Annotated in this window: 101 protein-coding genes and 1 pseudogene (1 of these 102 cut by a window edge); 60 read left to right on the plus strand and 42 right to left on the minus strand. The window is 71.3% G+C overall.

Annotated features, from left to right (window positions below; all coding sequences use genetic code 11):
* Positions 1 to 2364, plus strand: a 2364-nt coding sequence (gene infB / locus EXU48_RS16540) for a translation initiation factor IF-2 (RefSeq protein WP_133108800.1), incomplete at its 5' end; no start/stop codon positions are given.
* 113 nt (positions 2365 to 2477) lie between these two features.
* Positions 2478 to 2942: a 30S ribosome-binding factor RbfA gene (gene rbfA / locus EXU48_RS16545; protein WP_133108801.1), complete on the plus strand. Its 465-nt coding sequence runs from the start codon at positions 2478 to 2480 to the stop codon at positions 2940 to 2942.
* Positions 2943 to 3029: 87 nt separating this feature from the next.
* On the opposite strand, the gene EXU48_RS16550 is transcribed toward rbfA, so the two are convergent.
* A complete protein-coding gene (locus EXU48_RS16550; protein WP_235857083.1) occupies positions 3030 to 4490 on the minus strand; it encodes a DHA2 family efflux MFS transporter permease subunit in 1461 nt (486 codons plus the stop codon).
* A gap of 111 nt (positions 4491 to 4601) precedes the next feature.
* Between EXU48_RS16550 and EXU48_RS16555 the strand changes: the two genes are divergently transcribed.
* Together EXU48_RS16555 and truB are read left to right on the plus strand one after the other, a co-directional pair.
* Positions 4602 to 5186 carry a TetR/AcrR family transcriptional regulator gene (locus tag EXU48_RS16555; protein WP_207947788.1) on the plus strand — a complete coding sequence of 195 codons (585 nt, stop codon included), beginning with the start codon at positions 4602 to 4604 and terminating at the stop codon, positions 5184 to 5186.
* Positions 5183 to 6085 carry a tRNA pseudouridine(55) synthase TruB gene (gene truB / locus EXU48_RS16560; RefSeq protein WP_207947789.1) on the plus strand — a complete coding sequence of 301 codons (903 nt, stop codon included), beginning with the start codon at positions 5183 to 5185 and terminating at the stop codon, positions 6083 to 6085. Before EXU48_RS16555 ends, truB begins: the two co-directional genes overlap by 4 nt.
* Here the strand turns inward: truB and EXU48_RS16565 are convergent, their stop codons facing one another.
* Complete coding sequence (locus tag EXU48_RS16565; protein ID WP_133108802.1) at positions 6086 to 7285, minus strand: hypothetical protein; 1200 nt, start codon at positions 7283 to 7285, stop codon at positions 6086 to 6088. It abuts the gene before it with no gap.
* A 130-nt stretch (positions 7286 to 7415) separates the two neighbouring features.
* On the opposite strand from EXU48_RS16565, the gene EXU48_RS16570 reads away from it, so the two are divergent.
* The 8 genes from EXU48_RS16570 to EXU48_RS16605 all read left to right on the plus strand — a co-directional run bounded on the left by EXU48_RS16570 (position 7416) and on the right by EXU48_RS16605 (position 16095).
* The gene (locus EXU48_RS16570) at positions 7416 to 7985 is read left to right on the plus strand and encodes a hypothetical protein (RefSeq protein ID WP_133108803.1); all 570 of its coding nucleotides are present in this window, start codon (positions 7416 to 7418) and stop codon (positions 7983 to 7985) included.
* 76 nt (positions 7986 to 8061) lie between these two features.
* On the plus strand, positions 8062 to 8805 hold the full coding sequence (locus tag EXU48_RS16575) for a PadR family transcriptional regulator (RefSeq protein ID WP_207947790.1): 744 nt from the start codon (positions 8062 to 8064) through the stop codon (positions 8803 to 8805).
* 82 nt (positions 8806 to 8887) lie between these two features.
* A complete protein-coding gene (locus tag EXU48_RS16580) occupies positions 8888 to 9877 on the plus strand; it encodes a bifunctional riboflavin kinase/FAD synthetase (protein WP_207947801.1) in 990 nt (329 codons plus the stop codon).
* 150 nt (positions 9878 to 10027) lie between these two features.
* Positions 10028 to 10297 (plus strand): 30S ribosomal protein S15, encoded by a 270-nt coding sequence (gene rpsO / locus EXU48_RS16585; protein WP_133108806.1) that lies wholly within the window; start codon positions 10028 to 10030, stop codon positions 10295 to 10297.
* A gap of 221 nt (positions 10298 to 10518) precedes the next feature.
* Entirely contained in the window at positions 10519 to 12756 is a 2238-nt protein-coding gene (locus EXU48_RS16590; RefSeq protein ID WP_133108807.1) for a polyribonucleotide nucleotidyltransferase, read from the plus strand.
* Positions 12749 to 14131: a M16 family metallopeptidase gene (locus tag EXU48_RS16595; RefSeq protein WP_133108808.1), complete on the plus strand. Its 1383-nt coding sequence runs from the start codon at positions 12749 to 12751 to the stop codon at positions 14129 to 14131. The genes EXU48_RS16590 and EXU48_RS16595 overlap by 8 nt, the downstream gene beginning before the upstream one ends.
* 37 nt (positions 14132 to 14168) lie before the next feature.
* Entirely contained in the window at positions 14169 to 14975 is an 807-nt protein-coding gene (gene dapB, locus EXU48_RS16600) for a 4-hydroxy-tetrahydrodipicolinate reductase (RefSeq protein ID WP_235857084.1), read from the plus strand.
* A gap of 136 nt (positions 14976 to 15111) precedes the next feature.
* Positions 15112 to 16095, plus strand: coding sequence for a sigma-70 family RNA polymerase sigma factor (locus tag EXU48_RS16605; RefSeq protein WP_133108809.1), 984 nt, complete (start codon positions 15112 to 15114; stop codon positions 16093 to 16095).
* Between the two features lie 34 nt (positions 16096 to 16129).
* Here the strand turns inward: EXU48_RS16605 and EXU48_RS16610 are convergent, their stop codons facing one another.
* The 4 genes from EXU48_RS16610 to EXU48_RS16625 form a co-directional block, all read right to left on the minus strand.
* Entirely contained in the window at positions 16130 to 16471 is a 342-nt protein-coding gene (locus EXU48_RS16610; protein WP_133108810.1) for a hypothetical protein, read from the minus strand.
* Between the two features lie 150 nt (positions 16472 to 16621).
* Complete coding sequence (locus EXU48_RS16615; protein ID WP_133108811.1) at positions 16622 to 17248, minus strand: TIGR00645 family protein; 627 nt, start codon at positions 17246 to 17248, stop codon at positions 16622 to 16624.
* A 170-nt stretch (positions 17249 to 17418) separates the two neighbouring features.
* A complete protein-coding gene (locus tag EXU48_RS16620) occupies positions 17419 to 21063 on the minus strand; it encodes an ATP-binding cassette domain-containing protein (RefSeq protein ID WP_133108812.1) in 3645 nt (1214 codons plus the stop codon).
* 40 nt (positions 21064 to 21103) lie between these two features.
* Positions 21104 to 23317 (minus strand): alpha-amylase family protein, encoded by a 2214-nt coding sequence (locus tag EXU48_RS16625; RefSeq protein ID WP_133108813.1) that lies wholly within the window; start codon positions 23315 to 23317, stop codon positions 21104 to 21106.
* A 165-nt stretch (positions 23318 to 23482) separates the two neighbouring features.
* Between EXU48_RS16625 and EXU48_RS16630 the strand changes: the two genes are divergently transcribed.
* The 5 genes from EXU48_RS16630 to EXU48_RS16650 all read left to right on the plus strand — a co-directional run bounded on the left by EXU48_RS16630 (position 23483) and on the right by EXU48_RS16650 (position 29061).
* Complete coding sequence (locus EXU48_RS16630; protein ID WP_133108814.1) at positions 23483 to 25129, plus strand: extracellular solute-binding protein; 1647 nt, start codon at positions 23483 to 23485, stop codon at positions 25127 to 25129.
* Positions 25130 to 25215: 86 nt separating this feature from the next.
* Positions 25216 to 26115 carry an ABC transporter permease gene (locus tag EXU48_RS16635; RefSeq protein ID WP_133108976.1) on the plus strand — a complete coding sequence of 300 codons (900 nt, stop codon included), beginning with the start codon at positions 25216 to 25218 and terminating at the stop codon, positions 26113 to 26115.
* Positions 26112 to 27092, plus strand: coding sequence for a carbohydrate ABC transporter permease (locus EXU48_RS16640; protein WP_133108815.1), 981 nt, complete (start codon positions 26112 to 26114; stop codon positions 27090 to 27092). Before EXU48_RS16635 ends, EXU48_RS16640 begins: the two co-directional genes overlap by 4 nt.
* Positions 27093 to 27130: 38 nt before the next feature.
* A complete protein-coding gene (locus tag EXU48_RS16645) occupies positions 27131 to 27910 on the plus strand; it encodes a ThuA domain-containing protein (protein ID WP_133108816.1) in 780 nt (259 codons plus the stop codon).
* Entirely contained in the window at positions 27907 to 29061 is a 1155-nt protein-coding gene (locus tag EXU48_RS16650) for a Gfo/Idh/MocA family protein (protein ID WP_133108817.1), read from the plus strand. The genes EXU48_RS16645 and EXU48_RS16650 overlap by 4 nt, the downstream gene beginning before the upstream one ends.
* A 74-nt stretch (positions 29062 to 29135) precedes the next feature.
* Here EXU48_RS16650 and EXU48_RS16655 read toward each other — a convergent pair whose 3' ends face one another.
* A complete protein-coding gene (locus EXU48_RS16655) occupies positions 29136 to 29687 on the minus strand; it encodes a GNAT family N-acetyltransferase (protein ID WP_133108818.1) in 552 nt (183 codons plus the stop codon).
* A gap of 109 nt (positions 29688 to 29796) precedes the next feature.
* Between EXU48_RS16655 and dapA the strand changes: the two genes are divergently transcribed.
* Both dapA and EXU48_RS16665 read left to right on the plus strand, forming a co-directional pair.
* On the plus strand, positions 29797 to 30711 hold the full coding sequence (dapA, locus tag EXU48_RS16660) for a 4-hydroxy-tetrahydrodipicolinate synthase (RefSeq protein ID WP_133108819.1): 915 nt from the start codon (positions 29797 to 29799) through the stop codon (positions 30709 to 30711).
* On the plus strand, positions 30708 to 32393 hold the full coding sequence (locus tag EXU48_RS16665) for a ribonuclease J (RefSeq protein WP_133108820.1): 1686 nt from the start codon (positions 30708 to 30710) through the stop codon (positions 32391 to 32393). Before dapA ends, EXU48_RS16665 begins: the two co-directional genes overlap by 4 nt.
* A 24-nt stretch (positions 32394 to 32417) precedes the next feature.
* Here the strand turns inward: EXU48_RS16665 and EXU48_RS16670 are convergent, their stop codons facing one another.
* Positions 32418 to 32990: a TetR/AcrR family transcriptional regulator gene (locus EXU48_RS16670; protein ID WP_133108821.1), complete on the minus strand. Its 573-nt coding sequence runs from the start codon at positions 32988 to 32990 to the stop codon at positions 32418 to 32420.
* A 75-nt stretch (positions 32991 to 33065) separates the two neighbouring features.
* Between EXU48_RS16670 and EXU48_RS16675 the strand changes: the two genes are divergently transcribed.
* On the plus strand, positions 33066 to 33485 hold the full coding sequence (locus tag EXU48_RS16675) for a hypothetical protein (protein ID WP_235857085.1): 420 nt from the start codon (positions 33066 to 33068) through the stop codon (positions 33483 to 33485).
* Between the two features lie 47 nt (positions 33486 to 33532).
* Here the strand turns inward: EXU48_RS16675 and EXU48_RS16680 are convergent, their stop codons facing one another.
* From EXU48_RS16680 to EXU48_RS16715, 8 genes are read right to left on the minus strand one after another with little or no spacing between them, the layout of a single operon-like run.
* On the minus strand, positions 33533 to 35833 hold the full coding sequence (locus EXU48_RS16680; protein WP_133108822.1) for a family 43 glycosylhydrolase: 2301 nt from the start codon (positions 35831 to 35833) through the stop codon (positions 33533 to 33535).
* A 42-nt stretch (positions 35834 to 35875) separates the two neighbouring features.
* Complete coding sequence (locus EXU48_RS16685) at positions 35876 to 37306, minus strand: sulfatase-like hydrolase/transferase (protein ID WP_133108823.1); 1431 nt, start codon at positions 37304 to 37306, stop codon at positions 35876 to 35878.
* Position 37307: 1 nt separating this feature from the next.
* A complete protein-coding gene (locus tag EXU48_RS16690) occupies positions 37308 to 38957 on the minus strand; it encodes an alpha-L-arabinofuranosidase C-terminal domain-containing protein (RefSeq protein ID WP_133108824.1) in 1650 nt (549 codons plus the stop codon).
* A gap of 29 nt (positions 38958 to 38986) precedes the next feature.
* Positions 38987 to 39889 (minus strand): carbohydrate ABC transporter permease, encoded by a 903-nt coding sequence (locus EXU48_RS16695; RefSeq protein ID WP_133108825.1) that lies wholly within the window; start codon positions 39887 to 39889, stop codon positions 38987 to 38989.
* Positions 39886 to 40860, minus strand: a complete 975-nt coding sequence (locus EXU48_RS16700) for a carbohydrate ABC transporter permease (protein ID WP_133108826.1) — start codon at positions 40858 to 40860, stop codon at positions 39886 to 39888. Before EXU48_RS16700 ends, EXU48_RS16695 begins: the two co-directional genes overlap by 4 nt.
* A gap of 4 nt (positions 40861 to 40864) precedes the next feature.
* Complete coding sequence (locus tag EXU48_RS16705) at positions 40865 to 42379, minus strand: ABC transporter substrate-binding protein (protein ID WP_133108827.1); 1515 nt, start codon at positions 42377 to 42379, stop codon at positions 40865 to 40867.
* Between the two features lie 22 nt (positions 42380 to 42401).
* Entirely contained in the window at positions 42402 to 43886 is a 1485-nt protein-coding gene (locus EXU48_RS16710; protein ID WP_133108828.1) for a sulfatase-like hydrolase/transferase, read from the minus strand.
* Positions 43883 to 45001 (minus strand): ROK family transcriptional regulator, encoded by a 1119-nt coding sequence (locus EXU48_RS16715; RefSeq protein WP_165962865.1) that lies wholly within the window; start codon positions 44999 to 45001, stop codon positions 43883 to 43885. Before EXU48_RS16715 ends, EXU48_RS16710 begins: the two co-directional genes overlap by 4 nt.
* A gap of 265 nt (positions 45002 to 45266) precedes the next feature.
* On the opposite strand from EXU48_RS16715, the gene EXU48_RS16720 reads away from it, so the two are divergent.
* Positions 45267 to 47987 (plus strand): DNA translocase FtsK, encoded by a 2721-nt coding sequence (locus EXU48_RS16720; protein WP_133108830.1) that lies wholly within the window; start codon positions 45267 to 45269, stop codon positions 47985 to 47987.
* 6 nt (positions 47988 to 47993) lie between these two features.
* Here EXU48_RS16720 and EXU48_RS16725 read toward each other — a convergent pair whose 3' ends face one another.
* Entirely contained in the window at positions 47994 to 49328 is a 1335-nt protein-coding gene (locus tag EXU48_RS16725; protein WP_235857086.1) for a CapA family protein, read from the minus strand.
* A gap of 69 nt (positions 49329 to 49397) precedes the next feature.
* On the opposite strand from EXU48_RS16725, the gene pgsA reads away from it, so the two are divergent.
* From pgsA to EXU48_RS16740, 3 genes are all read left to right on the plus strand, one after another.
* Positions 49398 to 50036 (plus strand): CDP-diacylglycerol--glycerol-3-phosphate 3-phosphatidyltransferase, encoded by a 639-nt coding sequence (gene pgsA / locus EXU48_RS16730; protein WP_235857087.1) that lies wholly within the window; start codon positions 49398 to 49400, stop codon positions 50034 to 50036.
* Positions 50026 to 50526, plus strand: a complete 501-nt coding sequence (locus EXU48_RS16735; RefSeq protein WP_133108831.1) for a CinA family protein — start codon at positions 50026 to 50028, stop codon at positions 50524 to 50526. Before pgsA ends, EXU48_RS16735 begins: the two co-directional genes overlap by 11 nt.
* Before the next feature lie 158 nt (positions 50527 to 50684).
* On the plus strand, positions 50685 to 50996 hold the full coding sequence (locus EXU48_RS16740) for a helix-turn-helix domain-containing protein (RefSeq protein WP_133108832.1): 312 nt from the start codon (positions 50685 to 50687) through the stop codon (positions 50994 to 50996).
* A gap of 94 nt (positions 50997 to 51090) precedes the next feature.
* On the opposite strand, the gene EXU48_RS16745 is transcribed toward EXU48_RS16740, so the two are convergent.
* Positions 51091 to 51876 (minus strand): DNA-formamidopyrimidine glycosylase family protein, encoded by a 786-nt coding sequence (locus EXU48_RS16745; protein WP_133108833.1) that lies wholly within the window; start codon positions 51874 to 51876, stop codon positions 51091 to 51093.
* A 6-nt stretch (positions 51877 to 51882) separates the two neighbouring features.
* On the minus strand, positions 51883 to 56760 hold the full coding sequence (locus tag EXU48_RS16750; RefSeq protein ID WP_207947791.1) for a DEAD/DEAH box helicase: 4878 nt from the start codon (positions 56758 to 56760) through the stop codon (positions 51883 to 51885).
* Between the two features lie 100 nt (positions 56761 to 56860).
* On the opposite strand from EXU48_RS16750, the gene EXU48_RS16755 reads away from it, so the two are divergent.
* The 5 genes from EXU48_RS16755 to EXU48_RS16775 all read left to right on the plus strand — a co-directional run bounded on the left by EXU48_RS16755 (position 56861) and on the right by EXU48_RS16775 (position 60153).
* On the plus strand, positions 56861 to 57091 hold the full coding sequence (locus tag EXU48_RS16755; protein ID WP_133108835.1) for a DUF3046 domain-containing protein: 231 nt from the start codon (positions 56861 to 56863) through the stop codon (positions 57089 to 57091).
* 41 nt (positions 57092 to 57132) lie between these two features.
* Positions 57133 to 58053 carry an ABC transporter ATP-binding protein gene (locus EXU48_RS16760; protein ID WP_133108836.1) on the plus strand — a complete coding sequence of 307 codons (921 nt, stop codon included), beginning with the start codon at positions 57133 to 57135 and terminating at the stop codon, positions 58051 to 58053.
* On the plus strand, positions 58050 to 58955 hold the full coding sequence (locus tag EXU48_RS16765; RefSeq protein ID WP_133108837.1) for an ABC transporter permease: 906 nt from the start codon (positions 58050 to 58052) through the stop codon (positions 58953 to 58955). The genes EXU48_RS16760 and EXU48_RS16765 overlap by 4 nt, the downstream gene beginning before the upstream one ends.
* The gene (locus tag EXU48_RS16770; protein ID WP_133108838.1) at positions 58955 to 59770 is read left to right on the plus strand and encodes an ABC transporter permease; all 816 of its coding nucleotides are present in this window, start codon (positions 58955 to 58957) and stop codon (positions 59768 to 59770) included. Before EXU48_RS16765 ends, EXU48_RS16770 begins: the two co-directional genes overlap by 1 nt.
* Before the next feature lie 182 nt (positions 59771 to 59952).
* On the plus strand, positions 59953 to 60153 hold the full coding sequence (locus EXU48_RS16775; protein ID WP_207947792.1) for a type II toxin-antitoxin system VapC family toxin: 201 nt from the start codon (positions 59953 to 59955) through the stop codon (positions 60151 to 60153).
* A 9-nt stretch (positions 60154 to 60162) separates the two neighbouring features.
* On the opposite strand, the gene EXU48_RS16780 is transcribed toward EXU48_RS16775, so the two are convergent.
* Entirely contained in the window at positions 60163 to 61008 is an 846-nt protein-coding gene (locus EXU48_RS16780; RefSeq protein WP_133108839.1) for an NAD-dependent epimerase/dehydratase family protein, read from the minus strand.
* Between the two features lie 29 nt (positions 61009 to 61037).
* The gene (locus EXU48_RS16785) at positions 61038 to 61562 is read right to left on the minus strand and encodes a hypothetical protein (protein WP_133108840.1); all 525 of its coding nucleotides are present in this window, start codon (positions 61560 to 61562) and stop codon (positions 61038 to 61040) included.
* A gap of 70 nt (positions 61563 to 61632) precedes the next feature.
* Here EXU48_RS16785 and EXU48_RS16790 point away from each other — a divergent pair, with 70 nt between their 5' ends.
* The 6 genes from EXU48_RS16790 to EXU48_RS16815 all read left to right on the plus strand — a co-directional run bounded on the left by EXU48_RS16790 (position 61633) and on the right by EXU48_RS16815 (position 66161).
* Positions 61633 to 62103 carry a MarR family transcriptional regulator gene (locus tag EXU48_RS16790; RefSeq protein ID WP_133108841.1) on the plus strand — a complete coding sequence of 157 codons (471 nt, stop codon included), beginning with the start codon at positions 61633 to 61635 and terminating at the stop codon, positions 62101 to 62103.
* Between the two features lie 209 nt (positions 62104 to 62312).
* Positions 62313 to 63062 (plus strand): IclR family transcriptional regulator, encoded by a 750-nt coding sequence (locus EXU48_RS16795; protein WP_133108842.1) that lies wholly within the window; start codon positions 62313 to 62315, stop codon positions 63060 to 63062.
* An 80-nt stretch (positions 63063 to 63142) separates the two neighbouring features.
* Positions 63143 to 64168 (plus strand): thiamine pyrophosphate-dependent dehydrogenase E1 component subunit alpha, encoded by a 1026-nt coding sequence (locus EXU48_RS16800; protein WP_133108843.1) that lies wholly within the window; start codon positions 63143 to 63145, stop codon positions 64166 to 64168.
* The gene (locus tag EXU48_RS16805; RefSeq protein WP_133108844.1) at positions 64165 to 65205 is read left to right on the plus strand and encodes an alpha-ketoacid dehydrogenase subunit beta; all 1041 of its coding nucleotides are present in this window, start codon (positions 64165 to 64167) and stop codon (positions 65203 to 65205) included. The genes EXU48_RS16800 and EXU48_RS16805 overlap by 4 nt, the downstream gene beginning before the upstream one ends.
* Positions 65202 to 65435 carry a biotin/lipoyl-containing protein gene (locus EXU48_RS16810; protein WP_133108845.1) on the plus strand — a complete coding sequence of 78 codons (234 nt, stop codon included), beginning with the start codon at positions 65202 to 65204 and terminating at the stop codon, positions 65433 to 65435. Before EXU48_RS16805 ends, EXU48_RS16810 begins: the two co-directional genes overlap by 4 nt.
* Positions 65436 to 65603: 168 nt before the next feature.
* Positions 65604 to 66161, plus strand: a complete 558-nt coding sequence (locus tag EXU48_RS16815) for a GNAT family N-acetyltransferase (protein ID WP_207947793.1) — start codon at positions 65604 to 65606, stop codon at positions 66159 to 66161.
* 5 nt (positions 66162 to 66166) lie between these two features.
* On the opposite strand, the gene EXU48_RS16820 is transcribed toward EXU48_RS16815, so the two are convergent.
* The 5 genes from EXU48_RS16820 to EXU48_RS16840 all read right to left on the minus strand — a co-directional run bounded on the left by EXU48_RS16820 (position 66167) and on the right by EXU48_RS16840 (position 72591).
* Positions 66167 to 68212 (minus strand): GMC family oxidoreductase N-terminal domain-containing protein, encoded by a 2046-nt coding sequence (locus EXU48_RS16820; protein ID WP_165962866.1) that lies wholly within the window; start codon positions 68210 to 68212, stop codon positions 66167 to 66169.
* Positions 68199 to 69074, minus strand: a complete 876-nt coding sequence (locus EXU48_RS16825) for a carbohydrate ABC transporter permease (RefSeq protein WP_133108847.1) — start codon at positions 69072 to 69074, stop codon at positions 68199 to 68201. The genes EXU48_RS16820 and EXU48_RS16825 overlap by 14 nt, the downstream gene beginning before the upstream one ends.
* On the minus strand, positions 69071 to 70033 hold the full coding sequence (locus EXU48_RS16830) for a carbohydrate ABC transporter permease (protein WP_133108848.1): 963 nt from the start codon (positions 70031 to 70033) through the stop codon (positions 69071 to 69073). Before EXU48_RS16830 ends, EXU48_RS16825 begins: the two co-directional genes overlap by 4 nt.
* A gap of 87 nt (positions 70034 to 70120) precedes the next feature.
* A complete protein-coding gene (locus EXU48_RS16835; RefSeq protein ID WP_207947794.1) occupies positions 70121 to 71434 on the minus strand; it encodes an ABC transporter substrate-binding protein in 1314 nt (437 codons plus the stop codon).
* Between the two features lie 92 nt (positions 71435 to 71526).
* Entirely contained in the window at positions 71527 to 72591 is a 1065-nt protein-coding gene (locus tag EXU48_RS16840) for a LacI family DNA-binding transcriptional regulator (RefSeq protein WP_133108849.1), read from the minus strand.
* 166 nt (positions 72592 to 72757) lie between these two features.
* Here EXU48_RS16840 and EXU48_RS16845 point away from each other — a divergent pair, with 166 nt between their 5' ends.
* The 4 genes from EXU48_RS16845 to EXU48_RS16860 all read left to right on the plus strand — a co-directional run bounded on the left by EXU48_RS16845 (position 72758) and on the right by EXU48_RS16860 (position 76464).
* Positions 72758 to 73456 (plus strand): ThuA domain-containing protein, encoded by a 699-nt coding sequence (locus tag EXU48_RS16845; RefSeq protein ID WP_133108850.1) that lies wholly within the window; start codon positions 72758 to 72760, stop codon positions 73454 to 73456.
* The gene (locus tag EXU48_RS16850; protein WP_133108851.1) at positions 73441 to 74538 is read left to right on the plus strand and encodes a Gfo/Idh/MocA family protein; all 1098 of its coding nucleotides are present in this window, start codon (positions 73441 to 73443) and stop codon (positions 74536 to 74538) included. The genes EXU48_RS16845 and EXU48_RS16850 overlap by 16 nt, the downstream gene beginning before the upstream one ends.
* Before the next feature lie 286 nt (positions 74539 to 74824).
* Positions 74825 to 75874: a recombinase RecA gene (recA, locus tag EXU48_RS16855; RefSeq protein ID WP_133108852.1), complete on the plus strand. Its 1050-nt coding sequence runs from the start codon at positions 74825 to 74827 to the stop codon at positions 75872 to 75874.
* Positions 75875 to 75888: 14 nt separating this feature from the next.
* Positions 75889 to 76464, plus strand: a complete 576-nt coding sequence (locus EXU48_RS16860) for a regulatory protein RecX (protein WP_133108853.1) — start codon at positions 75889 to 75891, stop codon at positions 76462 to 76464.
* Between the two features lie 181 nt (positions 76465 to 76645).
* Here EXU48_RS16860 and EXU48_RS16865 read toward each other — a convergent pair whose 3' ends face one another.
* The 4 genes from EXU48_RS16865 to EXU48_RS16880 form a co-directional block, all read right to left on the minus strand.
* Positions 76646 to 77533 (minus strand): amino acid ABC transporter permease, encoded by an 888-nt coding sequence (locus EXU48_RS16865; RefSeq protein ID WP_235857088.1) that lies wholly within the window; start codon positions 77531 to 77533, stop codon positions 76646 to 76648.
* Positions 77530 to 78204, minus strand: a complete 675-nt coding sequence (locus EXU48_RS16870) for an amino acid ABC transporter permease (RefSeq protein ID WP_133108854.1) — start codon at positions 78202 to 78204, stop codon at positions 77530 to 77532. The genes EXU48_RS16865 and EXU48_RS16870 overlap by 4 nt, the downstream gene beginning before the upstream one ends.
* Positions 78205 to 78327: 123 nt before the next feature.
* A complete protein-coding gene (locus EXU48_RS16875) occupies positions 78328 to 79212 on the minus strand; it encodes a glutamate ABC transporter substrate-binding protein (protein WP_133108855.1) in 885 nt (294 codons plus the stop codon).
* A gap of 49 nt (positions 79213 to 79261) precedes the next feature.
* A complete protein-coding gene (locus tag EXU48_RS16880; protein WP_133108983.1) occupies positions 79262 to 80014 on the minus strand; it encodes an amino acid ABC transporter ATP-binding protein in 753 nt (250 codons plus the stop codon).
* A 245-nt stretch (positions 80015 to 80259) separates the two neighbouring features.
* On the opposite strand from EXU48_RS16880, the gene miaB reads away from it, so the two are divergent.
* Positions 80260 to 81759 carry a tRNA (N6-isopentenyl adenosine(37)-C2)-methylthiotransferase MiaB gene (miaB, locus tag EXU48_RS16885; RefSeq protein ID WP_235857104.1) on the plus strand — a complete coding sequence of 500 codons (1500 nt, stop codon included), beginning with the start codon at positions 80260 to 80262 and terminating at the stop codon, positions 81757 to 81759.
* A gap of 15 nt (positions 81760 to 81774) precedes the next feature.
* Here the strand turns inward: miaB and EXU48_RS16890 are convergent, their stop codons facing one another.
* Both EXU48_RS16890 and EXU48_RS16895 read right to left on the minus strand, forming a co-directional pair.
* A complete protein-coding gene (locus tag EXU48_RS16890) occupies positions 81775 to 82221 on the minus strand; it encodes a YbjN domain-containing protein (protein WP_133108857.1) in 447 nt (148 codons plus the stop codon).
* Positions 82218 to 82730: a type III secretion system chaperone family protein gene (locus EXU48_RS16895; RefSeq protein WP_133108858.1), complete on the minus strand. Its 513-nt coding sequence runs from the start codon at positions 82728 to 82730 to the stop codon at positions 82218 to 82220. The genes EXU48_RS16890 and EXU48_RS16895 overlap by 4 nt, the downstream gene beginning before the upstream one ends.
* 166 nt (positions 82731 to 82896) lie before the next feature.
* On the opposite strand from EXU48_RS16895, the gene miaA reads away from it, so the two are divergent.
* The 3 genes from miaA (at position 82897) to EXU48_RS16910 (ending at position 85384) form a co-directional block, all read left to right on the plus strand.
* Complete coding sequence (miaA, locus tag EXU48_RS16900) at positions 82897 to 83793, plus strand: tRNA (adenosine(37)-N6)-dimethylallyltransferase MiaA (protein ID WP_207947804.1); 897 nt, start codon at positions 82897 to 82899, stop codon at positions 83791 to 83793.
* A complete protein-coding gene (locus EXU48_RS16905) occupies positions 83790 to 84740 on the plus strand; it encodes a diaminopimelate epimerase (RefSeq protein ID WP_133108859.1) in 951 nt (316 codons plus the stop codon). The genes miaA and EXU48_RS16905 overlap by 4 nt, the downstream gene beginning before the upstream one ends.
* Before the next feature lie 101 nt (positions 84741 to 84841).
* On the plus strand, positions 84842 to 85384 hold the full coding sequence (locus EXU48_RS16910; RefSeq protein ID WP_133108860.1) for a dihydrofolate reductase family protein: 543 nt from the start codon (positions 84842 to 84844) through the stop codon (positions 85382 to 85384).
* Between the two features lie 12 nt (positions 85385 to 85396).
* Here EXU48_RS16910 and EXU48_RS16915 read toward each other — a convergent pair whose 3' ends face one another.
* Positions 85397 to 85996, minus strand: a complete 600-nt coding sequence (locus EXU48_RS16915; protein WP_235857089.1) for a class I SAM-dependent methyltransferase — start codon at positions 85994 to 85996, stop codon at positions 85397 to 85399.
* A 343-nt stretch (positions 85997 to 86339) separates the two neighbouring features.
* Here EXU48_RS16915 and EXU48_RS25360 point away from each other — a divergent pair, with 343 nt between their 5' ends.
* The 4 genes from EXU48_RS25360 to EXU48_RS16935 all read left to right on the plus strand — a co-directional run bounded on the left by EXU48_RS25360 (position 86340) and on the right by EXU48_RS16935 (position 93661).
* Positions 86340 to 88598, plus strand: coding sequence for an HNH endonuclease signature motif containing protein (locus tag EXU48_RS25360; protein ID WP_133108862.1), 2259 nt, complete (start codon positions 86340 to 86342; stop codon positions 88596 to 88598).
* Positions 88599 to 88808: 210 nt separating this feature from the next.
* Positions 88809 to 90323: a GTPase HflX gene (gene hflX, locus EXU48_RS16925; protein ID WP_133108863.1), complete on the plus strand. Its 1515-nt coding sequence runs from the start codon at positions 88809 to 88811 to the stop codon at positions 90321 to 90323.
* A gap of 326 nt (positions 90324 to 90649) precedes the next feature.
* Positions 90650 to 92581: an ATP-dependent DNA helicase gene (locus EXU48_RS16930; RefSeq protein ID WP_133108985.1), complete on the plus strand. Its 1932-nt coding sequence runs from the start codon at positions 90650 to 90652 to the stop codon at positions 92579 to 92581.
* Between the two features lie 102 nt (positions 92582 to 92683).
* Positions 92684 to 93661 (plus strand): L-lactate dehydrogenase, encoded by a 978-nt coding sequence (locus EXU48_RS16935; RefSeq protein ID WP_133108864.1) that lies wholly within the window; start codon positions 92684 to 92686, stop codon positions 93659 to 93661.
* Positions 93662 to 93691: 30 nt separating this feature from the next.
* On the opposite strand, the gene lexA is transcribed toward EXU48_RS16935, so the two are convergent.
* Positions 93692 to 94324, minus strand: a complete 633-nt coding sequence (gene lexA, locus EXU48_RS16940) for a transcriptional repressor LexA (protein WP_235857105.1) — start codon at positions 94322 to 94324, stop codon at positions 93692 to 93694.
* A gap of 300 nt (positions 94325 to 94624) precedes the next feature.
* On the opposite strand from lexA, the gene EXU48_RS25150 reads away from it, so the two are divergent.
* Entirely contained in the window at positions 94625 to 95320 is a 696-nt protein-coding gene (locus tag EXU48_RS25150; protein ID WP_235857090.1) for a LysM peptidoglycan-binding domain-containing protein, read from the plus strand.
* A gap of 198 nt (positions 95321 to 95518) precedes the next feature.
* On the plus strand, positions 95519 to 95992 hold the full coding sequence (gene nrdR / locus EXU48_RS16950) for a transcriptional regulator NrdR (RefSeq protein ID WP_133108866.1): 474 nt from the start codon (positions 95519 to 95521) through the stop codon (positions 95990 to 95992).
* A gap of 58 nt (positions 95993 to 96050) precedes the next feature.
* Here the strand turns inward: nrdR and EXU48_RS16955 are convergent.
* Positions 96051 to 97105, minus strand: a pseudogene (locus EXU48_RS16955) (aldo/keto reductase).
* On the opposite strand from EXU48_RS16955, the gene EXU48_RS16960 reads away from it, so the two are divergent.
* Entirely contained in the window at positions 97104 to 97748 is a 645-nt protein-coding gene (locus EXU48_RS16960) for an AAA family ATPase (RefSeq protein ID WP_235857091.1), read from the plus strand. The pseudogene EXU48_RS16955 and the gene EXU48_RS16960 sit on opposite strands and share 2 nt — an antisense overlap.
* 24 nt (positions 97749 to 97772) lie before the next feature.
* Here EXU48_RS16960 and EXU48_RS16965 read toward each other — a convergent pair whose 3' ends face one another.
* Positions 97773 to 98339, minus strand: coding sequence for a GNAT family N-acetyltransferase (locus EXU48_RS16965; protein WP_133108867.1), 567 nt, complete (start codon positions 98337 to 98339; stop codon positions 97773 to 97775).
* Between the two features lie 124 nt (positions 98340 to 98463).
* On the opposite strand from EXU48_RS16965, the gene EXU48_RS16970 reads away from it, so the two are divergent.
* Positions 98464 to 98658, plus strand: a complete 195-nt coding sequence (locus EXU48_RS16970; RefSeq protein ID WP_133108868.1) for a DUF5302 domain-containing protein — start codon at positions 98464 to 98466, stop codon at positions 98656 to 98658.
* A gap of 76 nt (positions 98659 to 98734) precedes the next feature.
* Here the strand turns inward: EXU48_RS16970 and serA are convergent, their stop codons facing one another.
* Positions 98735 to 99952 (minus strand): phosphoglycerate dehydrogenase, encoded by a 1218-nt coding sequence (serA, locus tag EXU48_RS16975; RefSeq protein ID WP_133108869.1) that lies wholly within the window; start codon positions 99950 to 99952, stop codon positions 98735 to 98737.
* A 46-nt stretch (positions 99953 to 99998) separates the two neighbouring features.
* A complete protein-coding gene (locus EXU48_RS16980; RefSeq protein WP_133108870.1) occupies positions 99999 to 102278 on the minus strand; it encodes a HelD family protein in 2280 nt (759 codons plus the stop codon).
* 111 nt (positions 102279 to 102389) lie between these two features.
* On the opposite strand from EXU48_RS16980, the gene EXU48_RS16985 reads away from it, so the two are divergent.
* Complete coding sequence (locus tag EXU48_RS16985) at positions 102390 to 103328, plus strand: PAC2 family protein (protein ID WP_235857093.1); 939 nt, start codon at positions 102390 to 102392, stop codon at positions 103326 to 103328.
* Between the two features lie 256 nt (positions 103329 to 103584).
* Positions 103585 to 103788, plus strand: a complete 204-nt coding sequence (locus EXU48_RS16990) for a cold-shock protein (RefSeq protein WP_133108871.1) — start codon at positions 103585 to 103587, stop codon at positions 103786 to 103788.
* 91 nt (positions 103789 to 103879) lie between these two features.
* On the opposite strand, the gene EXU48_RS16995 is transcribed toward EXU48_RS16990, so the two are convergent.
* On the minus strand, positions 103880 to 104845 hold the full coding sequence (locus EXU48_RS16995; RefSeq protein WP_165962868.1) for a spermidine synthase: 966 nt from the start codon (positions 104843 to 104845) through the stop codon (positions 103880 to 103882).
* 137 nt (positions 104846 to 104982) lie between these two features.
* Between EXU48_RS16995 and EXU48_RS17000 the strand changes: the two genes are divergently transcribed.
* Genes EXU48_RS17000 through EXU48_RS17010 form a run of 3 tightly spaced genes read left to right on the plus strand, consistent with a single transcriptional unit; the run spans position 104983 to position 107095 of the window.
* Positions 104983 to 105405: an SAV_6107 family HEPN domain-containing protein gene (locus EXU48_RS17000; protein ID WP_133108872.1), complete on the plus strand. Its 423-nt coding sequence runs from the start codon at positions 104983 to 104985 to the stop codon at positions 105403 to 105405.
* Positions 105406 to 105412: 7 nt separating this feature from the next.
* Complete coding sequence (gene dinB / locus EXU48_RS17005; RefSeq protein WP_133108873.1) at positions 105413 to 106660, plus strand: DNA polymerase IV; 1248 nt, start codon at positions 105413 to 105415, stop codon at positions 106658 to 106660.
* A gap of 51 nt (positions 106661 to 106711) precedes the next feature.
* On the plus strand, positions 106712 to 107095 hold the full coding sequence (locus EXU48_RS17010) for a DUF3040 domain-containing protein (protein ID WP_133108874.1): 384 nt from the start codon (positions 106712 to 106714) through the stop codon (positions 107093 to 107095).
* 208 nt (positions 107096 to 107303) lie between these two features.
* Here EXU48_RS17010 and EXU48_RS17015 read toward each other — a convergent pair whose 3' ends face one another.
* The 3 genes from EXU48_RS17015 to EXU48_RS17025 are packed head-to-tail and all read right to left on the minus strand — an operon-like array spanning position 107304 to position 111620.
* Positions 107304 to 109481 (minus strand): transglutaminase TgpA family protein, encoded by a 2178-nt coding sequence (locus tag EXU48_RS17015; protein WP_133108875.1) that lies wholly within the window; start codon positions 109479 to 109481, stop codon positions 107304 to 107306.
* Positions 109481 to 110647 (minus strand): DUF58 domain-containing protein, encoded by a 1167-nt coding sequence (locus EXU48_RS17020; protein WP_133108876.1) that lies wholly within the window; start codon positions 110645 to 110647, stop codon positions 109481 to 109483. Before EXU48_RS17020 ends, EXU48_RS17015 begins: the two co-directional genes overlap by 1 nt.
* Before the next feature lie 10 nt (positions 110648 to 110657).
* Positions 110658 to 111620 carry an AAA family ATPase gene (locus EXU48_RS17025; protein ID WP_133108877.1) on the minus strand — a complete coding sequence of 321 codons (963 nt, stop codon included), beginning with the start codon at positions 111618 to 111620 and terminating at the stop codon, positions 110658 to 110660.
* A 204-nt stretch (positions 111621 to 111824) separates the two neighbouring features.
* Here EXU48_RS17025 and mraZ point away from each other — a divergent pair, with 204 nt between their 5' ends.
* The 4 genes from mraZ to EXU48_RS17045 all read left to right on the plus strand — a co-directional run.
* Complete coding sequence (mraZ, locus tag EXU48_RS17030; RefSeq protein ID WP_133108878.1) at positions 111825 to 112253, plus strand: division/cell wall cluster transcriptional repressor MraZ; 429 nt, start codon at positions 111825 to 111827, stop codon at positions 112251 to 112253.
* Between the two features lie 195 nt (positions 112254 to 112448).
* Positions 112449 to 113438, plus strand: a complete 990-nt coding sequence (gene rsmH, locus EXU48_RS17035) for a 16S rRNA (cytosine(1402)-N(4))-methyltransferase RsmH (protein WP_133108879.1) — start codon at positions 112449 to 112451, stop codon at positions 113436 to 113438.
* Positions 113439 to 113443: 5 nt separating this feature from the next.
* Positions 113444 to 113842 carry a hypothetical protein gene (locus EXU48_RS17040; protein ID WP_133108989.1) on the plus strand — a complete coding sequence of 133 codons (399 nt, stop codon included), beginning with the start codon at positions 113444 to 113446 and terminating at the stop codon, positions 113840 to 113842.
* Positions 113843 to 113847: 5 nt separating this feature from the next.
* On the plus strand, positions 113848 to 114916 hold the 5' portion of the coding sequence (locus EXU48_RS17045) for a peptidoglycan D,D-transpeptidase FtsI family protein (RefSeq protein WP_165962869.1). Its footprint extends 716 nt past the window's final position; the window shows 1069 of its 1785 coding nt (coding positions 1–1069); its start codon is at positions 113848 to 113850; its stop codon lies off the right edge, out of view.

Here is a 114916-nt window from a genome sequence, read left to right on the forward strand (position 1 = left end):
ACCGACCACGGCGACGTCGCGCGGTACGTCCCTCGTGGTGACCGCTCCGGCGGCCCGCGCCCGCCCCGCCCCGGCAACAACCCGTTCGCGTCGTCCCAGGGCATGCCCCGACCGGGCGGCACCGGCGGTGCGGCAGGCCCGCGTCCCGGCGGCACCGGCGGCCCGCGTCCCGGCGGCACCGGTGGTCCGCGCCCCGGCGGCGGGAACCGGCCCACGCCCGGCATGATGCCCGGGCGCAGCGCGGTCTCCCGACCCGGTGCTCCCGCCCGTAGTGGTGGGCCCGGCGGCGGTCGTGGTGGCCGAGGTGGCCCCGGTGCCGGTGGTGGCGGTGGCTTCGGTGGCCGTCCCGGCGGCGGCGGTGGTCCCGGTGCCGGTGGTGGCGGTGGCTTCGGTGGCCGTCCCGGCGGCGGCGGCCGTGGTGGTCGTGGCGGTACCCAGGGCGCGTTCGGTCGCGCCGGAGGGCGTCCCGTCCGTGGCCGCAAGTCGAAGCGAGCCAAGCGCCAGGAGTTCGAGCAGCAGTCCGCGCCGTCCATCGGCGGCGTCCAGGTCCCCCGGGGCGACGGGTCCACCGTCATCCGGATCCGCGCCGGCGCGTCCCTCGCGGACTTCGCCGACCGGATCGACGCGAACCCCGCGAGCCTGGTCACGGTCCTGTTCCACCTCGGTGAGATGGCGACCGCGACCCAGTCCCTCGACGAGGACACCTTCCAGGCCCTCGGCGCCGAACTCGGGTACGTCATCGAGATCGTCTCGCCCGAGGAGGAGGACCGCGAACTGCTCGGCACGTTCGACATCGACCTCGAGGCCGAGGAGGCCGCCGAGGACGACTCCGATCTGGCGCCGCGGCCCCCGGTCGTGACCGTCATGGGTCACGTCGACCACGGGAAGACCCGACTTCTCGACGCGATCCGCAGCACCGACGTGGTGGCCGGCGAGGCCGGTGGCATCACCCAGCACATCGGTGCCTACCAGGTGCAGGCCCAGCACGAGGGTGCCGACCGTGCGATCACGTTCATCGACACACCCGGTCACGAGGCGTTCACCGCCATGCGTGCCCGTGGTGCGCAGGTGACCGACATCGCGATCCTGGTGGTCGCCGCGGATGACGGCGTGATGCCGCAGACCGTGGAGGCGTTGAACCACGTCCAGGCCGCCGGTGTGCCGATCGTGGTCGCCGTGAACAAGGTGGACAAGCCGGACGCCAACCCCGACAAGATCCGCCAGCAGCTCACCGAGTACAACCTGGTGGCGGAGGAGTACGGCGGCGACACCATGTTCGTCAACGTCTCGGCCCGCAACCGCACCGGGATCGACGACCTCCTCGAGGCCGTCCTGCTGACCGCGGATGCCGCGCTGGAGTTGAAGGCGAACCCGAACAAGGACGCCCGAGGCGTGGCCATCGAGGCCAACCTGGACAAGGGGCGCGGCGCCGTGGCGACCGTGCTGGTCCAGTCCGGGACGCTCCGGGTCGGGGATGCCATCGTCGCCGGCACGGCACACGGTCGCGTCCGAGCGATGTTCGACGAGCACGGCGAGACCGTGCCCGAGGCGAGCCCCGCTCGTCCCGTTCAGGTCCTCGGTCTGACCTCGGTGCCGCGCGCCGGTGACACCTTCCTGGTGGCCCCGGACGACCGCACGGCACGCCAGATCGCCGACAAGCGTGAGGCCGCGGAGCGGGCCGCCACCCTGGCCAAGCGCCGGAAGCGGATCTCGCTCGAGGACTTCACCCAGGCGCTCGAGCAGGGCAAGGTGGAGACGCTCAACCTGGTCCTCAAGGGCGACGTCTCCGGTGCCGTCGAGGCGCTCGAGGACGCTCTGCTCAAGATCGACGTGGGCGACGAGGTCGATCTCCGGATCATCCACCGCGGTGTCGGTGCGATCACGCAGAACGACGTCAACCTGGCGACGGTGGACAACGCCGTCATCATCGGCTTCAACGTGCGGCCCGCCGAGCGGGTCACCGAACTGGCCGACCGCGAGGGTGTCGAGATCAAGTACTACTCGGTCATCTACTCCGCGATCGAGGACGTCGAGAACGCACTCAAGGGCATGCTCAAGCCGGAGTTCGAGGAGGTTCAGCTGGGTACCGCCGAGGTGCGCCAGGTGTTCCGTTCCTCGAAGGTCGGCAGCATCGCCGGTTCGATCATCCGCTCCGGCACGATCCGGCGGAACTCGAAGGCCCGGCTGCTGCGCGATGGCGTCGTCATCGCCGACAACCTCACGGTCGAGTCCCTGCGCCGCGAGAAGGATGACGTCACCGAGGTCCGCGAGGGCTTCGAGTGCGGTATCGGACTCGGGTACCGGGACATCCAGGAGGGCGACGTCGTCGAGACCTTCGAGATGCGCGAGAAGCCGCGGGCCTGACCCCGGTTCGGGCCACGGCGTGGTCCGGGTGGGCACATCCCGCCCGGACCACACCATCGTGATCACAACGGCGGCGCCGGTCGGGCGCCGCACAGACGAGGAGGAGCACGGCCATGGCAGACAGCGGACGTGCGCGCAAGCTCAGCGACCGGATCCAGCAGATCGTCGCGACCATGCTGGACACCCGGATCAAGGATCCGCGGCTCGGTTTCGTCACGGTGACCGACGTCCGCGTCACCGGTGACCTCCAGCACGCCACGGTGTTCTACACGGTGCTGGGCGACGAGGAGGCGCGCACCGCCTCGGCCGCGGCCCTGGAGTCCGCCCGCGGGCTGATCCGCTCCGAGGTGGGCAAGCAGACCGGGATCCGGCTGACCCCCACCCTGGAGTTCGTCCTGGACGCGGTGCCGGAGACGGCGGCGCACCTCGAGGACGCGCTCCGCAAGGCGGCCGAGCACGACGCCGAACTCGCACGTCTGCGCGAGGGCGCGGCGTACGCGGGGGAGGCCGATCCGTACCGGAAGCCGGCGACACCGACCGACCCGTCCGAGGACGGCAGCCGGCCGAACGCCGACTGAGGAAGACACAACAAGGGCCGTCGGGTCCGATCCCCGAGGGGACCGGACCCGACGGCCCTCGTTGCGCGAGGGCTCGGACCTCGGCGCTCAGGCCTCGGCCGTGGCGAGCTCGGCCTGCTCCGGGCCGGTGGCCGCGCGGCGCGGCAGGAACAACCCGGCCACCGTTGCGATCGCGAGCACGCCCGACCCCACGACCAGGGCCGCAACGAGCCCGTCGGCATAGGTCTGCGGGTCGAAGCCGCCACCGGCGCCGAGGAACACGGCCGTGAGCACCGCGACGCCGAGCGCGACGCCGACCTCCCGCACGGTCGAGTTCACGCTCGACGCGCTCGCCCGATCCCGCTCCGACACGTCGGCGAGCACCGCCGTCGACAACGGCGCGAACGTCAGGCCCATGCCCACGCCGGCGAGCACGAATGCCGGGACCAGGGTGGTGTAGGCGCCCGGGTCCGCGGCGACGCCCCACGCCAGCCACGCCATCGCCACGGTCTGCAGGGCGAGCCCGGTGGTCGCCAGCACCCGGACGCCGACCCGGCCCGCGAGGGCCCCGGCGACCGGAGCGACCAGCATCGGCGCGGCGGTCCAGGGCAACGTCCGCACCCCTGCCTCCAACGGGGTGAACCCCTGTGCGACCTGAAGGAACTGGGTCAGCAGGAACACGGCACCGAACATGCCGAGCGAGAACGCGAAGCCGGTCACGTTGGCCGCCGTGAAGCTACGGACCCGGTACAGGGCGAGGGGCACCAACGGACTCGCGGTGCGCCGCTGCCGGAACACGAACAGCACCAGCAGAATGGCCGCGGAGCCGAGCATCGCCAGGATCAGCGGATCGGTCCAGCCGCGGTCGTTCGCGTCCACGATCGCCCACACACCGAGCAGGATGCCCCCGCCCGCGGCCAGCACACCGAACAGGTCGAGCCGCTGCCGCCGGCCACGCGCGTTGCGTAGCCCGATGAGGATCAACGGCACCGCGACCGCGGCGACCGGCACGTTCAGCCAGAAGATCGACTGCCAGCTGAGCCCCTCCACCACGGCCCCGCCGATCAGCGGCCCGAGCGCGATCCCGAGCCCGGAGACCCCACCCCAGATCCCGATGGCCATGGGCCGGCGGGCCGGCGGCACCGCGTCGGCGAGGAGCGTCAGTGACAGAGGAAGGATCGCCGAGGCCCCGATGCCCTGGACGGCACGGGCGGCGATGAGCTGGTCCGCGGAGCCGGACATCGCGCTCGCGATCGAGGCGAGGGTGAAGATCGTGACACCCGCCAGGAAGACGGTGCGTCGCCCGACGCGGTCGCCGAGGATCGCGGCGGGGATCATGCCGGTGGCGAAGGCGAGGGTGTAGGCGTTCACGAACCACTGCCGTTGCTCGACCGTGGGCGCCAGATCGGCCGAGAGCACCGGGAGGGCCCCGGTCATCACGAGATTGTCCAGGGTGGCCATGAACATGGGCAGTGAGGCCGCCAGCAGGGCGAGCCAGACCGGCGGCGTCCGCCGAGTGGCGGGTGCGGTGTCGGGATCGGACGGGATGGACTTGAGGAGGGTGGTCACGAGTGCATCTCCCAGGGTCGGGGCGGTTGCTGCGGCGTCGGCGGGCGCCAGTAAGCATTCACTGATTACTTACGCGGAGGACGTTAGTTATCGTCTGATACCTTGTCAACCATGACGATCGAGGAACCACCGCAGGCCCGCGGCCCGGTTCGCCGGATGAGCCGGGAGGAGCGGCGCGAGCAGATCCTGGACGCCGCCACCTCGGTGTTCGCCACCGGCGGCTACGCGGGCACCAGCACCGATGACGTGGCCAGGGCAGCCGGGGTGTCCCAGCCCTACGTGGTCCGGTTCTTCGGGACGAAGGCCGATCTGTTCCTGGCCGTGTTCGACCGGATCACCGCACAGATCATCGATCGCTTCGAGGCGGTGGCGCCCGGGCCCGATGCGAAGTCCCGGATGGCCGGCGCGTACACGGACCTGATCGCGGATCCGACCAGTCTCAAGGTGCTCATGCACGGCTTCGTGATCGGTTCCGAACCGGCGATCGGGGCGCGTGCGCGGGCGACGTTCGCGCGGATCTTCGCGCTCTACCTGGACCGCACCGGCGGCACCGCCGAGGAGGCCCGGAACTTCCTCGCGCACGGGATGCTGCTCAACGTGCTGTTCGCCATCGAAGCGCCCCAGCATGCCGCGACGGGTGGCGCGCTAGCCGACCTGGTGCGCTGCGCCCTCACGGGAGAGGGGCTCGACGCGTGAGCACCGAGCCCGCCGTGGACGGCATCGTTCTGGTCGACAAGCCCGGGGAGTGGACAAGTCACGACGTGGTGGCCCGGGTCCGACGGCTCGCCGGGACCCGCAAGGTGGGGCATGCGGGCACGCTCGACCCGATGGCCACCGGCCTGCTGGTGCTCGGGGTGAACCGGGCCACCAGGCTGCTGACCTATCTGGTCGGCGCCGACAAGACCTATCTGGCCACGATCCGGCTGGGTCAGGCGACCGTCACCGATGACGCCGAGGGCGAGATCACGGCGAACCCCGGCCTCGGCGACGTCGACGACGAGACGGTGGGCTCCGCCGTCGCCGGGCTCACCGGCCCGATCGAGCAGGCACCGAGCGCCGTGAGCGCGATCAAGGTCGACGGCAAGCGGTCGTACGCGCGGGTCCGGGCCGGAGAGGACGTGAGCCTCCCGGCTCGGCCGGTGACCGTGCACGCCTTCGAGGTGCTCGCGAGCCGCCAGGGCATCGCCGACGACGGCACCGCGGTGCGGGACCTCGACGTCGAGGTGCGGTGTTCCAGCGGCACCTACATCCGGGCGCTCGCGCGCGATCTCGGTGTGGCGCTCGGCAGCGCCGGCCACCTGACCGCGCTGCGCCGGACCCGGGTCGGCGACTTCGGCGTCGTGGAGGCGCGGACGCTGACGGAACTGGCTGACGGCGGCGTCCACCCGCTGGGGATGAGCGAGGTCGCCCGCCGCACCCTGCCGGTCCGGCACCTCACCGACACCGAGACGACCGAGCTTCGCTACGGACGGCGGCTCCCGCCGTCGGGCCGTGACGGTGTGGTGGCCGCGTTCGCGCCGGACGGGCACGTCGTCGCCCTGGTCGCCGACCGTGGCGGCGTGGCGCGCCCGGTGCTCGTGCTCGACCCGGCCTGATCACTCGCCGGGCGCGACCGCCCCCCGCAGGACGCGGGTGCGCATCGTCGAGCCGGGATCGATCCGGACGCCCGCCCACCACGCGTCGAGACCGGGGGAGTCGGTACCGGCGACGAGCTCGGCGTAGGCGCGGGACGAGTGCGGGTTCACGGTGCCCCAGGTGCCGGTGACCGCGATCGCGCGGTCCGGAGCACCGCCGATGCGGGCGACCGGGTCGAACGGGTTGCGCACGGACACCAGGGTGGTCCCGGCCGGGACCTCGAAGTTGCCGCCGCCGGCCCCGGTCGTGATGATCGAGGCGATGTGGTGACGTGCACGGACGTACGGGTCGGCCGCCAGATCGAGTGCCGCGAAACTGCTCTGACTGTGCGTGGCCAGGTGGATCGGCACCCCCGCCGGCACCTCCGCCATCGCCGCGAGCAGGAGCCGCCGCAGCGGCGTGTCCTTGCCGGATGCGGCCCCGACGGCGCCGTACGCGCCCATCGGGTTCGCGCCGCCCGGGTCCAGCGACCAATCCTGGGTGCCGGGCGCGTAGAGCAGAGCGACCCGGCTGCCGTCCGGCCGGGTGATGACGTCGACGCGCACCGCGCCGTCGTGGTCGTACAGGTCCGCCATGTCGTGGAGCAGGTCGGCGGGAGATGTGGGCAGGGCGTCGGCCGGCGCGATCTCGTCGGTGATGTCGGTGACCGTGGTGCGCTCGGCACGCTCGTCCGCGACCCCCACCAGCGCATCGACGAGCCTCGGGCCGGTGACCGCACTGAGGACGGCCCCGACCGGCCCCCCGACCGCGCTGCCGAGGAGCGCGAGCAACGCCCCGCCGGTGCCGCGGGCCCAGCCGGCCTCACCCGCCTCCCGAGCGGCATTGGCTGCCGGGTCGACCGCAGGACCGGCGAGCGCGACGGCACCGGTCGGTTCCGTGGTCGCGGCGGCGGCGCTGGCGTCCTCCTGCTCGACGGCGTCCCCGGCCACCTGCACGGACGCGGTCCGCAGGGCGTCGCTGACGCCGCGCAACGCGGGTGCGCAGCGCCCGGTCCAGTCGTCGGCGAACCGCCGTCGGTCGGGGCCCGACCAGCTCAGCGCGCCGACGCTCCGATCCAAGCGGCCCACGGTGTCGCCCAGCACGCGGGCACCGTCCGCGGCGGCCGCGGACCAGGCCCGTAGGGCGGCGACGTCGGCACCGTGGGTGAGCGAGGTGGGCATGACGGCGACCCTAGGGCGGTGCCCAAGCGCCCACCAGAGCCGCCCGGGCGGAACCTTCCGCCGTGTGCGCCGTCGTCGGCGGGTGGACCTGTCCGCCCCGGGAACGTCGGCGATCGGTACGGTGTTCGGGATGACCGCCTTCCCGGACCCGAGCGACGGCTCACCGTCGGTTCCCGTGCTGCGGCTGGGCGTGACCGAGCTGGCCCACCTGCTGGGGATCAGTCCGACGCCGGCGGCGCGGATCAGCCGGATCGGGTTCGGCCTCGACGATGACGTGGACCGGGCGCCGGGCAGGCGGTCGCTCGTCCGCCGTGGGCTGCTCGGCCCGCACGGTCCGGTCGGGGACGCGAAGCGGGTGATGGAGGTCCTCACCCACGGACGGTCCTGGCTCCGGGTCGTCGGCGCGACGGGCGACGCCGCGCACGTGGTGATGGGCACGACCCGCGCGGTGGTCAGCTCGCCGATCCCGGACGGGCACGAGTTCGCGCCCATCGTCGCGTCGGTGGCGGTCGCGGAGGCGGTCGCCGACCTCGCCTGCGCCGTCGTGCAGCGCTCGGGACGGCCCGCCAAGGTGCAGGTCGTCCGTCTCGGGTACGGACGCTCCGACGAGGTCATCGAGGTGCCGACGGACCGCCTCGAGCGCGATGTCGTGGTCGACGTGGCGCGGTCGCTCGGTCTTCCGCTGAGCGACGTGCGCTGACCCACACTGCCGAGCGGTTCTCTTGACGCGCGGCATATCGCGATATATCGTGACTATGTCGACGAAAGGACACGACATGACGTATCACGACGAATCAGAGATCTACGGCGCACGTGGGCGCCGGGGCCGGGGCGTTCCCGGCGAGTCCCGCGGACGAGGCGACGGCGGCCGGTACGGCGACCCGTTCGAGCCCGGGCAACTGCCCGACGGGCTCGCCGGGCGGGGCTTCGGCCCGAGGCGCCGCCGCGGCGGGCCGGGCGGTGGGTACGGACCGCGGCCCGACGAGGCCGGTGGGCCGGACTTCGGAGGCCACGGACACCGGGGCCGCGGAGGCGGTCGTGGTCGGCGCGGCGGTCCGCGCCCGCGCGGTGACGTCCGGGCCGCCATCCTGCTGCTGCTCGCCGAGGAGCCACGGCACGGCTACCAGTTGATCCAAGAGATCGGAGAGCGGAGCGCGGGCGCCTGGACGCCGAGCCCCGGATCGGTCTACCCGACCCTGCAGGCGCTCGAGGATGAGGGATTGCTCACCATCGAGACCGTCGACGGCCGCCGTACCGCGGCGCTCACCGAGGCGGGCAGGAGGTACGTGGAGGACAACCGGGACGGCCTCGGTACCCCTTGGCAGGTCGGCGGGCACGAGGCAGCGCTGGCCGTCCGCCGCAGCATGATGGCCTTCGTCGATGCCGCGAAGCAGGTGGTCCGGGTCGGCGACGCCGCGCAGCACAAGGCGGCCGTGGCGATCATGGACGGCGCCCGCAAGGACCTCTACCGGATCCTGGCCCAGGAGTCCGGACCCGCCGGCGAGGAGTCCGACGGGTAACGACTTCGCGCACACCCACCCGGAGGTGGCACGCTTGGCCTCGGTGTCCCGACCTGGGACCACATGGGAGGCGAACAAGAACGTGCGGCGCTGGAACGGCATCACGGAGATTCCTGCGGACCTGGCCGCGAGTGTGCTCACCATCGGCAACTTCGACGGCGTCCACCTCGGCCACCGCGCGGTGCTGGCCGAGGTGGTGGCCGCGGCGCGCGCCGAGGGCGTCCCCGCGGTAGCGGTCACGTTCGATCCCCACCCGGCCACCGTGCACCGGCCCGAGAGCGCGCCGACCCTGCTCACCGGCCTGGACGACCGGCTTGCGCTGATGGCGCAGACCGGTCTGGACGCCGTCCTGGTCATCAACTACACCGAGGAGTTCGCCCGGCAGGCGCCGGAGGAGTTCGTGCGCCGCTACTTCGTGGACGCCCTGCACGCACGCCGGGTAGTGATCGGGGAGGACATCCGGTTCGGCTGGGGGAACGTCGGTGACCGGACCACGATGAGCGAACTGGGTGAGCGCCTGGGGTTCGACGTCGAGGTCGTCCACGACGTGGCCGAGCCGGGGGAGCGTCGCTGGTCCTCCACCTGGGTGCGTGAACTCCTCGCCGAGGGCGACTGCGCGGGTGTCGCGCGGGTCCTCGGGCGACCGCACCGGATGCGCGGGGTGGTCGTGCACGGCGAGGCCCGCGGACGCGAGATGGGCTTCCCGACGGCGAACCTCGACACCGCGGCGACCGGCACCATCCCCGCGGACGGCGTGTATGCCGGGTGGCTCGTGCGGCACCCCGGATCCGCGGAGGAGACCACCCTGCCGGCGGCCATCTCGATCGGCACGAACCCGACCTTCGACGGCGTCCAGCGGCGTGTCGAGGCCCACGTGCTCGGCCGGACCGACCTGGACCTGTACGACGAGGAGGTCGTGGTGGAGTTCGTCCGTAGGCTACGCCCGACCCTGCGCTACGAGGGCATCGCCGCGCTGATCGACCAGATGCGACAGGACGTCGTCGCGGCTGCGGACGTGCTCGGGGTGCCCCATCCGGCGCCGCTGCCGGCCTCGGGCTCCACCACGCACTGAGAGCAGCCGAGAGCAGGGCCACAGACGCCGATTCCTCGACGGGAAGCCCCGGGTGATAACCTGATCGTTGCCGTCAGATCGGCCGCGGATTCGTCATGCCCGGGAGAACATGCCCCGGTGCTCCGCGCAACGAGAACACCAAGGAGAACCGTGGCCCTCGATGTCGCAGTCAAGAAGCAGATCATTGCCGAATACGCCACCCACGAGGGTGACACCGGCTCCCCCGAGGTCCAGATCGCGCTGCTCTCGCGGCGGATCAAGGACCTGACCGAGCACTTCAAGGAGCACAAGCACGACCACCACTCGCGTCGTGGCCTGCTGCTCCTGGTCGGCCAGCGCCGTCGCCTCCTCGGCTACCTGCGCGACGTCGACATCGAGCGCTACCGCTCGCTCATCGAACGTCTCGGCCTGCGCCGATAGTGACGTGACCGGCCGGCCCGGGACCCCAGGGTTCCGGGCCGGCCGGTTCATGTGCCCGCCGGTGCGCGGGCGCCGCATCACCCACAACCACAACACCCATCACTGCAGCAAACCACCCACTCGGGGCTTTCGTTGGTCCTCGGTAGTGGCTTCCGGACTCCGGTCCGAGGGCCTCGATCGATGACCGCCGAGCCCCGGACGAACACGAAGGAGGGCACCCCATGGAGGGTCCCGAGATCCAGTTCGCCGAGGCCGTCATCGACAATGGCAGTTTCGGCACCCGTACCGTCCGCTTCGAGACGGGCCGTCTCGCCAAGCAGGCGGCCGGCGCCGCCGTCGCGTACCTCGACGAGGACACGATGCTTCTGTCGACCACCACGGCCGGCAAGTACCCCAAGGACCAGTTCGACTTCTTCCCGCTGACGGTGGATGTCGAAGAGCGTCAGTACGCCGCGGGGAAGATCCCCGGCTCGTTCTTCCGCCGCGAGGGTCGTCCCTCGACCGAGGCGATCCTGGCCTGCCGCCTGATCGACCGCCCGCTGCGTCCGCTCTTCGTCAAGGGCCTGCGCAACGAGGTCCAGGTCGTCGAGACGATCCTGGCGATCCACCCTGACGACTCCTACGACATCCTCGCGATCAATGCCGCGTCGATGTCCACCCAGCTCTCCGGCCTGCCGTTCTCCGGGCCGGTCGGCGCCGTCCGGATCGCCCTGATCGACGGGCAGTGGGTCGCGTTCCCGCGGTACAGCGAGACCGAGCGCGCCGTGTTCTCCATGGTCGTCGCCGGCCGTGCGGTCACCGCCGCCGACGGCACCCCCGACGTCGCGATCGCCATGATCGAGGCCGAGGCCACCGACAACGCCTGGACCCTCATCAAGGAGCAGGGCGTCGGCGCCCCGACCGAGGAGGTCGTCGCGCAGGGCCTGGAGTCCGCGAAGCCCTTCATCAAGGTGCTCGTCGACGCCCAGGCGGACCTCGCCGCCCGTGCCGCCAAGGAGGTCCAGGAGTTCCCGCTGTTCCCGGACTACCAGGGTGACGCCTACGCCGCGGTCGAGGCCGAGGTCGGCCAGTCGCTGTCCGACGCCCTCGCCATCGCCGGCAAGCAGGAGCGCGAGAGCCGGATCGACGAGATCAAGGACGCCATGGTCGGCGCCCTGCAGAACGGCTTCGACGGTCGCGAGAAGGAGCTCTCCGCGGCCTACCGCGCCGTCACCAAGAAGCTGATCCGGCAGCGCATCCTCACCGACGGTTTCCGGATCGACGGGCGTGGGCTGCGGGACATCCGCACCCTCTCCGCCGAGGTCGAGGTCCTGCCCCGGGTGCACGGTTCGGCGCTGTTCGAGCGCGGCGAGACCCAGATCCTGGGCGTCACCACGCTGAACATGCTGAAGATGGAGCAGCAGCTGGACACGCTGTCCCCGCAGACGCGCAAGCGCTACATGCACAACTACAACTTCCCGCCGTACTCGACCGGTGAGACCGGCCGGGTGGGCAGCCCGAAGCGGCGCGAGATCGGCCACGGCGCCCTCGCCGAGCGTGCGCTCGTGCCGGTGCTGCCGAGCCGCGAGGAGTTCCCCTACGCGATCCGTCAGGTGTCCGAGGCCCTCGGCTCCAACGGCTCGACGTCGATGGGCTCCGTGTGTGCCTCGACCCTGTCCCTGCTGAACGCCGGGGTGCCGCTGCGCGCGCCCGTCGCCGGCATCGCGATGGGTCTGGTCTCCGACTCCGTGGACGGTGAGACCCGCTACGCGGCGCTCACCGACATCCTGGGTGCCGAGGACGCGTTCGGCGACATGGACTTCAAGGTCGCCGGTACCCGCGAGTTCGTCACCGCCATCCAGCTCGACACCAAGCTTGACGGCATCCCCGCCTCGGTGCTCGGTGGTGCGCTCACCCAGGCCCGCGAGGCCCGGCTGCACATCCTGGACGTCATGGCCGAGGCCATCGACACCCCGGACGAGATGGCCCCGACGGCGCCTCGCGTCATCACCGTCCAGGTCCCGGTCTCCAAGATCGGTGAGGTCATCGGGCCCAAGGGCAAGATGATCAACCAGATCCAGGAGGACACCGGCGCCGACATCTCCATCGAGGACGACGGCACCGTGTTCATCGGCGCGACGGACGGCCCCTCGGCCGAGGCCGCGCGTCAGGCGATCAACGCGATCGCCAACCCGCAGATGCCCGAGGTGGGCGAGCGGTTCGTGGGCACGGTCGTCAAGACGACCTCCTTCGGCGCGTTCGTCTCGCTGTCCCCGGGCAAGGACGGGCTGCTGCACATCTCCCAGGTGCGCCGCCTCGTCGGTGGCAAGCGGGTGGAGAGCGTCGACGACGTGCTGGCGGTGGGTCAGAAGGTCGAGGTCGAGCTGGCCGAGATCGACCCGCGCGGGAAGCTGTCGCTGCACGCCGTCGTTGCCGAGGACGACGCAGAGAAGCCGGAGTCCGCTCCTGCGGATGCCTGACGTGTCCGAACTGATCCTCGGTCCGGCGCTCTCGCCGGGTACCGAGGTCACCGTGGAGACCGGAGCCGGCGCCGTGGTGCGCCGCTCCGTGCTCCCCGGTGGGATCCGAGTGCTGACCGAGGCGATGCCCGGTCAGCGCTCGGCCGCGATCGGTGCCTGGGTGGCCGTCGGGTCTCGTGACGAGACCGACGGCCACCACGGCTCCACGCACTTCCTCGAGCACCTGCTGTTCAAGGGCACTCCCAGCCGGGACGCGATGGAGATCGCCTCGGCCTTCGACGCCGTCGGGGGTGAGGCGAACGCCGCCACCGGCAAGGAGCACACCTGCTACTACGCGCGGGTGCTCGACAACGACCTCCCGATGGCCACCGACGTCATCCTCGACATGGTCACCTCCGCGGTCCTCGACCCCGAGGACTTCGACAGCGAGCGGGAGGTCATCCTCGAGGAGCTCGCGATGAACGAGGACGACCCTGTCGACGTCGCGCACGAGCGCTTCTCGGCGCTCGTCTTCGGGGGTCATCCGCTCGGGCGACCGATCGGGGGCACGCCGGAGAGCATCCGCGCGGTGCCTCGGGACGCCGTCCACGAGCACTACCGCCGCACGTACACCCCACCCGAACTGGTGGTCACCGCCGCCGGCGGCGTCGACCACGATCAGCTCTGCGAGGCCGTGACCCGCGCCGTCACCGCCGGTGGCTGGGTGCTGGACCCGGCCGTCGCGCCCGCCGCGCGCCGGAGCCCGAACTCGGATGCCCTGGCGCTGCTGCCCACCGTCGGCTCGGCCGCGACCGTGCGACGCAGCACCGAGCAGGCGAACATCATCCTCGGTGGACTCGGCCCTGTCGCCGGGGACGATCGCAGGTTCGTGCTGTCGGTGTTGAACGCGGTCCTCGGCGGGTCGATGAGCTCGCGGCTGTTCCAGGAGATCCGCGAGAAGCGCGGCCTCGCCTACTCGGTCTACTCGTTCGCCTCCGGCTACGCCGAGACCGGCACGTTCGGGCTCTACGCCGGCTGCGCGCCCGGCAAGGTGGCGCAGGTGGTCGAACTCCTCGACGCCGAGTGGGCGCGACTGGCGACCACCCTGATGGACGACGACGAGCTCGCACGGGGCATCGGTCAGATGTCCGGCGGGCTCGTGCTCGGCCTCGAGGACTCCGGTTCGCGCATGTCCCGTCTCGGCCGGGCCGAGATCACCATGGGCGAGTTCGTCGGCCTCGACGAGACCCTCGCCCGGATCCGGTCCGTCACCGCCCAGCAGATCCGGGACCTGGCCGCCGAGCTCCACGCGGCGGCGCGCCACCTGGTGGTCGTCGGCCCGTTCGAGCACGACGTCGCGGCGACCGCGTTCGCGGCCCTGCCCACGTCGGCCTGAGACGAGCCGGCCGCGGTGCGCGGCTAGCATGACGACCATGTCGACCATTCCGACCATGCCGAACAGGCCGAACAGGCCGAACACCGGTGCTGCGCCCCTGATGATCGCCGTCCTCGGAGCCGCCGGGCGGATGGGCTCGACGGTCTGTGACGCCGTCCAGGGCGCTCCGGACCTGGCACTCGGTCCCCGGCTGGACGTCGGCGACGACGTGGCGGCTCTCGCCGGTCGCGGGGTGTCGGTCGCCGTGGACTTCACCGTGCCGTCCGCCACCGAGGCGAACGTGCATGCACTCATCGACGCCGGGATCCACGCCGTGGTCGGGACCACCGGTTGGACCGAGGACTCGCTGGCGCGCGTGCGGACCCACCTCGCCGAGGACGGTCGCGGGCTCGGAGTGCTCGTCGCCCCGAACTTCGCGCTCTCCGCGGTGCTCGCGATGCGGTTCGCCGCTCAGGCGGCCCGCTACTTCGAGTCGGCCGAGGTGATCGAGCTGCACCACCCGAACAAGGTCGATGCGCCGTCGGGCACGGCCATGCACACCGCCCGTGCGATCGCTGCCGTCCGTACGCAGGCGGGCCTTGGCACCGGCCCCGACGCCACCGAGAGCACACTCGACGGCGCACGCGGCGCCGTCGTCGACGGCGTCCACGTGCACGCGGTGCGGTTGCGCGGCCTCGTCGCACACGAGGAGATCCTGTTCGGGAACCCGGGCGAGCAGCTCACCATCCGTACGGACAGTTTCGAGCGTTCCTCCTTCATGCCGGGTGTGCTGCTCGCGACGCGCACCGTCGCCGAGCGCCCCGGGCTGACGGTCGGGTTGGACGGGTACCTGGACCTGGGCTGATCCGCCCCCCATCTGAGCCGGGCCGGATCGACGGAACCGCATCAGAACGGCCGGATCCCCCTGGGGGTCGGACCTGTGCGGCGCTGCCGGGCTCGGCCCTGTTCGGTTGTCGGCGGCCGGGGTTAGCATTTCGGTCATGTCAACGACACGATCTGTCGATGCCGAGTTCGCGGAGATCATCGCCCCGTACGAGCGGGAGATCTTCGCCCATTGCTACCGGATGATGGGTTCGGTCCATGATGCCGAGGACCTCGCCCAGGAGACCATGCTCCGGGCGTGGCGCGGGTACGCCCGGTTCGCGGGTGCCTCCTCCGTGCGGACCTGGATCCACAAGATCGCGACGAACACCTGCCTGACCGCGCTCGAGTCGCGGCAGCGTCGGCCGTTGCCGACCGGACTCGGCGCCCCGAGCACCGCCCCGGACGCACCGCTGGTCGAGCAGGACATCCTCTGGCTCGAGCCCGCCCCGGACGGGGCGCTCGGCCACGACGACCCCGGCGACGTGGTCGAGTCGCGAGAGTCGGTGCGGCTGGCCTTCGTGGCGGCGTTGCAGCTCCTGCCGCCGCGCCAGCGTGCCGTGCTCATCCTGCGGGACGTGCTGGCCTGGCGGGCCGCCGAGGTGGCCGAGGCGACCGGTCAGAGCGTCGCCAGTGTGAACAGCCTGCTGCAGCGGGCCCGGGAGAAGGTGGCGAAGGCCGCCCCGACCCGCGAGGACGTGCTCGAGCCCGACTCCGCTGCCGAGCGTGAGTTGCTGGCGCGCTACGTCGACGGGTTCGAGCGGTACGACATCGCGGGCCTGGTGGAGCTGTTCACGGCGGACGCGGTCTGGGAGATGCCGCCGTTCGAGGGCTGGTACACCGGCCCGGAGAACATCGGGGAACTCATCGCCACCCGGTGCCCGGCCACCGGGCCGGGGGACATGCTGCTGGTGCCCACCCGCGCCAACGGTCAGCCCGCCTATGGGCTCTACATGCGCGGCGAGGACGGCCGCCACCATCCGTTCCACCTGCATGTCGTCGAATGCTCCGGCGGGGGAGTGCGGCACGTCGCGGCGTTCTTCGACACGTCGCTGTTCGAGACGTTCGGACTCCCGGCGGTCGTGGACGCCGCGATCGTCTGACGGGGCTTGCGCCGCAGGCCGATGCCCGACGGCGTCAGCTCGCCACCGTGAAGTCCGTTGCCGCGGTGAGGCCGCGGGCCGGGGTCCGACCGGCCGACGCCGTCTGCGCATGGTGCGGATCGGCGGCGACCGGCTCGATCCCGGACTCGGCCCGCCGGTTGTCCCGATCGCGCCGCTGCCGGTCCGAGCGCTCCAGCACGATGCCGAGCCCGATGCCGAGCAGGGTGCCGGCCGCGACCCCGATCGCGATGTCCACGACGATGTTGCCGAGAGCCACACCCACGGCCATGCCGAGCCCGATGCCGGTGCTCAGCCAGGAGCCGCGTGGCGAGGACACGGTGGGCTTGCGAGTGCCGGGAGTACTGGTCTGCAGCATGGCTCCAGCCTAGGAATCAGGACGTTCCGGCGCGTCCGCCGACCGGACGATCCTGGTCTCCCCCCAAGGGTGGACGGCGCTCGACCGGCTGGCGGTCGGACGGTCCTGGCGACCTACCGGCCTCATCCCGACGGATGAGGGCGGCCCGGCTCAGTGCTGGGACTCGAGCGCCCGACCTTCGCCCGGGGCGTCGCTCGGCGTGCTGGACGCGGCAGCGAACCGAGCGTTCGCGGCCCGCTGGTGGGAGGTGAGGGACATCCGGTCGATCCACGCCAGTGCGAGCGCCGAGAGGATGAACGCGATGTGGATGACCGTCTGCCAGAGCATGACCTCGGGCTTGGTGGTGTTGCTCTCGATGAACGTGCGGAGCAGGTGGATCGAGGAGATCCCGATGATCGACATCGCGAGCTTCGTCTTCAGCACGTTCGCGTTCACGTGGGAGAGCCACTCCGGTTGGTCCGGGTGGTTGTCGATCCGGATCCGGGAGACGAACGTCTCGTACCCGCCGATGATCACCATGATCAGCAGGTTCGAGATCATGACCACGTCCACGAGGCCGAGCACGATGAGCATGGTGTCCGCCTCCTCCATCGGGTGGCCGGAGAAGACCTCGGTGATCAGGTGCCAGAGCTCCTGCATGAACATCCACACGTACGCCGCCTGCGCGACGATCAGGCCCAGGTACAGGGGTGCCTGGAGCCATCGGGACAGGAAGATGAAGTAGCCGAGTGAGGAGGCTGCGGGGTGGTTGTCGTTGCGGTCGGCTCGTTTGAGCATGACGCGGTCCTCTCGGTCCGTCGGTGGGGATTGCGCCCCACTGACGGCGGGGCGGCGTTGATGCTAGCAGTCGGGCGTGACCACTTCGTGATCTCCAACGCGACCGTGGGCGCAGCGGTTCCCGGATGTGAGGAAGGTCGCGCGCGTCGCGGCGCGGGCCCCGGTGGCATTCAGCCGGCGAGGTGGCTCCACCTCGGGGCGAGCCGGTCCCACGGCCCGACGTCGGCCACGGTGCCGTCGACCAGCACCACCACCCGGTCCGCCCGGGCGAGCGCGGCCCGCTTGGACGTGGCGCCGACCACGGTGGTGCCCCGCTCCCGCAGCGCCGCCCAGAGCTCGATCTCGGTCGAGGCGTCCAGGGCGCTCGAGACGTCGTCGGCGAGCAGGAGTTCGGTGTCCGCGGCGAGGGCACGCGCGAGCGCGAGGCGCTGCACCTGACCACCGGACAGCCGCACGCCACGGTGTCCGACGAGGGCGTGGGGTCCGCCGGCCTCCTCCACGTCGTGGGTGAGGCGCGCGCCCCTGATCGGGCCGTCGAGGTCGCGGGCGTGGTCGAGTCGGACGTTGTCGGAGAAGGTGCCGGACAAGACCCGTGGCACCTGGGCCACGTGCGCGACCTGAGCCGGCCGCAGGAACGCCTGCGCGTCGCTCACCGCGACCCCGTTCCAGCGGACATCACCGGTGTGCTCCACCAGGCCGGCGAGCGAGGAGAGCAGCGACGACTTGCCCGAGCCGACCTGCCCGAGCAGCAGGATGAGCTCGCCGCGCCGGACCTCGAGGTCGACGTCGCACACGCCGATCGTGCCGTCGTCGTGCACGGCGCTCAGGTGACGCAGCTCGAGGCGCTCGAGCGGCTCGTGCGCGGGTGCGGTGGGCGCGGGGGCGACGCCGGTGACCAGGTCGACCCCGGGCCGGGCTGCGACCAGGTCGGCACCGTCGGCGAACCGGGCGGTGGCGACCTGCCAGGCCCGGGTGCCGGGCGCCTCGGTGACCACGGCGCCGGCGACGACCCCGAACCAGGCGAACCCCATCACGGCGTTGGCGACGAGCAGGGTGGTGGCCAGGTCCCATCGGCCGGTGAGCAGGAACCCCCACGCGACGACGACGCCCACGTACAGGGTGACCATCGGAACCGAGTCCAGCACGGCCTGGACACGGTGCTCGAAGATCGCCGCGCGGACCCGGCCGGAGTCGACCTCGCCGAGGTGCCGGCGTACGTCAGGGGTGCGGGCCGCGAGCTTCACCGTGCGGGCCGAGTCCAGCGCGGAGACGAGGGCACGGCCGAAGCGGGCCCGGGCCGCGGACGACGCGGTCGCCGAGCGGCCCGCGATCGGCCGGCCGATCGCCGAGGCCGCGGCGGAGACCACCATGACGGCGAGGAGCACGGCGCCCGCGGTCCAGGTCCCGCTGATCAGGGCGGTGACCGCCACGATCAGGAGGCCGTTGATGAAGTCGACCCAGCGGTCCGCGTACCGAGCGAACCGATCCGCGTCCATCGCCCGGGCCACGACCTCGCCCGGCGGCGTGGCGGGCAGCCGGTGCTGCCGGGTCTGCCCGTACATGACGGTCATCCGGATCCGCAGCAGGACCTCGACCCACCACCGCGGGTACAGGCCGATGGCTCGGGACAGGATCAGTGGCTGCGCGAGCAGCAGCAGAGCGAGCGCGACGACGAGCACCACGGGAACTGTGCCCGTCTGGACCTGCTGGACCGTGCGGCCCCAGAGGTACCCGCTGACCGCACCCTGGGCGGCCACGAGGCTCGCCAGCAGGAACAGGAAGGCGGCGAAGATCCCCCACCGCGGCCGCACCAGCAGGCCGTTGAAGATCCCACGGGCCAGGCTCGGACCCGTGCCCGGCTCGGGCACGTCCGGCGGGGTGCCGGTCCGACGGCGCCCGCCCACCGACTCCGCGGCGTTCAGCGCGCCGGCCGCACCATCGGAACCCGCCGACGTCGTCTGGTCGGGCACGCTGCGCTGGAGCGTGTCGCCTGCCCGCGCACCGGCGTCGATCTGGCGATCGGAGACACCGTCCTTCTCGTAGTCCTCGTCGTCCAGCGAGCCGTCGCTCGCGCCCGCCTCCACCAGCGTGCGGAACGGGCCGGGCGTCCGGGCCAGCTCGGCTCGCGGGCCCTGCTGCACCACACGGCCGTGATCGAGCACGGCGACCAGTCCGGCTCGCTCGATGGTGCCGAGGCGGTGCGCGACCAGGACGCCGGTGCGCCCGCTGAGCAGCCGGTCCGATGCCGCCACCACGCGGGCCTCGGTGAGCGGGTCCATCCGGGCGGTCGCCTCGTCGAGGACGACCAGCTGCACGTCCCGGACGAGCAGGCGCGCGAAGGCGACCAGCTGCTCCTCACCGGCGGACAGCGTGGTGCCACCCGGGCCGAGGAGGGTGTCCAGGCCGTCGGGCATCCCGGACGCCCACTCGGTCAGCCCGAGCTCACGGACCGCGGCCTCGATGTCGGCCCGCGGGACGTCGGCGAACAGCGCGATGTTCTCGGCGAGCGTCCCGGCCAGGATCTCCGTGCGCTGGGTGACCACGCCGACGGCGCGACGCAGCTTCTGCAGGTCGAGGTCGCGGACGTCGGCACCACCGAGGAACACCATGCCGCGCTCCGGCTCCACGGCCCTCGACAGCAGCGCGGCCAGCGTCGACTTTCCGGAGCCGGTCCGGCCCACGAGCGCGATCGTCTCGCCCGCCGGGACCCGCAGGTCGACACCGCTGAGCGCGAAGGTGCCCTCGGCGTAGGAGAACTCCAGGTCACGCAGTTCCAGGTCGAGTGACCCGGCCGGGACGTCGTCCCCGCCCTCGGGCTCGGGCTCCAGGGCGAGCATCTGCCGCAACCGCAGCACCGCGCCGAGCCCTTCCTGGATGTCGGGCAGGTGGTGGACCAGGTTGTCGATCTGTCCGATGAACATCGCGGTGACCAGGAACAACGTCACGAGCTGCTGCACGGACAGGCCGCCGTCGGCGGCGATCACCGCGCTGACCACGGCGATCGCGGCGAGCAGCGAGTAGGTCAGCAGCCCGGCCCGCCGGATCAGCCGCTCCTCGACCCGCACCACCTTGTGGAACTTGTCGTGGACGAGCGCCGAGAGCTGGGCCAGGCGCCGCACCGCGAACGCCTGCCCGAGGCTCGTGCGCAGGTCGTTGCGGGCGGCGACGGCCTCCTCGAAGGCCGCGGCGTGATCGGTCCAGGCCATCTCCTCGATCACCTTGCGGCGAGCGATCTCGCCCAGCATCTTCCGGGTCACGAACCAGACGAGGCCGGCGAGCAGCGGGAACAGGAACCAGGACGGCCACCACGTCAGGCCGGCGACGATCCACATGGGCACGGTGCCGGCGACGGTGCGGCCCGCGCCCCAGAGCTGGCGGCGCACCAGGGTCCCGACGGCGTGGGTGTCGTCATCGACCCGGTCGAGCACCTCGCCCACGGCCTGCTCGGAGAGCGCCGCGAGCGGCTGACGAAGGGCCGCGCTGAGCAGGTCGCTGCGGAGCTTCCCTTCGGCCCGGTCGACCACGCCGGCCCAGATCACCTGACCGACGCCGTCGAGCAGCGCGCCGCCCACCACGCACGCCGCGAGCAGCGCGAGCCCGGCAATCGTGGCGTTCTCGGCCAGCCGGCCGGCCGCAGCCGTGCCGAGCACCTGGCCGAGGGCGCCGATCGTGAGCGCGACCAGGGCGATCGCGGCGGCGGGCCGCCGCAGGCGCCGCCAGTCGAGCCGGCGAGCCGGGTCGGTCGGGACCGGCGCAGGCAACGGCGACGCCTCGGGAACGGGCGTGGTCTCGGGGGTGCGTGGTGCGTCGATCATCGCCCCCGAGGTTACGTCCAGCCACCGACATGTCCCGCCTCTATTTTCCGCCCGGCGACCCGGCCACGCACCCCGCTCGGCCGGTTCCGAGAGACTCCTGATCGTCGGGTGTGACCACGATCACCTCGTGGCCGGTCAGCGCGGGTATCGACACCCACAGACGCGGCCCGTCCCGTCGGGTCACCAGCGGGTCCCCGGCGACGAGGCCGCGGGCGTGACTGAGCGCACCGTCGGGGTCGTGGATCCCGAGCCGGTACGGCCCGATGCTCCACAGGTCCTCGACGGTGCCGGGGGTGGCCTCCGAGCGCCCCGCGTCCAGGAGGTGGATCACCCAGTGATCTCCCTGCCGGTACGGGTGCAGGTCGATCCGGCCCGGTCCTTCCAGGAGCACGGGCTCGGGGCCCCGGAGGGTCCACCGGACGAGGCCGGCGAGCAGGTGGTGGTGGTCGGCGAGGTCGTTGCGGCCCGCGCACCGGTCGAGGTCGGCGGCGAGGTGGACGGTGCGCCCGCGCCCGCCGGCTCCCTCGGTGACCACGATCGCAGGCAGGGCGGGCTCCGCCACGGGCGGCCGCCAGGAGGTCTCGGGCGGGTAGACCCCGAAGGCCGGGACTGCGGTGGCGAGGACGTGCGCGCCCGGCCGGACCGCCACGTGCTCCAGGCGGCCGCCGAAGCCGATCAGGTCGGTGCCGGTGAGCTCGGACCAGATCGGCTCTGCCGAGTCGGGCCAGTCGCGGGTGCGCTCGAGGTAGGTGTGCCGGCGGGCGTCCTCGAAGCCGCCGGTGTGCGGGCCCGTCGCCCCGGTGGCCGTGCCGAGCGGGCGGGTGCCGAGGATCTCGGCGAGCGGCCCGGCCGGTGCCGGCTCGCCGTTCTCGTCGAGGGCCCCGAGGGGGCCGGAGGCGATCAGGTTGCCGCCCGCCGCGACGAACGAGGCGACAGCGTCGCGCTGCGCGGCGGTGAGCACGGCCAACTGGGGCAGCACCACGGTGGTGAACCGATGCCCCTGCTCCGCCAGGTCGTCGACGTGCAGGGGTGTGGCTGGGACGCGGGCCGCGAGCAGGGCCCGTCGGAACCCGTCCGCCGGGATGGTCGTTCGGGACACGGCGTCATCGCCGCCGTACACGGCGGCATTGAGGTCCGACCAGACCAGCGCCACCCGTGCCACCGGGGTGCGGTCGCGGAGGTAGGCCTCGTTGCGCCGGTGCCACGCGAACAGTCGCCCGGCCCGGTCGTACTGGCGCCGGTCGCCATGGACCGCGCCGATGTGGTGCCACCACGGGTCGATGCCACCCGCGGCCCCGGCCGCCATCCACAGCGTCGCCTCGCCGGCGGGCATGGCCGCGAGCCGGAACACCGGGTTGCCCGCTCGGTACATCGCCATCGACTCGGCCAGGACGGACCCGGCGGACATCAGCTCGGTGAGCCTCCGCCCCGTCTCGGCGTTGTCCTCGAAGCCGCGCCCGCCACGGAACTGGTGGTCCACGAGCACCACCCGGGCATCCGAGACCAGCGCGCGGGCGTCGATGAACCGGTCCACCTGGGCGGTGGTCGAGGCCGGCAGCATGCCCAACCAGAGGCAGTCGGAACCGCCGTGCTCACGCGCGACCCGGGCGTTCTCGGCCCAGATCCGGCAGCGTCGGTCGACGTTCCAGCGGTACCAGGACCGGTAGGTGGCGTCGGCGAAGTCGACCACGTCGGGCAGGGCGAGGCCGGTTGTGTCGCGGAAGCCCGCGCGGCAGTGCGCACAGTGGCAGACCCGACGGCGGTCCAGGCCGGCCCAGCTGTTGTCCGCGAAGCCGTCGGGCCGGTACGCCGCGATGATCTCCGAGAGCACGGCGGGCAGGTGCTCGGTGTAGTACGGGCTGTTCACGCAGGTCACGGTCAGGTCGCCGGCCCGGTACGGGATGCCGTCCGCGTCGCGGGCGAGCCAGTCGGGCCGCGCTGTGGCCACCGCGGCACCGACCCGTGAGGAGTCCATCCGCGCCACCACGGCCAGCCCGGCGGCACGCGCATCGGCGGCGACCTCGCCGAAGAGATCCCGGTCGCCGAGGTAGCGGGCGCGGGCGTGCCCGTCGATCAGGGTCGGGTAGTAGGCCACGATCCCGCCGGCATTCACGATGACGGCGTCGATACCGGTGTCCCGCCACTGATCGCGCCACAGGTCGCGCGGATACCGGACGGGGTCCATCTCGGTGAGGTTCGTCTGCCCCCACCTCCGGACCCGGGTGTGCCAGGGGTGGGTCGAGGTGCCGGTCATGGTGGTTCGCTCCTTCGCGCAATACAGGGGGAGATCTTGGCTTGCGGGAGAACTTGTTTGACAAGATTACATGGCGACTGCAGACTGAGCGAACCGCTTCGACAGTCCAGGTGACGGTCAGGCGGTACCAACCCCACGCCACGACGAAGTGAAGGTGATCGACAGATGAATCCCCACCAGCGGCCGCGCATCGCTCGGCGTTCGTTCCTCACCCTGGCCGCAGGCAGCGCCGCGTCGGTGCCCCTGCTCGCGGCCTGCGGCTCGGGTCCCGGCGGCCCGGACGCCGGCCCCTCCGGAGGCGGAGCGGTCGACGTCGACTCGGTCATCCCGGACTACATCCCGCGGGACATCGTGACCCCGGACTTCCCGAGTGTCGACGGCTCGACCCCGGGGTACCTGAGCTTCCCCGACGAGTTCGTGGCGTCGGTGGACGAGGTCCCCGGCCGCGGCAGCTCGTTCACCGCGATGACCCCGTTGTGGTCCACGGTGCCCCCAGGCCTGCCGGACAACAGCTACATGGTCACCGTGAACGAGGAGATCAACGCCGACTTCCGGTTCCAGATCACCGACGGCAACGCCTACGGCGAGAAGCTCCAGGCGGTCCTGGCCGCGGAGTCGAGCGTGCCCGACTTCGTCACCATCCCCTCCTGGACCCTGCCGCCTCGATTCGGCCAGGCCGCCGAGAACCTGTTCGCCGACCTGACTCCGTACCTCGCCGGGGACAAGATCACCGCGTACCCGAACCTGGCCAACATCTCCTCCGAGGCGTGGCGCTGCTGTGTCTTCGACGGGAAGCTCTACGGACTGCCCTATCCGAGTGACCTGATCAACTCGGTGATCTTCTACCGGCACGACCTGACCACCGATCTCGGCATCGAGGTCGCGCCGACGAACGCGCAGGAGTTCCTCGACCTTGCGCTCGACCTGACCGACCCCGGGGCGAACCGCTGGGCCATGAACGACATGTGGGCGGGGGCACAGCTCATGTTCGGGGTACCGGACAAGTGGCTCCTCGAGGGCGGCAACCTGGTGCACCGCGTGGAGAGCGAGGCCTACCGGCAGGCGCTGGAGTTCCAGGCGGAACTGTTCGCGGCCGGCGTGGTCCACCCCGATGCGGTCGCCGGCAACGAGCAGCAGGCCCGGCAGCGGTTCATCTCCGGCGAGGTCGTCCTCACCCCGGACGGCGCAGGTGGCTGGCTGAGCGCCACCCGGGAGGCGTACGCCGGCAACCCCGGCTACAACCAGCAGCCGGTCCCGGCGTTCGCGGGCGACGGCGGAACGCCCGTGATCTACAAGGGCACGCCGTCGAACCTGTTCACCTTCATCAAGAGGACCGACGACACCGAGCGGCTGGAGGAACAGCTCGCCCTCGCGAACTACTTCGCGGCACCCTTCGGCACGAAGGAGCAGATGCTGCTCGAGTACGGCGCCGAGGGCGTGCACCACGAGCGCGACGAGGCGAACGTGCCCACGCTCACCGAGACCGGGCTGCGCGAGGTCGCCCGGACCTACACGTGGATCACGCGGCCACCGATCGTGGCGTCGCAGGTGCAGTACCCCTCCTATGTGGAGGACTTCGCCACCTGGATGGCCGGCGTCATGGAGTACGCCGTGGACCCGGTGTTCTACACCCAGCAGATCGTCGAGCCGCCGGAGTTCGGCGCCCTCGAGCAGCCCTTCATCGATCTCGAGATGGACATCGCGCGAGGCCGCGCCGATATCTCCCAGCTCGACGGCGCGATCGAGAATTGGCGCTCGGCCGGTGGTGAGCAGCTGCGCGAGTTCTACGCCGAATACCTGGACGAGCAGTGACGGCTGCCCCGCAGGCGGCGCGGCGGCGCGAGCGGGCCGCCGCGCCGGCGCCCCAGGTGCCGACCTCGCCGCGCCGCAAACGCCCGATGCGTGCCCGGCTGCGCGAGGACTACCCGCTCCTGCTGATGTGTCTGCCGGTGGTCATCCTGCTCGCGGTCTTCATGTACGCACCGATGCTCGGCAACGTCATCGCGTGGATGGACTACTCGCCCTACGTGGGGATCCTCGGCTCGGACTTCGTGGGCTGGTGGAACTTCCAGCGGGTGGTCGCCGACCCCCGGTTCTGGCACGCGGTCCAGAACACCCTGATCATCACCGGGTTCCAGTTGGTGTTCTTCTTCCCGGTGCCGATCGCGATGGCGATCCTGCTGAACAGTGTGCTCACGAAGCGGGTGCGCACCGCGATCCAGTCGATCGTGTACCTGCCGCACTTCTTCTCGTGGGTGATCGTCGTCTCGATCTTCCAGCAGATCCTCGGCGGCGCCGGGCTGGTGAACCAGTTCCTGCGGTCCCGCGGCCTCGAGGCGGTCGAGATCATGACGAACCCGGACACGTTCCTGCTGCTGATCACGTCCCAGCAGGTCTGGAAGGACGCCGGCTGGGGCATGATCGTGTTCCTCGCGGCACTGTCGACGGTGGACCGTTCGCAGTACGAGGCGGCCGCGGTCGATGGCGCCGGCGCCTGGCGGCGGATCTGGCACGTGACGCTGCCGGCGCTGCGCCCGGTCATCATCCTGCTGCTGATCCTCCGGCTCGGCGACGCCCTCACCGTCGGGTTCGAGCAGCTGATCCTGCAGCGCGACGCCGTGGGCGCCGGGGCTGCGGAGGTGCTCGACACCTTCGTCTACTACTCGGGCATCGTCTACGGCGACTGGAGCTACGCCGCCGCGGCCGGCCTGATCAAGGGCACCGTCAGCCTGATCCTGGTGCTGGGTGCCAACAAGATCGCGCATGTGTTCGGTGAGGCAGGGGTGTACCAACGATGACCACGACAGTCCCCAGAACGTCCGCCCGGGTGAGCGAGGCGGGAGGTTCCGCGGCACGCGGACCCGGGCACCGCCGTCGGCACCCCGATCGGCCGCCCTACGAGGCGGAGCCGGGACCGGTCGCCAAAACCGCCAAGACGACCGCGCTCACCGTGATCGTGCTGGCGGTCCTGGTACCGCTGTGGACCGTCGTGGTCACCAGCCTGTCCACGCAGGCGGCGATCAACGACGCCGGTGGTCTGGTCCTGGTGCCTGGTGAACTGACCGTCAAGGCCTACACCGACATCATTCGGGGCGGGGTCGTCACCCGTGCGGTCGGGGTGAGTGTCCTGGTGACCGCCGTCGGGACGGCGTTGAGCCTGGCGGTGGCGATCCTCACCGCGTACGGGCTCTCACGTCCCGGGTCCCTCGGACACCGCCCGATCCTGTTCATGCTGCTCATCACCATGTTCTTCGGCGCCGGGATGATCCCGACCTACCTGGTGGTGGCGGGCCTCGGGCTGATCGACTCGCTCTGGGCGCTGATCCTGCCCACCGCGGTCTCGGCGTTCAACATCCTGATCATGCGGAACTTCTTCATGAACATCGACCGCGGCATCCTCGACAGCGCGCGGATCGACGGGGCGAGTGAGTGGCGGATCCTCGGCCAGATGGTGCTGCCGCTGTCCAAGGCGGTGATCGCGGTGGTCGGCCTCTTCTACGGCGTCGCCTACTGGAACGCGTTCTTCAACGCCGTCCTCTACATCAACGACTCCGCCAAGTGGCCCCTGCAACTGGTCCTGCGCTCGTACGTCCTGCAGGGCCAGGCGGTGCCGGGCACCACCTTCGACCCATCCAGCCTCGACGGCGGTCAGACGGCCGGCCTGGCCATCCAGATGGCCGTCGTGGTGCTCGCCATGGTGCCGGTCCTGATCGTCTACCCGTTCGTCCAGAAGCACTTCTCCAGCGGCGTCATGATCGGCGCCATCAAGGGCTGAGCGAGCCCGCCCAGTCAACGATCCGAAGGGAACCACCGATGACCGAGTCCGACACCCCGCTCCGCGTGCTCGTCTGGGGCGAGAACCGCCACGAACAGCTCGAGGAACACGTCGCGGCGCTCTACCCCGACGGGATGCACGGGGCGATCGCCGCGGGCATCACCGAGCAGGCGCAGGTGCCCGTGGAGGTCCGAACCGCCACCCTGGACGACCCGGAACACGGCCTCACCGAGGCGGCTCTCGCCGAGACCGACGTGCTCACGTGGTGGGGGCACAAGGCGCACCGGGAGGTCTCCGACGAGGTCGTGGACCGGGTCCAGCAGCACGTCCTGGCCGGGATGGGTCTGGTGGTGCTGCACTCCGGGCACTTCTCGAAGATCTTCAAGCGGCTGATGGGCACCACCTGCAGCCTCACCTGGCGCAACGACGCCGAGCGGGAGCTGGTCTGGACAGTCGCACCCGACCACCCGATCGCCGCCGGGGTGCCGCACCCGATCGTGATCGACGCGCAGGAGATGTACGGCGAATTCTTCGACGTCCCGGTGCCCGACGAGACCGTGTTCCTGAGCACCTTCGCCGGGGGAGAGGTCTTCCGCAGCGGTCTCGTGTACCGTCGCGGCCGCGGGAAGGTCTTCTACTTCTCGCCCGGTGACCAGGAGTACCCCGTGTACCACCACCGCGACGTCCGGCGCGTGGTCGCCAACGCCGTCGCCTGGGCCCGACCCGAGGTCTCCGAGCGGTCGCTGCCCGGCCTGGTGCGGGTGGGGGAGCAGCAGGACTGGTCCGGCCGCACGAGCGTGCCCGAGCCGGTGCGATGACCTCCGCCACCGAGCGCCGGGTCGTGGTGGCGGGCGCGGGCAACATGGGCCGCAAGTGGATCGCCACCATCGCCGGGACGCCGGGCGCCCGGGTGGTCGGCATCCTCGACGTCGACCTGGCGGCAGCAACCGCGGCCGCCCGGAGCATCGACTCGCCCGGCGTGCAGGTCCGCACCGACGTCGCCGACCTCGCCGACCTGATCGCGACCACCGGCGCGGACGTGGTGATGGATGCCACGATCCCGGCGGCCCACCACCCGGTCACGGCCATCGCGCTGCGATCCGGCTGCGCGGTGATCGGAGAGAAGCCCGCCGCGCAGACCGTGGCGCAGGCCCTGTCCCTGTGCGCCGGGGCCGAGGCCTACGAACGGCTCGTGCTGGTCAGCCAGTCGCGTCGGTACAACCCCCACGTGGACGCGCTCGTGGCCCACGGAACCGTCCTCGGTGACCTGGGAATCCTGCAGACGGACTTCTACCGGGCGCCGCACTTCGGCGGCTTTCGGGAGGAGATGGACCACCCGCTGCTCCTGGACATGGCGATCCACCCGTTCGACACCGCCCGCTATGTGCTCGGCGCGGAACCCGTCTCGGTGTTCTGCCGTTCGTTCAACCCGTCCTGGAGTTGGTACCGCGGGGACGCCGCAGCGGTCGCGACGTTCGAGATGGACTCCGGCGCCCAGTACACCTACAACGCGAGTTGGTGCAGCGACGGTGCCGAGACCTCGTGGAACGGGTCCTGGCGGCTGAACGGGACCCACGGCACGGTGCTCTGGGACGGCGAGTCCGACCCCGTGCCCGACGTCGGCCCGCAGGTGCCCCCGTCCGGCCACGCCGCGGACCACGGTGCCGCGAGGTCGGGCATCGCCGGTGCCTGGGACGCGTTCCTGGCCGCCCTCGAGGCGCCGCGGGTCGCCGGCCCGCGGGGCCACATCCATGAGAACGTGCTCAGCCTGGTCATGGTCGAGGCTGCGATCGCCTCGGCCCGGGCCGGCCTGCCGCTCGCGATCGACGACCTGCTCGAGCGGGCCCGGGAGCGTGCGCTCGCCGACGAGACCGACCCGGTGGTCCGGGAGCGGTTGGCGTGCTGGGGCCCGGTCCGCGAGCACCTGCTCGCGGCGGGCCGGGCAGGGGTGGCGGGCGTGCTCGGTTAGGGCGGGGCCGGATGCCCGACGGCGATCGTCGCCTCGGGCGCACCGGCCGGGGTCGGCCGCGGCGTTCGGACGCCTCAGAGCGTGGCGGTCCAGGCGGCCTCGGGCACCTGGGTGCCCGCCACCTCGAGCACCCGGCGGACCCCGATCGGCTCGAACCCGGCGGTGCTCAGGAAGTCCTCGCGGGAGGCGTCGCCGTGGAGCACCCAGGTGCGGACGTGGCTCGCGCCGGTGCTCCCCAGGATGTCGGTGCAGGCGGCGAGCAGCCGCGAGCCGTGGCCCTCGCGCAGGTGCGCTGGGTCCACGTAGAGGGCGACGACCTCGCCGGTGTCCGTCGACTCGGGGGCCGGCGCGAGGGCCGCGAACCCGACCACCTCCGGACCGGCACACGCGGTCAGCATCCGGTGCTTCGCCGTCGGCGGTGCCTTGATGGCCGCGCCCCAGGCGGCGGCGAACACCTCCGGCTCGAGCCCGTCGAGCACCCGTGCCGGGAGGACCTCGGCGTGCGCCGCACGCCAGGCCGCGACCTGGATGGCGCCGAGGGTGTCGGCGTCCTCCGCCAGGGACGGGCGCACCGAGACGTCGGCGGTGAGGCCGTGGGAGTGTCCCGCGTGGTTCTGCGAAGTCATCCTCCCAGGCTAGGCGGTCCCGGCCGGGGCGAGGTCCACCGGTTCCCGGCGATGGCCCCACCGGCGGTCCGATGCCGCCGCGCAGGCGTGCAAGCGGTACCGTCATCCCATGCCCAGCCTGAGCCCATCGCGCACGTTCGGGTCCGTCTCGGTGGCGATGGTCACCCCGATGAACCCCGACGGCAGCATCGACATCCCGTCGTCCCGTCGACTCGCTCGGCACCTGGTGACCGCGGGCTGCGATGCCCTGGTCCTGAACGGGACCACCGGTGAGTCCCCGACCACCCACCAGCCGGAGAAGGACGAGTTCGTCGAGGCCGTGGTCGAGGAGGTCGGTGCGGAGGCGATGATCATCGCCGGTGCCGGCTCGAACGACACGGCGCACGCCGTCCGGATCGCCGAGGCTGCGCAACGGACCGGAGCGCACGGCCTGCTCGTGGTCAGCCCGTACTACAACCGCCCCTCCCAGGAGGGCGTCTACCAGCACATCCACACCGTCGTCGAGGCCGTCGACCTGCCGGTCATGCTGTACGACATCCCAGGCCGGACCGGTGTCTCGATCGGGGACGAGATCCTCGATCGGCTCGCTGAGCATCCGCGGGTGAAGGCCGTCAAGGACGCCACCGGCGACGTCGCCCAGGGCTTCGACCGGATGCGACGCACCGGCCTGGAGTTCTACTCCGGCGACGACGCCCTGAACATGGCCTGGCTGACCCACGGCGCCTCCGGCGTCGTCAGTGTGGTCGGGCATGTCACCGCCCGGGGCTACGTGGACATGGTCCGCGCGGTCGACGAGGGCGACCTCGCCACGGCACGGGACCTGTCCGCCCGGCTGCGGCCGGTCCTGGACGCACTGATGGGCGGCGGGCAGGGTGCGGTGATGGCCAAGGCCGCGCTCGCGCTCCAGGGCGTCATCGGCCAGGCCACCGTCCGTCTGCCGCTCGTTCAGCCGAGCGCCGCCGAGATCTCTGACCTGCGCGCCGTGTTGCGCGCCCATGGACTACTTGAGGAAGTCACTAGATGAGCCATCCCCACCCCGATCTCCAACTCCCCGGGCCGCTCGCGCCCGGCGCCCTGCGCATCGTGCCCCTCGGCGGGCTCGGCGAGGTGGGCCGCAACATGACCGTCTTCGAGCACGACGGCAAGCTCTTGATCGTCGACTGCGGGGTCCTGTTCCCCGAGGACCACCAGCCCGGCGTGGACCTGATCCTGCCGGACTTCGACTACATCGCCGACCGCATGGACGACATCGAGGCGATCGTGCTCACGCACGGCCACGAGGACCACATCGGAGCCGTGCCCTACCTGCTGCGGCTGCGGCGCGACATCCCGCTGGTCGGTTCCCAGCTCACGCTGGCGTTCCTCGAGGCGAAGCTGAAGGAACACCGGATCACCCCGAACCTGCAGGCGGTCTCGGAGGGCCAGCGCCGCACCTTCGGTCAGTTCGACCTCGAGTTCGTGGCCGTGAACCACTCGATCCCGGACGCGCTCGCGGTGGCCATCCGGACGTCGGCCGGGTCCGTGCTCCACACAGGCGACTTCAAGATGGACCAGCTGCCCCTGGACGGGCGGATCACGGACCTGCGCGCCTTCGCCCGCCTCGGCGAGGAGGGCATCGACCTGTTCATGGTCGACTCCACCAACGCCGAGGTGCCCGGCTTCACGGTCGCCGAACGGGAGATCGGTCCGGTCCTGGACGGGGTCTTCACCCGGGCCGACGGCCGGATCGTGGTGGCCTCGTTCTCCTCGCACGTGCACCGCGTGCAGCAGGTGCTGGACGCCGCGAACGCCCACGGGCGCCGGGTGGCGCTGGTGGGCCGGTCGATGGTGCGGAACATGACGATCGCCGCCGAGCTCGGCTACCTGCACGTGCCCGACGGCGTTCTGATCGACGTCAAGAAGATCGACGACCTGCCCGACGACCGGGTGGTGCTGATGTGCACCGGCTCCCAGGGTGAGCCGATGGCGGCGCTCTCGCGCATCGCGAACCGGGACCACCGCGTCTCGGTGGGCCCGGGGGACACGGTGATCCTGGCGTCCTCGCTGATCCCCGGCAACGAGAACGCCGTGTTCCGAATCATCAACGGCCTGATCCGCCTCGGTGCGAAGGTGGTGCACCAGTCCAACGCGCGCGTGCACGTCTCTGGGCACGCCTCCGCAGGCGAGCTGCTGTACTGCTACAACATCGTGCGCCCGAAGAACGTGATGCCGGTGCACGGGGAGATCCGCCACCTGGTCGCGAACGGGGCGCTCGCCGTCTCCACCGGGGTGCCGCCGGAGCGGGTGGTGCTCGCGGAGGACGGCGTGGTCGTCGACCTGATCAAGGGCAAGGCGCGCATCGCCGGCGCGGTGCCGTGCGGCTATGTGTACGTGGACGGCTCCTCCGTCGGCGGGGTCACCGAGGCCGAACTGAAGGACCGCCGGATCCTCGGCGAGGAGGGCTTCATCTCGATCTTCGCCGTGGTGGACTCCTCGACGGGCAAGATCGTCTCCGGCCCGCAACTGCACGCCCGCGGCGTGGCCGAGGCGGACGAGAAGCTCGCCGAGATCGTCCCCGAGGTGACCAAGGCGCTGACCGAGGCCACCGCCGGCGGCAACGTCGATACTCATCAGCTGCAGCAGGTCATCCGCCGCGTCGTCGGCCGCTGGGCCTCGACCCGGCTGCGCCGCCGTCCGATGATCATCCCCGTCGTCGTCGAGGCCTGAGCGACCCCCGGCGCGCGGGGTCGTTCACCCGCGCGCCGGGGCTGGCCGCAACGCCTCGGCGTAGCGGTGCGCGTGCTCGGCGGCGTCGCCCGGGAGCAGGCCGGCCAGTTCCAGGCTGACCAGCCCGTGTGCCAGGCCCCACAGACGCAGCGCCATCTGGTCGGGACCCTCGCCGCCCGTGGCCCCGGCCGGTAGCCGGGCGACGGCGTCACGCAGCACCCCGAACGTCGGCTCGGCCAACGTGTCCTTGAGCCGGGGAACGACCTCGGCGGCGAACATCACCCGGTAGAAGTGCGGGTCGGCCAACGCGCTCTCACGGTAGGCCAGCCCGAGCGCGAACAGGTCCGACCCGGGATCGTCGGTGCGTGGCACCGCCGCCAGGTGCCGACCGAACCGTTCGAAGCCCTCGTCCACCACCGCCGCGATCAGCCCGTCGCGGCTGCCGAACAGGGTGTAGACGGCGGCCGTGGTGGTGCCGGCCGCGGCGGTCACCGTGCGCAGGGACATGCTGGCCGCGCCGTGCTCGGAGAGCGCCCGCGAGGCGTGCTCGAGCAGGCGGGTGCGCAGGACGTCGTCGTGGATGCGGGGCCGGGCCATCGCTCGATCATATGCCTTGACAGAGGTTTTCTCACAGCGTTAGATAACACTGTTAGCAAACTTCGTGCAGATCGGATGATCACCATGATCGAGCTGTCCCAGGCCGCCACCTCGACGGCCGGTGTGGCGATCCTCGCCGCCGTCACCGTCACCAGCGGTGGTTACTTCCTGGTCAAGGTCGTCAGCGGCACGGTGCCGGCCACGCCCTTCCAGACCGCGTTCTTCCGCGCCGGGCACGCCCACGCCGGCGTGTTGATCGTCTTCGGTCTTGTCTGCCTCCTGCTGACCGAGGCGACGGCGTTGGCCGGCTTCTGGCGATGGCTCGCCGGCACCGGGGTACTGGTGGCCGCGATCGCCATGCCCGCCGGCTTCTTCTTCTCCGCCATGGGGAAGGGGCGGGAGCGGCCGAGCCGCTGGATCGCCATCCTCTACCTCGGCGCGGCGTCCCTGATCGCCGGCCTGGTCACGCTCGGGATCGGCCTCCTCCTGACGTGAGCCGCGTGGCGCCGGACCCGGTCTCCGGCGCCCGGCCGCCGGGTCCCTCAGCGGTACACGCGGAACCAGTCGAACCGCGCGGTGATGGACGGCTGATCGGCCCGTTCGGCCAGATCCTGCGCCACGAGCCCGACCTGGGGCTGCGGGCCCGCCGGAAGCGTGCGCGTGCCATGCCAGACCCAGTGGTCGCCGTCCATGCTGATCGCCGCGCGATAGAGATGCTCGCCGTTCTCGGCGACGGTGTGCCGCAGGCGCAGCCACATCGTGTCGCGGCTCGGGCCCAGAGCGGCATGACCGTACGCGACCGGCCCGCCCCTGCTGGTCTCCGTCGCGAACGCGACGAACCGGCGTGACTCCCGGGTCGTGTAGGCCAGCTCGACCCACTCGTCGTCGCCGGCGTAGGCGATCAGCCCGGCCTGGGGCCAGCCGTACGGGATGGAGTTCCCGAACGGGATGGTCACCCTGGTCTCCGCCGTCCAGGTGCCCTCCGGCAGGTCCCGCAGCAACAGTGACGGCAAGGTGTCCGCCTGGGGGCGCCGGTCGATCAGGGTCGATCGCTGGACGTCGAACCGGAACTGCCCGTCGCCGACGTTCGCCGCGGGGTCGCGCAGCCAGGTCCAGTCCGCGCCGGGGCCGTCGGTGAACTCGTCCGAGTGGGCCGGGTCGAGTGCCCCGACCACTGGGTCGGCCGCTTGTTCGGTGACCGGGGTGTACAGCCGTGCGACCGTGACGTCGTCGAAGTCGGCGTCGCTCCCGTCGGCGTGCAACGTGACCGGCCCCGAGCGTGCGGCGTCCGGCAGCACGACCGAGATCTCGGCGACCGGGTCGTACTGGCCGGACTCCGAGACGGACGCCCGCAGGTGGCGGCCGGACACGGTCACCTCGATCTCGTGCCAGGTCTCGTAGTCGAAGTTCGCCGGGAGTGCCGCGGCGGCCACGACGCCGGGGCCGCGCCGGTGCAGGCCGGAGAACACCAGCTGTGACGAGGCGCGGTCGATGGACACGCTCAGGCGATGACGGCCGTGCGCCGGGAGGGAGATGCCGGCCTGCCCGCCGTCCCCGGCGGCCAGGCGCACCAGACCGCGGGCCCGAAGGTCGCCCTCGACCGAGACGGTCGAGACGAGCGGCGCGGCGGCGTCCGTATGGGCATACCCGCCGGTCGCTCCCCAACGGTGCTGCCACCCATCCGCGGCCTCCCAGCCGGCGAGGTCGACCTCGAAGGCGTCACTGACGTACGCGTCGTTGTTCGGTCCCGCCACCGGTCCCGACGGCATCCCCGCCCCGGCATTGCCGACCGGCCAACCGTCGATCCAGTCCAGTCTCGTGAGGGCGAGGCCGCGCGCGTTCTCGGTGCCCGCGACATACGGATCGAACCGGTCCGTCGCATGGCTGACGATCCAGTCCTGGCCGGACAGGTCGGTGGCGATCGCGTTGTGGCCGGTGCTGACGAACTCGTTGCCGTTCGGCGCCAGCACCGGCGTGCCGCCCCCTTGTGGTCCGTCCACGGTGTGCCCGTCCCGGTCGAGGAAGGGGCCGGTCGGCTCCACCGAGCGGCCCACCATGATTGGGTATCCGGAGGCGGCGCCGGCGCAGCATCCGCCGATCACCGACAGGAACAGGTAGTAGTAGCCGTCCCGATGGACGACGTAGGGCGCCTCGTAGCGGTGGGCGTCGGTCAGTTGCACCGGTTCGCCGTCGGCGCGCAGGCCGTCCGCCGACAGCCGGACGACCCGCACGCCGCCCTGCACCGATCCGTAGTACAGGTAGCGCGTGCCGTCGGGCGTCGTCACCAACTCCGGGTCGATGTTGTTGCGGATCTCGGTGACTCCCGGGCGCACCTCCCAGGTCTCGTTGCCGACGACCACCTCACCGGTGTCCGTCCACGGCCCCGCGGGGTGCTCGGCGGTCGCCGCCGCCACCGTCCGCCACGGGGTGCCGGGCGCCTGGACGACGTAGGAGTAGTAGAGGACGTAGCGCCCGTCCAGATAGGCGATCTCCGGTGCCCAGAACTGGCGGTTGGCATCGGCAGGTTTGCCGTCGTAGGTCGGGATCGTCTCGGGGGTGAACACCGGGCCCACCCACTCCCAGTTCACCAGGTCGGCGGACCGGCTGATCATCATGTTCTGCTTCTGGTCGCCCTCGTAGCGGCGACCGTTGGTCGCGTACGCGTACCAGTAGCCATCGTGTCCGCGGATGATCGTGGGGTCGGCGAAGTTCCGGGTGAAGCTCGCGGACACCGGGTTCGTGTACGTGGCCATGGTCTCCTGACCTGGTGTGTGGTCGTGACCGGGTGACGGCGTGCCGGCCAGCGTGGTGAGAGCGATGGCGATACTGAGCAGTCGGCGCATGACGGATCCCGATCGTTGAGGTTGTCGTGAAGGTCCGAGGGCTCACCAGGGGGCCAGCCGGGGATTGCTCCGGTCCTCGGTCGCGACCAGGACGTCGATGAGCTTGCCCTGCAGCGCGCTGCGGGTCGCTCGTGACGTCGGGTCGTCCCACAGGTTCGTGAGCTCGTCCGGGTCGGCCTCGAGGTCGTAGAGCTCACCCGAGGATGCGCGGGCGGTCGCCGGCGGGCCGTGGTGGACCACGAGTTTCCACCGGTCGTGGCGCAACATGGTCACGTGCACCGGCGGGTCGTAGGGGTGCCCACTGTCGCGGTACTGGCACATCGCCCAGTCGCGCCAGTCCGGGTCACCGCCCCGGATCAGTCGTTCGAGACCGGCACCCTGGCTCGTCGGCGGGATCGGCAGGCCGGCGGCCTGCACGAACGTCGGTGCGAGATCGACCCACTGCACGAGCTCACTGCGGCGCTCACCCGGCGCCGCGACGCCGGGCCACCGGATGATGAGCGGGACGCGCACCGCGCACTCATACATGAACGGTCCCTTGAGCATGAGCTGGTGATCGCCGAGCATCTCACCGTGGTCGCTGGTGAAGACGACGATGGTGTTGTCGGCAAGGCCCTCGTCCTCGAGGGCGCCGAGGATGCGGCCGACCTCGTCGTCGACGAGGGAGACCATGGCGTAGTAGGCCTTGCGTACGTCCCGCAACGCTTCGTCGGTGTAGGAGGTGTAGCCGGGTGCGTGCCCGCCATAGGACTCCTTCGAGGCCTCGGCCTGGATCGGCGGCTTGCTGTCGAGCTCACCGTCGCGCGTGACGATCGGTGGCAGCTCGACATCGTCGTAGCGGCGCAGGTACTCCTCGGGCGCGCCGAACCCGTGATGCGGGTCGAAGAAGTTCGCGACGAAGAAGAACGGCTTGTCGCGCAGCCGCGACGAGCGCAGGAAGTCGATCGTCTCCTCGCCGATCCAGTGGCTGTAGTGGGCCTCGGTCGGCATGCTGTCGAACAGCCCGCGCTCGTGCAGGGCAGTCGTGTACAGGTCCGGGTGGTGGTCCTGCAACCACAGGTGGTAGGCGTTGTCGGGCGACCCGGGGTACGGGTCGTGCGCCCAGCGGAACACCCGGAAGCCGTCGTCGAGTCGCGGCTCGTCGCGCCCATCGGAGCAGGCGCCGAGGTGTAGCTTGCCGACCAGCCCGCAGTCGTAGCCCGCGTCGGCGAGGCGCCGGGAGAACAGCTCCTCGTGGCCGGCCAGGTCCACGCCGTTCGCATGGAGGCCGTGCGCGGAGACGTACCGTCCCGTCATCAGGCTTGCGCGCGAGGGTGCGCAGACGGGGTTCTGGACGTAGCAGTTCTCGAAGAGCACGCCCTGCCCGGCGAGGCGGTCGAGGTTGGGCGTCGACACGGCCGGATTGCCGTACGCGCCGACCATGTCGAACCGCTGCTGGTCGGTGCTGATGAGCAGGATGTTCGGGCGCGGCATGTCAGTGCCCCCGGAGGTCGAACGTGAGCACGCTCACGGAGTGCGGCGCGATCGTCCAGCCGCCGTCCCGCGTCTCGACGGTGCCCAGGTCCCGGACGCCGATGACGTCCGGCTCCGCGAGGCTGTTCGCCGCCGTGACCGCGGCGTCCGCGCCGACGGCGAGCAGCCTCGCCGAACGGGGTGTGCCATCGGCCCGGCCGTCGAACACCGGGTGCAGCCGGATGGACTCGTCGCGGTGGCGGTTGATCACGGCGAGGCGCACGGTGCCGTCGTCGGCGCGGGTTGCCGAGACGTCGATGTACGGCACGGTCATGGTCGCGGACCTGAGCCGGCCGGACGGCTCCCGGTTGTCGCCCAGTGGCACCGACGCGGTGCGCGACGGACCGTCGACCTCAGCGGGCAGAACGGTGCGGCCGAGATGGCGACCGTACAGCTGCCACACGTGGTAGAGCGCCGAACCGAATGCGCCACCCGGGCGGGCGACGACGAGTCCATTGGCATTGACGAGGTTCACCGGGTTCGCCATCGTGACCGGCGTGGCGTGGCCCACCGTGCGGTGGATGGCGTGGAGGACCCCCGCGCTGAACAGGGCATCTCCCATGGTGCGTGGGCTCCACCGGTTCACGCGGAGCCCGGAGGGCCAGCCGTCGACGTCGCCGATGTCACGGGCCGCGATCCCACCGTCGTCACCCGCGAGTGGGGCGGGCCAGTCGGTGGGCTCGAGGTGGCGCATGGTCCACTCGTCGAGGGCGAGCTGTGGCGGGCTGGCCAGACCGCTCTGATGGGCGAGCGTGGTCACCAGGTGCGAGTAGGTGTTGATCTCCTGCTCGAAGTACAGCGACTGCGCCACGGTGTTCTCGTAGTCGTCCCCCGTCCACAGGTGCGTGGTCGCGCCGTAGAGGTGCAGCGAGAGCTGGTCGAGGTACTGCCCGGCCTGCTCGAGGAGCGGGCGGGTCCAGGACTCCTGGTCCCAGGGGATCCCGACCCCGACGAGCCTGAGATCGGGGTCGACGAGCCGCATGAACCGGGCATGCTCGCGAGCGGCGGCGGCGTACTCCTCTGCGGTCCGATGCCCCATCTGCCACGGTCCGTAGACCTCGTTGCCGACGCCCCAGTACCGGACCTTCCACGGCTCGTTCCGCCCGTTCCTCCGGCGCATCCGGCTGAGGGCGGTGTCCCTGGTGGCGTTGGTGTACTCGACCCATCGCACCGCCTCGTCGACGTCCCGGCAGGAGTGGACCAGGTACGGTTCCGCGCCGACCTCCTCGGTCCAGGCGAGGAACTCGTCGGTACCGAAGCGGTTGGTCTCGACGTCGCCCCAGGCGAGATCGAGGCGCGTCGGGCGGTCGTCCCGCGGGCCGATCCCGTCCTCCCAACGGTAACCGGACGTGAAGTTGCCTCCCGGCCAGCGGATCGGGCCGGGAGCGAGGTCTCGGACCAGGTCCGCGACGTCACGGCGGACCCCGTTGAGCAGCCCAGGCTCGCTCACCGACAGGGGCGAGCCCTCGTCGAACACACCCCCCTCGATGTTGCCGAAGAACGCGGACTCGAGGAAGTGGCCGTAGACATCGTCGCTGATCCTCCCGAGCGGTCGTGAGGTGTCGACCGTGACTCGGGCGTCGCGGCCGGCCGGGTCGTGGGCATGGGACATTCCAGAGGGCTCCGTTCCTTGGGTGGCTGTCACTGCTTCACTGCTCCGGCGACGCTGTCGACGAACTTGCGCTGCAACACGACGAACACACCGATCACCGGGACCAGCGAGATGACGGCGGCGGCCGCCATCCCTGGCCAGTCCTGGCCGTACTCGCCGACGAACACCGTCATGCCGATGGCCAGGGTGCGCAGGTCCGGCTCACTGAGGGTGAACACGAGCGGTAGCAGGTAGGTGTTCCATGCGAACAGGAAGGTCAGGATCACGACGGTCGCCGTGATCGGCCAGGCCAGGGGCAGCATCACCTGGAAGAAGATCCGGAACTGACCGGCGCCGTCGAGCCGGGCGCTCTCCTCGAGTTCCTTGGGTAGCCCCCGGAAGTAGCCGGCGTACAGGAGCGTGGCGGCGATCTGACCGCCGGCGCCCAGGCCCAGGATCACGCCCGCATGGGTGTTGAGCAGGCCGAGCTGGTCGGTCAGTTGCGTGACCGGAATGATCGTGTAGCCCTCGGGGAGGAAGAACGTCACCAGGAAGACCCCGATGAGGATCTTCTTGCCGGCGAAGTCGAACCTGCCCAGCACGTATCCGGCGAGGGCGCTGCGGATGACCACCACGAGCACCGTTCCGGCCGTGATCAGCACCGTGTTCACGAAGTAGGAAGCGAATCCGGCCTCGACCCAGGCCCTCGTGTAGTTCTCCCACACGAACTCGTCAGGAACGAGATCGAAGCCGCTGCCGAAGATCTCGGACGGATGCTTGAGGGAGGCCGAGACGAGCCAGAGGAACGGATAGGTCCACAGGAGCGCCGCCGCGGTCAGCGCGACGAGGGCGACGACCCGGCCCGGGCGCACGTTCCGTCCACGTCGCGGACCGCGGCGTCGGGTCGGCGCGCCCTCCGCCGATTCCGGTCGGATCGCGGTCGCGGCGCTCATGAGGCGCCCTTCGTCTGTCGACGCGCCCACCGCACCCCGACGGCCTGGACGACCGCGAGGACCATGGTCAGGAGTCCGAAGAGCACCGCCGCCGCCGACGCGTAGCCGAGCTGGGGCACCGTGGCCGCGAAAGCCGTCCGGTAGATGAAGATCTCGATCACCTCGGAGGAGAAGGACGGGCCACCGCCCGTGAGCGTCTGCATCAGGTCGAAGACGTTGAGTGCACCGACGGTGTCGATGAGGGTGATGATCACCAGGAAGGGCACGAGCAACGGCAGGGTGACGTGCCACAACTCCTTCCGCGCGTTTGCTCCGTCGAGCATCGCGGCCTCGTGCACGTCGCGAGGAATGGTCTGCAGAGCCGCCAGCCAGTAGATCATCGTGATGCCGAGCCACTTCCAGACCCACACGGCGATACCCGCGTAGAGCGAGGTGCCGGCGCTGGCGACGAGATTCGTGGGGGAGTCCGTGATCCCCGCCCAGACCAGCGCCAGGCTGATGGGACCGTTGGCGTCCAGCAGCAGCGTGAAGACGATGCCGATGATCGCACCGGTGGTGACCACCGGCAGGAAGAACAGTGTCCGGAAGAAGCCGGAGAACGGTGTTCTCCTGCTGTTCAGCCACAACGCGAGCAGCAGCGCCAGGCCCACGCGTGCGGGCACGGCCACCACCAGGAACAGGAGCGACTTCCGGAAGGCGTTCCAGAACAGGTCATCGGCCAGCAGGCGCCGGAAGTTGTCGAGCCCGGTGAACGTGCCCGTCATGGCGAAACCTGGCCAGTCCAGGAACGCGTACCACCACGACGCCACCAGTGGGTACACCGTGTACGCCCCGTATCCCAGGAGGGTCGGGAGCAGGAAGAGGTAGATCCACCAGTCCCGGCGCAGGCGTCGCCGCAGACTGAGGCGGTGGGGCTCCTTCGCCGTCGTCGGGCTGATGGCAGGTGCGGGTGCGGACGTCGTGAGCGTCATGGTGTCATCGCGCCGCGTAGGCCGCTTGGTCGTAGTCCTGACTCGGCTCCCAGTTGGTGAACACCCAATCCTCGATGCTCACCTCGGCACCCTCGCCCGCGACGGCCGCGATGGCCCGGTCACGCTCGGCGCTCATCGCGTCGTTGAGCCGGGTCAGCTCGCCCCTGATGTCGCTGCTGCTGCCGGTGAGGATCGCCTGTGCGACCTCGCCGAGGTTCGGATGGATGTCCTGGGACTCGGCGGCCACACGCCAGGTCGACGGGTTGCCGGTCTCGGGCACCGGGCTGATCCGCACGTCGTCGGCCAGGTAGCCGATGTTCCGAGCGTAGGCCGGGTGCACGTCGGCCTCGGCGACCACGTCGATGAGCGCGGGCGGTTGGTCCATCGCGCTCGCCAGTTGTGCCTGGAACTCCCGAGAACTCATCTGCAGCAGCAGTTCCGCAGCGATCTGGGGCTGCTGCGACTCGTTGCTGACCCAGAACACGCCGCCTCCGGGACCACGGTGGACGACGTTGCGGGTCGTCTCCGGGCATGGCAGACGCCAGGCGTCGATGCCTCGCTCGACGGCCTCGGGCTCGTCCACCATGAGCCCGCCGATGATCCACGGTCCCCACGGGTAGATGGCCGCTTCGCCGGCCGCCCAGCGTGCGCGGGCATCTCGGGCACCCATCGACGCCCCCGACGGGTGGACCACGCCGTCCTGCTGGAGGGAGAGCAGGAACTCCAGCGCGTCCACGAACGGCTGGGAGTTGAACACGTACGCACCGGTCGTCCAGTCGATGGTGCCGGGCGCGCCGGCACTCTGCGCCAGCCAGTTGACCAGCGCCGTGAGGTACGGGACCTCCTTGGTCGGGATCAGGAGCCCGGGAACGCCCGCCCTGTCGGTGATCTGTCGTGCGGTGGCGCGCAGGTCGTCCCAGGTGGCCGGGCTCTGTGCGGGGTCGATGTCAGCCTGGCTGAGCAGTTCGGTGTTGACCCACGGCGTCGCGTCGTGGAAACGACCGGAGAACAGCGGAACGGAGTAGATCTCCCCGTCGAACCGGTGCAGCCCGTCGAACAACTGGTCGACGATCTCGGTGCCGTCGAAGTCGGCATGTCCGCCGATCGGCTGGAACCAGTCCTCGCTGACCAGCGCGGCAGGTGTCGCATCCAGGCCCGCCAGGGAATGAACGTCCGGCATCTGGTTGCTGCGCCGCGCCACCTGGATCGCCTGCCCCAGATCGGGACCCTCCATCTGCCGTCGCTCGATCGTGACGCCCGAGTTGGCCGCCATGTACGGCTCGAACAGGCTCGCCTCGAGCATGCTCGTCAGGGGGCGGAACTGGTCCCACCACTGCAGGACGCCGTCGTCGGCGCTCGGCCCGTCGGAGGACTGTCCGCCACCCGTGCAGGCGGCGAGCATCGCCCCCAGGCCGCCGGCGCCGACGGTTCCGAGGAATCCCCGGCGGTTCATGGCGAACGCCGCGCCCGGCAAGTTCCCCCTCCGGGACCCGACACCGTTGTCAGTCGTGCTGTTCATTCCTGTCTCCTGTCTGAGCGGATCAGCGCTGCACGTCGTCGAAGGAGCTGAGCGAGACGTCGTAGTCCTTCGCTCCGACGGGGTACATCGACGCCATCCAGTGGTAGAAGTTGTCTCCCCGCTCGCGCAGCTGGATGTACAGCCGCCGGAGCAGGCTGTTGCGAACCTGTTCGAGTTCGGGATGGGCGTAGCGGTTCTGCAACTCGTCGGGGTCATCGACGAGGTCGTACAACTCGTTGACCGACTCGGGATTGACGACGATCTTGTACCGGTCGGTCACGAGCATGCGCTGCGGGTAGGGAAAGTGATGCCCGTGGAACTCGAGCACGAGATCGTCGCGCCACACCGGTTGCTCGCCGCGTACGACGGGCGCCAGGCTGGTGCCATCCACCGCCTGGGAGCTGTCCAGCCCGGCGACGTCGAGGATCGTCGCCGTCAGGTCGAGCAGGGACGCGAAGTGATCCGCGACCTGCGGCTCGTGGCCACCGGGCAGCCGGACCACGCCGGGGACACGGTAGATGTCCTCGTAGGCCGCAGGGCCCTTGTCATGAAGCCGGTGCGCACCCGTGAACTCGCCGTGGTCGGCGCTGAAGAACACCGCGGACTCGTCGTAGACCCCGAGCTCCTTCGCCACCTCGACGATCCGGCCGATCTGTTCGTCGATCATCGTGACGTACCCCCAGTAGGCCGCGATGAGCTTCTTCGACGTCGCCGTCGAGAGCGTGTCGAAGGTCCAGTGCGCCGAGTAGTTGGCCTGCACCGGCGGCTTGTTCGCGAACGTCTCGGCCACCGACTTCGGCAGCGTGATCGCCTCCGGGTCGTACATGTCGAAGTAGTGCGAGGGAATGTTGTACGGCAGGTGCGGTCCGAAGAAGTGGGTCGCCAGGAAGAACGGTCGGCCCGCGGTCTCGTGCTCCGCGGCGTATGAACGCAGCAGGCCGATCGCACGCTCGGCGAGGAAGTACTCGAACGTGGCCTCGAGCGGCTGGTCCAGGCGGGCCGCGAGCAGGTTGCCCGGCGTGCCGTTGGGGAAGGTGCCGCGGATCTCGTCGGTGAGCGCGTACGGCGGCAGATCGTGCTCGTCCAAGTAGGCGACGTAGTCCGCGTGGTCGACCGGGTTGTGCCAGCCGTGCATCGGGATTCCGTCGAAGCCGTAGTCGTGCTGGGTGCGGTGCAGCCCCACGTGCCACTTGCCGATGAGGCCGACGTTGTAGTCGGCATCGCGCAGCGCCCGGCTGAAGGTGAACTGATCGTCGGCGAGCTCGTCCCGATAGCCCACGTTGCGCTCGTAGTTCGCCAGGAGCTGGTGCCGGAACGGTGCGGCTCCCGTCAGCAGGCTCGCGCGGGCGGGGGTGCAGATCGCCGTCGGCGTGTAGAACCGTCGGAAGGTCGAGCCCTCGGCGGCGATCGCGTCCAGGACCGGGGTCGAGACGACGTCGTTGCCGTAGCAACCCAGCGTGTCGATGCGGTGCTGATCGGTGAGGAAGAAGAGGATGTTCGCCGTCACGCGGTCCGCGCCCCCTCGTGTGAGGCGGTCGCGGAGGTCGGGCGGGGGCCGACCGGGATCGTGCGGTCACGCAGCACGAGTGCGACGCTGCCCAGCGCGCCGTCGAGACTGCCGAGCTGTGCGACGTGGATCTGCAGGCTCTCGGCGGTGCGCGCGTTCACGTGGCGCACGATCGTCTGCCGCACCGCGCGGACCAGATACTCACCGGCCTCGGAGAGTGCGCCACCGAGAACGATCGAGGACAGGTCGAGGACCGTGCAGGCGTTCGCCAGCACCAGTCCGATACGCGCGCCGGCGTCCGCGATGACCGCATGGGCCCGGGACTCGGAACGGTCCAGCGCATCCACCAGATCCTCGACGGACGCCCTTCCCGCTCGGCGAAGGACTGCTCCCATGCCGACGTACGACTCCAGGCACCCGCGGTTCGAGCACCGGCACACCGGTCCGTTGGGGTCCAGGCACACGTGCCCGAACTCGCCGGCGGACCCGGTGTTGCCCAGGCGCGGTTCGTCATCGATGATCAGCAACCCGCCGACGCCCTCGGCAAGGCGCATGTAGATGAGGTCATGCATGTCCTGCCCGGCCCCCCAGGAGAACTCGGCGAGCCCGGCGAGCCGTGCGTTGTTCTCCGTGCGGATCGGAACCCGGTAACTCTCCGTCAAGCGCTGCTCGAGCGCGGCCAGCACGCCCGCGCGACCCGAGATCGCCCCCGGCACACCGACACCGATGGCGCGCAACGGCGACGAGGCGGAGCCCGGGCCGACCAGTTCGCGGACGAAGCCGGTCGCAGTCGCGGAGCGCCGTTCCCACGGCTCCTCCTTGCCGTGGTCGAGCATGCGCGAACCCAGGACCCGGTGGGTGATGTCGCACGCCACGACGGTCACCCGGGTGTGGCTGAACTCGACTCCGACGATCACGCCCGTGGCCGGGTTCAGGGTCAGGTGCTCCGGGGTGCGTCCAACCCGTAGGCCCGCGGTGGGGGGTTGCGCGAGGACCACGAGCCCGGCGCTCCGCAGGTCCGAGGTGATCTCCGAGATCGTCGCGCGGGATAATCCGGTGCCCTCCGCGATCTGGGCTCGGCTCGCGCCACCACGCACTCGGAGCAGATCGAGCACCTGCGCTTCGTGATGCACCCGCCGCGATCGGCGTGACGCTGCTATCGGCTTCGACACGGGACCAGCGTGGAAGGGGCCACCTCATTGCGTCAACAGCTTGACGCAACTTCTGCATGAACTCGACAAAATTAGACAGAACGACAGAACGCGGCCGTGTGCTCCCTTCGACAGTGCGTGTCATCCCGCACTCGGCGCCGGATCTTTGGTTGAGTAGAGCCGACAGGCTTGTCTCGGCACGCCTGACGCGAGAGGACAACCAACAATCATGGCGACCCGTACGACTTCCCCCGGACGGTCCGCCTCACCAGGACGCAAGAAGGGTTCGCCGAGCACGGCTCGGGCGGGCTCGACCTCGCGTTCCGGCGGGAGTGGGCGTAGTAAGCAGCCGGTGCAGCAGCACCAGTCACCGCTGCCCGTGCGCATGGTGCGCGGGATCTGGATGGGGCTCGCCCACCTAGTCGGAGGGACGGCGCGCAGCATCGGATCCGGAGCCCGTAACCTCGACCCCGCCCTCCGCCGGGACGGCATCGCCTTCCTGCTGCTCGCGCTCGCCGTGATCGTCGCCGTGCGTGAGTGGTTCGGGCTGTCCGGCGCCGCCGGGGAGATCGTGCACGCCGCGGCCGCCGGCCTCGTCGGCGTCCTCGCCATCGCGATCCCCGTGATCCTCGTCGGCATCGCGGTACGCCTCATGCGCCACCCGGAGCGCAAGGAGGTCAACGGCCGCGTGTTCATCGGCCTCAGTGCGATCACCGTCGCGGTCTGCGGCCTGGTCCATGTGGCCTCCGACCTGCCCGCGCCGCCGGCCTGGCAGGACGTCTTCGCCGCGGGAGGGCTGATCGGCTTCGTCGCCGCGAACCCGCTCTCGGCTGCCCTCACCGTCTGGGTGACCGTGCCGTTGCTCGTACTGTTGGCATTCTTCGGCCTCCTGGTCGTGACGGCCACACCGGTCGCCGCCATCCCGCGCCGGATCCGCCAGGGTGTGGACTGGGTCACCGGTGCGGACATCGACGCGCGGGCCGGCGACGACGCACCGGACGGCGACCACGACCCGGACGCGACCGAGAAGCTGGAGGGCCGCCCCCGCCGTCGGAGGTCGAAGGCGAAGGAGACGACCACCGCCGCTGCCGAGCCCGGCGCCTACACCGGCGACGAGGCGTTCGCCCACCCGCACGAGACCGAACCCGGCGACGCGCCGGAACCGGCGCCGCGTGGCCGCAAACCGCGGGCGGGCAAACCGGCACCGGAACCGGCCGCCGTCGGGCCCGTCGACGAACCGGCCGAGGACCCGGGTGCGCCGGAGGACCTGGTCGCCCCGCCCACTCAGGCCCTGCCGGCCCGCGCCGAGCAGCTCGTCCTGGACCCGGGCCTGACCTACACGCTGCCCGGCGACGAGGCGCTCGTCCAGGGTGCGCCGCACAAGCTGCGTTCGCCCGCGAACGACCGCGTCGTCGAGGCGCTGACCACCGTGCTCACCGACTTCGGCGTCGACGCCCAGGTGACCGGCTTCACCCGCGGTCCGACCGTCACCCGCTACGAGGTGGAGCTCGGTTCCGGGGTCAAGGTGGAGCGGGTCACCGCACTCAGCAAGAACATCGCCTACGCCGTCGCGAGCGCGGACGTGCGGATCCTCTCGCCGATCCCGGGCAAGAAGGCCATCGGCATCGAGATCCCGAACGCCGACCGCGAGACCGTGGTCCTCGGTGACGTGCTCCGGTCCCCGGTGGCCCGCCGCAACGAGCACCCGATGGTGATCGGCGTCGGCAAGGACGTCGAGGGCGGCTACGTGGTCGCGAACCTCGCGAAGATGCCGCACATCCTGGTCGCGGGTGCCACCGGCGCCGGCAAGTCCTCGTTCGTGAACTCGATGATCACGTCGATCATGATGCGGGCCACCCCCGAGGAGGTGCGGATGGTGCTGGTCGACCCGAAGCGGGTCGAGCTGACCATCTACGAGGGCATCCCGCACCTGATCACCCCGATCATCACCAACCCGAAGAAGGCCGCCGAGGCCCTGGAGTGGGTGGTCCGGGAGATGGACGCCCGCTACGACGACCTGGCCGCGTTCGGGTACAAGCACATCGACGACTTCAACGCCGGGGTCCGCAACGGCAAGGTCAAGCCGCTGCCGGGTAGCGAACGCAAGATCGCGCCGTACCCGTACCTGCTGGTGGTGGTCGACGAGCTCGCCGACCTCATGATGGTGGCCCCGCGGGACGTGGAGGCCTCGATCCAGCGGATCACCCAGCTCGCCCGCGCCGCCGGCATCCACCTGGTGCTGGCCACCCAGCGCCCGAGCGTGGACGTGGTCACGGGGCTGATCAAGGCGAACGTGCCGTCCCGGCTCGCGTTCGCGACCTCCTCGCTCGCGGACTCCCGGGTGGTCCTGGACCAGCCGGGCGCGGAGAAGCTGATCGGTCAGGGCGACGCCCTGTTCCTGCCGATGGGTGCCTCCAAGCCGATGCGCGTGCAGGGTGCCTGGGTCAGCGAGACCGAGGTGCACGCCGTCGTCGAACACGTGAAGGGCCAACTCAAGCCCACCTACCGCGAGGACATCGTGGTGTCCGCGGCGAAGAAGCAGGTGGACGAGGACATCGGCGACGATCTCGACCTGCTGCTGCAGGCGGCCGAGCTGGTGGTCACCACCCAGTTCGGGTCGACCTCGATGCTGCAGCGCAAGCTGCGCGTCGGGTTCGCCAAGGCCGGCCGGCTGATGGACCTGCTGGAGTCCCGCGAGATCGTCGGGCCATCGGAGGGCTCCAAGGCCCGCGACGTGCTGGTCCAGCCCGACGACCTGCCCGCCACGCTCGCGCTCCTGCGCGGCGAGAGCCCGGCCCCCGCCGCCGAGGATGACGAGCCGGTCTACGACGCCGGTCCCGAGGACCTCGTGGCCGCCGACCTCGACGACCGCGAGGAGGCCGTGGACTACTACGACTCCGACGACGACGACGACTCCGAGGACGCCTGGGACCTCACCAACCGGACCTGAGGCCGCTCAGGACCGGGGCACCACCACGGCGTCATCACCGGTCGGCGTTGGCGGCTCGATCCGCTCAGGGAACTCGGCGCCGGTCGAGTTCACCATCACCTGCTCCACGAGCTCCTGCCGGTTCGCCAGGGTGCCGGAGGACAGCGTCAGGCCCGACGGCGTGTCCCCGGCCAGCAGCGCGGGCAGCGGGTAGACCCGCTGGGCGCCGACCCGGTCCACGGTCATCGGGGTCCACTCCAGGCCGGTCACCCGGGCCGGGCCGTCGGCGGGCTTGACCACGGTCGCGGTCAGGAACAGCCCGGTGCCGGTCTGCGGGACGCAGCACAGGTCGTCCTGGTTGGAGATGAAGTTCCCCAACGAGTACGCGACCCACATGCCCGAGCCGTCCGGTCCGCCGTCGAGCAGTGCCATCGGCTGCGGCACGTGCGGATGGTTGCCGATGATCAGGTCCACCTGCCCCGAGGCGGCGAGCGCCTCGGCGACCTCGACCTGGTCGTCGGCGGGGGAGTTCTGGTACTCGTACCCCCAGTGGAGCGTCGCCACCACCAGGTCCGCGCCGGCCTCGCGGGCCGCGGTCGCCTGCGCGATCAGCGCGCCGGAGTCGATGAGCGTGACCGACCACGGGGCGTCGGCCGGGATCGGCAGGCCGTTCGTGCCGTAGGTGGCGCCGATCTGCGCGACTCGGATCGTCTGGCCCTCCCGCTCGAGTTCGTAGATCTGCGGCGCGAGTTCCTCCTGCTCGCTCCGGGCCGAGCCGGCGTGGCCCAGGCCCGCCTCGTCGAAGGTGTCGAGGGTGTAGGCGAGGTTGTCGTAGCCGCGGTCGAGGGAGTGGTTCGTGCCGGTGGAGCACCCGTCCCAGCCGAGGTCGGCGAGGTTGCCCGCGATCTCGGTGGGCGCGCCGAACAGCGGATAGCCCGACGGCGTCTCGTCCGGCAGCGAGAGGGGCACCTCCATGTTGCACAGGGCGAGGTCCACGCCCGCGCTCCACGGGCGGGTCGCCTCGAGCAGCGGCGTGAAGTCGTAACCGCCGTCGATCCGGGCGTTGCGGATCACCGTGTCGTGCGGCAGCACGTCGCCGGCGGCGCCGATCGTGAACACGGCGTCCGGCTGTGGGGTCGGCGTCGGCTCTGGCGTAGCGGTCGGCTGGCTCGTGGTGCTCGGCTCGCCGGGGTCTGTGGTCGGCTCCGCGGCGGGGTCGGCAGGGCCGTCGGAGTTCCACGGCTGCCACGCCGCCAGGGCTCCGCCCGCGGTGACGCTGAGGATCAGGATCACCAGGATGGCGGGCAGCGGGAGGCCTCGGCGGCGTCGCTTGCGTCGCCGCGTGGCGGGGGTCTCGGGCACCCGCAGATTCTATGTCGGGGCCGTGGGCGGGCCGCACCGGGGCCGGGGCCGGTCCCGTACCCTGATCGGGTGACGAGTGAATCCCGGTCCAGCGATGAAGCGACCGCCGAGGTCTGGAACCTGCCCAACGTTCTGACGATGGTCCGGGTGGTTCTCGTCCCGGTCTTCGCGATCCTGCTCTGGCAGGACTCGACGGCGGCCCGCATCGGCGCGCTCGCGGTGTTCCTGATCGCCGCCTACACCGACCGGCTCGACGGTCAGATCGCCCGCAGCCGAGGCATCGTCACGAACTTCGGCAAGATCGCCGATCCGTTCGCGGACAAGCTGCTGACCGGCACGGCGATGGTCATGCTCTCCGTCATCGACCCCGGACTGATGCCATGGTGGGCCACGATCCTCATCCTGGTCCGCGAGATCGGTATCACCGTGCTCCGGTTCGTCATGGTGCGCCGCGGCGTTGTGATGCCCGCCTCCAAGGGCGGCAAGCTCAAAACGGTCCTGCAGATCGTGTTCATCTCGCTGATGCTGCTGACGGTCGCGCTGGCCGGGTTGGCGTTCGGTGACGTGCTGCGGATCGTCGCCTTCGTGATCATGCTCGCCGCCCTCGTGGTCACCGTGGTCACCGGCGTCGACTACTGCTGGAAGGCCTGGCAGTCCGCGCGGTCCGGTGCCGAGGGTGCCGCCGCGGCCGACGGTGATGCCCGCTGACCGCACCGCCGCGATCCTCGCCCGCCTGATCGACGCAGGGCGCACCCTCGCGGTCGCGGAGTCCCTCACCGGTGGTGCGCTCGCGGCCGAGCTGGTCTCGGTCCCGGGGGTGTCCGCGGTGCTGCGCGGCGGGGTCGTGGCCTACGCGACCGACCTCAAGACCTCCGTGCTCGGCGTCGACGAGGACCTGCTCGCCGCCCACGGCCCCGTTCATCCGCAGGTCGCCCTCGAGATGGCCGACGGCGTCCGGGCGCGCCTCGGCGCAGACATCGGCCTGGGAACCACCGGGGTCGCCGGACCCGGACCCGCGGACGGCCGGCCGGCCGGCACCGTGTTCGTCGCGTGCACGACGCCCACCTGGCGCACCGTGCGGGGCTATCACCTGGCCGGGACCCGACCCGCGGTCCGGTCCGCCACCGTGGCCCTCGCGCTCGCGCTGCTTCGTCAGGCCGGGGAACAAGTCGGGGACCGATCACGTTGGGACGAGTAATGAAGCACAACATTGCGCCAGTGAACTCCCGGCCGGCGACCGGGGCCCCGAAGGGGCGAGGGCCGCATCGTTCGTCCACGATGCGCACGGCGCCCATCGCACCGGCGGGGTACGGTAGAACCACGGCAACGGCAACAGCGCGAGAGGAGGGACGCACCATGGTGGTACTACGGCGTGAGATCGGTGATGTCCTTCGGGGCGCACGCCAACGCCAGGGACGCACTCTGCGCGAGGTGTCCTCGGCGGCACGGGTCTCGCTCGGCTACCTCTCGGAGGTCGAGCGGGGACAGAAGGAGGCCTCCTCGGAGTTGCTCTCCTCGATCTGCTCGGCTCTGAACATCCCACTCTCGGTGGTGCTGCGCGAGGTCTCCGACCGCGTCGCACTCGTCGAGGGCATCGCGATCCCGGACACCATTCCCGCGGACTTCGCCTATCAGCTCGGTCGCGAAGAGGACCTCGCCACCGTCTGATCCCCTCATCGTCTCGAACCGATGGCCCCGGCACTGCGCCGGGGCCATCGGCGTCTTCGCAGGTCGGTCGGACGGGAGGCACCGTCCCGCCGTCTCAGTCCGGTTGGCAGGTGGGGCAGTAGTAGGCGGGCCTGGTCATCGGTTCCACGCCGATCGGGGCGACGAGGATCGGGGTCCGGCAGCGCCGGCAGCCCCGGCCCTCGCGCCCGTGCACGTGCGTCGTGTATCCGGCCCGGGTGTCGCCGGTGGCCGTCAGCGCCGGGCCGTCCGCCGAGCGGCGCATCAGACGGTGGGCGGTCGCGAAGAGTTCGCGCCGCTCGCTCACACCCGAGACCGGCCGCCACGGGTTGACCCGGTGCCGCCACAATGTCTCGGCCAGGTAGATCGTGCCGATGCCGGCGGCCACCGACTGGTCCAGGAGAGCCTCACCGATAGCTCGGTCCGGGTCTGTTCCCAGGTTCGCGACGGCGATGTCGAGGTTCGGTTCGTCGGCCATCAGGTCGGGGCCCAGATGCCGCAGCAGACCGTGCTCCTCGCGGGTGCGCACCAGGTCCATCATGCCCAGCTGCAGCCCGACGCAGGTCCACTGGTCCGTGCCGAGCACGGCCCGGACGGTCGGGCGCCGCAGCGGTTCGGGCGGGTCCGCGGTGTGCCGGACCTGCCAGGTGCCGTCCATGCGCAGGTGGGTGTGCAGGGTGCGGCCGTCGTCCAGCCTGGTGAGCAGGTGCTTGCCGTAGGACACCGTGCCCACCGATCGCAGGCCGGTCAGGTCGTGCCCGGCAAGGCTGGGCCAGCGCAGTTCGCCGCGGACCAGGGGCCGGTCGCTCAGCGCGAGGCTGAGCCGTCGTGCCACCCGCAACAAGACATCGCCCTCAGGCATCGAAGATCAACCCCTGTCCTGGCGCAACCTTAACCCGCGGGGTGTCGCGATGAAGCCGGCTTCAGCGAGGGCGTCGACGAGCGGGGAGCGATCGGAGAGCGCGGGCGCGCCGTCGGCCCGGTGCACCGTGAACCGGCCGAGCGCCCCGGTCCTGGCGACCCGCGCCAACTCCTGGGCGGCCGGGCCGAGGGTCGCCGGGTCCCGGGTGAAGGACAGGAGCGTCTTCGCGCCGCGCTCGAGATAGAGCACCAACTCACCACCGACGACGACGACGCTCGCGCCGACCTTCCGGCCCGGGCGGTGGCCACTGGTCTGCTCCACCATGCCCATCGGCTCCGGCCAGCCGAGCGCAGCGCCGTACGGGTTGGCCGGGTCGGTGGCCGCCAACAGCAGCGCGCCGACGCCGGCGCGGGCGTCCGAGCGCAGCCGGTCCACGCTCTCGGGCAGCGCGAACTGGGCGGCGCCCAGGCCCTCGACGAAGTAGCCGCGGCGCACCTGCCCGGTCACCTCGAGTCCGGCCAGGACCCGGTACACGGTCGAGAAGCCACCGGCGAACCGGTCGCCGACGGTGCCCCGGGTGACCAACCCGTCCCGCTCGAGCAGGGCTACCGCGGCGGCCGTCGCCCGGCGGGCCTCGTCCGAGCGGGGCGGCAGGCAGGACCATCGGCCGACGGCGTCGTCGGGCGTGGCGGGCCCCAGCGGGTGTGCGCCGGGCCGGCGCAGGGCGACCGACCGCAGCGATCGTCCCCGGGGGCGGGCCCGGTGGGTGCTGCGCGTGCCGGCCCGAGGCTTCGCACCGAGGCGGGCCCTCAGCGGGGTCAGGGTGTCGTTCGTGGCCGCGCCGTCCCAGGCGGCCTCCCAGAGCGCGGTCAGGATCTCGGCGGCCTCCGGCGGGTCCGACTCGGTCCAGCCGAGGCGGACCTCGGCGACGATGTCGCGGAAGAACCGGCCACCGCCGGCGGCGAGCACGTCGCGCACCGCCCGGCCCACCGCCGTGGGGTGTTCGGTGCTGGCCGGCGGCGCCAGGTCGGCGACGGCGTCCGCGGTGAGCAGCGCGACCATGCCGTCCGTTCCGGGTCCGCCCCCGGCGCCCACCCAGACCACCTCGCCGGCCGTGGTGAGCTCGTCGAGGAGTTCCGGGGCATAGTCGACCACCCGGGTGGGCAGGATCAGCGTCTCCAGCGCGGAGGCCGCAACCGGCGTACCGGCGAGCTGGTCGATCGCGGTCAGCAGGCCGTCGACCCCGCGGAGCTGGCGGACCTGGTGCCATCGCGGCAGGAACACCCCCAATGCCTCGGCCGGGACCGCCTCCACCTCCGCGCGCAGCACGGCCAGCGAGCGGCGACGGATCCGGCGCAGCACGTCGGCGTCGCAGTAGTCGGGGCCGGGCAGCGCGAGCGTCTGCGCGGTGTGCGCCTCGGCCGGCCGCAGGGTTCCCGAGTCGAGCAGGCCCCGCTCGGTCAGGTCCCGCAGCACGGGTGCGAGGGCGGCCGTGCCGAGCCCGAGCCGGGCCGCGACCTGCCCGGCGCGGAACGGGCCGTGGGTGCGGGCATGCCGGCGGACCAGGTCTGTCAGCGCCGTCGGGACCGGGGTGGTCATGGCCTCCGGCAGGCCCACCGGGAGGGCGACGCCGAGCGCGTCCCGGAGTCGTCCCGCGTCCTCGACCACGCACCACTGCGCCTGCCCGGCCACCCGGACACTGAGGATCCTGCGAGAGGCGGCGAGCTCGGTGAGCCACCCATCGAGCAGCTCGGGAGTCCGTACGCGTTCGGTCAGCTCGGCGTCGGTGATCGGCCCGAGCCGGCGGATGTGGTCCAGCACGGCCTCGGCGTCGCCGGCCAGGGAGGTCTCGGTGCGCAGCCCGACCTCGGCCTCCACCGACGCCAGGGCCCCGGGATCGAGGAGTTCGGCGACGTCGGCGCCCTCGCCGAGCAGCTCCGCGAGCAGGGTTGGGTCGAGGGTGAGCGCAGCCGCGCGGCGCTCGGCCAACGGTGCGTCTCCCTCGTACAGGAACTGCGCCACGTAACCGAACAGCAGGGACTGAGCGAACGGGGAGGGCTGCTGGGTGTGGACCTCGACCACCCGGACCCGGCGGCCCTGGATCTGACTCATGAGCTCGGTCAGGGCTGGAACGTCGAAGTCGTCCTGGAGGCACTCGCGCACGGCCTCGAGGACCACCGGGAAGTCCGGATAGTCCGCCGCGACCGAGAGCAGCTGGGCGCTGCGCTGGCGCTGCTGCCACAGGGGCTGGCGCCGGTCCGGGCGCCGGCGCGGCAGTAGCAGGGACCGAGCCGCGGCCTCGCGGAACCGGGCCGCGAAATGCGCCGAGCCGGCCAGGGCGGCGACGACCTCCCGGGAGGTCGCGTCCGGCTCGAGGAGCAGGTCCTCCAGGGGCAGTTCCCCGGCACCGCCGGCGCGCGCCGACTCGGTCGAACGCACGGCGGACTCCTGACCGGCACCGTCGGCACCACCTCCAAGGCCGGTCAGATCCCAGTCGTCGGCGTCCCACACGTCCGCGGTGTCCGGCAGCCGCAGCACGATCCCGTCGTCGGAGTGCATCGCGGCCACGTCCATGCCGAAGCGGCGGCGCAGGTTCGCTCCGAGCACCAACGCCCAGGGGGCGTGCACCTTGGCGCCGTACGGGGAGTGGATCACCACCCGCCAATCCCCGAGCTCATCCCGGAACCGCTCCACCACGATGGTCCGATCGGTGCTCAACCGACCGGTCGCGGCCTCCTGGTCACGCAGGTAGGCGAGCAGGTTGTCGCGGGCCCAGTCGTCCAGGCCCCACTCGTCGAGCGAGGCCGGCGCGAACCCGGCAGCGCCGATCTCTCGGATCATCCCGCCGATGGCCCGGCCCAGCTCGGCGGGACGGCCCGGCGCGTCGCCCTTCCAGAACGGCAACCGGCCCGGCAGTCCCGGGGCCGGGGAGACGAGCACCCGGTCCGGGGTGATGTCCTCGATCCGCCAGGTGCTCGAGCCGAGGGTGAACGTGTCGCCCACCCGGGACTCGTAGACCATCTCCTCGTCGAGCTCGCCGACCCGTTTGCCGCCCCGCGCGCTGGTCTCCTGACCCACCACGTAGACGCCGTACAGGCCGCGGTCGGGGATGGTGCCGCCGCTGGTCGCGGCCAGCCGCAGTGCGCCCGGGCGGCCGGCCAGGGTGCCGGCGATCCGGTCCCAGACGATCCGCGGTCGCAGCTCGGCGAAGTCCTCGCTGGGGTAGCGCCCGGCGAGCATGTCCAGCACCGCGGCGAGGACCCCGGGCCCGAGGTCCGCGAACGGCGCGGCCCGGCGCACCAGCGTGGTCAGCTCATCGACGTCCCAGACGTCGAGGGCCGTCATCGCCACGATCTGCTGGGCGAGCACGTCCAGCGGGTTCGCCGGCACCGTGACCGCTTCGATCTGGCCCTCGCGTGCCCGCACCGACGTGGTCGCGGCAGCGAGCAGGTCACCCCGGTGTGTGGGCAGCACCACCCCGTGCGACAGCGCCCCCACCTGGTGCCCGGCCCGGCCGATCCGCTGCAACGCACTCGCCACCGACGGCGGCGCACCCACCTGCACCACCAGGTCCACGGCGCCCATGTCGATGCCGAGTTCGAGCGAGCTCGTGGCGACCACGGCGGGCAGTGCACCGGACTTGAGCGCGGTCTCGATCGAGGTCCGCTCGTCCCGGCTCATCGACCCGTGGTGGGCGCGAGCGATGATGGCGTCCGCCGGAAGCGCGAGCCCGGTTCCTGATTGGGCCGGCGTCTGTGCCGCCTGGGCGGCGCCGGCGTCGAGGTCCGGCCCGAGCCCGAGACGCTCCGCCTGGACCTCGTTGATCCGGGCCGTCAACCGCTCGGCACCGCGGCGGGAGTTCGTGAACACGATCGTGGAGGCATGCGAGGTGATCAGGTCCACGACCCGCTCGGTCACGTGCGGCCAGATCGACCCGCCGGCCGGCGGCCGGGATCGCGGCGAGGCGCCCGCGGCGTCCCCGGACAGGTCGAGGAGTGTCCCGCCGTCGCCGGCTGCGTCGCCCGAGGCGACCCCGAGCGGATCGAACGACGCGCCACCCTCGCCGCCCGGCCCACGGGCCGCCGTCGGGGTGCCGGCGACGTCCGCCAGGTCCGGGACCGGCACCACGACGTCGATCCGCAGCTCCTTGCCCACGCTCGGCTGCACGATCCGGGTGGTGCGGCCACCGTCGGCCAGGGAGCGGGCGCCGGCCAGATAGCCGGCCACGGTGTCCACCGGCTGCACTGTCGCGGACAGCCCGATCCGCTGCGCCGGCGCGTCCAGCAGGGCGTCCAGCCGCTCCAGCGAGAGGGCCAGGTGGGCGCCGCGCTTGTTCCCGGCGAGCGCGTGCACCTCGTCGAGGATCACGTACTCGACGCCGCGCAGTCCCTCGCGCGCGGCCGAGGTGAGCACCAGGAACAGCGACTCCGGCGTGGTGATCAGGATGTCCGGCGGTCTGGTGCCGAAGGCGCGGCGCTCGGCCGGCGGGGTGTCGCCGGTCCGGACACCGACCTGCACGTCGTTGACCGGCTCGCCCAGACCGGTGGCCAGGCGGGTGATCCCGACCAGTGGCGAGCGCAGGTTCCGCTCGACGTCCGCCGCGAGCGCCTTCAGTGGCGACACGTACAGCACCCGGCACCGGCGCGCGCGGTCGGCCGGCGCCGGAGCGAGCAGGAGATGGTCCAGGGCCCACAGAAACGCCGCGAGAGTCTTCCCCGAGCCCGTCGGCGCGACCACGAGCGCGTGGTGCCCGGAGGAGATCGCGTCCCAGGCCCCGGCCTGGGCCGACGTCGGGGCGTCGAACGCGCCGGAGAACCAGGCCCGGGTCGGCGCGCTGAAGCCCGCCAGCATGCTCTCGCTCGCCTCGGTGGTCACCTGGGCCATTCTGCCTGGGGCCGCTGACATCAGCCTCTGTCGGCCCCTGTCGGTGGCCCCGTGCACCCTGTGTCGGCACCTGTCGGCACCGTGACCTACGCTGGCCCGCGTGAAGCATTCCGAGTTCTGGGCCGCCATGGAGGATACGTTCGGCCGCTACGCCGGCTCCCTGGCGCAGGACCTCGTCCTCGCGCCGCTGAACGGGCGCACCGCGAACGAGGCGCTCGCGGACGGGGAGAACCCGGACCGGGTCTGGGCGGCGATCTGCGTCGTCAACGAACTCCCGGAGTCCGTGCGCTGGCACCACCGCACCGCAGACCACAAGACGAAGCGCCGGTAGTAGGTTGCTAGCAACCCAGCATCCGTGATGACATAGCCACCATGTCCCTGATCCGCGCCACCGGCCTGCGCAAGACCTTCGGTGACTTCGTCGCCGTCGACGGCATCGACGTCGAGGTCGCCGCCGGGGAGTCCTTCGGTTTCCTCGGCCCGAACGGCGCCGGTAAGACGTCCACGATGCGCATGATCGGCGCCACGTCCCCGGTCTCCGGCGGCGAGCTCACGGTTTTCGGGATGGACCCGGCCTCCCACGCCTCGCAGATCAAGGCCCGCCTGGGCGTGGTCCCGCAGACCGACGCCCTCGACGAGGAGCTGCGGGTGCGCGAGAACCTGCTCGTCTATGGCCGGTACTTCGGCCTGACCCGTGAGCAGGTCCGGGCCCGCACCGGGCCACTGCTGGAGTTCGCACAGCTGACCGAGAAGAGCGACGCCGTCGTCGAGTCGCTCTCCGGCGGCATGAAGCGCCGGCTGACGATCGCCCGGGCCCTCATCAACGAGCCGAGCCTGCTGCTCCTGGACGAGCCGACCACCGGACTCGACCCGCAGGCCCGCCACGTGCTGTGGGACCGGCTGTTCCGGCTCAAGCGGGACGGCGTCACGCTCGTGCTGACCACGCATTACATGGACGAGGCCGAGCAGCTGTGCGACCGGCTGGTGGTGATGGACCACGGACGGATCGTCGCGGAGGGCTCACCCCGCTCCCTGATCGCCCAGCACGCCTCCCGGGAGGTCCTCGAGCTTCGGTTCGACGTCGCCGACCACGCCGAGCGGGTCGAGGAGGTCGCCGGCATTGCCGAGCGGGTCGAGGTGCTCGCCGACCGGCTGCTGCTCTACGTCCACGATGGCGACGGCGCCCTCGAGACCGTCGCCGCGCGCGGCGTGCACCCGCTCTCGGCGCTGGTGCGCCGGGCCTCGCTCGAGGACGTGTTCCTGCGCCTGACCGGGCGGAGCCTGATCGAATGAGCCGGGCACACGAGCAGGGCCCGACGGCGCCGCCCGGCTCCGCGGGTGAGGTCGCCTCGGTGGGTGGATCCGCCGTCGACGACGCCGGACGGGCGGAGACCCCGACGGGCCGGGTCGGCGGTGGCTGGCGCGCCGTGCTCGGCTACTGGCTGGCCGTGTACAAGCGGATCTGGCGCTCCACGGTGATCTCCTCGTTCCTGGCCCCGCTGCTCTACCTGGCCGGGATGGGCTACGGGCTCGGCGCGCTGATCGACTCCGGGGACCGCACCGCGGTGCCCGGAGTCCCCTATGTGGCGTTCGTCGCGACCGGGCTGGTGGCGGCCCAGGCGATGATGACGGCGTCCGCGGAGACCACCTACAACGTGTTCGGTGCGATCAAGTGGCTGCGCACCTACGACGCGATGCTGGTGACGCCGCTCCGGGTGGTGGACCTGGTCCGGGGCCACCTGGTCTACGTGCTGATGCGCCTGACCCTGGTGGCCGGGGTGTTCGTCCTGGTCTCGCTCGTGCTGCGGGCCATGGACGGCCCGCTCGCGCTGGCCGCCGTGCCGGTCGCCGTGCTCGGCGGGCTGTCGTTCGCCACTCCGATCTATGCGTTCTCCGCGACGATCCAGCGCGAGGAGGGCTTCAACGTGCTGCAGCGGTTCGTCATCATGCCCCTGTTCCTGTTCTCCGGGACGTTCTTCCCGCTCGCGCAGCTGCCGATGGGCCTGCAGGTGATCGGCTGGATCTCGCCGCTGACGCACACGGTCGCGCTCACCCGGGCCCTCGGCCTGGGGCCGGACTCGCCGCTCTGGCTGGAGCCGTGGCGGTTCGCCGCGCACGTCGCCTACCTCGCGCTCTGGGCCGGCGCCGGCTACCTGCTCGCGGTGCGGGCCCTGCGCCGACGGATGGTCCTCTGATGGCTACGGGCACCACTGCGGCTCCGGCCCGCCACGCGCTGCCGTTCCCGGTCGCGATGGCCCGCCCGGCCGCCCTCGTGGAGCGGAACCTGAGGGCCGCCCGGCACTACTGGCTGACATTCGTCTCCGGCTTCTTCGAGCCGGTGTTCTACCTGTTCGCGATGGGCGTGGGAATCGGGGCTCTGGTCGGTTCGGTCGACGTCGACGGGCGCGAGATCCCGTACGCGGTGTTCGTGGCCCCGGCGATGATGGCGACGTCGGCCATGAACGGCGCCGTGTACGACTCGACCGGGAACGTCTTCTACAAGCTCAAGCACTCCAAGCTGTACCGGTCCGTGCTGTCCACGCCGCTGCGGCCCTGGGACATCGCCGCCGGCGAGATCTCCTGGGCGCTGCTGCGCGGGCTGATCTACTCGGCGGCGTTCCTGCTGGTGGCGGCCGTGGCCGGGTTCGTCCCCTCGTGGTGGGCGCTGCTGGCGATCCCCGCGTGCACGCTGATCGGGCTCGGCTTCGCAGCCGTCGGGATGGCCGCGACCACCTACATGCGGTCCTGGAACGACATGGACTACGTGCAACTCGCGATCCTGCCGATGTTCCTGTTCTCGGCGACGTTCTACCCGCTCGCGACCTACCCGCCGGCGCTGCAGTGGGTGGTGCAGGCCACGCCGCTCTATCACGGCGTCGATCTCGTTCGTGGCCTGATGATGGGGGACCTGCACGTGGGCCTGTTGGTCCATGTCGGCTACCTCGCGGTGTTCTCCGCGCTCGGTCTCTGGGCCACGACCCGCCGGATCGGGACCCTGTTGCTGACCTGAGCCGTCATGGTGATCCCTCGGTTCGGGACGGCGGACGAGATACATGCTCGGCTGTCCACAGATGAGTGACGGCGGGGGCCTCCCGGCATGATCATCGACACGTCGGCAGTCGTCGCCATCCTGCTGCGGATCCCGTCCTCTCTCGTCGCCTCGACGAACTGCTGGCAGAGCTCCAGGTCGACGTGGCGCCGGTCGATGCGGACCAGTCCAGGATCGCCCGGCAGGCGTACCGCGACTTCGGCAAGGGGTCGGGGCATCCGGCCCAGCTGAACTTCGGTGACTGCTCCTCCTACGCGCTCGCGTCGGCCGTCGACGAAGCGCTGCCGTTCAAGGGCCACGACTTCACCCACACAGACATCCGATCCGCGCTGGACGCGGGCTGACCCGAACGCTCAGCCTCGGCCGTCCCGCCACGAGTGCACCGGGGCGTACCCGAGCACGCGGCGGGCCTTGTCGATCGAGAGCATGGTGTCGTGCTCGCCGAGGTCACGCGTGATCGGGACGTCGGGAAAGACCTCGGCGACGAGTTCGGCGTTGGGTCGGGTGGTCACCGTGTCCGGAGAGGCGATGATGAACCGGTCGAAGCCGGTCACGTCGAGTTCGAGGGCGCGCAGCACCGCCTGCGCACCGTCGCGGGCGTCGATGTAGGACCACAGGTTCCACTTGCGATCGCGCGGGTCGGCGTCGAACGGGAACGCCTCGTAGTCCTGCGGGTACATCACGTTGGAGAACCGCAACGCGATGATCTTCAGCTCCGGGTCCCACCGGGTGAGCTCGATCGCCATCGTCTCCTCGAGGTGCTTCACCAGGGAGTAGGTGGACTCCGGCCGTGCCGGGTACGCCTCGTCCACCGGGATGTACGGGGGCGGCGTGTCGAACGGGAGCCCGAGCACCGTCTCGCTGGAGGCGTACACGATGTTGCGGATCCCGAGCCGCCGGGCCGCCTGGAACACGTGGAACGTGGAGAGCAGGTTGTTCTGGAACGTCGCGACATCGCTGGCCAGGCCCGGCGCCGGGATCGCCGCCAGGTGGACCACGGCGTCCAGTCCGGCGTGGGTGTCGTCGATGCCGGCGAGCGCGTCGACCACCTGCCCATGATCGGTGAGGTCCACGCGGGTGAAGCCCGGTGCGCGCTCGCCGAACCGGTCCAGGGCGACGACGGCGTGCCCCGCCTCGCGCAGGTACGTCACCACGACCCGACCCAGCTTGCCGGACGCACCGGTCACCGCGATCTGCATGGGCCGAGCGTACGCCCGACCGGCGCCGGTCAGCCCCCAGCGACCACCCTCGCCGCCGGGATGGTCAGGGCGTGCCGGGCCAGCACGGTCAGCCACACCATGACGAACGGGATGACGCTCACGTTCTTGATCGCCAGTTCCCAGGACAGGAACGTCGCCCGGGCGGAGGTCTCCAAGCCGGCCGCGACCGCGTCCGGGATCACCTTCGCCACGATCGTCAGCGCCACCAGCAGGGCGGCGCTGGCCAGCAGCACCCCCGTGCGGCCCTCGAGGAACCGGCTCAGCCGATCGCCGACCTCGGACCAGGGCGCGTCGGAGTCCGCGAAGACGCGTCGCACCACCCAGACCAGGAACAGCACCCGCACCGCCACCGTCACCACCTCGCCGCCGACCCCGCCGGCCCAGGCGAACCGCTCGTCGCCGCCGACGGCGAGGAACCGCTGCGCCGACGCGACCGCCCCGAACGCGAACACCACCGGGTAGTGCCGCACGAAGAACACCCCCGCCACCCCGAACACCCCGACCGCCTCGCCCCATGCCCCGCTCCACCTCATCGGACCAATCCCTTCAGTTCACTAAATGATTCAGTAGACTAAAAGGTATCATCGGGTGGAGGATGTGACCATGCCCGATGCGGAACCCGACCAGATGCTCGAGCCGGACCGGCTCGGGGCCGACCTGAGCGACGCCGTCGTGCTCTTCCATGAGGCGATCGGTTCCCTGATGGGGCTGTCCGCCGCCGACCACAAGGCGCTCGGCATCCTGGGCCGGGAGGGTCCGATGTCCGCGGGGGAGTTGGCCGAGCGGACGTCGCTGACGGCGGGAGCGGTGACCGGACTGGTGGACCGCCTCGAGCGCGCCGGACTCGCGAGTCGCGAGCGAGACCCGGCCGACCGGCGCCGCCTCGTGGTCACGGCCGCCCGGGCAGCCGACCCCCAGGTGGCCGAGGCGTTCGCCGGCCTCGGCTCCGCCATGGCCGCGGTGACCGCGCGATTCACTCCGGACCAGCTCGAGACGATCGCCGAGTGGGTGCGGCTCACCAGCGCGGCGGTGCGCGGCCAGGCCGCAGCGATCGCGGCCCGTCGCGAGGCGTAGGCCGCGGCTCGCCGAGGGTGCGATCCTGCGGCTGAACCAGCCCATGAGCCGCACGATCGCCCCTTCGCCGGCGGACGCACCGGACGAGGGTGTCGTCGTGCGGGCCAGAGCGGTGATGGGCCGCGGAACGGCACGGTCGCGCGCGGTGGTCCGATCGGGGCTGCCCACCGCGCCGGGCCGGACTAGGCTGCCCAGAGCGGGAGGTCCTCATGGCAGAGCCGACCATCATCCACTCGGTCGTCCGAGCGCTGCGACTGCTGAACGAGGTCGCCGAGTCGGCGGTGCCCGTCACCGCCAAGCAGTTGGCGAGCCGCACCGGCACACCGTTGCCGACCGTCTACCACCTGCTCCGCACCCTCGTGCACGAGGACTACCTGACCCGGACCGCGCAGGGATACCTGATCGGCGACCACGTCGACCGGCTTCGAGGGGCGACGGTCGGCGGGCTGCGCACCGATCGGGCCCACGAGATCCTCAGCTCGCTGCACGCCGACCTGGGCGCCGCGGCCTATCTGTCCGTGCTGGTGGACGGGGAGATCCAACTGCGGGACATCGTGGACAGCCCGGGTGCTCCGCGGGCGGACCTGTGGGTCGGCTTCCACGACGCCGCCCACGCCACCGCCCTCGGCAAGGCGGTGCTCTCGGCCCTGCCCGACGACGCCCGCCGGGACTACCTCGAGACCCACTCCCTCGAGGACCTGACGCCGCGGACGCTGACGGACCGGCGGGCACTGCTGCGCCAACTCGGCACCCAGGCGCGGTTCCGACTGGACCGCGAGGAGTACTCGCTGGGCACGGTCTGCATCGCCGCCCCGGTGCCCTCGGAACAGACGGTCGCGGCCGTCGCGGTCTCCGTCCCCGCGCACCGCGGCGCCGAGGTCCTCGCCCGCGCCGTACGGCTGACCCGCGCCGCCACCCTGATCGCACTGAGCTCCGACGAGGGCGCTATCACCATCTGAAATAACGCCCGTTGCCGCCGTGCTCGCGCCGGGTGAGGCTGGAGCTGTCGAGGGGACCGACCAGCCAACGGAGGCATGACATGTCGACGACCACACCCGCACCATCGGTGCAGGGACTCGAGCCTGAGGTCCGGCTCGGTCTGTACTCCTCGATGGTGCTCGTGCGCACGTTCGAGGAGGCGATCCTGCGGGAGTACCACGCGGACAAGGGTCCGGGCTTCGACATCGGCAAGGGCCTGGTCCCGGGCGAGATGCACCTGGCGGCCGGGGAGGAGCCCGTCTCCGCCGGGGTCTGCGCCCACCTCACCGCGAACGACGCGGTCACCGCCACCCACCGCCCGCACCACTTCGCCATCGCCCACGGCATGGCGCTGCGCCCCATGGCTGCGGAGATCTTCGGCCGGACCTCCGGGCTCGGCCGAGGACGCGGTGGGCACATGCACCTGTTCGACCCGGACACCCATTTCTCCTGCTCCGGGATCATCGCCGAGGGCTACCCGCCGGCGCTCGGCATGGCGTTCGCGTTCACTCGACGGGGCAGCGACGCGATCGCCGTCGCCGTGACCGGGGAGGGTGCGGCGAACCAGGGCGCGTTCCACGAGTCGCTCAACCTCGCGGCGCTCTGGAACCTGCCGGTCGTGTTCGTCGTCGAGGACAACGACTGGGGCATCTCGGTACCCCGGTCGGCGTCCACGTCGATCCCGAACAACGCCGACCGGGCCGCCGCCTACGGCATCCCCGGCCACCGGGTCGAGGGCAACGACGTCGACGACGTCCACGAGGTGGCCGGCCGGGCGGTCGCACGCGCCCGAGCGGGGGAGGGGCCGAGCCTGATCGAGGTGCACACGGTCCGGATGTGGGGCCACTTCGAGGGCGACGCCCAGGGCTACCGGCCCGATCTTGCCGAGGTCGGCGACCGTGACCCGATCCCCGCCTACGAGGATCGGCTCCGGTCCGCGGGCGTCCTGGACGACGAGCAGATCGCCCGGATCCGTGCCGACGCCACCGAACGCGTCGAGGACGCCATCACGTTCGCCAAGGGCAGCCCGGAGCCGGACCCGGCCGAGGCTGGGATGTACGTGTTCGCCGAGGAGGCGCAGTCATGACGCTCACCGACACCCCACCGGCATCCCGGGCGCAGGCCGGCCGGCGGCTGAGCACGTCCAAGGCCATGGTCGAGGCGATCGCGCAGGAGATGGAGCGCGACGAGTCCGTGTTCTACCTCGGGGAGGACGTCGCTGCCTACGGCGGCATCTTCTCCTCGACGACCGGCCTGTTGGAGCAGTTCGGTCCGAAGCGGATCATCGACACCCCGATCTCCGAGACGGGCTTCATCGGCCTCGCCGTCGGCGCCGCCACCGAGGGCATGCGACCGATCGCCGAACTCATGTTCGCCGACTTCATGGGCGTCTGCCTGGACCAGATCTACAACCACATGGCCAAGATCCACTACTTCTCCGGCGGCCGGGTGAAGGTACCGATGGTGCTCACCACGGCCGTGGGTGGTGGCTACTCCGACGGCGGCCAGCACTCCCAGACGCTCTGGGGCACGTTCGCCCACCTGCCCGGGATGAAGGTCGTGGTGCCGTCGAACCCGGCGGACGCGAAGGGCCTGATGACCTCCGCCATCCGCGACGACTCGCCGGTGGTGTACATGTTCCACAAGGGCATCATGGGCCTGCCCTGGATGGCCAAGAACCGCCGGTCCATCGACCTGGTCCCGGAGGGGGAGCACGTCGTTCCGATCGGGAAGGCGGCCATCGCCCGGGCCGGATCCGATGTCACCGTGGTCACCCTCTCGCTGTCCGTCCACCACGCCTTGGACGTGGCGGACACGCTCGCCGGCGAGGGGATCGACGTGGAGGTCCTCGACCTGCGCTCGCTGGTGCCGCTGGACCGGGAGGCGATCCTGGCCTCCGTGGCCAAGACCCGCCGGCTCGTCGTGGTCGACGAGGACTACCTCTCCTTCGGGCTGTCCGGGGAGGTCGTCGCCTCCGTGGTCGAGTCCGATCCGTCGCTGCTCACCGCGGTGCGGCGGGTCGCACTTCCGGACGTGCCGATCCCGTACGCCCGCTCCCTCGAGTACGCCGTCCTGCCCCGCCACGACCGCATCGAGGGCGCCATCCGGGGCGTGCTCGCATGACCGACGTCGTCTTCCCCGTCCTGGACCGGACCACACCCGAGACCGAGGGGGTCCTGGCCACCTGGTTCGTCGCCGACGGCGAGACCGTGGCCGCCGACCAGCTGCTCGGTGAGGTCCAGGTGGACAAGGTCGACGCCGAGGTGACCGCTCCCGTCGCGGGCACCGTGCACCTACTCGTGTCCGAGGACGACGCCGTCGTCCAGGGCGCGCCGATCGCGCGCATCGAGTAGGCAGGAACCACGGGGCGCCGGGAATCCACCCAAGGACCCGGCGCCCCGTGTTCGTCCGCGCACGCCCGACGGCGCAGGTACGCCGGGCGGGCCGCTCGCCGTGGGTGAGGGGGCCCGGCCGGGCAAAAGCGTTGCCGTCACCGTCCGCGGGCCCCTACCGTGCGGCGGGTGGAACAGAGGACACCGACCGAGATCCGTCGCGAGCAACCGGGGGAGCGGGACGCCGTCGGGCAGGTGATCCGCGCCGCCTTCGGCACCGACGGTGAACAGGTCGCCGCGCTCGAGGCCGCGCTGCGCGCCGACCGGTGCGGTCGTGACGGGTGCTCCCTCGTCGCGGACACCGGCGACGGCGTCGTCGGGCAGGTCCTGATCACCCGGTCCTGGCTGGACGCGCCGCGCGAACTCGTGGAGGTGGGTGTGCTCAGCCCGCTCGCGGTGGCGCCGGACCACCAGCGCCGTGCCATCGGGGCGGCCCTCGTCCGCTCGGCGCTCGCCGCCGCGGCCGACCTCGGGCTGCCCGCCGTCTTCCTCGAAGGGGACCCGGGGTACTACCCCCGGCTCGGGTTCGTGCCCGGCGGCACGCGCGGTTTCACGGCGCCGTCGGTGCGAATCCCACCGGCCGCGTTCCAGGTGGTGACGTTGCCCGCGCATCGGGACTGGATGACCGGGGCGCTGGTGTACGCGGACGTGTTCTGGGAGCTGGACTGCGTGGGACTGCGCGGCTGAGGACCTCAGCCCGGCCAGTTCGCCACGAGGTGCTCGGCGACCCGGAAGGCGTTCGCCATGATCGTCAGCGTCGGGTTCACCGACCCGTTCGTCGGGTGCAGCGAGGAGTCGCACACGACCACCCGACGCGCCCCGTGCAGGCGACCGTAGGGGTCGGTGGCGGAGTTCTCCGGCGAGGTGCCCATCCGCGCCGTGCCGCACGAGTGCTCGCCCGCGGCCGAGGCCGTCGCCGTCCCGACGAGGCGGCGCACGTCCGCGGCGCCGGCCGCCCTCAGCCAGACGGCACCCTCGCGGGCCATGCCGTCGTCGACCTGGAGGGAGGCCGGGTGCACGTCCTTGCGCAGCATCGCGCCGGGACGGCCCCACCGGTCCCGGACCCGCGGGCTCAGACCCACCCGGGACGTCCCGACCGGGATCTCCTGGCCCATCCCGAACACCCCGAACACGTGCGCCCGGCCGGTGCGCATCCACTCCTTGTGGCCGGCGCCCCACCCGGGCACCCCCGGTGCGGGCGCGCCGGCGGAGGTCAGCGGCAGCAGGCTCATCAGGTCCACGAGGACCCCGCCGCCCCAGGGCACCGTGGCGGCGTGCACATGATCGAGGGTGGCGATGCTGTGGCCCGGCCCCACGTACGGCTTCACCGGGTCATCGACGGTGCCGAGGATGCTGACGAACCGGTGGTCGTGCAGATGGCGGCCGAGGTGGTCGTTGCCGAGGCCGGAGGCGAGGAGCAGACGTGGCGTCTCCACCGCACCGGCGGCGACGACCACCACGTCCGCGGCCACCTCGAGGGCGACCGGTTCCGGTCCGGAGGCGCCGACCATGACCGTGACGCCGGCGGCGCCGTGGTCGTCGCGGACCTCGATCACCTCCGCGTCCTGGAGCAGGTCGCACCGGCCGGTGGCGAGGGCCGCCGGGATGACCGTGTTGTGGGCGCCGTTCTTGGCGTCGACCGGGCAGGCGTGGCCCACGCACTGCGCACACCGCACGCACGCCGACCGGCCCGCGTGCGGGACGCTGTTCAGGGCCAGCGGGATCGGACCCCAGCCCCAGCCGAGGTCCTCGGCCGCCCGGGCGAGCAGCTCGCGGGCCGGCTCGGTGCCCATCGCCGGCATCGGGTAGCCACCCGAGCGTGGTGTGCGCGCGGTGAGCGCGCCCTCGGCGCCGGCCACGCCGAGCTCCGCCTCCGCCCGGGTGTAGTAGGGCTCCATCTGCTCGTAGTCGACCGGCCAGTCCACCAGGCTGGCGCCGTCGGGATTGCCGTAGACCTCCCGCATCCGGAAGTCCTCGGGCAGGAACCGCCACGCCATCCCCTGCCAGACCCGGGTGCCGCCGCCGAGGACGTCGGCGTTGAGACCGTACAGGCCGGCATCGGTCGCCACGTCCACCACGACCGGGCCGTCTGAACTGTTCGCGGTGTCGAGCTCGCGCGGGTACCCCGGGCCGGGCCCGACCGTGGGGGAGTACACGGCGTTGCGTTTGCCGCGCAGGTGGTCGCCGCGCAATTCGGCGTTCGAGCGGGCCGGTGCCCGCTCGACGAGCAGCACGTGCCGCCCGGCGGCGGCGAGCACGCGCGCGGCGGTACCACCGCCCGGGCCGCTGCCGACCACGATGGCGTCGTACCGCCGTCGTACCTGCCCGACATCGACCGAGCCGAGCGGCTCGGGCTCGACCGGGACCACCCCCGGCGGCACCGGCGCGAAGCCGACCATGGCCAGACCGGCAGGGGAGTGGCCGGCACTCGCCGCGTAGTACCCCTCCCAGCACAGCCGCCGGAGCAGTTCGAAGCCGGGCCCGAGGGTCGGGTCGGCCTGCGCGGCCCGCAGGCCCTCGTCCTGCGCCGCCGGCGCCAGTGCCCCGAATCCGGCGGCGCCGTGGGCTCGCGCCCACACGTCCAGGCCCGCGGCGAGATCGGCCAGGACCGCCCGCGCCGGCTCCCCGACGAGCGGCGACTCCAGGTGCCGGCGGACACCACCGGCCCAGCCACCCGGCCAGCCGTCGGCCGGAATCACCCGGTCGACGGCCGTCCGGAGGGTGTCATTTCCCGGCAAGCGAGCCCCCGATCCCACCGACGCTGAAGTACTTGTTCAGCACCCCGAACACGATGATCGGCGGCAGCATCATGACGACGGCGACCGCCATGACCAGACCCCAGTTCGTCGAGTTCTGCTGGAAGAACGTCTGCACCCCGATCGGGAGGGTGTAGTTGTAGTCCGACCGCAAGAACACCGTGGCGATCAGGTAGTCGTTCCAGCTCAGCAGGAACGCGAAGATCGCCGTCGACAGCACCCCGGGCAGGGAGTTGCGGAGCACGATCCGGACGAACCCGCCGAACACGCTCACCCCGTCCATCCAGCCGGCCTCCTCCAGGCTGATCGGGATCGAGTCGTAGTAGGCCGCCATCATCCAGATGGCCACCGACATCGTGGAGCCGACGTAGACGATGGTCACCCCGGTCAGGCTGTCCACCAGGTTGAGCCGTGCGAACAGGATGAACAGCGGGATCACCGCGGTCACGATCGGCAGGGACTGGATGATGAACAGCAGCAGCGAGTAGCCCGAGACCAGTTTGTTCCGGCCGCGGGACAGCACGTAGCCTGCTGGTGCGGCCACGGCCACCGCGATCGCGACCGTGATCAGCGTGACAACGAGGCTGTTCTGCAGCCAGAGCAGCACGTTCGTGCCGGCGAAGACGTTCGCGAAGTTCTCGAACGTGAACGGAGCCGTGACCGCGCTGCCCAGGGCGGGCTGGAGGGACAGGTACAGCACGGCGACGATCGGGACGATCGTGATGGCGGTAACCACGAGCAGCACCGTGAACCGCCACCAGCGTCCCCGCAGCTCGGCCTCGGTCGCGATCGGACGGCGAGCCGCCGCCCTCGGGGAGGTACGGGACAGGGTCGCGGCGCTCATTCGATGTCCACCTTTCGGACGCGGCGGTACAGGATGACCGAGATCACCACGAGCACGACCGTCATCAGGAACGCGATCGCGACGCCGGGCCCGGTCTCGAAGTCCAGGAACACGGTGCGGTAGGCCTGAACCACCAGGGTCTGGGTGGCGTTCACCGGGCCACCGCCGGTCAGCAGGAACACGGTCGGGAAGTCGTTGACGCAGAAGATCGTCATCAGGATCCAGCTGATGTAGGTCGACTTCGCCGTCAGCGGCAGGGTCATCGTGCGCAGCAGCTGGGTGCCGCTGGCCCCGTCCACCCGGGCCGCCTCGTAGACGTTCTGGTCCACGGAGGCCAGGGCCGCGCCCATCATCATCATCATGAACGGGAAGCTGATCCAGACCTTGAAGATGCAGACCGTGATCTGAGCCAGCAGCGGGTTCGCCAGGAACAGCACCCGCCCGAAGCCGAGCGCGTCGGCGAGGATCGGCAGCGGACTCTGCGGGGTGGCCACGAGCCAGTTCCAGGACGTCGCCGAGACCACCACCGGCACCACCCAGGGCAGCAACAGGAGCACCTTGAAGACGCCCCCGGCCGGGATCCGGTGGCGCAGCAACAGCGCCAGTCCCATCCCCATCGCCCAGCTTCCGAACACCCCGACGAGGGTGAACACCAGGGTGAACCGGGCCGCCTGCCAGAACACCGGGTCGGTCAGCACGGCCTCGTAGTTGGCCAGACCGACGAAGTCACCGGCGGCGATCAGGTCCCCGTCCCGCACGGACTGGACGCCCGCGTAGAGCACCGGGTAGGCGTTCAGCAGCAGGACCAGGAGGATCGAGGGCAGGACCAGGGCGAGCATGGTCACATTGCGTGGGCTCAGGACGCGCTTGGGGCGCGCATCCGGCGGGCGGCCGGCGCCGCCGACGCCGAGTCCCGAGCGCGCGCGGCGCAAGGACTGCGCCACGGAATCGGTTGACATGCAACTCCTTCGTTGACAGGTGCGGTGGGCGGTGCGTTCCGGAGTGGGCCGCGTCGGCGGTGCGGCGCCGCCGCGGCCCCGAGCGGCTCAGCCCTCGAGGGCCTGCTGCAGCGTGGTCAGCGCCTCCTCGGCGGTCGCCGCACCGGACAGGATCGTCTGGGTGAAGGTGCCCATGGCGGGGGTGCCGTCGACGTCGGTGACGCCGAGGAACAGCGCGTCCGAACCGGGCGCACCCCAGGTCCGTGAGATCGGCTGCCACTCCTCGATGATCTTGACCGCGTTCGCGTCGGACTGGAACTCCGGGGTCTCGGCGATCGACCGGAGCGGCGGCAGCCCGATCCCGGTGTGCTCGGTCCAGAGCGGCGCCATGTTCTGGTAGTAGTAGGTCAGGAAGGCCTCCGAGCCCTCCTGGCTCGGGGTGTTCGTGTACATCATGATGTTGTTCGGGAAGTAGAGGGCGCCCTGGTCGCCGTGCGGGCCCACGAGCGGGCTGTTCACGGTCAGTTCCGCGGCGACGTCTCCGCCCACGTTGGCGGCGAGCCCGGCGCCGTCCCAGCCCATCCCGAACCGGCGGTCCTTCCACTGGGTCTGCACGTTGTCGCTGGTGTAGGTGACCGAGCCCGGGTCCACGTAGCCCTTGGCCACCATCTCGAGGACGAACTCCATCGCCTCGATGTTGGCGTCGGTGACGCAGTCCGGCTCCTGGTCGGCGTTGAACAGGCCGCCACCGTTGTTGATCATGAAGCTGGTCATGATGTGGCTGCCGGTGAAGCTCCCCGAGCCGGCACCCACCCCGAAGCTGTAGACGCCGATTCCCTTGAGGGCTTCGCTCACCTCCAGGTAGCTCGGCCAGTCCGTGGGCGGCTCGACACCCGCCTGGTCGAGCAGCGTGGTGTTGTACCACATCACCCGCATGTCCAGGTTGTAGGGGACGGCGGCGTACCCGCCCTCGACCTTCATCGCATCGATCAGGCCGGGCAGGAAGTCGTCGTACAGCCCGTTGGACTTCCAGCTCTCGAGGAGGTCGTCTGCGTAGGCGATCTTGCCCTGTGACTCGAACAGGAACGCCTGGGTGCCACCGCCGGAACTGACCGCGGGCCCGGTGTTGGAGGCGACGGCCGAGGAGAACGTCTGGGTGAAGTTCGCCCACTGGATCTCCTGGTAGACGGCGGCGGGCAGGTCACCCTCGGGCGCGTACGCCTCGGTGATCTCCTTGTCGCGCGGGTTGAACTCGGTGCCACCCCATGGCATGTTCCAGAACTTGAGGGTGTCGCCACCGCCGCCACCACCGCCGGAACCGCCGCCGGAGCAGGCGGCGAGGGCACCGGCCGCGGCCGTGCCGCCGGCGACGCCGAGGAATCCGCGGCGGCTCAGGGCCGCCTTCGAAGCACGCATTGACATGTCGGGTCCTTTCTCGCGGCGGCGCCATCGCCTGCCGCCTTGTTCAGCATTGAACTTGCGGACCACCCTCCGCCCCGAGGGTGAGTGGCCGTCTAGCCGTCCTCCTCCTTCCCGGTCCGGTGCGGTTCGCCGACAGCTGGCCCAGGGGCAGTGCTGCCCCGGGCGACCAGACGGGTGGCGAGTTCCTCACGCGGGGTGTGGCCGTCACCCACGATCGGGTCGGCACCACCACGCACCCGCAGCAGCATCCGCAGTGCCGCGGCGCCCATCTCGGCGACCGGTTGGCGGATCGTGGTCAGTTGCGGTGTCGTCCAGCGGGCCTCCGGGGCGTCGTCGTAGCCGATCACCGAGAGTTCCTCGGGCACCCGCACGCCGAGTCGCCGGGCCGCCTCGAGGGCGCCCAACGCCATGTTGTCCGAACAGGCGAACACGGCGCTCGGACGGTCCGGTCGCTCGAGCAGCCGGATGGCCGCGGACACCGCGCCGACGTAGGCCCAGTCCGCATGCACCACGTCACACTCGCGCACCTGCAGTCCGTGCTCGCGCAGCACCGAGCCGAAGCCGTCCACCCGGGCCTGGCCGTACAGGTGGTTGGGCGCTCCGGCGATGACCCCGAGGTGTCGGTGCCCGAGGTCGACCAGGTGCTGGGCGGCGGCTCGGCCACCGGCCCAGTTGCCAGCGCCGACGCTCGGGACGTGCGCCGGGGGATCGGTGCGCGGGTCCATGATGACGACCGGGATCCTCGCGACCGCGAGCGCGGCGTACTGCTCGGACGTGGGTTCCACCAGGGCCAGCACCGCACCGCTCGAGCGTCGCGCGACCAGGCGCGCGGCCCAGTCCCGGTCGACGGCGGGGCGGGCGACCATCACGACGACGTCGAGCCCGACGAGGTTCGCCGCGAACTCCACTCCGGACAACGCCCGGTTCGCCCAGGTGCCCTCGACCCCGCTGATCACCAGGTCGATGAGACCGCTCTCATCGTCGGCGCGCGCGGCCCCGTGCGCGCGGCGGCTGCGGTAGCCGGTCTCGGCGACGGCAGCAAGGACCCGGGCGCGGGTGGCGGCCGAGACATCGGTACGTCCGTTGAGCACCTTGGACGCCGTTGGCACGGTCACTCCGGCGCGCTCGGCCACATTGGCGAGGGTGACGGGGGACACATTCCGGAGGCTAACAGTTGCGCAACGTGTTGCCTAGAGGTTCACCCTTGATGGTGAGAAATAGACATGGCATGCTTCCTGGGAGTCGAAGCGGATCGAAGAAGTTGCGCAACAACCTGTCGCTCGGCGCGGACCGACAACCTCCAGGCAAGGACACGGATATCCCATGGCAGACAGATCGGCCCTCATCGTCCGCGGCGGCTGGGACGGCCACCAACCCGTCGAGACCACGGACTCGGTCATCCCGTTCCTCCAGGCCAACGGCTACGAGGTTCGGGTGGAGGAGTCCCCGGCCGTCTACACCGACGCGGACTACCTCGCGGGCGTCGACCTGATCGTCCAGACGAACACCATGAACACGATCGAGCGCGAGGAGCTCGCCGGCCTCATCGCCGCCGTCCGGGCCGGCACCGGGCTCGGCGGGTGGCACGGCGGGATCGCCGACTCCTACCGCAACAGCGCCGACTATCTGCACCTGATCGGCGGCCAGTTCGCGCACCATCCGCCGAAGGCGCCGAAGGACCAGTTGCCGGGTGAGCAGTCGGACAACTACGTGCCCCACACGATCGACATCGTGCCCGAGCGGGCCGACCATCCGATCGTCGCCGGGCTGACCGACTTCGATCTGGTCACCGAGCAGTACTGGGTCCTGACCGACGACTACAACGACGTCCTCGCCACCACCACGCTCGCCGCCCGCGACTTCGACCCGTGGCACCGGCCGGTCACCACCCCTGCCGTGTGGACCCGCCAGTGGGGTGCCGGCCGCGTCTTCGTGTGCACCGCCGGGCACCGCCTCGAGGTCCTCGACGATGAGAACGTACGCACCATCGTGGAACGGGGGCTGTTGTGGGCGAGCCGCTGAACGTCGGCATCATCGGGGTCGGCAACATCTCCGGCCAGTACTTCGAGGCGCTCACGCGGCTGCCCGGACTGCGCCTGGTCGCCGTCGCGGACGCCGACGCCGACCGGGCCCGCTCGGTCGCCGCCGAACGCGGGGTGCGGGCGGTGTCCGTGGACGAACTGCTGGCCGACGGCGGAACCGACGCGGTCCTGAACCTCACCATCCCGGCGGCGCACGCCGACGTCGCGCTGCGCGCGCTCGAGGCGGGTAAGCACGTCTACGGCGAGAAGCCGTTGGCACTCTCGGTCGCACAGGCCCGGCCGGTGCTGGCGGCGGCCGCCGAACGCGGCCTGCGGGTCGGGTGCGCGCCGGACACGGTGCTCGGCACCGGCATCCAGACGGCGAGGCAGGTGCTCGACAGCGGCGGCATCGGCGACCCGGTCGGCGCCCATGTGCACTGGAGTGCCCCCGGGCACGAGCGCTGGCACCCGGCCCCGCACTTCTACTACCAGCCGGGCGCCGGGCCGCTGTTCGACATGGGCCCGTACTACCTCACCAGCCTGGTCACCCTCCTCGGGCCGGTGGTCCGGGTCTCGGGCACGGCGACGGCGTCCGGCCGGGAGCGGTCCGTCGCCACCGGCCCACTGGCCGGTTCCGCGATCGACGTGGACGTCGCCACCCACGTGAGCGCGCTCCTGGAGCACGCCGACGGCGTCACCTCCACGGTGACCGTGAGCTTCGAGGTGTGGGCCACCCGGGCCCCGCTGTTCGAGGTGTACGGCACGGCCGGGACGATCGCCGTGCCGGACCCGAACCGGTTCTCCGAGCCGGTCGAGGTGTACACCCCGGACGCCCCGGAGTGGTCGCCGGTGCCGGTGTCCGCCGGCTACGCCGACGCCGGCCGTGGCTACGGTCTCGCGGACCTGGCCCGGGCGCTGGAGACCGGCCGCCCGCACCGGGCCGGCGGTGACCTCGCGCTGCACGTGCTGGACATCATGGAGTCGATCCTGGTGGCCGCGGACTCCCACCGGGTGGTGGATCTCGCCACCACCGTCGACCGCCCCGAACCCGTGCCGGCGGGCGCTGCTCCGGACACCTGGTAGTCGCCACGAGCACGACGCCGGGCGGAGGATCACGACTCGCTCGGCGTGTCGGGAGCCAGGAACTTCGGATCGAACGGCCGTTCGTCTAGGGTTGTGGACAGGTGAGGGACGGAACCGTGTCATCCACAGCCAGTGGGTGTTCGGAACCGGATGTCGGTGGTCGGACATAGCCTTCGTCGCAGGTTGCCGCCCGGAGAGGGCGGGTCCCTGAACAGACCAGCCCTGGTCCGAACATGCGGTGGAGCTCAGCGAGCATCTGCCCGAGACGAAAAGTGAAGGTGACACCATGGCTGCACCCGTTGCAGACCGCAGCAAGGCCCTCGAGGCCGCCCTCGGCCAGATCGACCGCGCATTCGGCAAGGGATCGGTGATGCGCCTCGGCGACGACACCCGCCCGCCGGTCGCCGTGATCCCCACCGGTTCCATCGCGCTCGATGTCGCGCTCGGTATCGGTGGCCTGCCCCGTGGCCGTATCGTCGAGATCTACGGTCCCGAATCGTCGGGAAAGACGACCGTGGCGCTGCACGCGGTGGCCAACGCCCAGAAGGCCGGCGGGATCGCCGCGTTCATCGACGCCGAGCACGCCCTGGACCCGGAGTACGCGAAGAAGCTCGGCGTGGACACCGACGCACTGCTGGTCTCGCAGCCGGACACCGGCGAGCAGGCGCTCGAGATCATGGACATGCTGATCCGCTCCGGTGCCCTGGACATCGTGGTCATCGACTCCGTCGCCGCGCTCGTGCCGAAGGCCGAGATCGAGGGCGAGATGGGGGACAGCCACGTGGGCCTGCAGGCCCGGCTGATGTCCCAGGCGCTGCGCAAGATCACCGGTGCCCTGAACGCCTCCGGTACCACCGCGATCTTCATCAACCAGCTCCGCGAGAAGATCGGCGTGTTCTTCGGAAGTCCTGAGACGACCACCGGTGGCAAGGCGCTGAAGTTCTACGCCTCGGTCCGCATCGACGTGCGGCGTATCGAGACCCTCAAGGAGGGCACCGACGCGGTCGCCAACCGCACCCGCGCGAAGGTCGTCAAGAACAAGATGGCCCCGCCGTTCAAGCAGGCCGAGTTCGACATCGTCTACGGGGTCGGCATCTCCCGCGAGGGCAGCCTGATCGACCTCGGCGTGGAGCACGGCATCGTCCGCAAGTCCGGTGCCTGGTACACCTACGAGGGTGACCAGCTCGGGCAGGGCAAGGAGAACTCCCGCCGGTTCCTCAAGGACAACCCCGAGCTGGCCGAGGAGATCGAGAAGAAGATCATGACGAAGCTCGGCATCGGCAAGCCGCTCGAGGCCGTGCCGGGCGCCGCGGCGGGCGACGCCGTCGACTTCTGAACGGTCCACGGCCGATGGGCTTCGCACAGCAACGTTCCGGCGGCCGGGGGAGTGAACCCCCGGCCACCGGAGCCGCAGCCGTCGACTCAGAACCCGATCAGGAGTCCGTCGCACGCAACATCGCGCTGCGGCTCCTGACCCACTCGCCACGCTCCCGCGCCCAACTCGAGGAGGCGATGGCGAGGAAGGACGTGCCGGCCGAGGTCGCTGCCAAGATCCTCGACCGGTTCGAGGAGGTCGGGCTTGTCAACGACGTCGAGTACGCCGAGATGCTCGTGCGCACCCGGCGAAGCGAGCGTGGGCTGGCCCGCCGGGCCCTGGCCACCGAATTGCACCGCAAGGGCGTGGACCGGGAGATCGCCGAAGAGGCGCTCGCGGCCGTCGACCCCGAGGACGAGGAGGCCACGGCGCGGGACCTGGTCCGTCGCAAGGCCCGCTCCAGCGCCGGCCTGGACCATGAGAAGCGCCGGCGACGTCTCGTCGGCATGCTCGCCCGGAAGGGCTACTCACCCTCCGTGGCGCTGCGGGTCGTGGACGAGGTGCTTGCCGAGGAGGACGACGACGCTCATGACAGGGCCGGCGGCCTCTGACTGATGACCGACGCCACTGGTGGAGTCTCTCGGGCGGGTCGGGCGCGGGCTCCTTCAGCGGGGACTTGACGACGAGCTGCCGGCCCGTGCATCAGCCGATCGCGTCGTCGAGGCTGGCGACGGAGATTGACCTGAACCGAACTCGTACCTCGCGGCACGAACGGCGGCCGTCAGCCGGTCGCTACTTGGTGCCGCCCACGGCGGGCACCGTGACGGCGTTCGGGGGCGCTGGGTTCGCGCGGGCCCTTCCGGACGTCCGGCCACCGACCCGGCGGGCCACGAGTTCGGCGATCCGCGACAGGATGAAGTTCAGAACGATGAAGATCACCGCGGCCATGAACAACGTCTGCAGGATCGGGAACGGCGCGTCGCTGCCGAGCAGTCGCGCGGCCCGCAGTAGCTCGGTGTAGGTGATCAGGGCACCGAGCGCGGAGTCCTTGAGGATCACCACGAACTGGCTCACCAGAGAAGGGAGCATTGCGATCAGAGCCTGCGGCAACTCGATGAACCGGATGGACTTTCCGCGGGTCATCCCGATAGCCAGCCCGGCCTCCCGCTGTCCCTTCGGCAGCCCGTAGACCCCGGAACGCACCAGTTCGGCGATCACGGAACCGTTGTAGAGCGTCAAGCCGATGACGACGGCGATCAGCGGATTCGTTTCGGGTGTGGTCAATCCGAGACGCGGGAGCATCGCGTAGAGCGCGAACATCATGATGAGCACCGGAACCGCGCGGAAGAACTCCACCACCGCTCCGCAGAACCAGCGCACGACCCGGTTCGAGGCGAGCCGGCCGACACCGAAGAGCAGGCCGAAGACCATGGCCAGGACGATCGAGTAGGCGGCGGCGATCAGTGTGTTCTGCAGACCCGGCAAGAAGTAGTACTGCCACGAGCGCGCTTCGATGAGCGGCTTCCAGAGCTCCGCTGCGAACTGGCCCTTGCTCGCCATCTGGGCGACGACGAAGGCGCCGATACCGATGACGACTACGGCGCCGACGATGTTGCCGATCATCTGGTTGCGTCGCGCCCTGGGCCCCGGCGCGTCGAACAGGACGGAGTGGGAACTCACCGGCTCACCGCCAGACGCTGGGAGAGGTAGGTCACGGCGAGGCCGACCGGGATCACGATGATCACGAACCCGGCAGCGATCGTCAGGAAGATCGGGAGCACGTAGTTTCCGTTCTGGTCGAGCATCTCCTTCATCAGGATGGAAACCTCTGGAACCGAGGCCGCCGCCGCCACGGTCGTGTTCTTGACCAGCGCGATGAGCGTGTTGCCCAGGGGGGCGACCGCGCCGCGGAAGGCCTGGGGCAGGATGACGAGGCGGGCGGCGGACAGGAACGGCAGCCCGATCGCACGGGCAGCCTCGGCCTGGCCCAGGGGGACCGTGTTGATCCCCGACCGCAGGGCCTCGCACATGAAGGAGGCGTGATACACGCTGAGGGCGACCACGGCGAGCCAGAAGAAGTTGATGGAGAAGGTCTCCGAGAACTGGACGCCGAGCACCGGCCAGAGCACGAGCACCGCGAAGACCACGATGATCGTGAGAGGCGTGTTGCGCACGAGCGTCACGTACGTCGTCCCTGCGAAGCGGAGCGAGGAGACCGGCGCGATCCGCATCATCGCCAGGATGGTGCCGATGATCAGGGAGAAGATCGCCGCGAAGAACGTCAGACTCAGGTTGATCCAGTACGCGCCCAGAATGTCGTAGTTCGAGAGCACCTCAAGGAAGTCACTCAACGGCACGCCTCCTTCGGGTGTCGTTCGGGGCCGATCGGCCGCTCACCGGGCAGGGCGCAGACCGGGTGCCGGTGCGCCGCGATCGGTGGGGCGGACCCGTCATCCGCCCCACCGATCTTGGGTTCAGGACGCGCACTCCCGCAGCGTCGGCGGGTTGAGGTCCGCGTTCGGGGTGTACCCGGTGCCCTCGGTGTTGTCCGTGATGAACTGTTCCCAACTGCCGTCGTCGAACATGGCCTGGATGGCCTCGTTGATCGCCTCACACTGGTCCGAGCCCGGGGGCAGGCCGACACCGTAGTTCTCCTCGGAGAACGGGTTGCCCACCACCGTCATGGATCCACTGCCCTCGGCGGCGGCGAGGCCGGCGAGGATGATGTCGTCGGTGGTCACCGCATCCACCTGTCCACCGATCAGGTACTGGATGCACTCCGAGTACCCGGGCTGCTCGATCAGCTGCACCTGGTCGGCGAAGTCGTCCTTGATCCGCTGGGCGGAGGTCGAACCGGAGACCGAACAGAGGTTCTTGCCGTTCAGGTCCTCCGGCCCGGTGATCTCGGTCTCGTCGGCACGCACCAGCAGGTCCTGACCGGCGACGAAGTACGGGCCGGCGAAGTCGACGACCTCGTCACGGGAGTCCGTGATCGAGTAGGTCGCGAAGATCATGTCGACCTGACCTCCCTCGAGCATCGTCTCGCGGTTCGCGGAGACGGCCTCGACCCACTCGATCTGGTCGGGGCTGTAGCCGAGCTCCCCGGCCACATAGGTCGCGACGTCCACGTCGAAGCCGGTGTACTCGGCGCCGTCCTGGAAGCCCAGCCCGGGCTGGTCGAACTTGATGCCGATCCGGATCGTGTCGCCGCCACCGTCACCGGCGTCGGCCCCATCGGTGGTCTCGGCGCCGGTGTCCCCGCCGGCGTCGTCGGGGTCGCCCGCGTCGGCCTGGCAGGCGCCCAGGGTGAGGGCGCCGATCGCTGCCATCGCGGCAATCGCCACTCGCGTTCTCTTCATCGTTGTCTCCTTGTGGTTGGCAACTGTTGTGGTCGGGTTATCGGCCGGGTCAGTGGGTGAGGATCTTGCCGAGGAAGTCCTTGGCGCGGTTGCTGGTCGGGTGGTCGAAGAACGTGTCCGGGTCCGCCGATTCCACGATCTGGCCGTCGGACATGAACACCACGCGGTCCGCGGCCTTGCGGGCGAAGCCCATCTCGTGGGTCACCACGACCATGGTCATGCCCTCCTTCGCGAGGGCCACCATGACGTCGAGGACCTCGTTGACCATCTCCGGGTCGAGGGCGGAGGTCGGCTCGTCGAACAGGATCACCTTCGGCTGCATCGCCAGTGCCCGGGCGATCGCCACGCGCTGCTGCTGCCCACCGGACAGCTGCGCCGGTAGCTTGTCCGCCTGGTTCGCGACGCCGACCCGCTCGAGCAGGCCCATCGCCAGCTCCTTGGCCGCCTTCGGCTTCATCTTCTTGACCTTGATCGGCCCGAGCGTGACGTTCTCGAGGATCGTCTTGTGGGCGAACAGGTTGAACGACTGGAACACCATGCCGACGTCGGCCCGCAGCCGGGCCAGGGCCTTGCCCTCCTCCGGCAGCGCCTGCCCGTCCAGGGTGATCGAGCCGTCGTCGATCGGCTCCAGCCGGTTGATCGCGCGGCACAGGGTGGACTTGCCCGAGCCGGACGGACCGATCACCACCACCACCTCGCCGCGGTGCACGGTGAGGTTGATGTCCTGGAGCACGTGGAGTTCGCCGAAGTGCTTGTTGACGCCCTCCAACACCACCAGTGGTTCGCCCGAATGGGCGGGCATACCGCGGTCGTCGTCTGCTGTGACACCGGTCACGGAACTATCAGCCATGGGTGCAACCTAGTCGCTCAATGTTTCGCTGGCGACGCAGCAGGGGTAACAGTGCGGACACGATCGGCTCATCCAGCCGTGCTACCCGCCCTCGGCGCACCCGGAACTGGCCCGGCAGAACCGCCGTAGAATCAACGATCGTGACCGCTGAACTGACCCACCCACGCACCTATGTGGTGCGCACCCTCGGCTGCCAGATGAATGTCCACGACTCCGAGCGCATGTCCGGCCTGCTCGAGGACGCCGGGTACGTCAGCGCCGAGACCGCCGGCACCGGGTCCCTCATGGCACAGGCCGACGGTGCCGACGTCGTGGTCATCAACACCTGCGCCGTGCGCGAGAACGCCTCGGATCGGCTCTACGGCAACCTCGGCCAGCTCGCCTCCCTCAAGCGGGACCGGCCCGGCCTGCAGATCGCCGTCGGCGGGTGCCTGGCCCAGCAGGACCGGGCCGGCATCGTGGCCCGGGCGCCCTGGGTGGACGTGGTGTTCGGCACCCACAACCTCGACGTCCTCCCGGCACTGCTGGAACGGGCCCGGCACAATGACGAGGCGCAGGTCGAGATCGAGGAGTCGCTCAAGGTCTTCCCCTCGACGTTGCCGACCCGGCGGGAGAGCGCCTACGCGGCGTGGGTGTCGATCTCGGTCGGCTGCAACAACACCTGCACGTTCTGCATCGTCCCGCACCTGCGCGGCAAGGAGCGCGACCGCAGGCCCGGCGACGTGCTCGCCGAGGTCGGGGCCGTCGTCGCCGAGGGCGCGCTCGAAGTGACCCTGCTCGGCCAGAACGTCAACTCCTACGGCGTCGGGTTCGGCGACCGCGGCGCGTTCGCGAAGCTCCTGCGTGCGTGTGGCCGGATCGAGGGCCTGGAGCGGGTCCGGTTCACCTCTCCGCACCCGGCTGCGTTCACCGACGACGTCATCGACGCCATGGCGGACACCCCGAACATCATGCCCTCGCTGCACATGCCGCTGCAGTCAGGCTCCGACGCCATCCTGCGGGCGATGCGCCGCTCCTACCGCAGCGAGCGGTTCCTCGGCATCCTCGAGCGGGTCCGGGACCGGATGCCGGAGGCGGCGATCACCACGGACATCATCGTCGGATTCCCCGGTGAGACCGAGGCGGACTTCCGGGCCACCCTCGACGTGGTCGAGGCTTCGCGGTTCGCCAGCGCGTTCACGTTCCAGTACTCCCAGCGGCCCGGCACTCCCGCCGCGGACCTGCCCGACCAGGTGCCCGCCGACGTGGTGGCCGAGCGTTACGGCCGCCTCCAAGCGCTGCAGGAGCGGATCTCCGCCGAGGAGAACGCCGCCCAGGTCGGGCGCACCGTCGAGGTGCTCCTCGCAGAGTCCGAGGGCCGCAAGGACGTCGCCACCCGTCGCCTGAGCGGCCGGGCAGCGGACAACCGGCTGGTGCACGTCGGCGTGCCCGACGGCGTCGCGAACCTTCCCGAGGACGCCCGCCCCAGGCCGGGTGACCTGGTCACGGCGGTGGTCACCGACTCCGCGCCGCACCACCTGCTCGCGGACTCCGGCCTCGCCGGAGGCCGCTTCGAGGTGCGCCGGACCCGGTCCGGCGACGCTTGGGCGGCGCGCCGACGCGCCGCCGCTACCGCGGCGAGCAACACGACGGGTGAGCCGGCGACGTCGGCGAGCCGCGCCGTCGGGCTCGGCATGCCCACGGTGCGCCGCGCCTGACCAGGCGAGGCCGACTCAGGAGCCGAACGCGGCCGTCAGCGCCCGCAGGCATTGCCCGGACGTGGCCAGCCCGAGGTTGACCGCCTCCGCGAACTGTTCGTCGGTGGCACCGCCGCTGAAGTCGGCGACGTAGAGGGTACGGACCGTGAGCCGGTCCTCGGCGTCCGAGGACCAGAACACGGTGGGCCAGATGTGCTCGCGGTGCCAGTCGTTGGCGAAGCCGATCAGGTCGGACTCCCGGGCAGCCGTGATCGGGTGCGCGAACGAACCCCGGACCTGGAGCACGCTCACCTCACCGACCCGGATCGCGAGCTCGAACGGGTACGCTCCCCAGACGCCGCGTAGCCCGTTGCGGCCGACCGGGGTGACCGCGAAACCCTGTGCCTGGGCGAACGCCCGCAACCGTCCGATGCTGATCGGGTACGGCCAGTCGGAGGCGGGCAGGTCGGCCGGGGAACTCATGCCAGTCCGCCCGGGGCCTGCAGCACGGGGTCGGGATAGCGGTCGTCCAACTCGGCGAACACCGCGAGGGCGGTGGTGATGGCGGCCCGGATCGCCCGGCCGAGCTGGTGCTCGGACAGCCCCGCCCGCAGCGGGGTGGCGGACTCGGCGCAGAACCGCATGGTGCCGTCGTCATGCACGAGCAGGAAACACTTCGGCCAGAGGGTGCGGGCGTGGCGGGCGTTGACGAAGTCCATCAGCTCGGCGCGGCGCTCGATCGTGATCCGCCGGTTCCACTGCGCGCGGATCTGCAGCACTTCGTTCGCACCCGCCAACGCGACCGTGAACACGTGCCCGTTCCAGAGTCCACCGAGGTGGGAGTCGTCGGAGACGAAGAACTTCTGGTCATGCTCGCGCAGCCACGCCTTGAGCCGGTCCCGGTCGACCGGGAGGACGTCCTCCGAGAGCGCCGCCTCGGAGCCCGCGGCGTCATCGGCGGGATCCGGCTGAGCGTGATCGGAGGCTGCCATCGCGTCCAGTCTAGGTCGCCCCCGACCCGACCCACTCTCCCCGCCGAGATCGGACCCACTGCCTCGAGGTCGCCGGTCCCCAGGTCCGATCGCGAGGCGCCAGGCGCGAGGCGACCGGGGGCGAGCCGGGGTCGATCGAGCCGGTAGGTTGCCTCACGTGCCGAACCTGGATTTGCCCGTGGTGGCCGTGGTGGGTCCGACCGCCAGCGGCAAGTCCGACCTCGCCCTGGATCTGGCCGAGGCCCTCGGTGCCGAGATCATCAACGCCGACGCCATGCAGCTCTACCGCGGCATGGACATCGGCACCGCGAAGTTGCGCCCGGAGGAGCGTCGCGGCATCGCCCACCACCAGCTGGACGTGCTCGAGGTGGACACCGACGCCACCGTGGCCGCCTACCAGACGCACGCCCGCGCCGACCTGGCCGACATCGCCGAGCGCGGCCACGCCGTCGTCGTGGTCGGCGGCTCCGGACTGTACGTGCGTGCGCTGCTGGACGACCTGACCTTTCCCGGCACCGACGAGGCGATCCGGTCCGCGCTCGAGGAGCGCGCCGAGACCGAGGGGCCCGGGGTGCTGCACCGCGAGCTCGAGGCTGCGGACCCGGTCGCGGCGGCCCGGATCGACCGCCGCAACGCCCGCCGGATCATTCGGGCGCTCGAGGTCATCGCCATCACCGGCGCGCCGTACTCGGCGAACCTGCCGAGCCACGACTCCCACATCCCGGCCGTGCACGTCGGGGTGGACTGGCCGCGGCCGGTCCTGCACGAGCGCATCGACGCGAGAGCGCGGCAGATGTTCGACGGCGGACTGCTCGCCGAGACGCAAGGCCTCCTCGAGCGGGGGCTGGAGAGGGGCCGAACCGCCCGCCGTGCGGTCGGCTACGCGCAGGCGCTGGCGGTGCTGCGCGGGGAGACGGACGTGGCGACGGCGGTCGCCGACACCGCGCAGGCCACCCGCCAACTGGCCCGCCGGCAGATGACCTGGTTCCGGCGCGATCCCCGCATCGCCTGGCTCGCCCCGGGCCCCGATCTGGCCGGGCGGGCCCGTAGGCTGCTGTCATGACTTCACCTGTTGCGGCGACCGTGCACACCTTCGTCAAGGGCCACGGGACCGGCAACGACTTCCTGCTGTATGCCGACCCCGACGGCGCCGCCCCGCTCAGCACGAGCGAGGTGGCTGCGCTCGCCGACCGGCACACCGGCATCGGCGCGGACGGTGTCATCCGCGCGGTGCGCAGCGCCGCGATCACCGACGGCGCAGCCGGGGCCGGTGCCACCGGGCGGGAGCCGGCGGCGTTGTGGTTCATGGACTACCTGAACGCGGACGGCTCCGTCGCCGAGATGTGCGGCAACGGGATCCGGGTGTTCGTCGCCTTCCTCCGGCACGCCGGGCTGCTCGCCCTGGGCGACGGGGACACCGTGCAGGTCGCCACCCGGGCCGGGGTACTCGGCGTGCGCCGGGAGGGTGCGGCCTACGCGGCGGACCTGGGCCTGTGGAGCGCCCCGGGCGGCACCGAGGCACTCGCCCAAGGGTTCGACGTCAGCGTCGCGGTGGCCGGCCTCGACGAGCCTCGACCGGGCCTGCGGCTCGACCTGCCCAACCCGCACACCGTGATCGCCCTGGAGGAGCTCGAGCAGCTCGAGGCGCTCGATCTCACCCAGGCCCCGATCGTGGAACCGGCGCCGGCCCACGGCACCAACGTGGAGTTCGTGGTGCCGCTCGGGGAGCGTGAGGTGGACGTCGTCGACCGGACCGGGGCCGTGATCGGCTCGAAGACCGTTGGCGTGGTCCGGATGCGGGTGCACGAGCGCGGGGTGGGCGAGACCCTCTCCTGCGGGACCGGGGCGTGCGCCGCCGCGCTCGCGGTGCGCACCTGGTTCGGCGCGGGTGCCCCGCAGGAATGGATCGTGCAGGTCCCGGGCGGAGAACTGCGGGTGCGGATGCTGCCCGAGGACCACGTGGAACTGGCCGGACCGGCCGAGCTCGTGGGCGAGTTCCGGACGATCTGAGCCGACGCCGTCGGGCGGGCCCCGGTGAGTTCCGACGGTGGCGGCGGTCCAACGAAACCGGACCGAGCCTTTCGGTCTGCGACCGAACAGAGGGTGGGCCCATGAACGACCTGATCTACTCGGCGACGATGTCCGCCGACGGCTACATCGCGGGACCGGGAGGCGACATGTCCTGGCTCGGCCCGTTCACCGGCGCCGACACCGCCGCCGACGAACTCGCGGCCCGGACCGGGGCGCTGCTGGTCGGCAACACCACCTATGGCGGTGACGACCCCAACGAAGGTACCGACGCCGAGGGAGCGTTCGGGGGCACCTGGCACGGTCCACAGTTCGTCCTCACCCATCGCCCACCGACGACCGCGGCCCCCGACGTGACCTTCACCGATGACCTCGAGTGGGCGGTCGGCGCGGCGCGGGCGGCGGCGGGGGAGCGGGACGTCAACGTACTCGGCGCCGACGTAGCGCGGCAGTGTCTCGAGCTGGGCCTGTTGGACGAGGTGGTCGTGTTCGTGGTCCCGGTGCTGCTCGGGGACGGCGTGCGGCTCTTCGACCGGCCCGGCGGCCGACCGGTGCGCCTGGAGCACATCGCGCGGAGCACCGAGGCGGAGTCGACGTACCTACGGATGCGGGTGCTCAAGGACTGAGGGTGCAGGCCCTCAGCGCACGGTCAGGACCCGGAAACCGTTCACGCTGGTCAGCCTGGTCACGTCCCGGCCCAGCTCCGCCGCGATCCACCGCTGCAGCGAATCGGAGCCGAGGTTGCGCTGCACCACCAGCTGTGCCCGGGCGCCCGGGGTCAGGCGTGGCAGCCAGGTCCGCAGGATCTCGTGCAGCGCCGCCTTGCCGATCCGGATCGGCGGATTGGACCAGAGCGCGTCCAGGCGTAGGTCCGGCTCTGCGGCGAGGAGGTCCTCGGGCAGGTGCGTCTCGACGTTCGTCAGGCCGAGCCGGGTGGCGTTGTCGGCCGTGAGGGCGAGGGCCCTCTCGTTGACGTCGACCGCGAGCACCCGCGCCTCGGGGGAGGCGAGGGCCATCGCGATCGCGATCGGCCCCCAGCCGCAGCCGAGGTCCAGCAGCGTGCCGGTCGCGGGCGGATCCTCGACGGCGTCCAGCAGAACCGTGGTGCCCGGGTCCAGCCGGTCCCCGGAGAAGACGCCGGCGGCGGTCTCCAGCCGGACGCGGTGACCCCGGATCGGGACCTCGATCTCGCGGCGTCGCTCCGGCCCGCTCGGCGTGACCGAGAAGTAGTGGGACACGGCACGAGCGTAGTGCCCGCCCGGTCCGTCGGGCGCCGCCCGGCCCACTGGTCCGTCCAGGGCGGCGTGGGTCGTCGAGCCAGCGACCGCCGCCCGGCGTGCCGACGGGCCGCCACCTCCGGAACGGTTGGGCCCGGTGGTCCCAGCCTGTGGTTGGGGTGTCATCGGGGGTGCGTTTTGGGGCCTGGGTGGGGTGGTTTGAGGGCCCGATTTCCCGTATCCACAACAAAAATCTGGATCTTGCAATGTCGGAGGTGCGGTCTAGTGTTGGCAGCAGTAATCGAACATGCGTCCGAGACTGGGTGAGGTTCGGACCCACAAGCCCGACGGGAGGTGAGCATCCATGGACGACACCACAACCACCGGCACCGGGGCCGGTGGGGTGTCGGGTGTGGGTGTGGCGCTCGCGTCCCGTGCGCATCTGCCCCTGAGTGAGCTGCTGACCGGTTCGCTGGAGGACCAGCTTGTCGCGTTGGAGGCGTTGACCGCGACGATCAATCTTCTCGATCCGGTCGAGGAGTCCGATCGGTACGGGTCCAGGTTCCTGGGTGGGGCTGCGGCCCGCGCTCACAGGGTCACCGAGGCCCTGACCGGTGCGGTGCTGGACTGGATGGGCGCCGAGCAGGAGGCCGGGACCTGGGACACCTCCGGCCGGTTCCGCACCTACCCCCACTTCGTCGCGACGACCTACGGGATCTCCGGGGCCACCGCGCGAGGTCTGGTCTCGTTGGGGACCGGGCTGCGCAACGGTCTGCCCGCGACCCGGCGGCGGTTGCGGTCGGGCCTGATCGGGCTGGACCAGGCCCAGATCATGCTCAAGACCACCACCACCCAAGCCACCGCCGACGCCCTCCAACTACCCTCCACCCCCGAGAGCGACGGGAACCCCACCGCCGGCACCGGTGGCACCGGGACTGCCGACTCGCCGGATCCAGATGGTGTGGACAACGCCGAGGGCTCGGTGGGCGTAGATGCCCCCGCTGGCACCGACACACCGGGCACCGACGGCACCCACGCGTCGGGCAGTGACGCGCCGGGCAGCGACGTGGCCGTCGGGGCTGTGGGCGTGGGGCGGGTGTCGACGGTGGAGGAGCTCTTGCTCGAGCACGCCGCGACCCGGCCCCCGGAGGAGTTGCGCCGGTTGGTCAACCACTTCGTGCAGATCGCCGACCCCGACACCACCGATACCGCGCACCGAGCCGCCTCCGACCGCGAACACCTCACCATCGACCGCACCCTCGGCGGCTACCACGTCGAAGGATTCTTGACGTTGGAGCACGGTCAGTACATCCGCACCGCCCTGGAAGCACTCATGGGCCCACCCGCAGCCGCAGAGACCCGCACCTCCTCCCAACGCCGCGCCCAAGCCCTCGCCGACCTGGCCCACTTCGCCCTGGACCAGGGCAAGGTCGGCACCAGCGCCAGCGTCCGCCCCCACCTCGGCGTCCTGATCACCACCCCCGAATTCCTCAACCTCATCAACACCACCGAAACCCAGACACCAGCCCCGACCAACCCGACCGGCACACCCGACGCGGCCGGCACCGCCGCGGCCGGTGCGGCACCGGTGGCCGACCCCCTGCCCGGACTCGACCCCACCAGCCCGACCGAGGCTCCCACGCAAACACCCGAGTCCCCGACCGGCCCCGACGGGACAGCTGCGCCCACGCCCGTCCCGCCTGCCGCCGACGCCGCGGCTCCAGCAGGCCCGACCGAGGCGCCCAGCCAAGCACCCGGGCCCGCGACCGGTCTCGACGGGACAGTTGCGCCCACGCCCGCCCCGCCTGCCGCGGCTGCAGTAGGCCCGATCGAGGCTCCCACCCAAACACCCGAGCTCGCGCCGGGCCACGACGGCACAGCTGCGCCCACGCCCGGCCCGCCTGCCGCGGCTGCCGCCGACGCCGCGACTCCAGCCAGCCCGACCGAGGCTCCCACCCAAACACCCGAGCCCGCGACCAGCACCAACGGGACAGCTGCGCCCACGCCCGGCCCGCCTGCGGCCGCTGCCGCGGACGCCCCGACTCCAGCAGGCCCGAGCGACGCTCCCACACAAACACCCGAGCCCCCGACCAGCCACAACGGCACAACTGCGCCCACGGCCGCCCCGCCCGCTACCGGCGCACCCACGCCCACTCCCGCCACCGCTCCTGCCGCTCCTGCCACCAAGGACTGGCCCGGGATACTCACCCGCGGACCCGCGACCTTCACCGACAACACCGGCCCAGTACCCCGCGACCTGCTCGAGCGGATCATCAACTGCTCCGGCGAGGTCTACCGGATAATCTTCAGCCCCGACAACGAGGTCATCAACCACGGCCGCGCGCACCGGCTGTTCACCCCCTCCCAACGCCGAGCCCTCATCACCCGGGACCGCCACTGCACCGCACCCGACTGCACCGTCCCACCCGAACGCACCGAGTCCCACCACGCCCGATGGTGGAGCAACGGCGGCGACACCGACCTCGACCAAGCCGCACTCCTGTGCTACTACCACCACCGCTGGGTCCACACCCACAACATCACCATGACCCGACAAGCCGGCCGCTGGCACTTCTACCGACACGACGGCACCGAGATCCACCCCACGAACCCCACCTGGTGATGGGGAACCCACCATGGCAGTGAGGGCGTCGGGCCTGGGTCATTGGCCGGAACCGCGGAGCCTCTGCCCGCGGGGCCGGCCGGTCCGATCGGCCGGAGCGCACCTGCGGGCAGGCGCCCCAGCGACGTCGCGGCTCTCAGCGAAATCACTTGGGATCAAGGTCCCTGCGTGCCACCATTGATGTATCAGATTCACCGAGCAAAGGACACCATGACCGAACGCACCGCCCCGACGACCCCCCGTAGCGACGCACCCCACGGCGACGACGCCCAGGACCGCGCGCAGGACGTCGTCGCACGTATCCTGGCTCGGGCGGGCACGGCCATCCAGACGAGCGACGACGGGCCCGGCGACTACGACGGCGAGCAGTTCGACGTCGAGGACCGCTCGGCCCTGCGGCGGGTGGCCGGCCTGTCCACCGAACTCGAGGACGTCACCGAGGTCGAGTACCGGCAACTCCGGCTGGAGCGCGTCGTGCTCGTCGGCCTGTGGAGCACCGGCACCGCCGAGGCCGCGGAGGTCTCGCTGCGCGAACTCGCCGCCCTCGCCGAGACCGCCGGCTCCGAGGTCCTCGACGGACTCCTGCAGCGGCGCAGCGCGCCGGACCCGGGGACCTACCTGGGCTCCGGCAAGGCGCGCGAGCTCGCCGACCTGGTCGCCTCCACCGGCGCCGACACCGTGATCGTCGACTCCGAGCTCGCCCCGTCCCAGCGCCGCGCCCTGGAGGACGTGGTCAAGGTCAAGGTCATCGACCGCACCGCCCTGATCCTGGACATCTTCGCCCAGCACGCCCAGTCCCGGGAGGGCAAGGCGCAGGTGGAGCTCGCCCAGCTCGAGTACCTGCTCCCGCGTCTGCGTGGTTGGGGTGAGTCGATGTCCCGTCAGGCCGGTGGTCGGGTCGCCGGCGGCGCCGGGATCGGTTCCCGTGGCCCCGGTGAGACGAAGATCGAGCTCGACCGGCGCCGGATCCGCACCCGGACGGCCAAGCTGCGCCGCCAGATCAAGGCCATGGCACCGTCGCGCGCCACCCGCAGGCACTCCCGCCGCGCGGGCGCGGTCCCGTCGGTCGCGATCGCCGGCTACACGAACGCGGGCAAGTCCTCGCTGCTGAACCGGCTCACCGGCGCCGGTGTCCTCGTCCAGAACGCGCTGTTCGCGACCCTGGACCCGACCGTCCGGCGCGCCGAGACCCCGGACGGGCGTACCTACACCCTCGCGGACACCGTCGGGTTCGTGCGGAACCTGCCCACCGAGCTCGTCGAGGCGTTCCGGTCCACCCTTGAGGAGGTCGCCCAGGCCGACGTCATCGTGCATGTCGTGGACGCTTCCCACCCCGACCCGGAGGGGCAGCTCGACGCGGTCCGGTCGGTGCTCCGCGACATCGAGGGCGCCTCCGACATCCCCGAGCTCGTCGCTTTGAACAAGGCCGACCTCGCCGAGCCCGAGACCATCGCGCGCCTGCGCACCCGGGTGCCGGACGCCGTCGCCGTGTCCGCCCGCACGGGTGCGGGCATCGAGGAACTGCGTGAGGCGATCGCGCAACTGCTGCCGCACCCCGCGGTGCACGTTGACGTGGTGGTGCCCTACCAGCGCGGAGACCTGGTGCACCGTGCCCACGTCCACGGGGAGGTGCTCGCGGAGGAGCACACCGAGACTGGGACCCGGCTGGTGGCGCGCGTCGATTCCGAGCTCGCGGCGGCGCTCGCGGACGCCGTCGCCAGTTGACCGAGCCCTGATCGCACCCGTCCCGAGCCGGGTCAGGCCGCGTTCGTGGCGATGTCGTCCACAAGGCGGAGCGCCGCAGCGACGGCCTGGCCGGGCGGCGCGATACCGTCGAGGACGTGCCTGCCGACCCCACCGCGACCGATCCCGACGATGCCCCGACCGTGACGAAGGACAGGTCGGCCGGCGCTGTCGAGGACGGGGCCACCGTGGGCGATGGCGACGCTTCCGAGGACGCCGGGAGTACCCCGGCCCCGGCTGGACGCATCGGCTCCGGCCGACCGACGCCGTCGGACATCGACGCGGTCCTCGACGCGGTCGTCGCCTCCATGGGTGGCGCCCGCCGGGAGGGCCAGCACGAAATGGCCCGGGCCGTGACCGAGGCGCTCGACGGGACCGAGCACCTGCTCGTCCAGGCCGGCACCGGCACGGGCAAGTCCCTCGCGTACCTCGTGCCCACCCTGGTCAACGCGGTCGCCACCGGCGAGCGGGCGATCGTCTCGACGGCCACCCTCGCGCTCCAGCGGCAGGTGATCGGCCACGACCTGCCCCTGGTGGCCGACATCCTCAAGGACGCGCTGCCCCGGGAGCCCACCGTCGCGCTCCTGAAGGGCTGGCACAACTACCTCTGCCTGCACAAGATCGCCGGCGGCTACCCGGCCGAGGACGACTCGGCGCTGTTCGCTGAGGCACTGGTGGCGCCGTCGGCCGCCGAGGAGCACCCGCGGGAACAGGACGACTCGCTCGGCGCGCAGGTGGTCCGGGTCCGCGCCTGGGCCGAGGAGACCACGAGCGGCGACCGCGACGAACTCTTCCCCGGGATCAGCGACAAGGCGTGGCGACAGGTGTCGATCACGTCGATGGAGTGCCTGGGCCAGCGGTGCCCGCTGCTCGCGGACTGCTTCCCGGAGAAGGCGAAGGCCGCCTCCCGGGAGGCCGATGTCGTGGTCACGAACCACGCGATGCTCGGGATCGCGGCGTCCGGGTCTCCGAAGGTGCTGCCCGAGCATGAGGTGCTCGTCGTGGACGAGGCGCACGAACTCGCCGACCGGGTGACGGCGCAGTCCACGGTGGAGCTGTCCGCGTCCTCCGTGGACCGGGCCGCGCGACTCGCCCGCAGGCACGCAGGCCTCGCCCTGCCCGGACTGGATGACGCCGCGAACGCCCTGCGCACCGAACTCATGGGTGTGCCCGAGGGCCGGCTCCGGTCCGGCATTCCCACGGAGCTGATCGGCACGGTGCGGCTCATCGCGGACGGCGCCCGCGAGGCGATGACCGCGATGCGCACCGAGGGCGCCAACGTCAGCGCGGAGCAGGCCGGCGCGAAGAACATGGCCAAGAGCGCGATGCTGATCCTGTTCGAGGTGTGCGACCGGCTCCTCTCCGAGCGGGTCACGAATCTGCAGGACGTCGTCTGGTGCGAGCGGGGCCGACGCCCAGGGGAGGGCTCGCGGCTCATGGTCGCCCCGTTGAGCGTGTCCGCCTCGATCAACTCCGAGCTGTTCACCGACCGCGCCGTGGTGCTGACCTCGGCCACGCTCCAGCTCGGCGGCTCGTTCGACGCCACGGCGCGGGCCGTCGGCCTGCCCGACGGCGGCTACCGCGGCGTGGATGTGGCGTCACCGTTCGACTATGGCAAGCAGGGCATCCTCTACGTCGCGAAGCACCTGCCGGCGCCGGGCCGGGACGGCACCGACGAGCGGATCCTGACCGAGATCGCCGAACTCGTCGAGGCGGCCGGTGGGCGAACCCTTGGGCTGTTCTCCTCCCGGCGCGGCGCGCAGCTCGCGGCCGAGGCGATGCGGGATCGGCTCGACACCCCGGTGCTGCTCCAGGGCGAGGACTCGCTGCCGTCCCTGGTGAAGCAGTTCGCCGCGGACCCGGCGACGTCCCTGTTCGGCACCCTCTCGCTGTGGCAGGGCGTGGACGTACCCGGGGACTCGTGCCGGCTGGTGCTCATCGACAGGATCCCGTTCCCGCGCCCGGACGACCCGATCAAGGCGGCCCGGACCGAGGTGGTCGCGGCCCGTGGCGGCAACGGGTTCATGGCCGTCTCGGCCACCCACGCCGCACTCCTGCTGGCCCAGGGTGCCGGGCGGCTGATCCGGAGCACCACCGACCGGGGGGTGGTGGCCGTTCTCGACCCCCGGCTGCGCACCGCCCGGTACGGCAGCTACCTGGCCGGGTCGTTGCCACCGCTGTGGCCCACCACCGATCCCGGCCTGGTCCGGGCCGCGCTGCGCCGGCTCGCCGCGAGCTGAGCGTGTCCGCCGGGGGGCGGATCGCGCAGTTTGTGGCAGAGGGGAGGGCGAGGAGGCCCGGATAGGCTGGCCGCGACCTGCACGCCAGAGAGGACTCCCGTCGTGACACTCGCTTCGGCCGACGCGGCCACCACCACCCCTGCGGTCTCCACCCTCGCGATCGTCGGCGCCGGTTCGGTGGGGTCCACCCTGGCCTACGCCGCGCTGATCCGGGGCGTGGCGCGGCGGGTGGTCCTGTACGACCTGAACGGGGCGAAGGTGGGCGCGGAGGCGCTCGACCTCGCCCACGGCATGGCCTTCATGCCGATGGGGGCGGTGGAGGGTTCGGACGACATCGGGATCTGCGCGGGCGCGGACATGGTGGTGGTGACCGCGGGTGCCAAGCAGCAGCCGGGTCAGACCAGACTCGAGCTCGCCGACCGGACCATCACCCTGATGCGCACCCTGGTGCCGCAACTGGTCGCGGTGGCTCCCGACGCGCTGTACCTGATGGTCACGAACCCGGTGGACGTGGTCACCTATGCCGCACTGAAGATCTCCGGGCTGCCACCACGGCAGATGTTCGGCTCCGGCACCGTGCTGGACACCTCCCGGTTGCGGTACCTACTCAGCGAGCGATGCCGGATCGCGGTCCGCAACGTGCACGCCTACATCGTCGGCGAGCACGGCGACTCCGAGTTCGCGCTGTGGAGTGCCGCCAACATCGGCGGGGTACCACTGCGGGAGTTCGCCGCCGCCACGGGCACCCTGACCGACGCCGACCTGGCCGAGATCGCCGACGAGGTGAAGAACTCCGCCTACCGGATCATCGACGGCAAGGGCGCGACCAACCATGCCATCGGTCTGGCCGGCGTTCGGATCATCCAGGCGGCGCTGCGTGCGGAGCGGGCGATCCTGCCGGTGTCCAGCCTGCTCGACGACTACCTGGGCGTCTCCGACGTGTGCCTGTCCGTGCCGTCCGTCGTGGACCGGGACGGGGTCGGTGAGCGGCTCGAGTTCAACCTCGACTCCTCCGAGCTCGCCAACCTGCGCGCGAGCGCGGACGAGATCCGCGCCGCAGCCCGGCAGTTCGGCTTCTGAGCTCCCGCCCGTCGTGGCCGGGACCGAACCTCAGACCGAGCGGAGCACGCTCACGACCCGGCCCAGGATCTGTGACTCGTTGCCGTCGATCGGTTCGAACGCCGGGTTCGCGGGGAGCAGCCACACCTGGCCGGCGCTGCGCTTGAGGGTCTTCACGGTGGCCTCGCCATCGATCATGGCGGCCACGATCTCACCGTTCTCTGCCACCGACTGCTGGCGCACGACCACCCAGTCGCCGTCGCAGATCGCGGCCTCGATCATGGACTCACCGACGACCTTGAGCAGGAACAGGTCGCCCTCGCCGACCAGCTGGCGGGGGAGCGGGAACACGTCCTCGACCGACTGCTCGGCCAGGATCGGTCCGCCGGCCGCAATCCGGCCGACCACGGGCACATAGGCGGCGCCGGGGTCGATCGCCTGGTCGTCCCGGGACTGGAAGATGTTCGCATCACCGTGGACCTGCTGGACCGGCTGGACCGCGTCCGGGGCGATGACCTCGATCGCCCGGGTGGAGATCGGGTCGCGGCGCAGGTAGCCCTTCTGCTCGAGCAGGTTCAACTGATACTTGACCGAGGACGGGCTCGCCAGGCCCACGGCGGCGCCGATCTCCCGCATGGTGGGCGGGTAGCCCTTGGCCTCGATGCTCGAACGGATGGAGTCCATGATCTGCCGCTGACGCGCACTGAGGCCGTCGGGGCCCGGGGTGTCCTTGGGGTCGGGGGACTTGGAGCGGCTCGAGCGGGTCACGGTCTCCTCCAGAGTGGTCGGTTCTGCCTGAGTTTCCGCCATTGTCAGAGGGCGGTGATGTGCTGCTTGCGTGTTCAGGACAACAGTAGGCGCGATCGGCGGATCTGCAAAACATGTGTTCGACTGGCGTGTCGACACCCGGACCCCCGCGTGCTACCTTCAGTACAGCCGTTCGACGAACAGTAGTTCTATCCGGACCGACCGAGGAGCCTCCCGATGAGTGCACTGGCCTTCCCCCACGCCGAGCCGCACACGAGCGTCCACGCGGGGACGCGGCGCGCTCGCGGCGCTCGCCGCCGCCACCTCTCGGCGGTTCCGGGCCGTGGTCACGGCTCCGGCACGGTCAGGGTCGTCGGTTCTCACGCAACCGACGGATCGTCGGCCGTCGCCCTGGTGGCCTCGCCGGTGCCGACGCCGGGCTCGTTCGTTCCGGCGCCGGGCCGCCGACTCGAGCCGGTCGCTCCAGGGGTCACGCTCGCACCGGCCCTGGCGCCGGTCCCGCCCCGCTCGCCGGGGCGGGAGGACGTCCCGTCGCGTTCGGTCCGTCGGCCGGTGCGTCGGTCGGACGGCGCACTGCGGGAAACCGCAGAGGCGGCCGTCGTCGGACCGGCCGCGGTCGGAACGCCGATGCGGCTGACGGTGCGCGGCCGACGCGTGCTCGTGGCGCTCGGCCTGGTGGTCGCCGCCGTCCTGGGATCGCTGCTCGGCCTGGCGTTCCCGTCTGCGCCGGCCGCTCCGGAGGAGGTCGCCTCGGTCGTCGTCGCGCCGGGGGAGAGCCTGTGGGCGATCGCCGCCGAGCACGCGGAGCCTGGTGCGGACGTGCGCACACTGATCGACCAGATCGTCGAGCTGAACTCGCTGGAGAGCTCCACGGTCGTGGCCGGCCAGCGGCTCGACATCCCGGTGGGCTGACGCCGCATTCCCGCAGCGTGGCACCGGCGTACGACCGGTCCGCCACGCCGGTGACAGTGATCTGCCGGAGTCGTGGAAGTCGCTTGCATCTGACGCTGCCAGCGCCTAACGTTTCCCTACATCTAGTAGTTACACCGTTGTGATCCGCGTACATGTAGTGCGCGGGAGCGGCGAACACGATGTCGGGAGGACCCGTCGGTGCACTGCCCGTTCTGTCGGCATGCTGATTCCCGCGTCGTGGACTCCCGGACGGCGGAGGACGGGTCCGCGATCCGGCGCCGTCGCCAGTGCCCGAACTGCGGCCGACGGTTCACGACGGTGGAGACCACGAGCCTGAACGTGATGAAGCGGTCGGGCGCCGTCGAGCCGTTCAGTCGCGACAAGATCATCTCCGGTGTCCGCAAGGCGTGCCAGGGACGACCGGTCTCCGACGACGATCTGGCGCTGCTGGCGCAGCAGGTCGAGGAGACCATCCGCAGCAACGGCGTGGCCGAGATCGACGCCCACGAGGTGGGCCTGACGATCCTCGGCCCGCTGCGGGCGCTCGACGAGGTCGCCTACCTCCGGTTCGCGAGCGTCTACCAGGCCTTCTCCTCACTGGAGGACTTCGAGTCCGCGATCGCGGCGCTGCGCGTGGACCGCCCCGAGCAGAGCGAGGACTCGCTCCCGTAGACGGCCGCCGGTGGCGCTGGAGGGGAAGCCAGCACCACCGGCGGCGACCAGCGGCCGGTCACAGGTCGCTCGAGCGGGCTCCCCACAGGTTGACGCCGCCGTCGTGGGCTAACTGCTCGATCTCGGCGAGTTCGGCGTCGCTGAGCGCCGGCGCCTCGAGGGCGGCGAGCGTGTCGTCCAGCTGGGCCACGCTCGAGGCACCCACGAGCGCGGTGGTGACCCGTGGGTCGCGCAGCACCCAGGCGATCGCGAGCTGAGCCAGCGACTGCCCGCGCCGCCGGGCGATCGAGTTCAACGCCCGGATCCTCCCGAGGTTCTCGGCATTGAGGTACTCCGCCTTCAGTGAGCCGCCACGCGCGCCCCGCGAGTCCGCGGGGACGCCGTCGAGATAGCGGTCGGTGAGCATGCCCTGCGCGAGGGGTGAGAAGACCACCAGACCCAGCCCGGCTGCCCCGGCGACGTCCAGGAGCGACTCGCCCCCGGGACCCGGCTGTTCGACCCAACGGTTGATCATCGAGTACGAGGGCTGGTGGACTGTCAGTCGCAGCCCGATCCGGTCGGCCACGGCCAGCGCTTCCCGGGTTCGCACGGCCGAGTAGGAGGAGATGCCGACGTACCGGGCCCGGCCCGAGTCGAGCGCCGTCTTGAGTGCACCGAGCGTCTCCGTCAGGGGGTGCTCGGGTCGAACCGGTGGCTGTAGAAGATGTCGACGTGGTCCAGGTCGAGTCGCCGAAGCGACGCGTCCAGCGAGGACAGCAGGTACTTGCGGGACCCGCCCTCACCGTACGGGCCGGGCCCGGCCCGGTAGCCGGCCTTCGTGGTGATCACGAGCTCGTCGCGAAGGGCGGCGAGGTCGGCGCGCAGCATGGTGCCGAGGTTCTCTTCGGCCGCGCCCACCGGCGGCCCGTAGTTGTTCGCCAGGTCGAGGTGGGTGATGCCGCGGTCGAAGGCGTGGTGGACGATCTCGCGCTGCCGCTCGAGCGGGGTGCCGAGGCCGAAGTTCTGCCACAGCCCGAGCGAGATCGTCGGCAGGTCCAGACCGGAGCGGCCGCACCGACGCATCGGCATCCGGTCGTAGCGATCCTGCGCCGGGAAGGGTGGAGCGGCGGTCATGACCACCGAGAGTAGTGGGCCCGCCGAGGCGGAGCCGTACCGTGAGCCCATGCTGATCGTGATGTCCGGACCCCCGGGATCCGGCAAGTCCCACCTGGCCGGCCGGATCGCGCGCGCCCTCACCGTTCCCGTGCTGTCCGTCGACCCGGTCGAGGCGGCCATGTGGCGCGCCGGGGTCGGCGGTCCCGACGAGCCGACGCCCACAGGCCTGGCGGCCTATGTGGTGGTGGAGGCGCTCGCCGAGGAGATCCTGAGCCTCGGTCAGAGCGTTCTTGTCGACGCCGTCAACGCCGTGGAACCCGCCCGGGAGCAGTGGCGGGCGCTCGCGCGCCGCGCCGGCGTCGAGATGCGCGTGGTCGAGGTGGTCTGCTCGGATCCGGTCCTGCACCGGTCCCGGCTCGAGGGACGACGGCGCAACCTGGCCGGGTTCCGTGAGCCCACCTGGGGAGTCGTGTCGGGGGCCGCCGCGGTCCCGCCATGGACGGGACCGCATCTGCGGGTGGACACCGCGGACCCGGCGGACCCGATGCCCGCCGTGCTCGCCCACCTCGGCCGGCCGGCGCCTGACCCGGCCAACCCGGCCAACCCGGCCGACCCGGCCAGCCCGGCCGACCCGGCCGGCCCGGGTGCGTCCCGGGCCTGACCGCGCCCCCGCCGACATGCGGCCTCAGCTCGTCGGGAGGTCCATCAGGTACTGCCGGCACACGTGGATCCGCCGGTACTGCCGACGCATCGCCTCCTCGTGCTCGATCCTGGCGTGCGTGAACGCGAACAGCGGCGTGCTCAGCGGTTCCGGCGCCGCGAAACCCGCCAGTTCGCCGTCGTCCTCCCGGTCATCGGCGTACACGTGCAGATACCGGTGGTTCTCCCGGAACCCCCGAGCCAGGTACCAGGCATTTGCGGCCTCGTCCCCGCGGGTCCAGGCATCCAGCGTGCGCGCCCCGGTCAGCCGCGGCAGCGCCGCGGCCAGAAGCCTGCTCGCGATACCGGAACGGGCGTGATCGGGGTGCACCGCGACCGACTCGATCGTCGAGGAGACCCCGTCGATGGCGACGTCGAGAAGGCCGACGACCGTTCCGCCGTCGTCCGCCACCAGCTGGACCGACGGCAGGTCGTACGTCGGACGCCGGGTGTACACGTCGTCGTAGTACTCGGTCGTGAAGAAGCTCAGCAAGCGGCAGCGCAGCCAGCTCGCGGCATCGTCCGGTCCGTAGTCGCGGATCTTCGGTGGCATGTCCCCAGCCTGGCGACCCCATCGGGCCGAGGCAATCGAATAAGGGTGGCGCCGGCCCGCCCGCCACGGCAGGGTAGGGGGACGCCGGAGAACCCGGCGCACGAACGAACGAAGAGGTGTGACGATGCCCGATCCCACTGATGCCGGCCCCGACGAGGCGGCCATCGCCGACTCGAAGGCGAAGATGCGTGAGGCCCTCGAGCGCAAGCGCGACAAGGAGCACATGACCGCCGAGGGGCGCCGCAACACCGGGAGCGTGCACGGCTCCGAGGTGACCGGCGCCGAGGGCAAGCGCGTGTTCCGGCGCAAGTCCGGCTGAACGAACTGAGACGGCGGGCCGGGCGATGGGGATGTCCCCGGCGCCCGGCCCGCCGTCGTCGTGCCTGCGCCGGGCCTCAGTCCTCGGCGTCGGGGTGCAGCGCGCGTACCCGGATCGTCGGCTCCATCTCCAGCAGTTCGGCGAACTCCGAGGCGGGCAGGTCGGTGGACAGGTCGGTCACCACGTAGCCGACGTCGCCGGACGTGCTGAGCACCTGGCTCTCGATGTTCGCGCCGCCCGCGGCCAGGGTCCGGTTGACCGCGGCGAGGACACCGGGCTCGTTGCGGTGCAGGTGGGCGATCCGGTGCGCACCGTCCCGCGGGCGGTCCAGGATCAGGGCGGGCACGTTCACGCTCAGCGCGGTGGCGCCGGTCTCGAGGTAGTCACGCAGCTTCCCGGCCACGAACATGCCGATGTCCTGCTGCGCCTCCTCGGTGGAGCCGCCCACGTGCGGGGTGAGGATCACGTTCGGCAGGTCGCGCAGCTCGGATTCGAACGCGTCGCCCTGGGCCTTGGGCTCCTCGGCGAACACGTCCACGGCGGCTCCGACGATGCGTCCGGAGACGATCTGGTCGCGCAGGTGGGCGTAGTCCACGAGGAACCCGCGGGAGAGGTTGAGGAAGATCGACCCCTCCTTCATCCGGGCGAACTGCGCCGGACCGAACATCCCCGCGTTCCCGGGCCGCCCGTCGACGTGCAGGGTGACCACGTCGGCCACGTCCAGCAGTTCGTCGAGGCTGCGCATCCGCTGCGCGTTGCCGAGCGCCAGCTTCTCCGCGGTGTCGTAGAACACCACCCGCATCCCGAGGGCCTCCGCGAGCACCGAGAGCTGGGTGCCGATGTTCCCGTACCCGACGATGCCGAGCGTCCGTCCGCGTACCTCGTGCGCGCCGGTGGCCGACTTGTCCCAGGTCCCGGCGTGCAGCGCCTTGTCCTTCTCGGTGAGCCGCCGGGTCAGCGCGATGATCTCGGCCAGGGCCAGCTCCACGACGGAGCGGGTGTTCGAGAAGGGCGCGTTGAACGCCGCCACGCCCCGGGCGGCGGCGGACCGCAGGTCGATCTGGTTCGTCCCGATGCAGAATGCCCCGACGGCGAGCAGGTCGGGTGCGTTCTGGAGCACCCGGGCCGTGAGGTTCGTCTTCGACCGGATGCCGAGGACGTCGACGCCACGCAGGGCCTCGATCAGCTCGTCCTCGTCGAGTGCACCGTTCGCGGTGACCACCTCGACGCCGGCGTGCTCGAGCAGTTCCCTGCCGAGCGGATGGATGTTTTCCAGGAGGAGTGCCTTGACCACGCCCCTATCGTCCACCTGCGCGGCCCGGGAACAAAAACGCGCCCAGTCAGTGGACGTCGGTGAGGCCCTCCGGCAGCGCGGCGTGGTGCACCACGTGCAGGCGCCGGGTCGGCCTGGTCATCGCCACGTACAGGTCTCCGGCCCGGTCCGACTCGGGCATCAGCTCGGACGGCTCGGCGAGCACCACCACGTCGAACTCGAGGCCCTTGCTGCCGGCGGGATCGAGCAGCACCACCTCCTCGGTGAGATCGACCGCGGCCGGCACCCCGAGCTCCTCGAGCAGCCCCGCATGACGGTGCCGGGCCGCGACCACGGCGAGACGGCCGCCGTCGAGCATCTCCCGCTCGGCCTCCACGGCCACGCGGATGCCCTTCGTCAGATCCTCGACCCGGGTGATCGCGAGCGCGTCCGGCAGATCCCGAGCGGAGGTCACCGGCGTGGGTGGGTGCTCGGGGTCGGCGGCGATCGCGACCCGGCGGGCGGCGTCCATGATGGCCGACGGCGTCCGGTAGTTCACGGTCAGCGTCGCCAACCGCCACCTGCTCCGCAACGGGCCGTCCAGGGTGGCGCCCCAGTCCGAGGTGCCGGCCCGGGTCGACGTCTGCGAGACGTCTCCGACGATGGTCATCGACCGGGTCGGGTTGCGGCGCAGCAACGCCCGCCAGGCCATCGCGGACAGTTCCTGCGCCTCGTCGACGACCACGTGGCCGTACGTCCAGCTGCGGTCCGCGTAGGCCCGCTCGGCCGTGGTCTGCCGGGGCCCGGTCGCGGCGAACCGTTCCGCGAGGACCTCCGCGGAGACCATGCCGCCGCCGGCGCCGCTGGCCTCGAGGACCTCCCGGGCGTACTCGACCTCCTGGGCCCGGCGGGCCTCGGCCTCGCGGGCGCGGGCCCGGTCGGCCTCCTGGTCGGCGCCGATGAGCTCGGCGGCCTCGTCGATCAGCGGGACGTCCGCCGGTGTCCAGTCCTCCCCGGTCCGCTCGAGCAGTTCCCGCTCGGCCGCGGTCAGCATCGGGGCCACCTCCGCGAGCCGGTGCGGCTTCGCGTAGAGGTCGGCGAGCAGGCCGGTCGCGGACAGGGGCATCCAGGACAGGTTCAGCGCGACCCGGACGTCCCGGGCGGACCGGATCTCCTCGAGCACGTCCGCGTGGTCGTCCTCACCGAGCCCCGGCACCTTCTCGGCGTACTGGCGCGACAGGGCGGTCAGCATCTGGCGCACGAACGTGACCCGGGCGAGGTTGTGCGGCTGGCGTCCGCGCCGCGCCCTGGCCTGAGCCTCGCGGACCTCGGCCGGGCGCAGGGTCAGCCGCACCGACCCCACCTTCAGGTCCTGCTCGGGCAGCACCCGCTGCCGGGACCGCACGGCGGAGGCGATGATCCGCTGCCAGACCCCGCGGCCCTTGATCTCGGCGACCCGGTCCGGTTCGGTGCCGCGGGCGCTGATCCCGGGGACGAGGTCCGCCATCGTCGAGGCGACCACGCCGGTCTCGCCGAGCGAGGGCAGCACCTGCTCGATGTAGCGCAGGAACACGCGGCTCGGGCCGATCATGAGGACGCCGGACCGCTCGAGGCGCTCGCGGTGGGCGTAGAGCAGGTAGGCGGCGCGGTGCAGGGCCACGGCCGTCTTGCCGGTGCCGGGCCCGCCCTGGACCACGAGCACGCCGTCGAGGTCGGAACGGATCACCGCGTCCTGCTCGGCCTGGATGGTGGCCACGATGTCGCCCATCCGGCCGGTGCGCTGCGCATTCAGGGCGGCCAGGAGGGCGCCCTCGCCGGACAGGTTCACCTCGTTCTCGCCGGTGAGCGCGTCCAGGTCGAGGACGTCGTCCTCGACCCCGATCACCGTGCGGGCCCGGGTCTGAAGGTGCCGACGCAGGACGAGGTCGCCCGGGGCGGCTGCGGTCGCCTGATAGAAGGACCGGGCCGCCGGCGCCCGCCAGTCCGTGAGCATCGGGGCGTGCTCGTCGTCCGAGAGGCCGATCCGGCCCACGTACCGGCGACCGCCGTCGCGCAGGTCCATCCGCCCGAACACGAGCCGGTCCTCGACGGCGTCGAGCTGGGCCAGACGGTCCTCGTACAGGGTGGCGAACGCGTCGCGTTCGGAGCGGTTCTGCGGCGACCCGGAGGGTCCCTCCCGGCGCACCTGCGCCAGCCGGCGGGTGGTCTGCTCGCGCAGTTCGTCGAGTCGGGCGTAGACGTCGTCCAGGTAGGTCTGCTCGGCGAACGGCACGGTGTTCTTGGTGGGTTCGGTCGCGGTCACGGTGTGATCGGATCTCCCTGCAGTGCTCGGCGGCAGTCGGTTCCCGCGTGTTCGAGGGCCGTCCATTATCCCCCCTTCGGGCGTGTTCCGTGCCGGGACGTCCACGGTCCGGTCGGCTGCGACGATGGGGAATGCGACCGGTGGGTGTCGTGTTGGATGGGTGGAGAGGTGAGTGACATGGCAAGTGAGATGAGCAAGGACCCACGAGAGTTGTACAGCCGCAGCGACGGGCCGGTGGACCTGCGCGACGGCGAGGTGCCGGTGCTCGTGCACGCCCTGCAGGGCGCGATGGACGCCGGCCATGCGGGCCGCCTGATGGCTCGGCACCTGACCCGTAAGCTGCCGAGCGAGCGAGTCATCGACTTCGACGTCGACACGTTGCTGGACTACCGCTCGCGCCGGCCCTCGATGGTCTTCGACGAGGGTGCCTGGACGTCGTACGAGGACCCCACGCTCGTGGTCGACCTGATCCGCGACGACGAGGGCGCGCCGGTGCTGCTCCTGCACGGGCTGGAGCCCGACCTGCAGTGGGAGCGTTTCGTCGCGGCCGTGCGCACCATCATCGACGACTTCGGTGTGACCACCACGATCGGTGTGCACGGCGTGCCCATGGGGGTGCCGCACACCCGGCCGATGACGGTGACCGCGCACGCGACCCGGACGGACCTGATCGAGGGCCACCCGAACTACTTCTCCAGCGTGCAGGTGCCCGGCAGTGTCTCCGCCCTGCTCGAGTTCCGGCTCGGCCAGGAGGGTCGTGACGCGCTCGGATTCGCTGTCAACGTTCCGCACTACCTGGCCCAGATGGAATACCCGCAGGCCGCGGCCGAGCTGGTCCGGCAGGTCTCCCGCAGCACCGGCCTGAGCCTGCCCGTGGGGGACCTCGAGGCGGCCGGCGCGAAGGTCACCGCGGAGATCGATCGCCAGGTGTCCGCGTCCGAGGAGGTCGGCGCGGTCGTCCACGCGCTCGAGAGCCAGTTCGACTCCTTCCTCAGCGCCAACGGTGACCCCGGTCGCGGGTCCCTGTCCGCGCCGGCGGAGGAGCTGCCGAGCGCCGACGAGCTCGGCGCCCAATTCGAGGCCTACCTCGCCGGCAAGGACGGCGAGGGCGACTGACGAGGCCGCTCCGTCCACCGATTCCTGCGAATCAGTGGAATTCTTGACCGGAGCCATGCCAGACTTGACGCTGTTGCAGGCGTTTCACTTACGTACGACCCGGGGCAAGCACAACCGGTGCAGGTCTCACGGACGCAGGAGTGGGGCCGTTGAGGTGCCACGAATCGTCCACACCGGCGTGGGGCGAAGCATTGCGGCATCACCGGGGTGGGCACAGGGTCCACCCCATCAATGTCCCCGGAAGGACACGCACAACATGGCACAGGGAACCGTCAAGTGGTTCAACGCTGAGAAGGGCTACGGCTTCATCGCCCAGGACGGCGGCGGCGACGACGTCTTCGTCCACTACTCGGCCATTCAGTCCGACGGCTACCGCAGCCTCGAAGAGGCCCAGCGCGTCGAGTTCGAGATCACCCAGGGCCCGAAGGGCCCGCAGGCGGAGAGCGTTCGCGCCGTCTGATCTCGCTCGGTGGGAGGGTCCGCATCCATTCGGGTGCGGGCCCTCTCGCATGTCCGGGGCGGACCGCCGTTCAGGACGAGCGGACGGTCGTTCAGGACGAGCGGTCGACGGCGGGGCCGACCACGCTGGCCGGGTCGCCTTCGGCCGTGGTTGCCGTGGTCGCTCCGGGCACAACGGTCGTGCCGCCTTCCTCCTCCGCCGCCGGGTCGACGAATGGGCGCGACGTCCCGATGAACGACTCCAGCACGGCCCCGTGGACCAGGCTGGCGGGTGCCGGCAGGGTGCGCACCCGCCGGTCCAGGTGCGCCAGGGGCAACGGCTCCTGGGACCCGACCAGCACCACGTTGCCGTACCGGCGGCCCTTCAGCACTCCCGGCTCCGCGATCACGGCGGTATGGGCGAACACCCGCGCCACGGTCGCCGCCTCCCGGCGGGCCAGGGGCAGGGGCGGGTGGTCCGCGGTGTTGGCCAGGTAGATCCCGGCGGGCGTGAGGGCCCGCGCCACCTCCCGGGTGAACTCCACGGTGCGCAGGTGCTCCGGGACCGCACGGCTCGCGAACGCGTCCCGGATGACCGTGTCGTAACTGTCCGCCCGGGCCGCCTCGGTGACGTGCCGGGCGTCGGCGATCCGGATCCGCAGTCGGGGGGACCGGGGCAGGTCGAACCAGTCCCGGACGTACTGGGCCAGGAGCGCGTCCACCTCGACGGCGAGCTGCCGGGACTCCGGCCAGGTCGCCTCCACGGCGCGGGCCAGCGCGCACCCGGCCGCACCGAGATGCAGGGCCCGGATCCCGGAGGCTCCGTTCCCACCGGGGAGTGATTCTTCGAGGGTGGCGAGCATCTGTTGCATGTACTCGAACATCAGCCGGCGCGGGTCGGCGAGATCGAGGTGCGAGCTCTCCACGCCGTCGAGCAGGACGAGCACCCCGTCCGGATCGGCGTTGTCGGTGGTCAGTTCTACAGTCGAGAGCGAGGTGGGAACCGGGCCGTTCGGCCACCGTGACCGCAGCGATGGTGGGGCAGCGGCGCGGGGGCGCGGTGAACGGCGGCGGGCCATGGACAGACCGTACCCCGTGACCGCGCCGCATCTCTTGACAGCTTCGAACAACCGTTCGATACTGGATGGAACATCGAACGATCCGGGCGGTGCACAGGTCGGGTTGATCGGATGGGGAACGGGACGGAGGCAGGCGGATGGCGACATACACGAGTCCGGAGCAACTCCTGCGCCGCGCGCAGGCGGAGCTCGACGAGGTCGGCGCCGGCACCGGTGCCCGGTTCACCTTCCTGCATGCCCACATGGCCGGGCTTCGGGCGGCCGCCGCGGTGGTAGCGGTCGGGAGCGGTGGCGCGGGCCTGCCCGCGCGGCGGCGGCACGCGGTGCGCAGTGTCTGGGAGCAACTCGCCGAGGCGGGCGAGCAGTGGCAGCCTTGGGCCGTGTACTTCGCGGGCGGCGCGCCGATCCGGGCGGCCATCGACTCCGACCGGGACGTCTCGCTGTCGGTGGAGCGGGCCCAGGAGGCGTTCGAGGCGGCCACCGAGTTCCTCGGGCTGGCCGCCGAGCACGTACGCCGGGCCACGCCCGGGGACCTGCGCGTGGCCGCGCTGGCGTCATGAGTAGCCGATGAGCCGCGGTCCGCGCGACGCCGCGGCCAACCGGGACTGGGGCGGCGACGACTCGAGCGCCCCGATCCTGCATGTGGACATGGACGCCTTCTTCGCCGCGGTCGAACTGATCGACCGCCCGGAGCTGCGTGGTCGCCCGGTGATCGTCGGCGGTCAGCACCGTGGCGTGGTGCTGTCGGCGACCTACGAGGCCCGGGCCAGCGGGGTGCACTCGGCGATGCCGATGGCGCAGGCGCGGGCGTTGTGTCCACAGGCGGTCGTGATCGCGCCCGAGCACGGACGCTATCGGGAGGTGTCCCAGGCGGTGATGCGGATCCTCGGCGAGGTCACCCCGGTGATCGAGCCGCTGAGCATCGACGAGGCGTTCCTCGACGTGTCCGGAGCCAGGCGGCGGATCGGGCCGCCACGACTGATCGCCGAGCAGATCCGCGAGCGGATCCGGTCCGAGTTGGAGGTGGTCGCCTCGGTGGGGATCGCCTCCACGAAGTTCGTCGCGAAGCTGGCCTCCAGCCACGCGAAGCCGGACGGCCTGTTGCTGATCCCGCACGAGGCGAGCGTGTCGTTCCTGCACTCGCTCCCGGTCGGCGCGCTCTGGGGTGTCGGCGAGCGGACCCAGGCGAATCTCGCCCGGCTCGCCATCCATACGGTCGCCGACCTCGCCCACACCCCGCCGGCCACGTTGAACCGGCTGCTCGGCAACTCCGCCGGTCAGCGGCTGTACGACCTGGCCTGGGGGCGCGACCCGCGGCCGGTGCAGCCGGTCCGCCAGGAGAAGTCGATCGGTCACGAGCAGACGTTCGCGACCAACCTCAGCGGGCGGGCGGAGATGGCCGCCGTGCTGCTCGACCAGGCGCACCGGTGCGCCGCCCGGTTGCGTGCCGGCGACCTCGTCACCGCGGGGGTCTCGATCAAGGTCCGGTTCGCGGACTTCACCACGCTCACCCGCTCGCGCGGCCTCGAGGCGCCCACCGACGTGGCACACGAGCTCTATCAGGCCGCGCGATCGCTGCTCGCCGGCGTTGACATTCCGCCCGGGGGAGTGCGGCTGCTCGGTGTTCGATGCGACGCTCTCAGCGATTCTGCGACCACGGTGGTGCAGGCACGCCTCGACGATCCGGGGGAGGAACGGCGAGAAGCGGAGCGTGCGATGGACGCGGTTCGAGCCCGATATGGAGTGAATGCCCTCACAGCGGGGTCACTGCTGTCCGTTCCGGCTACCGCGAACCGCTCAGGGGACTTAAACTAAGTTTCAACAGCCCCGGCACCGGGGCGGTCCGGAACCCTTTTGGGAGGTGACATGCCTCTCTCTGAGTACGAGCAACGCGTGCTGGAGCAGATGGAGCAGCAGTTGCGCTCCGACGACCCCAAACTCGCGGACGCCATCTCCGGCACCCCGACGCGCCGGCCCTTGCACGTGGTGCTCGGCACGCTCGTGGCGCTGGCCGGGCTGGGCATGCTCGTTGGCGGAGTGGCCAGCCAGTTCATACCGCTCGGCATCGTCGGATTCCTCGCCATGTTCGGTGGCGTCATGTGGGCGATCTCTCGTCCGCGCGCAGGGAGTCCGTCGAAAGCAGGTGATCCCGGCAAGGCCTCGAACGTGCGCCGGATGAAGCCGCGGAAGTCCTCGTTCATGACCCGGCTCGAGGAACGCTGGGACCGGCGCCGCGGCGAGGGTCAGTAACGGTACGACCCGGCTCGAACTCAGAGGTGGTCTGCCCACACGGGTGGGGTCGCGCCGTCGCGACCCCGACTGGCGAGCATCCTGCACGTCGCGCGCCGCATCTCGCTCGCGTGCTCACCGGTGGACCGTTGCTCGCTGGGGCGTGCTCGGTGATGAGTGTCGGCTGTGCGCACTGGGGGCCGTGCTCGGTGGTGAGCCTCGGCCGTGCTCAGTGGGGCGTGCCGACCGTGCGCTCCTCGGGGACCGCTCCGGCAGGGCCGGCCGACTTCGCGCCCGCCACCACCTGCTCCGCCCAGAGGTCGATGCTGACCGGGTCCGCCGCCGGGGCATCGGAGCGCCCGTACCGTTCGAGCGCGACGGCCTCCGCCAACCGAGCGAGCGCGTCCGCCGCTTCCGGACCCAGGCGGTCCGCGGCCGCATGCGCGAGCACGCGCGGGGTCAGTGTGGGCGAGGTGTCGAAGCCGGCCCGGTCGAGGGCCCGGAGCGCACGCTCCCAGTGATGCTCCACGGTCCCGCCCGAGGACCGTCGGCGGCGCCAGGCACCGACCGCCGCGGCCAGGACCACCAGCCCGGCGAACGCGGCGAGGACCACGGCGACGTTCGAGCGTTGCGCGCTCGAGGAGTCCGGCGGGGTACCTGTCGGGGTGGTGGTGGCCTGGTCGGAGGTCGGGGCCTGCGACGGTGCTGCCGTGGTCGGTGCCTGGCTCGCGGTCGGCTCCTGGCTCGGTGTGTCGCCGGTGACGGGCGTCGGCGCCCAGGCCGGGGCGTCGCCGGACTGCAGGCTCGGTGTCGGCTCGAACCGGACCCAGCCCACCTCCGGGAACAGGACCTGGGGCCAGGCGTGGGCGCGGTGCGCGCTGATTCCGTTGGCGCCCGACTCGAGCGGCTCGCCCGGCAGGAAGCCGATCGCGACCCGGGTGGGGATGTCGAGCGTGCGCAGCATGATGGCCATCGCCGTCGCGAACTGCACGCAGTACCCGTGCCGGTCGTTGAGGAAGTCCCAGACCGCGTCCGTGGTGCTGGCCCCTTCGATGGTCTGCGTGTACGTGAACAGGGAGTCATCGCGCAGGAAGTTCTGGATCGCGAGCGCCTGTTCGTAGGGTGTTGTGGCGCCGGCCTCGTCGACGACGTCCCGGGCCACGTCGGCGATCTCCTGGCCGTACCCGGTGTCGGGGACGGCCAGCAGGTCCGGGTCGACGTCGAGCGTGCGCGGATCGAGGGGATCGAGCACGGCCGCGCTGAGATCGCGCGGCGTGAACTCCACGTCGTAGGTGAACGGTGACGGCGGTGAACCCTGCGCGATCACCTCGTCGGCCACCGGGTCGTAGGCCCAGGTCCCCTCGACGGAAACCGTGCGCGGCTCACCCGGCACGAGCAACCGGTCCTGGCCGAGGTCGTGGATGGAGATCGTCACGCTCTGATCGGCCCCGCCGACGGGCTGGTCCTGCGGCCACAGCGTCTGCCCCTGCACGGGCACCGTCTCACCCGGAGCCTCACGCTCCCAGGTGCTGCCGTTGAAGGTGGTCAGCGTGTAGGCCTGCAGGGGGCCGAGCTGGGCCGGTGTGACGCCCTCGTAGGTGACCAGGAGCACGTCCTCGTCACGTTCCAGGTTCGCCCGCAGGTCCAGCCCGAGGTCGAGGCGGGTGGAGTTGGACGAACTCAGGTCGTAGAGGGTGTGCAGGCGGACCGGGCTGGGCACCCGGAGCAGCCCGGGCGCGGCGGCGAGTGCCACCAGAAGGCTCGCCGTCACCACCGTGGCACCGGCCACCAGCGCCCGGCGGCGTACCGACTCGGTTTCGTGACGCCGCGCACGGGGTGCCGACTCATGGGCCCGGGCCTGGATGGCGAGCAGCATCAGGAAGCTGAGGCCGGCCACGACGAACACCCAGGTGTGGACCCGCGCGCCGATGATCACCGGGACGGTCCACAGACCCAGGAGGGGCAGGGCCGCCCACGCGGGCGCGCCGGCGCCCACCCCCAGGAGCTCAGCGAACAGGTAGACGACCAGCATTCCGGTCACCACCAGCAGCGCCACCCCCGGGTCGCCGGTGATCGGCGGGGTGGACTCCCGGGAGGCGACCAGGCCCGACTCGACGAGCCCTCGCAGCTCGTCGATGGAGGCCCTCGTGGGCAGGATCCCGAGCAGGGCCGCGCGCGGCGCGAACATCGCCGCGAGGGCGAACGCCCCCACCACCAGTCCGATCAGCGTGGGTACGACGTCCGAGCGCAGGAACCGGCGTGCGCACAACACCGCGGCGGCCACGATGAGGATGGCGAGGACGCCCTGCCGCAACCACGCGTCGGGATCGACGAGCCGCACCAGCGCGAACGTGGAGGACACCGTGGCGACGAGGACGGCGATCGTGGCCTGGAGCCGGCGCGTCATCAGTGCGCCCCCACCGTGAGCACGTCGGACCAGGCGTCGACGATCGAGGCGTCGGGACCCACCTGGTGCACGCTCCAGCCCTCCGACTCGAGCGGGCCGAGGTCGGTGCCGGCGACCGTGGACACCACCAACGCGAAGCAGCGGCGCCGTCCGGCCAGCGGCGCGATCCGGTCGATCAAGGCCTCCTCGGGCTCACGGAGCACCACCATGAGGATGGGTGCACCCTGGTCGCGGGCCCGCCGCATGAGTTCGGCGTGGACGTCGTCACGGATGTCGGTGGGGATAGCCCCGGCCCGGGCGAGCAGGTCGAGAGCCTCCGTCTGGGACGGTCCGACCAGTGGCTCGTCGCTCTCCCCGCCGCGGGTCGAGTGGTGCGTGGCGATCCGGACCCGGTACCGGTGCCGGATCAGCGAGACGGTCATGGCCGCGGTGGCGCTCACCGCCCACTCGGTGCCGTTCTCGGGGGAGTCGTCCTCGGCGGCGCCGAGGTCGAGGACCACGTCCACGCCGTGTGTCGTCGACGGCTCGTCCTGACGGACCATGAGGGCGCCCTGACGCGCTGAGCTGCGCCAGTGCACGCGATGCAGGTCATCGCCACGCTGGTACTCGCGAAGCGACAGGTCCTCGAGGTTGCGCTGCGGGCTGCCCTGGGGCCTGGAAACGGCGGCGTCGAGCGTCACCGCCCGGACCTCTTGGGTGAGGTCGGGGTAGCGGGGCCAGACGATGACCTCGTCCGTCGGGCCGCTGGTGGCCCGCCACCGGACCAGGTTGAGTGGGTCGGAACGGTGGACGGTCGCGGGGCCGAGGGAGTACACGCCGCGGCTCGGCGGGGTGATCGTGTAGCCGCCTCCGCTGGTCCCGCTCCGGTGCAGTGCGCTCGGCACCCGCTCGCGCAGGGTCGTCCACGGCCCGAGTCGCACGTCGGTGGTGTGCAGCCGGACCGTCGCACTCACGCCGGCCGTGGGGCGCTGCGGGATGATCGTGCGGACCACGGCGGCCGGTTTGGCCGCAGCCCGGGCGAGTACCGCCCAGAGCAGGCTCACCAGCGGCACGGCGATCACGAGTCCCGCGATCCGGGCCAGCGTGAGCGAGTGCATCGACGCCGAGAGCACCGTCAGCACCGCCCCGCTGACCAGCAGACCGATCGCGCGGGCGCTCAGTCGCATGTCGCGGCCCTCACGCGGGAACGGGCACGGAGCGCAGGACCTCGTCGAGGATCTCCGGGGCCTCCGCCCGCCCCCGGCGCGCCGACCGGGTCAGGGCCAGCCGGTGGGCCAGGACGGGCTGGGTGTTCTGCTGCACGTCGTCGGGCAGTACGAAGTCACGCCCGGCCATCGCCGCCCGGGCCTTGGACAGAGCCACCAGCTGCAGTCCTGCGCGGGGCGAGGCCCCGAGCTCCACGTGGGCGTGTTCCCTGGTGGCCCGGACCAGGCTCAGCACGTAGCGCAGCACGGCGTCCGAGACGAAGATGCTCCTCACCTCGGCGATGATCCGCAGCGTCTCGTTCTGGGTCAGCACCGGGGTGACCGACTCGAGCGGATCACGGAAGCCGCCGGAGCCGAGCAGCTCGAGCTCGTCCTGAACGGGTGGGTATCCGATCGAGACCTGGGCCATGAACCGGTCCCGCTGCGCCTCGGGCAGCGGGTAGGTGCCCTCCATCTCCACGGGGTTCTGGGTGGCGATCACCATGAACGGGTTCGGCAACGGGTGCGACTGCCCGTCCACGGTGACCTGCCGCTCCTGCATCGACTCCAGCAGCGCCGACTGGGTCTTCGGCGAGGCCCGGTTGATCTCGTCACCGATCACCACGGTCGCAAACAGGGGGCCGGGGTGGAACTCGAACTCCGCGGACTCCTGCCGGTAGATCGTGACCCCGGTCAGGTCGCTCGGGAGCAGGTCGGGTGTGAACTGGATCCGGCCCACCGTGCCCTCGACGGAGGCAGCCAGCGCCTTGGCGAGCGTCGTCTTGCCGACGCCGGGGACATCCTCGAGCAGGAGGTGGCCCTGCGCCAGGAAGACGGCGATCGCCGTCGAGACGGCCTCGTCCCGGCCATGGACCACGGATCGGAGGCTGCCCTGCAGCGCGTCGATCGACCGCCCCGTCTCGGTCAGGTCGACGGTGTGCTGCTGCTGCGCCATGACCAGAGCCTATTAGGAACACACCCCCCGCGTTCGGTGAAGCAACGCGCGGTTCGGTGACCACAGGTTCCTCCACTTCCCACCACCGGCGCTGACCTGCACGATTGCACGGGATCTTCACGACTTGATCGGCAATCTGCCTTGTGGGTGGAGCAAAGTGGAGTAGCGTGGGGGTATCCGGAGTGATGTGGGAAGGGGGTGGCGATGTTTCTCGGTACGTACGAGCCACGGCTGGACGAGAAGGGCCGCCTGATCCTGCCCGCCAAGTTCCGCGAGGAGATGGCGCCGGGAGTGTTCATCACCCGGGGCCAGGACCGCTGTCTGTACGCCTTCCCCCGCGATGAGTTCGAACGTGTCCACACCGAGCTCCGGCAGGCCTCCAGCGCGGACAAGCGCACCCGCGACTACATGCGGGTGTTCCTGTCCGGGGCGTCCGAGGAGATCCCGGACCGGCAGGGACGCGTGACGATCCCCGCGAACCTGCGCAAATACGCCGGTCTGAACCGGGAACTGGCCGTGATCGGTACCGGCACCCGGATCGAGATCTGGGACTCCGAGGCGTGGGCCACCTACCTCGAGGCATCCGAGCAGGCCTTCGCCGACATCAGCGAGGAGGTGATCCCGGGTCTCTGACGCACCACCGCCCCACGAGGTCTCTCACCGCGACTCTGACGCACTTCCCCGGCGCCAGAGCAGGCGGGGGGAGTCCTGGTCGGGCGGCGGAGGGCCTCCCGACCACCCACTCACTCCACTTCCCACCACCAGTCCACTTCCCACCACCAGTCCACCTCCCACCACCGATCCGGCCGAGCTCCGCAGGAAGGCCCCATGAGCACCGAGGACATCGACGGCAGGCACATCCCGGTGCTCGCCGACCGGTGCCTCGAGCTGCTCGGGCCGGCGCTGGCCGAGCCCGGAGCCGTTTACGTGGACGGCACTCTCGGCCTCGGTGGGCACAGTGAACTCGTGCTGTCCGCCTTTCCGCAGGCACGCGTCATCGGCATCGACCGCGATCCGGCCGCCCTCGCCCTGGCGGCACGCCGGCTGGCGCCGTTCGCCGACCGCTTCACCCCCGTCCATGCCGTCCACGACGCGATCGGGGAGGTGGTCGCCGATCACACCGAGACCGGGCGGGTCCAGGCGATCCTGCTCGACCTCGGCGTCTCCTCGATGCAGCTCGACGAGGCCGAGCGGGGCTTCGCCTACGCCCAGGACGCACCCCTGGACATGCGCATGGACCAGACGACCGGCCGCACCGCGGCCGACCTGCTCGCGCAGGAGCCGGAGCAGGAACTGCGCACGATCCTGTACCGCTACGGCGAGGAGAAGTTCGCGCCGCGGATCGCGAGGGCGATCGTCGCCCGGCGTGACAGCGACCCGGTGACCCGTTCCGGCCAGCTGGTCGACCTGGTCCGCGACAACATCCCGCAGGCTGCCCGGCGCACTGGCGGGAACCCCGCCAAACGGACCTTCCAGGCCCTGCGGATCGCGGTCAACGCCGAGCTCGAGGTGCTCGAGCGCGCGGTGCCGGCCGCCGTGGACACCCTCGCCGTCGGCGGACGCATCGTCGTGATGTCCTTCCAGTCCTTGGAGGACCGGATCGTCAAGCGGGCACTGGCCCGCGGGGCGACGTCCTCCACCCCACCGGGTCTCCCGGTGGAACTGCGTGAGCACGAGCCGTACCTGCAACTGCTCACCCGCGGCGCCGAGGAGGCCGATCAGGCCGAACAGGCCCGCAATCCCCGCTCGGCGTCGGTCCGGCTTCGGGCCGCCGAGCGGCTGCGCCCCACCCCCACCCACCTGGAGGCCCACCAGTGAGCGCCATGCCGGCCCGCGCCCCACGCACGTCCCGACCGCTCGCCGTCCCGACCTGGCGACCGAGGTTGCGGATCGTCCGCGCGCCTGCACCCGCGCGGAGCGTCCTGCCGTTCATCCTGTTGTGCATGGCGGTCCTCGGCGGCGCACTCCTCGGTGCCCTGATGCTGAACACGGCGATGGCCTCGACCGCCTACGAGATGCACGACCAGGAGGTCGCGCTCGCTCGGCTGTCGGAGGAACAGCAGCGGCTCACCCAGCAGGTGGACACGCTTGCCTCGCCGTCCGCGCTGGCCGACCGGGCCGCGGCACTGGGGATGGTGCCCGCGGAGGGGATGAGCTACATCCGCCTGGCAGACGGCACCGTCGTCGGTGAGGCTGCCGGCCTGATCGGTGACGAGGGGTGAGGCCGGTGGCACGAGGACAGAACCCGTTCACGGCGCTCGGCACGCCGGAGCGGCGCCAGACGATCCTGCTCGCCGCACTCCTGGCGGTGATCCTGGCCTTCGCTGGCCGGCTCGTCTACGTCCAGGCGATCATCGGGCCGAGCCTGGCCCAGGCCGCCCTCGACGAACGCACCCGGACCTACACGCTGACCGGGCCGCGGGGGGACATCGTCGACGCCGACGGCACCGTGCTGGCCACGACCGTGCAGACCTACCGCGTGGTCGTCAACCAAACCCAGGTCCCGGACTTCCGCGTCTATGACGACAACGACGAGGTGGTCGGGTACGGCGCTGCGGCGGCCGCCGAGGTCCTGGCCCCGGTGCTGGGCGTGGACGCCAACGTGCTCGGGGCGCAACTGGTCGGGGACGACGGCTACCACGTCCTGGCTCGCGACGTCTCGCCCGAGGTCTGGCAGCAGATCGCCGCGCTCGGGATCAACGGGGTCTCCTCCGAGGACACGTTCGAACGCGTCTATCCGAACGGCCGGACGGCCGGCAACATCCTCGGCTGGGTGAACTCCGAGGGCGAGGGTGCCGCCGGTATCGAACAGACCCAGAACTCCGACCTGCTCGGTACCGACGGCCGGCTGCAGGTCGAGATCAGCACGTCCGGCCAGGTGATCCCGACCGGACAGCAGTCCACCACCCCGGCGATGCCGGGCTGCGACGTGAACCTGACCATCGACTCCGACGTGCAGTGGTACACGCAACAGGTCATCGACGACGCCGTCGACCTCTACGGCGCGAGCTGGGGAGCGGTCGTCGTGGTCGAGGTGAGCACCGGCCGGATCGTGGCGCTCGCGGACTCCGACAGCGTCGACCCGAACAACCCGGGCGCGACACCGGCCGACGACCGCGGTGCCCGCTCGGTGACGAGCCCGTACGAGCCGGGCTCGACCGGCAAGGTGCTCACGGTGCTCAGCGCGCTCGAGGAGGGCGTGATCACCCCGACCAGCCCGGTCGAGGACCCGTACCGGCTCACCACCGACAACGGTCAGACCTTCCACGACCACACCGAGCACCCCGACCAGATCC

Origin of the sequence: Occultella glacieicola, from assembly GCF_004353825.1 — a bacterium.
GTDB classification, from domain to species: Bacteria; Actinomycetota; Actinomycetes; order Actinomycetales; family Beutenbergiaceae; genus Occultella; species Occultella glacieicola.

Coding starts and splice junctions, on each gene's coding strand:
- rbfA (WP_133108801.1), top strand. CDS start 2,478: ATGGCAGACAGCGGACGTGCGCGCAAGCTCAGCGACCGGATCCAGCAG.
- EXU48_RS16555 (WP_207947788.1), top strand. CDS start 4,602: ATGACGATCGAGGAACCACCGCAGGCCCGCGGCCCGGTTCGCCGGATG.
- EXU48_RS16565 (WP_133108802.1), bottom strand. CDS start 7,285: ATGCCCACCTCGCTCACCCACGGTGCCGACGTCGCCGCCCTACGGGCC.
- EXU48_RS16570 (WP_133108803.1), top strand. CDS start 7,416: ATGACCGCCTTCCCGGACCCGAGCGACGGCTCACCGTCGGTTCCCGTG.
- EXU48_RS16575 (WP_207947790.1), top strand. CDS start 8,062: ATGACGTATCACGACGAATCAGAGATCTACGGCGCACGTGGGCGCCGG.
- EXU48_RS16590 (WP_133108807.1), top strand. CDS start 10,519: ATGGAGGGTCCCGAGATCCAGTTCGCCGAGGCCGTCATCGACAATGGC.
- EXU48_RS16595 (WP_133108808.1), top strand. CDS start 12,749: ATGCCTGACGTGTCCGAACTGATCCTCGGTCCGGCGCTCTCGCCGGGT.
- dapB (WP_235857084.1), top strand. CDS start 14,169: ATGTCGACCATTCCGACCATGCCGAACAGGCCGAACAGGCCGAACACC.
- EXU48_RS16605 (WP_133108809.1), top strand. CDS start 15,112: ATGTCAACGACACGATCTGTCGATGCCGAGTTCGCGGAGATCATCGCC.
- EXU48_RS16610 (WP_133108810.1), bottom strand. CDS start 16,471: ATGCTGCAGACCAGTACTCCCGGCACTCGCAAGCCCACCGTGTCCTCG.
- EXU48_RS16615 (WP_133108811.1), bottom strand. CDS start 17,248: ATGCTCAAACGAGCCGACCGCAACGACAACCACCCCGCAGCCTCCTCA.
- EXU48_RS16620 (WP_133108812.1), bottom strand. CDS start 21,063: ATGATCGACGCACCACGCACCCCCGAGACCACGCCCGTTCCCGAGGCG.
- EXU48_RS16625 (WP_133108813.1), bottom strand. CDS start 23,317: ATGACCGGCACCTCGACCCACCCCTGGCACACCCGGGTCCGGAGGTGG.
- EXU48_RS16630 (WP_133108814.1), top strand. CDS start 23,483: ATGAATCCCCACCAGCGGCCGCGCATCGCTCGGCGTTCGTTCCTCACC.
- EXU48_RS16635 (WP_133108976.1), top strand. CDS start 25,216: ATGCGTGCCCGGCTGCGCGAGGACTACCCGCTCCTGCTGATGTGTCTG.
- EXU48_RS16640 (WP_133108815.1), top strand. CDS start 26,112: ATGACCACGACAGTCCCCAGAACGTCCGCCCGGGTGAGCGAGGCGGGA.
- EXU48_RS16645 (WP_133108816.1), top strand. CDS start 27,131: ATGACCGAGTCCGACACCCCGCTCCGCGTGCTCGTCTGGGGCGAGAAC.
- EXU48_RS16650 (WP_133108817.1), top strand. CDS start 27,907: ATGACCTCCGCCACCGAGCGCCGGGTCGTGGTGGCGGGCGCGGGCAAC.
- EXU48_RS16655 (WP_133108818.1), bottom strand. CDS start 29,687: ATGACTTCGCAGAACCACGCGGGACACTCCCACGGCCTCACCGCCGAC.
- dapA (WP_133108819.1), top strand. CDS start 29,797: ATGCCCAGCCTGAGCCCATCGCGCACGTTCGGGTCCGTCTCGGTGGCG.
- EXU48_RS16665 (WP_133108820.1), top strand. CDS start 30,708: ATGAGCCATCCCCACCCCGATCTCCAACTCCCCGGGCCGCTCGCGCCC.
- EXU48_RS16670 (WP_133108821.1), bottom strand. CDS start 32,990: ATGGCCCGGCCCCGCATCCACGACGACGTCCTGCGCACCCGCCTGCTC.
- EXU48_RS16675 (WP_235857085.1), top strand. CDS start 33,066: ATGATCACCATGATCGAGCTGTCCCAGGCCGCCACCTCGACGGCCGGT.
- EXU48_RS16680 (WP_133108822.1), bottom strand. CDS start 35,833: ATGCGCCGACTGCTCAGTATCGCCATCGCTCTCACCACGCTGGCCGGC.
- EXU48_RS16685 (WP_133108823.1), bottom strand. CDS start 37,306: ATGCCGCGCCCGAACATCCTGCTCATCAGCACCGACCAGCAGCGGTTC.
- EXU48_RS16690 (WP_133108824.1), bottom strand. CDS start 38,957: ATGTCCCATGCCCACGACCCGGCCGGCCGCGACGCCCGAGTCACGGTC.
- EXU48_RS16695 (WP_133108825.1), bottom strand. CDS start 39,889: ATGAGCGCCGCGACCGCGATCCGACCGGAATCGGCGGAGGGCGCGCCG.
- EXU48_RS16700 (WP_133108826.1), bottom strand. CDS start 40,860: ATGACGCTCACGACGTCCGCACCCGCACCTGCCATCAGCCCGACGACG.
- EXU48_RS16705 (WP_133108827.1), bottom strand. CDS start 42,379: ATGAACAGCACGACTGACAACGGTGTCGGGTCCCGGAGGGGGAACTTG.
- EXU48_RS16720 (WP_133108830.1), top strand. CDS start 45,267: ATGGCGACCCGTACGACTTCCCCCGGACGGTCCGCCTCACCAGGACGC.
- EXU48_RS16735 (WP_133108831.1), top strand. CDS start 50,026: ATGCCCGCTGACCGCACCGCCGCGATCCTCGCCCGCCTGATCGACGCA.
- EXU48_RS16740 (WP_133108832.1), top strand. CDS start 50,685: ATGGTGGTACTACGGCGTGAGATCGGTGATGTCCTTCGGGGCGCACGC.
- EXU48_RS16745 (WP_133108833.1), bottom strand. CDS start 51,876: ATGCCTGAGGGCGATGTCTTGTTGCGGGTGGCACGACGGCTCAGCCTC.
- EXU48_RS16750 (WP_207947791.1), bottom strand. CDS start 56,760: ATGGCCCAGGTGACCACCGAGGCGAGCGAGAGCATGCTGGCGGGCTTC.
- EXU48_RS16760 (WP_133108836.1), top strand. CDS start 57,133: ATGTCCCTGATCCGCGCCACCGGCCTGCGCAAGACCTTCGGTGACTTC.
- EXU48_RS16765 (WP_133108837.1), top strand. CDS start 58,050: ATGAGCCGGGCACACGAGCAGGGCCCGACGGCGCCGCCCGGCTCCGCG.
- EXU48_RS16770 (WP_133108838.1), top strand. CDS start 58,955: ATGGCTACGGGCACCACTGCGGCTCCGGCCCGCCACGCGCTGCCGTTC.
- EXU48_RS16780 (WP_133108839.1), bottom strand. CDS start 61,008: ATGCAGATCGCGGTGACCGGTGCGTCCGGCAAGCTGGGTCGGGTCGTG.
- EXU48_RS16785 (WP_133108840.1), bottom strand. CDS start 61,562: ATGAGGTGGAGCGGGGCATGGGGCGAGGCGGTCGGGGTGTTCGGGGTG.
- EXU48_RS16790 (WP_133108841.1), top strand. CDS start 61,633: ATGCCCGATGCGGAACCCGACCAGATGCTCGAGCCGGACCGGCTCGGG.
- EXU48_RS16795 (WP_133108842.1), top strand. CDS start 62,313: ATGGCAGAGCCGACCATCATCCACTCGGTCGTCCGAGCGCTGCGACTG.
- EXU48_RS16800 (WP_133108843.1), top strand. CDS start 63,143: ATGTCGACGACCACACCCGCACCATCGGTGCAGGGACTCGAGCCTGAG.
- EXU48_RS16805 (WP_133108844.1), top strand. CDS start 64,165: ATGACGCTCACCGACACCCCACCGGCATCCCGGGCGCAGGCCGGCCGG.
- EXU48_RS16810 (WP_133108845.1), top strand. CDS start 65,202: ATGACCGACGTCGTCTTCCCCGTCCTGGACCGGACCACACCCGAGACC.
- EXU48_RS16825 (WP_133108847.1), bottom strand. CDS start 69,074: ATGAGCGCCGCGACCCTGTCCCGTACCTCCCCGAGGGCGGCGGCTCGC.
- EXU48_RS16830 (WP_133108848.1), bottom strand. CDS start 70,033: ATGTCAACCGATTCCGTGGCGCAGTCCTTGCGCCGCGCGCGCTCGGGA.
- EXU48_RS16835 (WP_207947794.1), bottom strand. CDS start 71,434: ATGTCAATGCGTGCTTCGAAGGCGGCCCTGAGCCGCCGCGGATTCCTC.
- EXU48_RS16845 (WP_133108850.1), top strand. CDS start 72,758: ATGGCAGACAGATCGGCCCTCATCGTCCGCGGCGGCTGGGACGGCCAC.
- recA (WP_133108852.1), top strand. CDS start 74,825: ATGGCTGCACCCGTTGCAGACCGCAGCAAGGCCCTCGAGGCCGCCCTC.
- EXU48_RS16860 (WP_133108853.1), top strand. CDS start 75,889: ATGGGCTTCGCACAGCAACGTTCCGGCGGCCGGGGGAGTGAACCCCCG.
- EXU48_RS16875 (WP_133108855.1), bottom strand. CDS start 79,212: ATGAAGAGAACGCGAGTGGCGATTGCCGCGATGGCAGCGATCGGCGCC.
- EXU48_RS16880 (WP_133108983.1), bottom strand. CDS start 80,014: ATGCCCGCCCATTCGGGCGAACCACTGGTGGTGTTGGAGGGCGTCAAC.
- miaB (WP_235857104.1), top strand. CDS start 80,260: ATGAATGTCCACGACTCCGAGCGCATGTCCGGCCTGCTCGAGGACGCC.
- EXU48_RS16890 (WP_133108857.1), bottom strand. CDS start 82,221: ATGAGTTCCCCGGCCGACCTGCCCGCCTCCGACTGGCCGTACCCGATC.
- EXU48_RS16895 (WP_133108858.1), bottom strand. CDS start 82,730: ATGGCAGCCTCCGATCACGCTCAGCCGGATCCCGCCGATGACGCCGCG.
- EXU48_RS16905 (WP_133108859.1), top strand. CDS start 83,790: ATGACTTCACCTGTTGCGGCGACCGTGCACACCTTCGTCAAGGGCCAC.
- EXU48_RS16910 (WP_133108860.1), top strand. CDS start 84,842: ATGAACGACCTGATCTACTCGGCGACGATGTCCGCCGACGGCTACATC.
- EXU48_RS25360 (WP_133108862.1), top strand. CDS start 86,340: ATGGACGACACCACAACCACCGGCACCGGGGCCGGTGGGGTGTCGGGT.
- hflX (WP_133108863.1), top strand. CDS start 88,809: ATGACCGAACGCACCGCCCCGACGACCCCCCGTAGCGACGCACCCCAC.
- EXU48_RS16930 (WP_133108985.1), top strand. CDS start 90,650: ATGGGTGGCGCCCGCCGGGAGGGCCAGCACGAAATGGCCCGGGCCGTG.
- lexA (WP_235857105.1), bottom strand. CDS start 94,324: ATGGACTCCATCCGTTCGAGCATCGAGGCCAAGGGCTACCCGCCCACC.
- EXU48_RS25150 (WP_235857090.1), top strand. CDS start 94,625: ATGAGTGCACTGGCCTTCCCCCACGCCGAGCCGCACACGAGCGTCCAC.
- EXU48_RS16960 (WP_235857091.1), top strand. CDS start 97,104: ATGACCACCGAGAGTAGTGGGCCCGCCGAGGCGGAGCCGTACCGTGAG.
- EXU48_RS16965 (WP_133108867.1), bottom strand. CDS start 98,339: ATGCCACCGAAGATCCGCGACTACGGACCGGACGATGCCGCGAGCTGG.
- EXU48_RS16970 (WP_133108868.1), top strand. CDS start 98,464: ATGCCCGATCCCACTGATGCCGGCCCCGACGAGGCGGCCATCGCCGAC.
- EXU48_RS16980 (WP_133108870.1), bottom strand. CDS start 102,278: ATGGACGGCCCTCGAACACGCGGGAACCGACTGCCGCCGAGCACTGCA.
- EXU48_RS16985 (WP_235857093.1), top strand. CDS start 102,390: ATGGCAAGTGAGATGAGCAAGGACCCACGAGAGTTGTACAGCCGCAGC.
- EXU48_RS16990 (WP_133108871.1), top strand. CDS start 103,585: ATGGCACAGGGAACCGTCAAGTGGTTCAACGCTGAGAAGGGCTACGGC.
- EXU48_RS16995 (WP_165962868.1), bottom strand. CDS start 104,845: ATGGCCCGCCGCCGTTCACCGCGCCCCCGCGCCGCTGCCCCACCATCG.
- EXU48_RS17000 (WP_133108872.1), top strand. CDS start 104,983: ATGGCGACATACACGAGTCCGGAGCAACTCCTGCGCCGCGCGCAGGCG.
- dinB (WP_133108873.1), top strand. CDS start 105,413: ATGAGCCGCGGTCCGCGCGACGCCGCGGCCAACCGGGACTGGGGCGGC.
- EXU48_RS17010 (WP_133108874.1), top strand. CDS start 106,712: ATGCCTCTCTCTGAGTACGAGCAACGCGTGCTGGAGCAGATGGAGCAG.
- EXU48_RS17015 (WP_133108875.1), bottom strand. CDS start 109,481: ATGACGCGCCGGCTCCAGGCCACGATCGCCGTCCTCGTCGCCACGGTG.
- EXU48_RS17020 (WP_133108876.1), bottom strand. CDS start 110,647: ATGCGACTGAGCGCCCGCGCGATCGGTCTGCTGGTCAGCGGGGCGGTG.
- EXU48_RS17025 (WP_133108877.1), bottom strand. CDS start 111,620: ATGGCGCAGCAGCAGCACACCGTCGACCTGACCGAGACGGGGCGGTCG.
- mraZ (WP_133108878.1), top strand. CDS start 111,825: ATGTTTCTCGGTACGTACGAGCCACGGCTGGACGAGAAGGGCCGCCTG.
- rsmH (WP_133108879.1), top strand. CDS start 112,449: ATGAGCACCGAGGACATCGACGGCAGGCACATCCCGGTGCTCGCCGAC.
- EXU48_RS17040 (WP_133108989.1), top strand. CDS start 113,444: ATGCCGGCCCGCGCCCCACGCACGTCCCGACCGCTCGCCGTCCCGACC.